We start from the raw sequence: 113,454 nt of genomic DNA on the forward strand, positions 1-113,454 counted from the left end.
GACGCGCTGAACGCCACGCGCGCGGCTGTCGAGGAAGGCATCGTTCCGGGCGGCGGCGTGGCGCTGCTGCGGGCGAGGTCGGCGCTCAAGGGCCTGACCGGCGCCAATGCCGATGTGACGGCCGGCATCTCGATCGTGCTCAGGGCGCTTGAGGCGCCGATCCGCCAGATCGCCGAGAATTCCGGCGTTGAAGGCTCGATCGTCGTCGGCAAGCTCACCGACAGCAAGGATCACAATCAGGGCTTCGATGCTCAGACCGAACTCTACGTCGACATGATCAAGGCCGGTATCGTCGACCCCGCCAAGGTCGTTCGGACGGCCCTGCAGGATGCCGGCTCGATTGCCGCGCTCCTGATCACCGCTGAAGCAATGATCGCGGACATTCCGCAGAAGGATGCGCCCGCCATGGGTGGCGCAGGAGGTATGGGCGGAATGGGCGGAATGGACTACTGAGCGGCGCCTGAAACTATAGCCAGCACGACGGAAGGCCAGCACGCGGGCACATGCGAGCCGATATCTTGGCGATCATCGGCTCGCTCGACATCGCGTTCGGGGAGATCGATCGATAGGCGCTCGTCGCTGTCGTTTTTGCTGCTAAAAATGGTCTTGGAGACAAGAACATGACCGACACTCTTGCCGAGAAAACATGTACGCCTTGTCGCGGCGGCGTCCCGCCGCTCACGCGTGATGAAGCCCAACGCTTCCAGGCACAGGCTCCTGATTGGGAGCTGGGTGGCGATGCCCACTGCATCCAGCGGAGCTTTCGATGCCGCAATTTCCGGGACGCGCTCGCCCTTGTTCAGGAGATCGGTGAGCTCGCCGAAACCGAGGGCCATCACCCCGACATCAGCTTCGGCTGGGGTTATGTGACGGTTTCCCTGAGCACCAAGAAGATCAAAGGACTGCACGAGAACGATTTCATCATGGCGAGCAAGATCGATCGGGTGCTCGATCGCTCGGGGCGGCCCTCGACCGCCAGCAGTGACACGGCAAATCGATTGCCAATCAAGTGAGGTCGTCTATGCCACACATCCGAACCGACAATCAGCCCGTCACCCAAATCACCATCGTCGATTCTGAACCGGACAAGCAGGCCGAGGCATTGTCCGTCATGACCGAGCGAGCGCGCTTTATGACGCGCCAGCCTGGCTTCATCTCAATCAGCCTGCATCGCAGCCTCGACGGGCGGCGCATCGTCAACTACGTCCAATGGCAGAATCGCGACCTGCTGCGATTGGCTCATCAGTCGCCGGAATTCCGCAAGGAGTGGCGTCATTTCGATCAGCTGACGGATGAGATCTACCCCAATCTGTACGAGGTAGTCCAAGTGGTAGATAGTGGTCAGTAGGCGTGCCGCCCACATGACCTGAACCGCCGGGTCGAGACGGCCGACATGAGCTGACAAAGTCTAAGCCATGGCTGCCATGAACCATCGCGTCGTCACCGTGTTCGGTGGAACCGGGTTTCTCGGCCGCCGCGTTGTTCGGCGTCTCCGCGATGGTGAGTTTTTCGTTCGGATCGCATCAAGACATTCGGAACGGGCCAAGAAGCTGTTTGGTTCTGATGATCCGCAACTTCAATCGGTCGAAGCCAATATCCACGATGAGCGGGCGATCGCCGATGCACTTGCTGGTGCTTACGGTGTTGTAAATGCGGTCAGTCTTTATGTCGAACAGGGACAGGAGACCTTTCATTCCGTGCATGTCGAGTCAGCCCGGCGGGTTGCAGTTCAAGCACACCGAGCTGGCGTCGAACGGCTCGCTCACATTTCAGGAATCGGCTCCGATGTTGCCTCGCCGTCGCTCTACATCCGCAAGCGTGGCGAAGGCGAACTGGTGGTGCGTGCCGCGTTTGCTGACGCCACTATCATCCGCCCGGCGGTGATGTTCGGACCGGATGACGCGTTTCTCACGATTATCCTCAAACTTCTCCGCCGGCTTCCAATCTATCCGATGTTCGGTCGCGGCCTGACGAGATTGCAGCCGGCCTATGTGGGCGATGTGGCAGAGGCGACCGCAAGAGTGCTGCAGGGGACGGAAACGCATGCGATCACGTATGAGTGCGGCGGTCCTCGCGTCTACTCTTACAAGGAATTTCTCAGAGCCGTTGCGCACGAAGCCGGTCTTAAGCCCAAACTGATTCCAATCCCATTTGCCGCTTGGCACGCGCTGGCTTGGTTCGCCGAAATGCTCCCGAGCCCGCCCGTCACTCGGAATCAAGTGGAACTGATGCAGGTCGACAACGTGTCATCGCCGGAGATGCCGGGATTTGGAGAACTTGGAATTTCGCCGTACTCGGTCGAGGAAATGCTCCAGGAGATATTGTGGGATCACTGATTAAAGAGCTTCTTCGGCTAGTGCGCTCCCGCCGGGGAACGACAAGGGCAAGGTCGAGGGCATGGTGAAGTATTCCCGCTCGAACTTCATGACGCCGATACCGGCGGCGAGCGTCGATGAGGCTTCGGTCTATCGTCTGCTCAGGGCGCACGACCTGATCAACAGTCCGGCCTTCATCGTCATGAAGGCTGCCAACGAGTTCAAATTGAGTCGTATGTACCAAACCGGCACACTATATATCGATGGTCGCCTGCACCTTCCCGGCAAGCCGGCGAGTGGAAGAGACCACCACGCTTTCGCCCAACAAAGGGGAGAAGCGATAATGACGTTCACGGCAGAACCAGCGAGTGTGCGCGTCACGGAAGCCGGAAAGCAGCGGTCGTTCAATTGCGGAATTCGGATGGAATTGTATCGACTCCGACTATCCTTGCACACCCTGCAAAGCTGCGCCGATGGCGCTTGCAAGGACGACAGGAAAACACCACCTATAGACTGATAGCGAACAAGCTGGAAACGTCGGTTCAAGTCCGACGGCCCCGACCAAATCGGGGTTTCGTCTAGGGTAGGACACCACACTTGGTAAACGCCGCTCCCTTCCGGTCGAGCGGCGTTTTCGTATCTTCTGTAAAAAGGCAACAAACGGCCCGCATTGTGGAAAGGCTAGCCTTGTAGGTGACATCGGTGAGCGTTGCGAACTGGCTTAGCAATACCGTCTGAGCGGCAAGCGATGCGAGATTCCTCTGCTTGATAAGCGCTGACTAACAGGTTGTGCAATCTTTGAGGGGATGCAGAAGCCCTTGAGGCCTGCGAAGTCGGAGCCTGTCAGTGATCATGATGCACGGTGCCCAACCTCGGCAATTCTGAAGTGTCCGCATCAAGCATTTGTTGTCAGCAGACCGTGCGCGCGGTCTGAAATAAAGGAACTCGAACGCTGCACCAGTGCCGCCCGCAGCACTTGAAACCATGCCCGGGTCTTCCATGTAATACGCAATAGCGCACAACTTTCCGAATGAGGAAGCGCCGGCAGATGAGTCTGCTCCCACCAGCAATTCAACAGAGCATCGCCGTGCCGACCATCGTTGGCCGGCAGCGTTAAGAACAGAGCGTTTTCCTTTTCGTTGTCAGACGAAGGGAGATACACAATGGCAAAGGTCGTTTGCGTCCTCTATGACGATCCGGTCGACGGTTATCCGACAAAATATGCGCGGGACGGCCTGCCAAAGCTCGACCGCTATCCCGGCGGCCAGACACTTCCCACGCCGAAGGCCATCGACTTTGAACCGGGGGTCTTGCTCGGTAGCGCGTCGGGCGAACTCGGCCTGAGGAAATTTCTCGAAAGCGCGGGCCACAGCCTGGTGGTGACCTCGGACAAAGACGGTCCCGCCAGCATTTTTGAACGCGAACTCGTTGACGCCGAAATCGTGATCTCGCAGCCGTTCTGGCCGGCATATCTGACCGAAGAACGAATAGCCAAGGCAAGCAGACTGAAGCTTGCGATCACCGCCGGCATCGGATCCGATCATGTCGATCTTCAGGCCGCCATGGACCGCGGCATCACGGTCGCCGAGGTGACTTACTGCAATTCGATCAGCGTGTCCGAGCATGTGGTCATGATGATCCTGGGGCTCGTGCGCAACTACATCCCGTCCTACCAGTGGGTCGTGAAAGGCGGCTGGAATATCGCCGACTGCGTCGCACGCTCCTACGATATCGAGGGAATGCAGATCGGAACCGTCGGTGCCGGCCGGATCGGCAGCGCGGTGTTGCGCCGGCTGAAGCCGTTCGACGTCAAGTTGCACTACACCGATCGCCACCGCCTGCCTGAGGCGGTCGAGAAAGAGCTTGGCGTCACCTTCCACAAGGACCCCGCATCCATGGTCGGCGTCTGCGACGTGGTGACAATCAATGCGCCTCTGCATCCGGAGACGGAAAACCTCTTTGACGAGACGATGATCGCCAGGATGAAACGCGGCGCCTATCTGGTGAACACGGCGCGCGGCAAGATCTGCAATCGTGACGCCATCGCCCGCGCGCTGGAGAGTGGCCAACTCGCTGGCTATGCCGGCGACGTCTGGTTCCCGCAGCCGGCTCCCAAGGATCATCCGTGGCGATCGATGCCGCATCACGGCATGACGCCGCACATTTCAGGATCGTCGCTCTCCGCCCAGGCGCGCTACGCCGCGGGCACCCGCGAAATTCTCGAATGCTGGTTCGAAGGCCGGCCGATCCGTGAGGAATATCTGATCGTCGATGGCGGCAAGCTCGCCGGCGCTGGCGCGCATTCCTACAGCGCCGGCGACGCCACCCGCGGTTCGGAAGAGGCAGCACGCTTCAAGGCCAGGAGTGATCTGCGCTAGATCGATTTCCGCTGCGCTCGACTCGGACGAGAACAAGGCAAGGCGGATCGGCGCGGTTGGCGCTGCAGTCGTTCCTCGAGGGATCCTAAGCTTTCTGCCGCAAGTCGAACAAGACCGCGTGCTCGGGCTATAGGGCCAGGATCGGTCCTCAGGGCGCTTACCCACGTAGGAACAGATGAATTTCCTGACCGGGATGTTCAGTGGACGGGTAGGGAGACCCATTGGCCGTGAAACCGCGAGCCGGCAAGATTCGCCGCATGGCGGCATTATTGCTGCGTGTTGCAGCGAACACGGCTGATCCGCTTGCGAATGACAGCGCCGCGTCGACGAGACGCCAGCCCAATTTATGACGGCGATGGCTTTCTGCGACGACCACATACCCTAGTTCGACTGGGTAGGCGGCGGCGTCCGCATTTGATTTCGACTTGGCAAAGACGGCGGTTCGATAGTCCGGCTCTGGATTTTTAATCGCCGCAGTTCCGACCAGCTTCTTACCGTCATAGAGCATGACTAGGCCCCGCGCGCCCTTGATGCGTTCAAGCAGCCCATAGTGGGAAACTTCGCCCTCCGAAACAACCAACTTGACAAAGGCATCGAGTTCTTTGTCGGAATATCCATGCGGGGGCTTGGCGGTCAACGAACTGAGATGTTGCATTGCTTGAGCATAGGTCACTCAGATTGAGGTCGCAAATTCATCGACACGAGCGGGCCGAGAGCGCCCTCCTCAGTCCTCATCTTTCCAGATGATCCGCCGCACCACCCTTATCTCAAGCACGGTGAAGGATGGATCGCCGGGCCGCGCTCGTCATCGCGGGTGCGGGTTCCGGCGAGACCAATACGCTTGCCTATCGCGTCGCGCATCTGATCGTCAAGGCGCGGCGCAATCCAAAGCGAAGTGCTACGCCATCAGTGAGTTAGAGCTGCTTGGGGTCCAGCGAGATGCGGGCAAGCCTGCCTTTGCCCTGATGGCCGAGCGAGGCACAGGCCGCTATGTCGGCTCCGTCTTCATCACCTTGAATCGGGAGATGCGCGAACGCCTCTGGGAGCGCGTTCAGGAGCATTCTGGGCCGGCACCGAAGGGCATGAAGCGGCCGGCGACGCAATGGGTCAAGCCTGGGCTGATCGGCCGTGTGAAGCACCTACGGGGCGAGGAAGACTTGCGGCATGCCTCGCTACAAGACTTTCGGGAAGAGCCGGGATAGCTCCGTGGCGCGAGCTTTCAGCAGACGCTATCGGCCGACCGGCTACAGATGGTCACCCGCCCCCTCCGGCGGGTATCCCATATTCATTTAGGTTGGCGACTTTTTACGTTCGCATGATCGTTGGCGGCTTCCGTATCGGTGGCCGGTGTCTGAGTATCGACACCTGCAAACGGGCTGCCCTGACCTGGTGCAAGGTCACCGCTGTGGCCGGCCGTGTTCTCATGGAAGGGTTGGCCGTCGCTGCTGAGACCATGCTGAAGAGCATTGAACAGATGGTCGTCCGCCTTTGCAAGGCCAGCGAAAGCAATGAGCGATGCCCCTGTGGCAGCAATCACAAGCGCGTGCGTTTTCATATCTGGACTCCTTTGAGCTAAGCCAGAACGAGCCGCAGCAGGTCTGGCGTTTTCCACAAAGGGACATTCGAAAATATCCCTCTTGCCGTGCCCGCCATCGTCTAGGAAAGGAACGCCCCTCCTGCTCAAATTATTCCATGCGCAGTTGCTAAATTTAGCGATCAAATTCGTGTGACTCGCGAGTTTGGCTGTACGGCGTATAATGCCCAAGTCGTCCGTATCGAACAGAGGGCATTGCGGACGCTTGGAAGCTGGCAGTGCTTTCGCCTATGTGCGGGAGCCTGAAATGTCACGCGCCAGGGTGTCTGCGCTCGATAGCGAAATCCTACGAAGCGCGTTCCACAAAGCGGTCCTCGAAGCGGACATCCCTGAACATCGATGGCGGGAGTACGCTTCGCAAATGGTCCGCGAGTTCACCGGCATAGCGAAGGTCGATCCCGAGTTGCTGGAATGGATCGTGCGGAAGTAGCGGTCAGTTCACTGGCCCCGTCCCGTACCCATTGAAACGCTGGATAGGCCTGCTGGGGGCTGCATGGGGCTGCTCAATTCTGTTTGACTATTTGGCTGCACGGGCGCGTAAAATGCCAGGTTCGCCCGGTTGTGGGCGGACTAACTCAGGGAGGATGGATGTTATGAAGATGAACGTAATGCTCCCGCCCTTGATGCCACCTCGTTGGCCGCCCCGCTATTGGTCGCAAAGCCCACTCCAGTTGCGGCCAAGGCCTACGGTCCGACTGATGGCAAAGAGATTTTTCCCGGCGTTCGGCTCGTCGAGCTGGGAACACGAGACTCCCACATCAAGGGGTACAAGAAAATTGCCATGGAAGACGTCGTCTATCAGCCAAAGGGATCTAGCCCGTTGGAGGACGTCATGGCGGACGACATGGTTTGCACGGTCACTGAAGGCGAGCTGCAGGTCACGGCCGGGGACATGGAGTTCACGGCCAAGGAAGGCGACGTATGGAGCTGCGGCAAGGGTAGCACGAAGGAGGCTGCTACGAATAATGGAACCGTGGTCGCAGTGATGCGGGTGATTAATCTGAAGGCTGCATAAGTTTGCCAAGAAGTTGGCCGGCGCCCGTTGGGCGGGGGGCTTTGGGTAAAGGCGCCGGCCAGTGACGGGCTCAAGAGTCCGCCGCCATCTTGAGGTAGGGTAAGGCGGTCCGTTCTCGAATGGTGTGATCGCGTAAGCAGGGCCGGCAGCACCAGCGCCAACCGCCAGCCCGGCCATCAGGAGGCTAGCGGCCATGCCGATCATGTGAGGCGGTCTCCGCTCAACGTGGCACGCCGTGTAGCTGTAACAGACTTCCCCAACAAATTGCCGCCGACCGAGTGGCAAGTGGCATCGTCTGCCTTGGCCGGTATGATCCCAACCACCAGCATCGCCATCAGAGCTAGGATAAGTCCCCTCATGCTTTCAGCATTGCGCACATTCGCCCCCGCATCATCAGTCACCAGGGCGCAGCGACGTGCCCGTGCATTTATGCCACTTCATTTGGTAGCCGTACTGACCACGCTTGCCGTAGCACCAGTTGGCCGCGGCCAGTCTCGCACCGACTGCTTCTCGGTCCTCGCATGCTCGCATGGTTGCGGCCTTGTCCCCAAATCCGCCCGCGGCATAAGCCGTTGAGCGTGCCATACGCTTTCAAGAGTGCCTTCACGTTAGCCGGGACCGATTTTTCTGCAGCCCCTGCAGCCGCACAGAGGCTGCATAGAGATGAGCTGGATTGCTGCGATTCTGGCGACAACCAGTTCGAGTGCGAGAAGGCGAGCTTCCAGTTCCAACTTCTCTCTTTCAACCATCAACCCTTCCTCTGAAACCAGGCAACAACCCTGCTGCTCCTAGCGTTCGATCTGATCGCGCGTAGTCACTAGGCCTCGATCATCCAAGAGTCTGTTGAGCTTCACCTCTAAAGGCATGGTTCTGCCACGCTCCGCGCCGAAGATTTGACATACACGACTGCGGCTGGACAGCGCACTGCGCGGGACGGCTCGCGCGTGTAGCCCTAGCTACAGTCCTATGGCTGGTCCGGACGGACCGGCCATCTATTTGCGTCGACCGTGAGCCTGCCACCTCGGCTTGACCGGATCCCCGGCGATGTGAATCCCTCCCTTCTCGTGTTGGGAATTTACATCGGGTTGCCGGGCGCGTTGAGCAATTTCATGATGGCTTCGGCGGAGATCGGTTTGCTGAAATGATAGCCCTGCATTTCATCGCAATTGTTCTTGCGCAAGAAGGCCACTTGATCGTCGGTCTCGACACCCTCGGCAATGACCCTCAGATGCAGATTTTGACCCAATGAAATGACGGCGCTGGCGACGGCCTGATCGCTCTCGTTGTCGGCGAGATCGTTGATGAAGGACTTGTCGATCTTCAAGCGCGCCACTGGAAAGGTCTTGAGTGCGCTAAGGCTGGAGTAGCCTGTTCCAAAATCATCGATCGATATCTGCACACCCAGGCCCTGCAGTGCGTTCATCGTTGCGACCGCCAGTTCAATGTCCTGCATGATCAGGCTCTCCGTCACCTCCAGCTCGAGGTATCTGGCCTCTAGGCCGCTGTCCTTCAGTGCATTGACGACACGACTTATCAGGTTTCTTTCCCTGAATTGCCGTGCCGAAACATTCACGCAGACGATCAGGGGCGGCAAGCCCGCGTCCTGCCAGGCCTTGTTCTGCCGACAGGCTTCGTGCAGCACCCAGTCGCCGATCGGAACGATCAGACCGGTCTCTTCGGCCGTCGGTATGAAAATGGCCGGGGATACCGTGCCACGCGTCGGATGCTGCCAGCGTATCAACGCCTCAACCGCGAAGATCTGCCCTGACCGAAGATCAATTTGCGGCTGATAGAGCAAGGTAAATTCCGAACGGGCCAGTGCGTTTCGCATTTCCTCCTGAAGCACGAACCTTTCATGCGCCCTGGTGTTGAACTCGGGCGCGTAGAACTGGAAATTGTCGCGCCCAAATTCCTTGGCGCGGTACAAGGCCGCATCGGCATTGGCCAGCAGCGTATCCGAGTTCGCCCCATCCTTGGGATAGTTCGCGACGCCGATGCTAGCCGTGGTACTCAGCCGATGTTTTCCAAGTTCAATCGGCTCCTCGATCACTGCACGGATCTTCTGCACTATCTCGGAGATGAGCTCGACGCTCGCCGGCTGGTCGAACAGGACAACGACGAATTCATCGCCGCCAAGCCGCACGACCGTATCGGTTGCCCTTACACATTTGACCATTCGGCTGGCGACAGTCTTCAGCAGTTCGTCTCCGGCGTTGTGGCCGAGCGTGTCATTGACCAACTTGAAATTGTCGAGATCGATGAACAACACGGTCACCCAGCGGCCATAACGCTGCGCGTAGAGGACCGCCTGCGAGAGCCGGTCCTCGAGCAGGGCGCGATTGGGAAGGCCGGTAAGCGCATCGTGGTTGGCCATGAAGTGGATCTGGTCTTCGGCCAGCTTGCGCTCGATGGCGATCCCTGCGATGCGCGTGGTGAAATTGATGAGTCGGGTCTCGGCCTCGCCCGGTTCGCGCACCGTCATAGAATACATCGCAAACACGCCCAACACGGCGCCCTGATGCGACAGGATCGGGGTCGACCAGCACGAACGATAGCCGTAGGGCGCCACGAGTTCGCGATAGTCGTCCCAAAGCGGATCCTGCGTGATGTCAGAGACAATGACCGGCTCCCGACGGTAGACGGCGGTTCCGCAGGATCCCACGTTGGGACCGATTGCGATCCCGTCGATCGCGCTCGTATAGTCCATTGCAAGGCTCGGCGCCGCGCCGTGCCGCAAGTGACCACCATCCTTGTCAAGCAGCAATACGGACCCGAATATTCCCGTCAGCTGGGACTCGACGAGACGCATAAGGCGGTCGAGCACATCTTCCAGGGGAGCGCTCATCGCGATCATTTCCAGTATATGCGCCTGCCCGTCCCGGAGCACGTCTGCCTGCTTGCGCGCGGTGATGTCATGGGCAATGCCGACCAAACCGATAATTTCGTTGTCAGGATTGCACAACGGCACCTTCGTCGACGAGAGCCATTTGCCGGCGCCCGAGGCATCGACGACAAACTCCTCCTCGTCGATCATCGGTTTTCCGCTGCGCAGAACCCTCTGTTCGATATCGCGAAACTTCCGCGCCATTTCCGGGGCATGAAGATCAAAATCGGTCAGGCCGATCATGGCGCCGGTGTTTTCGCGGCCGCTGTCGGCCGCAAGGGCCCTGTTGACCACGACGAAGCGGCTTTCAGTATCCTTGACCCACAGATAATCCGGCACCCAGTCGATCAGCGCTTGCAGCGACATGCGCTCGTCGACGATCTGGCGACTGGCGATCAGTTCGGTGATGTCCTCATGCGTGGCGACCCAGCTCCCGTCCGGCATCGGCTGATGGCAGATCTGGATTGTCCGACCATCGGCGAGCTTGGCGCTCCAGATCCTCGAGGCATTGCTTGAATTGACCGACCGCGCCATCGTCAGATAAGCGTCGGCCGGCATCGCCGACGTCCCGGCGGCCACGCGGCGCTCGACGATTTCGCCCAGCGTCAAACCTGGCTGCAGTTCATCGGGGGCAATGCGGTAAATTTCCGCATAGCGCCGGTTGCACAGGATCAGCCGTTCGTCGACACCAAAAAAGCAGATGCCTTGAGAGACATTGTCGATTGCCGTCTCGAATCGCAGCGCCTGGCCTTCGAGCGCCGCGATCGTGGCGCGAAGTTCGCGCTCGAGGATTTCATACGAAGCCGACGCCAGTTTTGTCAGCGCGGCGAGATTGGTCGACTCAGGTGACTCGGCGGCTCGCCTGGATGGTTTTGTGACCATACAGAGTTCCTCCGATTCGACGCTTGGAGAAAGCCAAGCGAACTCGCTTTCTGACTGAAAGCGCGTATAACTGATACTGGCCAAAATGTGTTAACTGCGGATGAATCGGTCTCAATACTTAAGGCTATCAGAATTGGATATCTGCAATACTACCCGGCTGTTGAGAGGGGTATCCGTCAAGCCGCCTCAGTTCCACAACGATGCGGCTGGCCGCCAGTGTCTGCAGCGCCGCGGCGTACTCGCGCACCCCCATTCCGCTCCAGTTCATCGCTTCTACGTGCATGGCCCAGAACGCCTGGACAGCGCGGTTACGCACGTCCGTGCTCACCGCATGGCGGCGCCGTCGGCGTTTGCTGATCCACTTTTCGCTCCGGCAAGCGTATTTCGGGCGCACGGTGCGGATGATGCGAAGCTGTGCCGGAACCCAGTCGAGCATTTCGCTGACGCTCTCGCCGATCGCATGAAGCGCCGCCAAAGCACGCGCACACTGTGTGGTCGATATCGAGAACAACATCCTCTCGCAGAAGGTGATCGGGCAGCGGCTTGCGGTGAGACGGCCGCTCCGGAGGAAGTTTCTCGGCACCTGGCCTGCTCTCCCGGATGCGGGCGATATCGGCATCGAGATCTTCCAGCGCGAGCGCCAGCTGGTCAGCATCGAGCCGCTCGTACGCCCATGGAGGCGATGCGCGAGGCGGGCTTGAAGCCCGTCTCGGAGACTTTGGAAGCGATGTTCATAGACCCTACTCGATGTCGAACGAGACGCCTTGCGCCAGCGGCAGCGCCTTGGAGTAGTTCACCGTGTTGGTGGCGCGGCGCATGTAAGCCTTCCACGCATCGGAGCCGCTTTCGCGGCCGCCGCCGGTCTCCTTTTCGCCGCCGAATGCACCGCCGATTTCGGCCCCCGATGTGCCGATGTTGACGTTGGCGATGCCGCAATCGGAGCCGTCGACAGACAGGAAGCGCTCGGCCTCCTGCAAATCGAGCGTGAAGATCGACGACGACAGTCCGGCGCCGACCGCGTTGTGGTCTGCGATCGCTGCATCAAGATCCGTATATTTCATCACGTAGAGGATTGGCGCGAAGGTTTCTTCGGTGACAGGTCCGGCCTGCTTCGGCATTTCCACCAGCGCCGGCTTCACATAGTAGGCGCAGGGGTGGCCGTTTTCGACGCGATTGCCGCCGGTGATCTTGCCGCCATGCTTTTCGGCCTCGCCAAGCGCTTTCTGCATGCCGTCAAAGGCCGCCTTGTCGATCAGCGGGCCGACTAGCGCCGAGGTTTCCAGCGGGCTGCCGACCGAGACGCTTTCATAGGCCTTCTTCAGGCGCGGCACGATGGTGTCGTAGACGCTCTCATGCACGAAAAGCCGGCGCAGCGTGGTGCAGCGCTGGCCCGCGGTGCCCATGGCGCCGAAGGCGATCGCCCGCACCGCCATATCCAGATCGGCCGAGGGGGTGACGATACCGGCATTGTTGCCACCAAGCTCCAGAATGGCGCGGGCGAAACGTTTGGCCAGTCGCGGGCCGACATCGCGGCCCATGCGGGTCGAGCCAGTGGCTGAGACCAGCGGCACCTTCGGGTGATCGACCAGCACCTCACCGACCACACGGTCGCCGATCAGCACTTTCAGCAACCCGTCGGGCGCGTCAGTGCCGAAACGTTCGACGGCGCGCTTGAAGATCGCGTCGCAGGCAAGTGCCGTCAGCGTGGTTTTCTCCGAAGGCTTCCAGACGACCGAATTGCCGCAAACCAACGCAAGCGCCGCGTTCCAAGACCACACGGCGACCGGGAAGTTGAACGCCGAGATGACGCCGATGACACCGAGCGGATGCCAGGTTTCCATCATGCGGTGGCCGGGGCGCTCGGTGGCAATTGTGAGGCCGTAGAGCTGGCGTGACAGACCGACCGCGAAGTCGCAGATATCGATCATTTCTTGCACTTCGCCGAGGCCTTCGGACGGGATTTTTCCGGCCTCGATCGACACCAGCCGGCCAAGCTCGGCCTTGTGGGCGCGCAATTCCTCGCCGAGCAGCCGCACCAGCTCGCCGCGGCGTGGGGCCGGCACCAGCCGCCAGGCGCGGAAGGCCTTGTCGGCGCTTTCGATCGCCTCGACTGCACCTGACGCCGAGATCATGGTCACGGCGCCGATCTGTTCGCCTGTCACCGGGCTTTGCACCCGCATGCCGCCGCCCGTCCAAGCGTTGCGCGAAATGCCAAACCTGTCGAGGATGCTCGCCGTTTCCTGTTTCACGTCCACGGTCTTGCTCATCGTGTTTTCTCCAGTTTTCGTTACTTCGCGGCGACCTTGCCGCCATCATCTCAGAATGCGACTGAGCCGAGCGGACCCGGTGACGCTTCAGCCTTTAGCGCCGCGGCGAGCCGCCGCAGTTTCGCGGGCGTGTAGCGGTCGTAGAAGCTTTGGTTCTTGCGACCGATGGCGTGCTCGGCACTGAAGCTGCCCCGAAAATCCTCGACGCAGATCGAAAAGACCCATTCGCGCAGCGCGGCCTCGAACGCCTCGTCCGTCAGGCGCGAATCGTCTTTCGCGACGACGAGGTTGAAGTGCACCCCACCATCGCCGACATGGCCGAAATCGCAGGTGGCAATTCCGGGAAAGCGTTGCGGAATCTCGGCCTTCATCCGGTCGAGAAAACGCATGACGTCGCCGCGGCTGAAGGAGAGGTCGAAGGCGATCAGCCGCCCGGCATGCTTGACGCCCTCCGACAGGGCATGGCGCAGTGCCCACATCTCGTGCGGCGGGCCAACGAAGGCGTCGGCGAGGAGTGCGTCTCCGTCTTCCCAGATTGCGGCCAGCACCTCTTCGAGCACCGCATCGAGCTTCTGTTCGCCCTTGCGTGGCGCGTTTATGCGCGAGACTTCAGTCAGGATCACGAAATCCGGCACAACGCCGCGGCTGAACGGGTTGCGCAGGGAAGGGACATGTTCGAGCGCTGCGCGAACCGCGTTGCCGGACATGCCCTCAAAGGCGGACAGGTACGAGCCCAGCGCGTCTTCCATCGCCGTCAGGAGGGCGGGGATGATCTGCGAGGACGATGGCACCAGCAGCGCTGTGGCGGTCTGGCGCGGCAGTGGCTCGAGGTTGAGTACGCATTCCGTCACCACGCCGAACGCGCCGGACGTGCCGATGAAGAGTTGTTTCCAGTCGACCCCGGTGTTGTTCTTGCGAAGCTGCGAGGAAAGGTCGAGCACGGTTCCCGCCTCGTCGGCAAGGACTACGGTGAGGCCCAGAGTGTTGCGGCGTACGTCGCCATAGCGCAGGAAGCGCGAACCGCCGGTATTTGTGGCGATCATGCCGCCGAGACGCGGATCGGCGCCGAGATCTACAGGGAAGAACAGTCCGTACTCCCCAAGCTTTGCGTTGAGGTCGGAAAGGCGCACGCCGGCACCGGTTCGCACGCTGCGGTTGACCTGGTCGAGCTCAAAGCCACCCGTCACGCGGTCGAGGCTGAGTACGCCCTGCGCTCCGCTCATGTCGGGAGTCGAGGCCGAGACGAGACCCGTGTTGCCCGATTGCGGGATGAGCGCAATGCTGTTGCGCACGCACCAGGAGACGACCGCCGAGACTTCGGCGGTAGACGCCGGGCGAGCCACAAAAGCGGCCCTTCCCCTGTCGTAGCGCGCGCCGGTCTCGTAGGCGGCCATATCGGCAGGCTTGTCGAGAAGGCCCTTCTCGCCGACCAGTCCGCGCAGCGCCTCAATATGGCGGGCATCGATCATCGCTGTCCGTCACTCCGCCGCCGTCGTCAGGTCGATCACGGCGAGGTAGGCTTCGATCGAGGAACGCTCGATCTCGGCGTAGTGGGCGAACTCGTCCAGCACCGAAGCGCCGAGATCGCGCTCGAACTTGATTTGATTCGGGCTCGCGACGAACGCTTGCGTCACCTCGTCGCCGAGATTCGACTGGAAGATGCCTGCGGCGCTTACTGGCAGAAAATCCTCATACACGATGGGATCGAACTGGATTAGCCTTTCCTCGATCGCGGTTTCGAGGTCCGCACGAGGGCCTGCGGTGCGCCCTTTTTCCGTCAGCGAGTAGCTGAAATAGCCGAGGCCCGCCCTACGGATTTCGTTCCAGTCGTCGGGGAACGCTTTGAAGACGCTGGTGAGCGTCGACACATACTCGGATGCGTTCGAGCCGTCCGCCGCCGGCGTCACGAGGGCCCGCGTCTCACCCAGGAGCTTGTCGTAGAGCGTCCGGCCCTTCGGCGTCAGCGCAACGCCGCGCTGTTCGATCTCGCCAAATCGCGCCGTATGCGAGCCCGCTTGCCATGCGCCATTCCCACCAATGAAGGAAACGGGCTCCTCCAGTGCCTTGAATGAGGTCTGCCGCAGCAGGATCGGGCAGCTGCGCGTCGGCGGCCCTTCGACCACGGCTTTGGGCACGATGCCTTCTCCAGGCATCCGCACTTGCACCTTGTCGATGTCGAGCGTACGCGGCGTGAGGTGGTTGATGTGTGGTCCCCTGAAGGAGACGACGTCGGCGACCAGCCGGTGCGCGTCATGCAGGCGCCTGTACAGCGCCTCATCGACGATTGCCTTGTCGTGCCAGCGGAAGGTTTCCAGAACCTCCTGGACGAGGCGCGCGGCATCGGGCGCGTCGAGGCCGCCGGAGCGCTCGGCCTTTTCGACCAGCTCGATCGCGCCATCCGTGAATATCTTTCGCGCCGCTAGAACCGTAGCCGCTTCCTTGCGGAGGGCTTCGTCGGCGATGAGATCCAGCCTCAGCAGCGAGGTGAACGCCCGAAATGGGTTGCGCTTCAGGCTCGACTCTTCGACCGGCCGAAAGGCTGTGGAGTGGACGGGAACGCCGGCGGTCGACAGGTCATAGTAACCCACCGGAACCATGCCCATGACCGCAAAGACCCGCCGCATCATCGACAGTTCTTGCGCAGTGCCGAGGCGGATCGCGCCGTGGCGCTCTTCCGAAATTCGGGCCAGGGAATCGGTCGCTACAAGCCTTGCCCGCAGGGCTGGATCGGCCGACAGCGTCTCCAGATTGACCTCGGCGACCAGCGCCATCAGCGTGCCATAGGCCGGCACCTCATTGCGGTACATGGCCGACATCGCCGCCGAGAACGCGGCACGGATATCGTCGGCAGCGACAAAGCCTTCCGGCATGGTCCTCACCTCGAAAAGGTTGCACAAGGTCATTCTGATTACTAATCATATACCGGCAGATCGGCCGTTTGTTGTGATCGCTATGACTGACTTGATGCGAGGTGGGAATGAACCTGAGCAGAGCACTGATACCCGACCTCGCCGTGCTGCAGGCGTTTGAATGTGCCGCCCGCCACGAGAACTTCACTAAGGCTGCGGCCGAACTAAACTTGACCCAGAGCGCCGTCAGCCGTCAGATCCAGATCCTCGAGGCCCAATTGGGCGTGCTTCTGTTCGGAAGGATCCGCAAGCGGGTCGTCCTATCGGCGGCGGGCCGCAAGCTGTTGCCCGAGGTGTCGCGGCTGCTGCTCCAATCGGAGGAGATGGTGGTGCGCGCGAGGGCGTCCGCCGGCGGCAGGGAGGTACTCTCGATCGCCACCCTTCCGACGTTCGGCAGCCGCTGGCTGCTACCCCGCCTGCCGGATTTCAAGCGGCGCCACCCCGGCACAGCGCTCAACGTGGCATCGCGCGCCGAGCCTTTCGACCTTTCCGCCGAAGACTTCGATCTTGCCATTCACTACGGCCAGCCTGTCTGGGCGCATGCCACATGCACGTATCTTTGCAGCGAGATCATCCTGCCCGTCGCAAGTCCTTCCCTGATCGGATCCTGCTCAGTGGAGCGTCTTGAAGACCTGGAAGACAAGCCACTCCTGCATCTTGCGACGAGGCCGAAGCTGTGGGCCGAATGGTTCGAGCACAACGATCTCGGCCAGGAGAATGCCTATAGAGGCGATCGTTTCGATCAGTTTGCCATGATCATCGAGGCCGCGGTCCGCAGCCTCGGCTTCGCCCTTCTGCCGCTCTATCTGATCGAGGACGAGATCTCCTCCGGCAGGCTGCGCGTCGTCTTCGAAAGGCCGATGACGACCGACAACAGCTACTACGTGGTTCTGCCGGAAGAAAAGCAGGGGAGCGCAGTGGGACGCGCCTTCCAATCCTGGCTTCTGGAGCAGGTCGGCACGAACGCGTTCCCGATCGGTCCGGGCAAGGTTTCCTAAACGCGCGCACCCACGAAATGCGCAAGCTGCGCGCCGGTTTCATAGTAGGCTTCGCGCAGCGAACGGAAGCTCTGTTCGCGTGGGTCCGTCACCGGCAAGGGTAGATCCCACTCGCTGATCTCGCCGCGGATCAGACGGGCCAAATATCGTCCGAAGACAGTGCCCGGGGCAATGCCGCGTCCGTTGTAGCCGCTGAAGCCAACCACGTTCCGGTCGAAGCGATGGAATCTTGGCGTGGCATCGGCCGTCATGCCGATCTTGCCATACCAGCCGCTTTCAAAGGCGACGTCGTCGAGGAAGGGAAAGAGCTTGCGCAGGCTGCGTCGAGCCCATGCGCCATGCACTGCCGCTCCCGGACCGCGCAGTGCGCCGACGCTGCCGACGATAAGGCGCCCCTGTCGATCGCGGCGAAGCGAACTCAGGATCGTCTTCGTGTCCCAGGCGCCTTCCAGGCCTGGCAGGATGCGTTTTAGCGCGGATTGCGAAAGCGGTGAGGTGGCGAAGTTGAAATAGGGCAGGTGGACAAGTTCGGCGCGCACCTGTGGCCAGGGAGCGGTGGTATAGGCGTTGGTGGCGACGATCACCCACTCCGCGCTGACGCTTCCTTCCGTTGTGCGGACGCGCCAGCCGTGGCCTTCCCGTTCGGTCCCAATCACCGGGGAGGCGGTGAATATTTCCGCGCCGGCCCGGAGCGCCGCGTTCGCAAGCCCGCGGACATAACCCATTGGCTGGATCGTGCCGGCGCGCTCGTCGAGCAGCGATCCGAAATAGGCTGTGGTGCCGACGCGCGCTGCCGTCTCGTCGCGGCCGAGAAGACGCACAGGCGCGCCACGCGCCTGCCACTGCCGGGCGCGTTCCTCCAGTTCCCACAGTCCTTTCCTGTCGGCCGCGCAATGCAGCGTTCCCGCATGCTCGGCCTCGCAGTCGATGCCATACTCGCGGATCAGGTCGAAGACGAGCGCCGGTCCGTCGGCAAGCGTCTTCAGCAACCGCTCGCCATACTCCCCGCCAAGTATGGCTGAAACCTCGTCGGGCATGATCCATAGGCCGGCATTCACCAGCCCGACATTGCGGCCAGAGCCGCCGAACCCGACCTCGGCGCCTTCCAGCACCGCGACGGAAACGCCCGACCGCGCGAGATCAAGGGCCGCGGACAGTCCGGTGAAGCCCGCACCCACAACGGCTACATCGACATGCTTCTCGCCCGCGAGCCGCCCTGTCCGCGGGGCAGGCGGCGCGGTCTTCTCCCACAGGCCGTGCGAAAAGGTGTTACCTTGCATCCCTTAGTTCTTTCGGCACATCCGCAGCACTGCAAGTGCCGAATGCGCATAACCTCATGCGCAGATGTGATCGTCCCCATGCTCATCAAACGATGGCAATGACGATAGTGGTCCGGGACGTCGTCGGCTCGTTGTCCGTCCGCTGATCCACGCGGTGCAGTCGACGGATTCGACGAAGGTGATCACGGCGCGCACCGCCTCCTTTCAGTTTCATCTCCGGCGAGTTCCTTCGCAAGCCGATCTCGGGGCCGTGTCAGTTACTAATCGGTGCAGGGCAGCGCCTTTCCGTTCGAATGAAGGTTGCCGAGGTTGGAGAACTCACAACGCGCGCGGCGCGGGCGAAGGCGAAGACATTCTCGGGAAGATTGCTAGCGGCGTTGATCCTCGCACGTCAGCTCGCAAGCCGGACGGTGATACTGCCGAGATTGCTTTGCCTTCGATTGCGAAGCCCACGCTGCGCATTGCCTGGGAACGCTATCGCGACGGGGATATGAAGAACAAAGGCCGAAGCGATGGAACGATCAACAACAATCGTGATCATATTGAGCGGCTGTCGGCCGATTGGCTTGACGAACCGTTTTCCAAGCTGGGCCGCGATCCTTCCCTTGTGAATGTCTAAGCGCTCCGCTGGCGCCGAACGTCCCCGGCGACTTCGTCGAGCGCTAGTCGCCGGCTTCGCCAATCGCGTGTTGCCAGCTTTGCTGCAACGCGCTTTCGTCAATCTTTGGCACATGCCTCATCTATCGTTTTTCGGTCAACCCATCCTCAATCGCTTGCCGGATCGGTCCGGCTAGATCAATCGCCTAGCTGGGTTAGAAACAATCGAGTGGGAGTAGGGGGCGTATTAGGAGTGCTTCTTCGTAGTTTTGCGCAGAAAAAACAACGATTTACGTGCCATTCTATTCACAATCGGCGCTACAAAGGTCAGGTTTGGCGGGCAGGGCACGTCTGAAGCCGTACATCTCACAGGCCCGACCGCTCCGCCTGTAGTAAGCAACGAAGCAAACATGTGCGCGTAGTTCTCCGCCTGCACGCCCCAATCCCACTCTCGGATCGTCTCCATCATGCGGACGGCCATCCGCGACCCGAGCGATGGCGTGTCCCGCAACAGAGCGAGCTTGTTCGCAAGTCCCTCCGCAGTTCCATCGAAGAACAGCCCGTTGTCGCCATCCCGAATCAGCTCGGGCATGTTTCCCACACGGGTCGTCACCAAGGGGACACCGCACGCCGCCGCCTCCAAGCAGGGATTGGGAGTGCCTTCGCTGCGACTGGCGCAGACATAAACGTCGAGCTCCCGATAGAAGTCGAGCATCTCGTCATGGCTACGCCAGCGTTGCTCCCGAACCGCAGTCAGTAGTCGCACGCCCGGCACGGCAGCGACCGCGGGCTCGATGACGTCGTGGAAGCCGCGATGTGCCGGACCATGGTTGCTCAGACTTCCCGCCCATCCGACGCGGAGCTCGCCAGAACGGGGTTGTGGCTCTTGTGGGGGACAAAAGAATGTCGTGTCGACTCCATTGGGCGTGTAGTGGACCGGAACACGCAGTAGAGGACCGTATTCGTGCTCGAGCTGCCGATTATTGACAAACACAGCGCGCGCCAGCCGGTGCAGGGTGGCGAGCCCCTGCTCGCGGAATTCGCCCTCCAGCTCTCTGTGGCTGCAGATCCCGATGACCAGCCTGTCAGACCGCCGGGCGAGGACCGATTCCGGCAGGGGCAGCTTCGAGAATTGGAGCCAATAGAAGATGAGCACGATGTCCGCCGCGTTCACGTCGGACTCAGTCACATCATGCTGAAATCGTTCGACGATATCGAACCTTCCTTTCAGCACGCGCCGGAGATTTTGGGTCTTGCGATCGATCGCCCAGCCGGGTCGGTCCGCGATCGCCAGGATGCGGGGGAGGTGTACATCGCTCACGAGGCGTACCGCTCAAGCCAGTGCGCCGACCATGGGTTGGCCTCGTCCAGATCGTCGTCCGTCGCAGTGGCGCGCACCTGGATGGCGTCCGGCAGCCGGATATCCTCTGATCGCAAGCGGGGTCGCCATCCGTGCCAACCACGACCAATGACCTCCTCGCTCAGGTACCGGCGGCCAGCATACTTGCGTGCGGCGTGCTCTGCGCTCAGGAACAGATAATGCTTCATGCGAAAACGCTCGGGGTAGAGCCTCACCGGACCCCCGAAGCGTACGAGATGGCCGCCTGACCACGCAATCTCCATGGGGCCGTCCTGTTTCTTGTACGCACGGACGCAGTGTGGGGAGGTCGGCCGGAACGGGTAGTAGGTGCGCAGCGTGTATTGATAATTGGGATTGTCGTGATTGGGGGCTTCCCTGGTAGGAATGAACGTGAACTCGGAAAACTCGATCGCGTTGCTGCCGAGTGCGTCGGCTGCCGCAATGGCGGAGACCAACGATGAGTATGAAGTCGGCGGAAGGTGGATCTCGTCAGCGTCAACATGCATGAACCAGTCTGCTTCGAGCGACTGAAACAGTTCCTCTTTGCGACGAAGAAGGTGCTCCCAGCAATACCAGCCGCTATGCGGGATGCTTTCGAATCCTATCAATCCGGCCCCGCAGTAGCGCTGGGCAATCTCAAGCGTTCGGTCCGTCGACTGATTGTCGCAGACGTAGACCTGCACGCCTTGACGAAAGAGGTTCTCGAGACATCCGGCGATGAACCGTTCTTCGTTCCGTGTTGTAAGGACCGCGACGACTCGCGGGGAATTCCGATCACGCGCAGCATTGGCAATGTGGGTGTTGAGATCGACCAAGTCCCTCAATCCTTTGTCGTGTGCTTCCGGATGCCATACTGGCCGCTCAACTGATATGGCGCAACTAATGAACTTGGCCGGAATGACAGCCATGCCGAGGCGCTATCACTCTCCCACCTGAGGTGCAACACGCGCTCATAGCGGTTCCCGTCGCTCGGCTTCTCGGTAGCAGGGCGGTCGCTAGCTACAAAGACGCCACGCCGAAAATGGCGCCGAGTGTGAACATTATTAGCTGACCAATCATCGTCCTCGGACCCATCGAAATACAGCAGCGCAAAATTGGGCGACCTCATTGAGAAGTCGAGATCTTGTGGAGATGAGTATGGTTCTCACAAAGATTTTCCATTTAGTGCCGCTACTGACCCACGGCTCCCGCAATACCAGGTCTTTGTAATCTTGGAGAATCGAGATCAACTCGTCGGCGTGTGGTGCCAGCGTGCGACCCCGGACACTGTTCGGCCTGACAACGGCCTGGAATGCCTCGCCAACTATCGATGGATTGAAGCGAGGTACCAGCACGTCGCGCAACACATACCGGTTTCGGACCGGGTCGCTCGGGAACGCCTGATAGACCTTCTTCAGGAAGCGCCAGCGGCTTCTGCTCATGCGAATGCTATATGATGTGCTTTCGGAGTTGATGCACCAAACCGTGACGGCGCGATCGATAAAGGTGTTGGTAAAGCCAGCCCGGAACATTCTGAGGAAGAGGTCGTCGTCCTCGTATCCCATAAATTGCTGGTCAAAGCCTTGAACTGCCTTGAACGCTGCTCGGCTGATTATCGATGCGGAAGGCAGGACAAACATATCCCCTGAGAGCATATTGAAGATGTCGGCCTTGGGATGCGAACTGTGCGCCTTGATCACGGTGCTGCGTACAATATTCCCATCATCATCGGCTTCGATGAGATCAGCATAGGCCCATCCAAAACGCTCATTATCCTGGACCGCAGCTCGAAGAACCTCAATGTGATCGGGAAGAAAGAAATCGTCTTGATCAAGCAGGCAAATGTACGGTGACACAGTGGAGGCAACACCAGCATTGCGGGCCGCGCCTTGCCCCCCATTTTTTTGATCGATGACTCTAAAACCCAGCTCCTCGGCAAGCGCATGAAGGAACTCTGCTTCCTCCGACTTAGAGCCGTCATTGACCACCACGAATTCAGCCGGCGCCAACGACTGCCGCTGGACGCTCTCCACCGCTCGGCGGATGTACTTCGATCCGTCGTAAAAGGGGAGGATCACTGCCACGTCAGATATGGCTTCTTGCGAAAGCCGCATCTGGGAGCCCTTGACGTAATCGGCCGGACTTGGCTTAACCACTATTGATGCCGCCCTCCGCATCGCCTCGTTAGCATCTACTCCAGAGAATTGGGCAAGTTCATCCACGAAACGTTCTGGCTTTAGCAGCGCCTTCTCATAGGAGACAAGCATCAACGGGGCCGTTTGTCGAAGGGTAAAATCCGCAAGGTCTATTGACCACAAGGCGGCTCGCCGCAACTGATCGCGAAAATCGAAAACCATGGAGATTTCTTCCCGCTTTGCGATCGCCACAGGATCCCGAAACGGTATGATGAAACGAGGGTTGCGGAACCAAGACGCGTCAAGGGTCTGATAAGCGGTTGGGCGCTTGAATGCCCAGACATCATGAGCGCTGTTGTAGGCCTCAATAACCAGTGAGATGTCGGCGGGGCTATCCTCGATAGCTTTTGCCAGCCGCAAATCTTCTTGGATCGCTTCGTCAAGATCGGCGCCGAGATAAACCCCAAGGGCCCCTAAGGTCTTGGCCACCATTGTTGTGCCGGATCGCGGGACACCAACAATGATGATTGTTGCATGCCTACCTATCGGCGCGTCGTTCAGAACTGCGATGCCGCTATTTTGCAATTGGTCAAGCATCGCCGCTTCTCGCAAATCGCATTGCATACAGCAAGCCCACAACCCAATTGGCCCCGCGAAGAGTTCGCGTAACGTCGTGCTTAGCTGCTGCCAGTCCCGTTGGTGCCGTCCGAGTGTTGCCCATGTGGCGGCGGTCGCAGTCACAATTGCCGTGTCGCCCCGCTTCAAGAAAAGCCTCTACCGGCTCGGGCCGGACGCGATCTATGGCGAGCCGACCGACCTTGACGGTCGGGCGTTGTTATCTGAGAAAACGGTTTGCTAAGCGTGGGGTGGGAGTGGAGACCCGCTGGCCTTTGCCCGGATCCAGTCCGAGACGCGATAGTATCGCAACATGGCGGCGGGAGCGAGGGACATGAAGAAGGGTGCGCGTCGCAGCGGCTCGAGCTTCAGCGCCAGGTCTTTTTCCGGGACGCCCTTCGCCCATTCGCCCAGTATGCCGCCAAGCATGCTTCCGGTCGGCACGCCGCGGCCGGACAGGCCCGTCAGCGCGACGACGCCCGGCGCGAGTTGGTAGAGACGCGGGATGGTGCGCTTCTGCATGTCCAGCTCTCCGACCCAGAAATACTCCCATCTCAGGTCGCTGCTGAGCTGCGGATGGAGCCAGCGCAGGCGATCGGACATGAGCCGGTGGGTGAACGCCATGTCGCTTCCACGCCGGCCCATCGGAAACATCGAGGCGACGATGCGCCCCTCGGCGTTGTATTTGTAGACGAAGATGTCGCCGCGGCCGTCATGCATCGTCGTGTTGCGCGGCAGGATGGTTTGGCGTTCGCTGGCGGTCAGCGGTTGGGTGGCGGCGACAAAGACCCTCTGGATCCTGTAGCTCTGGTCGAGGCCGGGCCATCCGTCGACGGTGTAGGCGCCGGTCGCAAAGATGACCTTGTCGGCGACGACGGCTCCTTCGCCGGCATGCACTGCCCAGGCACCATCCTGTCGCACGACATCGCGGACCGGCGACCGCGTGTGGATTGTGCCACCTTCCTCCATCACGGCACGGGCTAGGCCTCTTGCGTATCCCAATGGATTGAGGTGACCAGCCTCGGAATGAAACCAGCCGCCATGATATCGCGGGCTGCCGGTCATCTCCTCGCTCGCCTGCCTGTCGAGCACCCGCGTCTTGGCGCCGACTGCATTGTACTGCTGCGCCTTTGCTTCGAGCCTGGCGACGCCGCCGGGCGTGAGCGCGCCCATGACGTAGCCGTTCTGCTGCCATTCGCAGTCGATGCCGTAGCGCTCGATCATCCCCGCGACCTGACTGTTGGCCCCGGTCTGCCGGGCAATCAGCCTTTCGGCCCATGGCTCGCCCAGCATGGCACGCAGTTCGGGCAGGCTGTAATGGGTGAAGGTTGGCGTGCAGTGGCCGGCATTGCGCCCCGAGCCGCCGAACCCGATCTCCTGCGCTTCGAGCAGAACAACGTCGATGCCGTCACGGGCGAGATCGAGTGCGGTGGTCAGGCCGGTGTAGCCGCCGCCGACGATGCAGACATCCGCCCGCCTGCGTCCTCGCAGTGGGCCGGTCTTTGGTGGCGGCGCTGCGGTCGCATACCAGAGCGAGACTTCAAATGGCGAAAACCTTGCCATGTCGGGCGGCCTCACAGCATGTCGCTTCGCGCGTCGAGCGCATCGCGCAACCCGTCGCCGATGAAGTTGAAACTGGTGACCGCCAGGGTAATGGCGGCACCGGGAACGATTGCCAGCCACGGCGCGCTGTCGAGATATTGCTGGGCGCCGTTCAACATGTTCCCCCAGCTCGGCAGCGGCGGCTGGATGCCGTAGCCGAGGAAGCTGACATAGGCCTCCAGAAGGATGGCGCGGGCAACGGTGAGCGTGGCCGCGACGATGATCGGGCCGATCGCATTGGGCAGCAGCTCGCGAAACATGATGTGGCTGTTGCTGAGGCCGAGCATGCGGGCGGCGACGACGAAGTCGCGTTCGCGCAGCGAACGCACTTCCGCCTCGACGATGCGCGCGATTTCCATCCAGCTCGTTGCCGCGATGATCAGCGTGATCATGATCGGGCTCGGTTTGATGAAGGCCGCCATAGCCAGCAGCAGGAAGATATTGGGAAAGGACAGCATGGCGTCGACGAAACGCATCAGCACCGTGCCGATGCGGCCGCCGAAGAAGCCGGCAGCAATCCCGAGCACGGTTCCGAAGACGGTGCTGATGACCATCGCAGCGAAGCCGACCAGGAGCGAAATGCGGCCGGCCTTGAACAGGCGCGCCGCGATGTCGCGTCCAAGCGGATCGGTGCCGAAGAAATGATAGCCCGTGAACGGCGGCGAGAATCGGCCACGCAGGTCGATGTAGAGATCGTCAAAGGGCAGCAGCCAAGGTCCGAAGACGCAGGCGAGGACCAGGACGATGATCATCACCAGGCCGAACATCGCCAGTCGATGACGGGCAAATCGGTAGACGCTGCGGCTATGCCACCAGCGCTGCCTGGCCTGGGTGGGGATGAGGAAATCCGACTGGGTCATCTCTTCGTTCCCTCAGCTCAATCGAATGCGCGGATCGACGAATGCGACGGTGAGGTCCGCGGCCAGATTGCCGACCAGAACGAGGACCGCGGACATCATCAGCAGGCCCATCACGACGGGGTAGTCGCTGTAGCCGAGACTATCGAGGAACAGCCGTCCCATGCCGGGCCAGGTAAAGACCGTTTCCGTCACCAATGCGCCACCCAGTATTGTCGGCAGTTGCAGCCCCAGCAGGGTGATCATCGGCAGCAGGGCGTTGCCGAGGATATGGCGAAGCAACACGCGTCGGGAACTCAGCCCCTTGGCCCGGGCCGTTCGAACGAAATCCTGGCTGATGACGTCGAGCGTCGCGGTGCGCATGTAGCGGCTCCACACGGCGATATTGACCAGCGCAAGAACGACGCTCGGCATGATGAGATGGATCGCGTAATCGCCGAGCGAGCCATCGCCGATCGTGTACATGTTGCCGGCCGGCAGCCATCTGAGCCGCAGCGAGAAGATGTAGATCGCGATCAACCCGAACCAGAATGTCGGGATCGACAGCGCCACCATCGCGCCGACGGTCGCGGCATAGTCGAAGATCGAATATCGCCTGAGCGCGCCCAGTACTCCGATCCAGGTGCCGACAAGGATGGCGATCGCGGTCGATACACCCATCAGCAGCAATGTCGCGATAAGATGCTCCCAGATGATGTCGAGCACGGGCCTGCCGTCCCGGTAGGAACGCCCCCAGTCGCCGCGAAGCAGGTGTGCCAGCCAGTCGATGTACTGGACAGGAAGCGGTCGATCGAGCCCCATTTGCGAGGCGATGCGATCGAGGTCGGCCTGCGTCATCCCTGGTGTCAGGGTGAATTGCGAGAGCGGTCCGCCCGGAGCCAGGTTCAGGACGGCAAAGCCGATCACCGAAACCAGCAGGAGCAGGACGAGGCTTTGCCAGAAGCGTCCCAGCAGATAGCGAAGCATGCCGGTTGTCTCCGTTTTGCTGTCCGTCGGTTACAGGCGCGCCAGAGAGGCGCGGCCACGCAGGCCGAGCCGGTCATTGCCGGCCCGGCCGCTTTTGTGCTTCTATGCCCAGTACCAGGTGGCCACGTCCCAGGAGTCGATGCGCACATTGATGTTCGGCACGACGCCTTCGACACCGGACTTGTGTCCGCGGACCGTCGCGTATTGGAACATCGGCAGGAATGGCAGGTCGTTGCGCACGGTCTCCTGGATTTTCAGGTAAGCCTGCTTGCGTTGCTCCGGCACGAATTCGACACCGCCGGTTTCAAGCAGCTTGTCCACCTCTGGGCTGGCATACTGCCAGGTATTCTGGCCGGAGCCGCCCTTGGCCGGAATCGACTTCGAGCTGAGGTAGTCCGAAGTGTCGGGATCGGAGCCCGTCAGGAAGTTGATACCGACGACGACGGAATCGAATTCCGACTTCATCCAGTAGTCGCCCCACATCACCGCCGGCGGCAGGTTGGAGATCACCACCTCGACGCCGATGTCGCGATACGATTGCTGAATGAACTGCTGCGCCTGTTCGCGGATATGATTACCCGCCGTGGTCGAGTTCTTGAACGAGAGGCGAACACCATCCTTGACACGGATGCCGTCCCCGCCAGGAACCCAGCCGGCGTCGTCCAGCAGTTTCTTTGCCTTGTCCAGATCGTATTCCTGCTTCGGCAAATCGGGATTGTAGTAGAAGGACTGCTGCGGCATGTAGGTTTCGGTCGGGGCCGGCAGCCCGTAGTAGAGGGCGTCGATGATCGTCTTCTTGTCCAGCGCATGGTACAGCGCCTGACGAACGGCGAGTTCCTTGAACTGCGGGCGCTCCATGTTGAAGCTGAGCGATTCGATCGTGGCGGCGGGAATGACGGCGACCGCGGTGCCGCTCAATGCCTTGGCTTCCTCATAGTGGTCGGCCGTGATCCACTGCAGTCCGATGACGTCGATGTCGCCGGTCTTGAACTGGGTGTAGAGCACGGTCAGATCCGGAATGTACTTGTAGATCAGGCTCTTCAGGTAGGGACCGTCGGCGAAGTAGTCGGTGTTGGCGGCCAGTTCGATATGGTCGCCGGCCATGCGTTCCACCCATTTGAACGGGCCGGTGCCGATCGGGGCATTGTTGAACGGCGCGGTGTTCTTGTCCTCTGCCGCACCGAGCACATGTTTGGGAACGATGAAGGTCGCCGCCAGGATCGACGGGTAGGGCGCGTAAGGCTCCTTCATCTTCCATTTGATCTCGGTTGGCGAGACGACAGTCAGGTCCTGGACCAGTTCGTGGCCGGCGCGTCGCCAGCTGCGAAACTTCGGGTCGACCAGCAGTTCGAGCGTGAACTTGACGTCCTCGGCGGTGAACGGCTGTCCGTCATGCCACTTCACGTCGTCGCGCAGCTTGACGTGCCACTCGAGCCCGTCGGCAGAAATGCCGCCATTTTCGACGGTCGGCACCTCCTTGGCGAGCGCGGGGAAGAAATTGCCTTTGGGATCGACGCCGAAAAGCGGATCGAAGACGCTGAAGTGGATGCCTTCATCGACCTCGATGTGCGGCAAATGCGGGTTGAAGACGGTGGGCTCCTGGGAAAAGCCGACGATCACCTGTCCCTTGGGCTCGCTCGGCGGCGTTGCCGCGAGGGCCCTGCCTGCTCCCGTAAGGCTTGGCATGGTCAGGCCGGCGGCACCGGCGATTGCCATTCCAAGCGCCTGACGACGCGTTGGTCGAAAGGTAGTGCTGCTGCTCTTGTCTGACATTGGAGGCTCCTTTTTTAGTGTTCCACTTTCGCTGCGTCACGCTCTCTTGTCGGAGCGCTTATAATCCAGTGACCGGTGCGACCTTCGATCCGTCCGAAAACCGCGACCACCGGAAATCCCTGGGATCGACGATCGGTGGCCGCCCGGTGACGATGTCCGCCATCAGCCTGCCTGCCGCGGGCCCGATGCCGAAACCATGGCCCGAGAAACCGGTCGCCACATGAAAGCCGGGAACGTCGTCGACGGCCGAAATGACGGGGACGGCGTCGGGCGTGACGTCGATGTAGCCGGCCCAGCGCTGCGCCACTTCTGCCTTTTCCAGAACCGGAAATGCCTTGCGGGCATTTGCAAGAACGCGGTCCGAGCTTTTCTTGGAAGGCTTGGGATCGAGCACGCGGCAGTATTCGAAGGGGCTCGCCTCATCCATAGCCCAGCGGGTTGGCATCCTTGCCTCGTCAAGGAAACGGCCCCCCAGGCGGAATTGCAGCGATCGCCACTCCGTCTTCCAGGCCGGAAGAAAATCGCGCGCATAGCGAAATGAGTTCGGCACGATGTCGACGAGATTGCTCATGCTGGAGGCGACGGTGTAGCCACCGTCCTGGCGCTTGCGTATGGCGAAGTTGTTAGCCCACACGGCCTGATCCGGTCCGTTCTCGACCGGCGTCGTGCGAAGAACCGTGTTCATCACCTTCAACTGAGGCAGGTCGAGACCAAGCGTTCCGCAAAACAGGTTCGACCAGGCCCCGCCGGCAAGCACGACCGCCTTGCAGGCAATGAAGCCACGTTCTGTCACCACGCCCGAGACGGCACCGTTCGTCGTTTCCACACCGCGCACGGCGCATTCCGTCAGTATGGCGGCGCCGCGGTCGCGTGCAGCTTCGGCAATTGCAGGCGCCGCCTTCTGTGGCTCGGCGCGACCGTCAGCCGGCGTGTAGAGCGCTCCTTTGACATCGAGATTGGAACCGGGGAGGAGGTTGCGCAATTCGCCCACGCCGATCATTCGCGACTCGAGCTGATAGTCCTGGAGATGGCGTCCCCAGCGTTCGTGCTGTTCGTATTCCTTATCGTCCGCGCAGGTGAAGACAATTCCGGCCCGGGCATAGCCGGTGTCTCGTCCCGTCCGTTCGGACAGCCGCGGCCATATCCGCAAGGCTTCCGCCATCAGCGGAACCTCGCGTGGATCCCGCCGGGAAATACGAACCCAGCCCCAGTTGCGGCTGGACTGTTCCTGTCCGATGCCGCCCTTCTCGCACAGGGCCACCCGCAGGCCTCTCTCGGCCAGCTCCAGCGCCGTCGAGGTACCGATGATGCCGCCGCCGATGACGACGCAGTCCACCTCCTTTGGCAGCTCGGTATCTCCATGAACGGGGACGACGAACGGTCCGGGCATGCTCAGTAGGACTCCTCAAGCTGGCAATTGATGGAAAATTCCGCGACGCTCGCATGATCGGGCAGATCGAGCAGCAGCCCGATGATCCGTGCGAGGTCGTCCGGGTCGGTCATCAGCGCATCGGCGCGATCGGTGATGCCGCGGGCCATGTCGGTGGCGACGAAACCGGGACAGACGGCCGTCGCCCGAATCCCGAGGTCCCACCCTGCCTGCCGGATGCCATGGGACAGCGCGACGGCGGCAAATTTGGAGATCGAGTAGGAGCCTGCTGTCACGGACTTGACCCGCTTGCCCGACAGCGAGGCAAGAATGATCACCCGGCCCGCGCGGCTCGCCGCAAGCGATGCCCAAGACGCGCGCACCAGACGGCGCGGCGCCTTGACGTTGATCTCGAACATGAGATCGAGATCCGCGTCGTCAGCGTCGATGACCGACTTCGGGATCATGATGCCGGCACTGGCGATAACCGCGTCGATCCGCTTGAAGGCATCGATGGTGCCGTCGACCCATGCCCGTTCGCTGCCGGCCTCCGCGGCATCGTAGGGGAACACACGGACGCGCTCGCCATCGGCCCAGTCCGGCTGAACCGGTTCGCGCATGCCCAGCGACAATGTCCAGCCCGTTTCGAACAGGTGCCGCGCGCAAGCCGCACCGATACCGCGGCTGGCACCGGACACGAGCGCCACACGCTGGCCGTCTCGTCCCGTGCCTGCCGCCGGCGCCCTCATTGGTCGAGGCCCAGGGTGCGGCGATAGACGCGCCGCAAAATGTCCAGCAGGCGCTTCTGATCCTCCTCGGGCACACCGGCGAAGAAATCGCTGGATTGCTTGGTGGCGATCTCGCGCACCTTGCGGGCGAGGTCAGCGCCCTTTTCGGTGATATGGAGCTCCTGGGCGCGTCCGTCGTCCGGTGCGTTTCGGCGCGTCACCAGATCATGATCGATCATCTGGTCGACCAACCTGCCCATGGCGGAGCGATCGCGCAGGATGAGCTGCGCTATGACCGAAGGCCGGATCCCCGGATGGCTGTCGACAAGCAGTAAGGTGGTGATCTTGCCGGTTCCCCGGGCGACGTCGAGACCTTCCAGTCGGTGATCGAGATCACGCGAAAGCGCTATGTTGATGGTCCGGATATAGAAGCTCAACGTGTCTTCGAGGACGTCCAGCCCGACCGTTTCGACAGGATGAGGCGGACCTTTCTTCTTTGCCGGCATCGAACACTCTCCCGAGGCCTCCTGACAGCCTTCATCGAGATCGCCGCAGCCCCAATCCGGGGTTGTCGAGGGTCTTCCAGGGCATGATTGAGCCGGTAGTGGACAAATGCAACTACTTTTAGTGGACAAACGCAACTATTCTGCTCGACAGCAGACCTGGACGGGCACGCGTCGGCGACCCGATCGAAGAACAGGCTTGCAGCCGCGCCTTTGCCGGCGCGGCCATTCATGGCTCAGGGAAGGTCAGGGGATCTTCAGCGTCGTCGTCGCCTCAGGCGGCGGGGACCCATTCCTTGCCGGGAATGGCGGAGATCAATTGCCTCGTATAGGGGTGACGTGGCGACCGGAATATCTGCGAAGGTGGACCGCACTCCACGACTTCGCCGCGGTTCATCACCAGGATCTCGTCGCAGATGCGGCTTGCCACCCTCAGATCGTGAGTGATGAAGATCATGGCGATCTTCATTTCGTCCTGGATGCTCGCCAGCAGATCGAGGATCTGCGCCTGGATGGAGACATCGAGAGCTGAGACCGCCTCGTCGGCGACCAGAACCTTGGGGTCCATCATCAGGGCCCGTGCAATGCCGATCCGCTGACGCTGGCCGCCCGAGAATTCGTGCGGAAAGCGGCCATAGGCACCCTCGTCGAGCCCGACAAGGCGCAGCAGTTGCAGCGCCTTCGCGCGCGCTTCCTTGGCGGACAGGCCGTGCGCCATCGGGCCGACGGTGAGGATCTTGGCGATCGTCTGCCGTGGATTGAGCGAGGCGAACGGGTCCTGGAAGATCATCTGGATGTGCGGCCGCATCGGCCGGAATTCGGAGTCCGAAAGCGCCGCTATATCCTTGCCGTCGAACAGGATGCTGCCCCCGTCGCTGTCGAGCAGTTTCAGCAGGACGCGGCCCAGCGACGATTTTCCCGAACCGGACTCGCCGACGATGCCGAGCGTTCTGCCCTGGCGAACCTCGAAGCTGACCTGCTTGACGGCGTGCACGATGCGGGACCGCGAAAAGAAGCCGATGCCCGGCCGATAGGTCTTGTCGAGTTTCTGCACCTCCAGCACGATCGGCGCATCGTCACGCGCCTTCGTTTCGTTCTCGATCATATGCGGGACGGCGGCGATCAGTCGCCTGGTGTAGGGATGGCTTGGATTGCCAAGAACGTCGGCGGCGGTGCCTTGTTCGACCATCGCGCCTTTTTCCATGACGATGACGCGATCGGCGATTTCCGCGACGACGCCAAAGTCGTGCGTGATGAACATGACGCTCATGTTCTTTTCGCGCTGCAGCCGCCGGATCAGGGCAAGGATCTGCGCCTGGGTGGTGACGTCGAGAGCCGTCGTCGGCTCGTCGGCGATCAAAAGATCAGGCTCAAGCGCCAACGCCATCGCGATCATGACGCGCTGGCGCTGCCCGCCGGAGAGTTGGAACGGATACTGGTGCCGCATGACCTCCGGCTCCGGCAGGCCGACTTCGCCAAGCAGGTCGACAACCGCCCTGGCGCGGGTCGCCGAGGTGCCGGACCGATGTGCTTCCATGACCTCCGCCACTTGCTGGCCGACAGTCATCAGCGGATTGAGTGCTGAAAGCGGATCCTGGAAGATGATGGAGACCGAACGGCCGCGCAGGCTCCGCATCACGACTTCGCCGGCGCTGGCGAGATCGTGGCCCTTGAACCGGATGCTTCCCTGCCCAATCCGCACCGAAGATGGCAGCAGGCCCATGATCGCGTTTGCGGTGACCGACTTGCCGGAACCCGACTCGCCGACGATGCACAGCATCTCGCCCTTGCGCATGTCGAAGGATATGTTTTCGACAGCGTTCTCACGCTCCATGTTTCCGGGCAGGCGGACGGTCAGGTTTTGAACAGAGAGAACAGTTTGCTCACTCGGCTCGCGGGAAGTCGTTTCGCTCGGCGGCATGGCTGGCCTTTCGAAATCCAGTGATCAGGCTGCACATACTAGCCGCACCTCCTACCGATAGCGCAAGCCCGCATTTGCGAGATTGAGCGTTGTTGCACTGTCGGGGCGCCGCGGCTCCGCCCGCTGCGGGCAATTGCAATGACAGTGCTGCTCGTTGTAGCCATTCTGGCCGCCTGATCTTGGAGGAGACGCAGCATGGACCGATTCACCGGCGGTTGCCTCTGCGGCAACGTCAAAATTGTGGCGTCGGGCACCCCATATCGGGTCGGCATCTGTCACTGTCTCGACTGCCGCAAGCATCATGGCGCCCTCTTTTATGCTGCGGCAGTGTTCCCTCAGAATGCGGTGACGATCGAGGGGGAAACACGCGACTACGCCGGGCGGTTTTTCTGTCCCCGCTGCGGCTCGTCCGTTTTCGCACGCACCGGGGACGAAATCGAAGTGCATCTGGGATCTCTGGATGCCCCCGACCAACTGGTGCCAACCTATGAACTCTGGACCGTTCGTCGCGAATCCTGGTTGCCACCGTTTCCGCTCACGAGACGATACGAACGCGACCGTGATGCCACGAGTCGCTTTGAGGAGTAGGCGGCACGACCGGCAGCCTTCGGATCGAATGGCCGTTTGGAAGATAGCGCCGGCGCGTCACTCCGGAAGGCCGGCTTTGCGGAAGCCATCAACGAAATGCTCAAGCGTCGCAGCGTCGCGGAATGGCTCCGTCCAGACCCAGTGGCGGGTTGTGAAATGCGGATTGCCGACGAGGAACATTTCGACCTCTGCGCGCGCCTCGTCGAGCCGGCCGAGTTGCGCAAGGCTTGCCGCCAGGAAACGGCGTGAGCTCGTGCGGTAAGTCTCGTCCCTGCGCAGTGTTTCGACAGCGGCTTCGTAGTCGCGTGCCGCATATTGCGCCTGGCCGAGCGTCAGATAGTACCAACTTGCCGGAAACGGGTTCAGCCGGAACGCCTTGCGAATGTGCTCAAGGCCCTCCTCGACCCGACCGGCCAAGACCTCGATGTCGGACAATGTCGCCCAGGCGTCGGCCTCGTTCGGGTCGAGCTCGAACGCCTTGGCAAATTCCGCATCCGCCTCGGCGAAGCTGTGCTCATAGGCAAGCAAATTGGCCAGCACCCAATGGCAGCCAGCATCGTTGGGATCGATCGCTACAGCTTTGCGCGCCAGTTCCAGAGCAACGCTACGATTGGGTTCGATGGGTTCGCCCCAATGCACCCATCCCATCCAGTGGTTCATGGCAAGCCAGCGATAGGCCTCGGCGTAATCCGGGTCGAGCGCAACCGCGCGCGTCAGCATCAGATGCGCTTCCCGCGCCGTCTGCGGCGAATCGTCGATCAGCTTGCGCGCCCGCACGCAGAGATCGTAGGCCTCGAGATTCTGGGGCCGATTGCGCGGCGGCGGTGCGCGCAGCCGGCCGAGCAACGCCTCCACGATCTTGGCCGTCACCTCGTCCTGAACGGCAAAAATATCCTCCAGGCTGCGATCGAAGCGTTCCGCCCATAGATGTTCGCCGCTCACTGCGTCGACCAGCTGGGCGTTGATGCGCACCCGCCCCGCGGCGCGTCGTGCGCTACCCTCCAGCAAATAGCGCACGCCAAGGTCCTCAGCGATCTCGCGCACGTCCATCGCCTTTCCCTTGTAGGCAAAGGTCGAGTTGCGGGCGATGACGAACAGACCGGAGATCCTGGACAGGTCGGTGATCAGGTCTTCGGTCAACCCATCCGCGAAGGAGTCCTGCTCCGGATCATTGCTGAAATTGACGAAAGGCAGCACGGCTATCGATGGTTTCGCGGGCAGCGGCAAAGCTTTTCGCTTCGCGCCACCGAGCTGTTCGATGACCCCCGTGAAGCGGTAGCCGACGCGCGGAACCGTTGATATCCACTCACCGCCGTCGGCGGGCGGACCAAGCAGCTTGCGCAGCTGCGCGATCTGGACGGTGAGGTTGCCTTCCTCGACGGCCGTGCCCGGCCACGCCGCGTCCATCAACTCGGCCTTGCCCAGGATCTCGCCGGGCCGTCCGACGAGCGCCGCAAGCAGCCTTAGCCCGCGGTAGCCAACGGCAACGGGGACATCGTTCCGAAGCAGCGTTCCCGCACCGGAATCAAGCACGAACGGACCAAAGGCAAAGCGCTCTCCCTGCATACGGCGCATCTATAGAGCAATTCCAGAAAAAGTGTGAGGCGGTTTTGCGTCCGGAATTGCGTCAAAACAAAGAGTTAGAGCAGTTGGCCGGGTGGTGTACCCGCGCACAGCTCTAACCCCGTTTGGAAGTTTTGAGAACTATTTGGGAGGGCTTAATTACGGCGGCGTTCGCATCCGGCAGAATTCAACCTCTTTCAGGTCGTGGGTCCCAGACCCTCAAGCCATATGGAGGTTGCCATGAACGATACCCTTGCGTCGACCCCGCATCAGGCGGCGCGGCCGGGAACGCCCGTTGGGCTGGCGGAAATGTCGCGCCGGCACCTGACGACCCTGCGAAGCATTGTCGCGACCTGGCGCGATCGGACCTGGCGCGAGCGGATGCGCTTTCGTTGGGAACTTGAGCAAATGTCGAAGGACAATCCTCATTTGATCGACGATATCGGCCTGACGAAACGGCAGGTCGAGGCAGAGCTCGCCAAGCCCTTCTGGCAAGGATGAGACGAATGCTGCAAAGACGCAGGATCGCGGCGCCAGCCTCGCACGCGCGTTCGCATCGAGGTTCGCTGCCAAATCGGGAATTGAAGCACGACCGCGGGTTTTCGCCTTATGTGAGCCTGTGCCGGACGAGATGGCGAACGACCGGCGAAATCATTTGATGGCCGATATAGGATCCGGTGTTCGCGTCCTCGAAGAGTGGTTCGGCGACGGCCGCATCATCGACTATCGCTATACCTGCCTGGCGCGCCTGAGCCATTATCTCGTCGGCCGCTCGGCCCTGGCCCTTGCCGACGACCGTCGGCACCGGCGTTCGCCCTTGACGTAACGCAACGCCACGGCACGGTCGCCGGACACGAAGACGATGACCGCATTTTTCACACCCAGCTTCGCGGGTTGCATCACCGCTTCGCGTCGAACTGGCGATCTCGATCACGGTGTCGCCCGGGCACATGCTGATCACCGACGTGGATGCACGAGCGGACGCGGGCGCTTTCAAGGTCTACTAGGACGCCGGCTCAGCACCGGGGCCCCGCCACCATCCGGGCAATCCGCGTCATGTCGGCGCTCATCTCGCGGTCGTCGTCGAGCGGGCTGACGAGCGCGCGCACGGCGGCAAAGGTGCGTTGCGGCCCTTGGCCCATGCTGTCGACGACGCCGCGCAGCTCCACCCCGGTCGCGGCAAAGATTAGCTCCATCGCAACGAGATAGCGCAGGCGCTCGATGATCTCGGCGGTCTTGGACACCACCCGCGGCGCCATCGACGACTGATCCTCGATGCCGTCCGAAACGGCGAGCGGGCTGAGCGACATCGGATTGGCCAGATGCCGGATCTCGGCTTCCAGGCCGGCGAGCGGTTTCTGCAATTCGGCATAGCCCTGGCGGCTGCCGCCCCTGGCCGACAGGAAGCGCGGCAGTTCCGCCACCGTCGGCGACATCAGCTTCATGCAGCGGTTGGCGGTGCCCACCGCGCAATGCGCGAGGGCCTGCCCGAGCTGTTCCCAGGTCAGCGTCAACGCCGTAAGGTCGAAATTGCCGTTCGAGATGATCCGTTCGGCAGCAGGCAGGATAACCGGGTTGTCGCCGGAATGAGTCAGCTCGATCTCCGTCGCCAGCCTTGCCTGTTCCAACGCGTAGAGCAGGCCGCCCCACACCTGGGGCACGCAGCGATAGCTGAGCGGGTCCTGGATGCGCCGCGCGGCGTTCTCCTTCCACAGCCCGCTTCCCTCGAGCTCCGCTCGCAGCCGCGCGCCGATCTCGCGCTGGCCGAACGCCGGTCGCGCCGACAGTGCGTCCTCGTCGATCGCGGTCAGCGACGAACGGAAGGCCTCGTAGTTGAGCGCCACCGCGGCCATCGACCAGTAGATGAGGTGCGCGACGTCTTCCAGGTAGAGGCAGGCCGTTCCGGTGGAAAGGCTGTTGGCGACGATGATGGCATGGCCGTCCTTCTCGCGCAGGTCGAGCGGCTCGAGCCCGGCAAGCGTCAGCGCCTCGGCAGACGGCATGACCCTGCCCTGGAACTCCGCCTCGCCATCGCCGCGCAGGGCCCTTGCCATATGGCCGAGAGGTGCAAGGTCCGCCGCCCCGATCGATCCCCAGGCGGGGATGACCGGATGGACACCGGCGTTCAGCGCCGCCACCAGGCCCATGACCACATGCTCGGAGGCCCCAGTGCCGCCCGCGGCCATGCCCGAAATGCGCGCCACGATCATTGCCCGCACCGCCTCGATCGGAAGAGCCGGTCCGATGCCCATGCTGTGGCTGAGCGGCACGCTATGCTGGAAGGCGATCAGATCGGCCTGCGCGAGCGGCGTATCGACACACGCGCCGAGGCCGGTGGTGACGCCGTATATTGGCTTGCCAAGTTGCGTGAGACGCTCGATGACGGCGCGGCTCGCGCGGATGCGGCGCATCGCCTCCTCGCCCAACACCAGGCGGGCGTTGCGACGTGCGATCTCGGCGACATCCGCCGCGCCGAACGGCTTGGCATCGAGCATTATCATTCTGAGCGTCATGCCCTGCATGTATCCTATGATTGATGTTCAGGAAAAGGGCGCGGTCGCCATATTCCATGGATGGCTTCTGCACCGGAAGGCTGTGAAATGCCTTGCGGCGGCGCAGGACGAGCGCAGCCGCAATCATGGCGATGGCCGATGCTCTCATTCTCGAGGATCAGCCTGCCATAGGCCTCATCGGCAGGTATAGCCGCCGTCGATGGGCAGCGAAATGCCAGTGATCATCGAGGCCGCGTCGCTGAGCAGGAACACGATCGGGCCGGCGATTTCGTCCTCCGTCGCCCACCGGCCGAGAGGCATCTGCTTGAGAAAAGGTTCGGCGACATGCGGCTGGCTCCAATGGCCGGACGAGATTGGCGTCATGACCACGGTTGGGTTCACGCTGTTGACGCGGATTGCGTATTTGCCCAGCTCCAGAGCCGAACAGCGCGTGATGTTTTCGAGCGCCGCCTTCGAGGAGCCATAGGAAATGTGCCCCTCGAGCGCGACAAGTGCTGCCTGACTGGAGACGTTGACGATCGCCCCGCCCTTGCCGATGCGGACCATTTGCTGCGTCGCATATTTGGTGACCAACAGCGCGCCACGCGCATTGATGGTGATGACTTTGTCGAAGATGGCGATGTCGGTGTCCATCGGCGTCGCGATCTCGCCGCCGAAACCGCCGCAATTGACCACACCCCAAAGGTCGAGGCCCTCGAGTGCATCGCGAACCTCGTCTTCCGAGGCGAGATCGAAGGTCACCGTGCGGCAGCCTGTCTCCTTGGCGATCGCATCGAGTGCTTCGCGCGAGCGTCCGGCGGCGATGACGTTGGCGTTTGCCCGCACCAGGTGACGCACGGTGGCGCCGCCGATACCGCCGCTGCCGCCCGTCACCAGGATATTTCTTCCCTGAAAATCCGTCATGGTTTCCTCTTCGTCCTTGTTTTTGCTTGTGCCGGGGCAATCCACGACGTCCGGTGTCCGACGCCCATCGATTGCCGAATTGCGTAATTCTCGTGGTCAGTTGACGCGTTCTCCGGGGGAGCGGGGGACGGGCTGCGCATGTGCCACGGTGGCGTCGGAAATTCTGTCCCCATCACCGTTGAAGAGGTGGCAAACGCGCGCCGGCAGCGAGATCGCGATGCGGTCGCCCGCCCTTGCGATCCGGCCATGGCTGTCGCGAATGACCAGGCTTTCCGCGCCCTCATTGGCATGTATGAAAGTGTCGCTGCCGAGGAGTTCGACCATCGAAGCCTGCACGACATGGGCATTGGCCTGTCCCTCCCCCGCAAGCACGATGTGTTCCGGCCGAATGCCAAGCGTGACGCTATCGCCAGGCTCGACATGCCGCTCGATCGCAATGTCCAGCGTCGGCCCCAGCGCAAGGGCGACGGTCGCGACCATGTCGCGAAGGGCGACCACCTTGCCATTCAGGAAATTCATCGCCGGCGAACCGATGAAGCCGGCAACGAACAAATTGGCTGGCCGGTGGTAAAGGTCGAGCGGTGTGCCGACCTGTTCGATGCGCCCGCTGTTCATGACCACGATGCGGTCGGCAAGCGTCATGGCCTCCACCTGGTCGTGGGTGACGTAGACCATGGTCGACGCCAGCTCTGCCTTCAGCCGTGCGATCTCCACGCGCATGCCGACGCGCAGCGCTGCATCGAGATTGGAGAGTGGCTCGTCGAGCAGGAAGAGTTTCGGCTTGCGCGTCATGGCGCGGCCGATCGCGACGCGCTGGCGCTGCCCGCCGGAAAGCTCTCGCGGCTTGCGCTTCAGATAGGAGCCGAGCCGCAATTTATCGGCTGCACGCCCCACGCGTTCGACGATCTCGGCGGCAGGCGTCCGGGCAATCTTCAGGCCGAAGCCGATGTTGCGATCGACATCCATATGCGGATAGAGCGCGTAGGACTGGAACACCATGGCCACGCCTCGTTCCGGTGGCTCGGCACCGCTCATATCGACGCCATCGACCAGGATGCGGCCGGAGCTGATTGGCTCGAGCCCGGCGATGATCCGAAGCAGTGTGGATTTGCCGCAGCCCGACGGTCCGACCAGCACGCAGAACTCGCCGTCCTCGATCGTCAGCGACAGTTCCGGGATGACCGTGGTATGGCCGAAGGCCTTGGTGATCTTGTCGATCGAGAGCGTCGCCATGGGCCTAGCCTTTCACCGCGCCGGCGAGCAGGCCGCGCACGAAGGCGCGCTGCACCAGCACATAGAGGAGGATGAGCGGAAGTGCGATCAGCGTCAGGATCGCGAACAGCGCACCGGGATTGGCCATGTAGAGGCCGGAATACTGCATCGGTACGATGGTGAGCGTCTTCATCTCGCTCTTGGTCAGCACGATGAGGGCGAGGAAGAACTCGTTCCACGTCACGATGAACTGCCAGATGGTGACGAAGACCAGGGCCGGCCGCACCAGCGGCAAGGCCACGTGCCAATAGGTCTGCCAGGCGTTGCAACCGTCGACCCGCGCCGCCTCGAAAAGCTCGCGCGGCGCATCCTCCATGAAGGACTTCAGGATGACCATGGCGAACGGCACGCCGAGCGCCGCATAGGGCAGGATCAGGCCGATATAGGTGTTCACCCAGCCGAAGTTTTTGAGCAGGATGGCTAGAGGCAGGACCATCGAGGCGAGCGGCACCATCAAGGTCGTCAGCAGGGTCGTATAGAGGAAGATCGAGCCCTTCAGCCTCAGGATCGCACAGGCGAAGGCAAAGAGCGAGGAGACCGCAACCACGATCGCCACCGTCGCAACGGTGATGATCAGGCTGTTGAGAAAAATGCCGCCCGGCGGATTGTCGCTGATCACGGTGACGAAATTGTCGAAGGTCACCGGCCAGGTGAAGAGCTGGGCGTCGAAGGCCTGCGCCGGGGTGCGCAGCCCGATCGACAGCATGTAGACCTGCGGGACCATCCAGAAGCCGAGCACGACGAAGAGAACGGCATGGATGACCACGCCGCGAATGCGGTTGCGGGTGAGGGGTGCCATCATGGCTCCTGCCTTCCGGCGGGCGACAGGCGCGCACCCAGCACCGCGATCTGGATCAATGACAGAACGAGCGCGATCACCAGCACGATGACGGAGAGGGCGGCGCCGCTGCCGGTGTCGCCCAGCACGAAGCTCTGCTTGAAGATGAAGGTGCCAAAGACCTCGCTTGCCCGGTTCGGGCCGCCGCCCGTCATCAAGTGCACGATCGGGAAGGTTTGCAGCGTGCCGATGACGCCGAGAAGCAAGAGCGATTTCGTTGCCGGCGCCAGCATCGGTACGATGATATGCACGGCAAGCCGCCAGCCTCTCGCGCCGTCGATGCGGGCGGCATCGAGCACTTCGTTGGGCAGGTTGGCGATACCGGCGATGTACATCAGCATCGAGAAGCCGGTCCATTGCCAGATGTTGACGACGATCAGCGCATAGATCGCGGTCTTCGGGTCGCCGATCGGCGATGTCATCATGACGATGCCGACATGCTTCAGGTACTCCTGGGCGATGCCATAGTAGGGCGCGTAGATCTGCACCCACACCAGGCTGATGACCGAGACCGAGGTCACCACCGGCAGGAAGAACATGGTGCGGAAGAAGCCGCGCAGCGCATGGGTGTGGCGCTCGATGAAATAGGCGAGCAGCCCGCCGATCAGCATCTGCACCGGTATGGTGATGAGCCCCCACAGGACCATGTTGCGCACCACGGTCCAGAAGGTCGGGTCGGTAAGGACGCTCGCGTAGTTGGCAAGCCCGGCGAAAACCGGTCCGCGATCCACCGTGCCGGTATAGAAGCTTTGCCCCGCTACCCAGAGAATTGGATAGGCGATGAAAACGACGAAGAGGAGCGTCGCCGGCAGAGCGAAAAGATAGAGCCTCGAAGCTCTCGATGCCGATCGCCGCTTGACCGCCGCTGTGACGGATCCGGCTCGCATGGCTTCTGCGCTCATAATGCTCGCCATCTTACACTGAAAAGGGGCCGGGCACTGAAAAAGGGCCGGGCGCGTCTCCGCGCCCGGCAGTTCGTCTTGGGCTATTTCGCTGCAAGAGCCTTCTCGTTCGCCGCCTGAACGGTGGCGAGTGCCGCTTCCGGCTCGATGCTGCCGGCAGCGACGCCGGCAAGCGCATTGTCGAGCGCCTCGGCGACGGCCGGTGAGGCAAAGCGCTGGTTTTCCGCCTTGGGCAGGTCCGCCATGAAGCGGGCCGACATCTCCTTGACATGGTCGGTGATGTCGCCCTTGGGAGAATTGCCCTCGAAGGCCGGAAGGTCGTTGAGGTCGTTCAGCGCTTCCTGCAGGCCGACGCCGTTGGTGAGTTCCGCAAGGAAGGTCCAGGCTTCGGGGTTCTTGCCACCGTTCTTGGTCAGGCCGTAGCCGATGTCGATGCCGCCGACAGGCGGGCTGGCGGTATTGCCGTCCTTGACGGGGGGCAGGTAGAAGAAATCGAAGCCGTCCATGTTCTGGACGAATTCGGACAGTGGCGGCGGGAATTTGCTTTCCTGCATCCACCAAGAGCCGAGCGCCATCATGCCGACCTTGCCCTGTGCAAACAGCTGCGCGCCGGTCGGATAGGCATGGGCGCCGAGCGCGCCCTGTTGGAAGATGCCGTCGTCGAAGAGGCCTTTCCAGGCCTTCATGGCCGCGACAAGTTCCGGCGCCGTCCAGGGCGATTCCCCAGCCTGGGCTTTGTCGACAATGCCCGGCGAGAACTGGTTGGCGAGCATGAGGAAGACGTTCTCGTTCTGCCAGCCGTCGGCCGCGCCCTGGAACATCGGTATATAGCCGTTATCGGTCAGTGCCTTGGCCGCCGCCTTCAGCTCGTCATAGGTCTTTGGCGCCGAAAGATTGAGCTTCTCGAATATCTTGCGGTTGTACCAGATGCACAGGACCTGGGATTCCTGGGGGATGATGTAATAGTTTTCGTCGCCCTTCGGATTGCCCATCAGCATCTGCTTGCGGTTGACGGGGAAGACCTTCTCCGCCCATTTGTCGCCCCACTGCTTGGCGGCGCGTTCGTTCACCGCTTCGAGATTTTCGCGATACTGCTGGGTGAGCGAACCCGGCTGCAGGCCGATCACGTCGGGCAGGCTCCCCGAGGCCGCCGCCGCCTTGAGCGCGGTGATGTATTCGGGCGAGTAGTTGTAATAGGTGTATTTGACCTTGATGTCCGGATGGGCCTTCTCGAAGGCGGCAATCGACTTGTCCATCGTGCTCTGGACGAACCAGGACCAGACAGTGACCTCTTTCTGCTCGGCATTCGCCGAGGCAGCGGAAAGAGCGGCGGCGAGGATCGTCGTCGCAAGAAACAGCATTTTCCTCATCATATTCCTCCCTTTTTCTCCCACGTAATGCGCGTCGCGAGCCTCCTACTCGCGGGCGCAGCGACCCATTGAAGGGTCACTTTCAAAGCGTGGCGGCTCCTGCCGCCATCGCTGGGCGTGACGGCCTCTGGCCGCCATCGCTGGACGTGACGGCCCCTGGCCGCCATCGCTGGGCGTGACGGCTCCTGCCGTCATCGCTACCCGACTCAGGCGGCCTTGGCGGCCGCGACCGTCAACACCTCTTCGGTGATCACCCGGTCGTCCGCGAGCGAGCGGTTCGCCGACAGCCCGAGCTTCTGCAATTCTCCATGATAGGCGCGCACCGCTTCCTCCGGGCCGATCGTGCCGTCGGCGACCGCCCGCATCAGAACGATGAGGTGAAGCGGCGCCTCGGCGAGGTTGATCTTGCGGCCGAAGAGAGCAAGCCGGGCGCCGTAGCGCTCCGACTGGGCGACGAGCTCGAACGTGTCGCGCGTGGTGCCGGCGCCGCCGCCAAGCACGCCGACGATCAGCTCGGAGTCGAAATTGACGAGCTCCTCCAGCGCCTTCGGCCCGTTGTAGGGCGTCTTCAGGAACAGCGGCCGCTCGGCCTTAGGCACGCTCGCCAGCGACTTGATGATGTGGTCGTTGACGAACTCGCCGATCTGCTCACGGTTGAGGCCGATGTCGACGCTCGGATTGAAGACCTCGTAGAAGTATTTGAAATTGGTGCGGGCCGCCTCGGCGCGGAATTCGGCGAAGGCGTTCAGCGTGCGGATGTCGAGTTCGAGATCGTTGCTGAAGGAAACCGAATAGAGGGCGAGGTCCGTGCCGCGCGCCGGATAGCCGGCGATGGCGCGCGACAGATTGGTGTCGCGGAAGGGCACGGACGGCTTCTGCGTGTAGGTGCCGTGGCGCACGGCGCCCCAGCACATCGTTTCCAGATTGCCGCGGATCGCCGGCTTCATTTCGCTGCCGAAGAAGGCGCCGCGCTCGTCGAGAAGGTCGAGGTTGGACTGCGACACCAGCATGAGGTCGACGATGTCCTGTTTGATGATTGCCTCGATCTGGGCGATGAATTCCTGGCGGCTGCGACGGCGCGGCGGCTTGACCGAATAGTCGAAGCCCGTGGCGGTCACGCCGGCGCCGACATCGCTGTCCTTGGCATCGGCAATGATAAAATCGGTCGGCTTGTAGAAGCCCGCGCGGATGTTCGCCAGCTTCCTGTCGAGTCTCGTAACCATGGGTGTTCCTCGGTAGAAATGTTTGTACGGGTCCGCTGCCGGGGCTCTTCCTTCGCCGTTCCAGGCTCGTTGTTATATGCAGATATTTCTCATAATCTGTCAATAGCTATCTAATTCTTTCTAATTCCGCATCGATGCGAGCTGAATGGCGGTTCAGTGCCCCAGTCTTGCGTCATTCGCTACGGGCTAGAGGTTACTTAACAGTATGTTTTTGCGATATAAAATTTTGATTGCTCCAGCAAAATGAAGAAATTTGAGCATTTGCACAAAATCTTTTGCTGCAATGCCCAAAAGCAAGGTTCGCAGCGTCACATTTACGCAATTTTGGCGCGAGGCGGCAAAATTCACATTGACGATTTGGAAGATAATGATAGCAATTGGCAGCGTCGCCAGGTGAGGAGGGGCGCGGCCATGAGCGATGGTTTCGCGGCATCGTGCGCAGAGCGCTATTCCGCCCTGATCGATCCACGGTCCGGCCCGCTTGGCACGGACGCCCTTTCGTCGGCGGGCCTTTTCCTGTGCGGCATCAGCGCATGCATCGATGCGCGGATCGAGATGCACGACATGCAGCCGCTTCTGGACGCACCCGCCGGCAGCCCCGCGGCGCAACTTGCCGATCTTCTTCTTTCCCGTGCCGCGCGCGGCGTAGGCGGCGAGGTACGGTTCGACTGGCCGCAAGGCCCGGCATGGCTACGCGAACGGCTGCCGCTGCGCTATGCGCTGGGCGGAACCGGTCCTCAGGCGGCCTGGGTGCTCGGACAACTTGGTGTCCGCTCGCTGGTCGCCCTCGAGGATCGTTATGCGGCAATGCTGCGCAAGATCCCGGCCGGCGTTCTGCTGGCGGAAGGGGGCACGCTCAGGACGGCGGACGCGGTATCGGCCGCTGGCCCGCACATCCCCGAAATCTTCATCTTCGAATTCACGGCCGGCCGCGCGATCGGCGCCGTCGTGCCGACCCGTTCCTCGCGTGTCATCATCCGCTTCCGCGATCGCGGCATTCAGCGTGACAAGGATTTCGAGACCATGTCGCGGCGGCTGGCGCCGTCGGCCGCAGCCGGGCTTCTTTCGGGACTGAACGACGAGGCGGTGGAGAATGTCGGCGCCGCCAGCCGGCACGTCTTCGCGCTCAGCCGCGACTGGAAGGCAGCCGGCCTCAGGACGATCCATTTCGAGCTGGCGGGCTATGCGACGCAGCAGGCAGTCGAGGAGCTGTTTTCCCACGCAAGCGGCGCGATCACCTCGCTCGGCATGAGCCATTCCGAACTGCTCGCCATGAACCCGTCCGCCCATCATCCGATGGAGGCTCTCGTGGCGCTCGGCGAGCGGCTCGATCTCGAGCGGGTCTGCGTGCATGCCGACACATGGGCCGCCGCCGTGACCCTGAACGATCCGAAGGAAGAGGAACGCGCGCTGATGGCAGGCTGCGCGATCGCCAGCGCCAGGGCAGCGAATGGAGAACCCGCACGAACCATCGCGATCGCGCCGACGGCCGAGTTCCATCCGCTTCCCTTCCAGACGCCGGTCCGAAAGGGGCGCTGGACCTTCGTTGCCTGTGCGTCTCCCTATGTGGAGAAGCCGGTGACGACGCTCGGTCTGGGCGACAGCTTTACCGCCGGCTGCCTGCTCATTCTCGGACGCAACCGCCACGCCGACGCCGGTCCCACCCTCCAACACGACTGAAGGACAAATTCCATGTTTCTCGAACGGTTCCGCCTCGACGGCAAAACGGCCTTCATCACCGGCGGTGGCCGCGGCATCGGCCTGTCGACGGCCGAAGCGCTCGCCGAGGCCGGCGCTCGGGTCATCATATCGGACATGGATCCGCAGGTGCTGGAGGCAGGACGCGACGAGCTGAAGCGGAAGGGCCACGACGTCGAGGCGCTACAGCTCGACGTGACCGATTCGAAGTCCGTCGCCGCGGCCGCGCGATCCGCCAACGAGCGTCACGCGGTCGATATCCTCATCGCCAATGCCGGCATTGCCTGGCCCGACACCGGCGGCGAGGAGATGAGCGACGAGGTATGGCTTAAAGTGGTCGACGTCGACCTGAACGGCGCCTATTGGTCCTGCCGGGAATTCGCCAGACCCATGCTCGAGCGTGGCCATGGCTCGATCGTCACGCTTGGCTCCATGTCCGGGCTGATCTCCAACAAGCCGCAACGCCAGGTGCACTACAATTCGGCGAAGGCGGCCGTCCACCACATGACACGCTGCCTTGCCGGAGAATGGGCCGACCGCGGCGTCAGGGTAAACTGCGTGGCGCCGACCTATGTCGATACGGTCATGTCGCGCGGCGGCTTCACCGACGACAAACTGATGCCGGTGTGGATGGAGATGACGCCGATGAAGCGCGTCGCGCGTCCGGACGAGGTTGCCGCGCCCATCCTCTTCCTCGCCTCGGATGCCGCGAGCGCCATGACCGGCGCGGTCGTGGTTGTGGATTGCGGTTATACGATTTGGTAGAGATTGAACGATTTGGCATGGAATCTGTCGGCCCCGCTGTCGGGCCGCCAAGCGGGTGAAGCATGGAGTCTCCGAGCAAACGCGTCGATATCGTTCCCGCCAAGCGGCAGGCTCTTATCCTGGAGCACCTGCGCGTCAGCGGTGCGGCCAGCATCCAGGAACTCGCCGACACGATCGGCGGGTCGCAATCGACGGTGCGGCGCGATCTCGAGCACCTGGTGGAAAAAGGTTATCTCGAGCGCACCCATGGCGGGGCGCATTTGCTGCAGCCGATGCGCGCCACCTTCGAACGCGAGATGACCGTCAATGCCGAGCTGCAGCACGCCGAGAAGGTTGCGATCGGCCGCGAGGCCGCGCAGCGGCTCAGCGCCCGCGACAGCGTCATCTTCGACAGTTCCTCGACCGTCATGGAGGTGGTGCGCGCCGCCGCCGAGCGCGATCTGCCGCTGACCGTGGTGACGAACAGTCTCGAGATCGCCGATTTCGCCGCCGACATCAAATCCTGGCGCATCATCCTGCCGGGCGGCACCGTCCGTCCCGGCTACCGGCACCTTGCCGGCGAGCCGGGCGAGAGCTTCATCAAGACGCTGCATGCCGACCTCTGCATGACCGGTGCTTCGGCCGTGACCGGCACGCTGCTGACGGAAACGTCGCTGGAGGTGGCGTCGCTCAAGCGCGCTATGATCTCGTCCGCTCGCAAGACGATCCTGCTCGTCGACAGCTCGAAGTTCACCGCGCCTGGTTTCTGTACGCTTTCGGATATTTCCGAGATCGACGAGGTGATCACCGACGAGGGCATCTCCCAAGACGCACTTTCGTCCTTGCGTGCCGCCGAGCGCAAAGTGACGGTGGTTAGCGCCAGCGGCTTGCCGGGTTCAAATCGTTCCAGATTGTGATGCCGCCACGCGCGAACCTGCGCCAATCACGTCGCCTTGCCGACCGCCGCGTCCAGCTCCATCTCGCCTTCTGAAATATCGTCGAACGAAGCATAGTTCATGTTGTAGAGGCGGGCGTAGAGGCCCTTTCTTTCCATCAATTGCTCGTGGTTGCCGCTTTCGACGATCTCGCCGTTCTGCAGGACGATGATGCGGTCGGCGCCGCGGATGGTCGCCAGCCGGTGGGCGATGACCAGCCCGGTGCGGCCTTCGAGCAGCTTTACCAGCGCCTTCTGGATCAGCATCTCGGTGTAGGAATCGATGCTGGCCGTGGCCTCGTCGAGCACAAGGATCTTGGCATCGGCCACCAGCGCCCGCGCAAAGCTGATCAGCTGGCGCTGGCCGAGCGAGAGGTTGCCGCCGCGCTGCTCGAGCTCGGTGTCGTAGCCGTCAGGCAGGTGCTCGATGAAGTCGTGCGCGCCGACGGCTTGGGCGGCGCGCACCACCTCTTCGCGGGTCGCGTCGGTCTTGTGATAGCGGATGTTCTCCAGCACCGAGCCGGAGAACAGGAACGGCTCCTGCAGCACCATCGCCACCTGCTCGCCGAGCGAATCCTGCGTTAGCTCGCGGACATCATGCCCGCCGACCAGGACCTGACCCGACCAGACATCGTAGAAGCGATGCACCAGCGCCATGGAGCTGGATTTGCCTGATCCGGTCGGGCCGACAAGTGCTACGGTCTCGTCCGGATTGACGCGGAAGGAAACGTTCTTCAGCACCGGCAGGTTCTGCCTATAGCCGAAGGTGACGTTCCTGAACTCGACCGAGCCGTCCATGTCGCGCGACAGCTTGACCGCTCCGTCCTTGTCGCTGACGTCAACCGGCACGTCGAGCACTTCGGAGATGCGCTGGCCGGAGGCCATGGCGCGCTGCATGACGCTGTACTGCATGGTGAGCGAGCGGATCGGGTCGAAGAAGCGCTGGATGTAGAACAGGAACGCCACCATGATGCCGACATCGAGGCTGTGCGAGAGCACCATCGTGCCGCCGACGACGATGACCGTCGCCATGGCAATGCCGGTCAGCGTGTCGACGATCGGCACCATCACCTGCGCATATTTCGCCGAGCGAAGATGGGCACGGAGATTGGCCAGCACCTTCTCGTCATAGAGGTCGAAATTGACATGCTGGCGTTCGAGGCTCTGCACCGTGCGGACGCCATGGATGCCTTCGGCCAGCGCCCCGTTGGCGATGGAATTGGTCTCGTGCGCCGCCATGAAGGCGACCTTGGCGCGCGGCAGCCAGAACAGGCGCACGATGAACAGCACCGGCATGGTCGACAGCGTCAGCAGCCCGAGCCGGAAATCCAGCCAAAGCAGCACGCTGACGATGCCGAACAACAGCACGATGTCGCCCACCGACATCACCGACGTCTCGAGGAATTCCTGCATCGAATTGACGTCGCCCTGCAGGCGCGACATCAGCCGCCCGACCTCGGTCTTGTCCATGAAGCTCAGCGAGACCCGCTGCAAATGGCTGAACATGGCGCGCCGCAGGTCGGACAGCACATTTTCGGCCACCTTGCCGACGACGCTCTCCTGCACATAGCTGGCGGCATAGTTGATGAGGATGATGACCGCGAAGGCGCCGGTCGCAGAGATCATCACCGAGCGGTCGAGCCTGCCCGCCGTCATGCCATGGTCGATGGCGTAGCGGATGACCAGCGGGATCGCCAGCTGCGTCAGCGTGAACACCAGCACCGCGGCGACCGAGATGAAAATCCGGCACTGATAGGGTTTTACGAAGCTCCAGATGCGCCGCACGATGCGCGGATCGTAGGCCTTGCCGAAAACCTCTTCCTCGTCGCGGTGCGAGCCGACGACAGCCTTTGTCGGCCGCCCGCTGGTGTCTTCCTTCTCGTCGTCGTTCTGTGTCGACATCAGGCGGCTCCCATGGCCGCGGGCCGGTCGTCGTCCGGCCGCAGCTGCAGGTCGTAGAGCGCACGGTAGCGTCCGCAGAGCGCCAGCAGTTCCTCATGCGTGCCGCGCTCGACGATGTGGCCGCCTTCGACGAACAGGATCTGGTCGGCATGCATCAGCGAGTTCAGCCGGTGCGAGATGATGAGCGTGACCCGATCCTTGGCGAAGCGCTTCATCGCCGCCCGGATGCGCTGCTCGGTGCCGGCGTCGATGGCTGCGGTGGAATCGTCGAAGACCAGCACCGATGGCCGCAGCATCAGGCTGCGCGCGATGGTCAGGCGCTGCCGCTGGCCGCCGGAAAGCGACGCGCCGCGTTCGCCAACGACCGTGGTGTAGCCCGCCGGAAGCCCGATGATGTAGTTGTGCAGCTGGGCGTATTCGGCGGCCTGCCCGATGCGGGTCTCGCGCGCCCACGGATTGCCATAGGCGATGTTGTTCTCGATCGAGGTGGTGAACAGGAATGCGTCCTGTTGCACGACGCCGACGGCCTTGCGCAGCGATTGCAGCGTGACCTTGCTGATGTCCTGGCCGTCGATGGTGATGGTGCCTGAAGTCACGTCGTAGAAGCGCGGGATCAGATGCGCGATGGTCGACTTGCCGCTGCCGGGCGGGCCGACGATGCCGATGGTCTCGCCGGACCTGGCCTCGAAGGAGATGCCGGACAGGGTCGGGCGGCTAGCGCCCGCGTAGCGGAAGCCGACATTGTCGAAGCGCAGCATTCCGTGGCTGACGACGAGGTCCTTGGCATCAGGTGCGTCCTCGATATCGAGTTCGGCATCGAGCAGTTGGAACAGCCGCGTGCCGCAGGTCGAGGCACGGGCGAACGAGTTGACCATCAGGCCGAGCTGGCGCACCGGCATCTGCAGGATGGTCATGAAGGTGAGGAACTGGGCCAGCGTGCCGACGCTGATCTGGCCTGCAATCACCTTCTGGCCGCCGAACCACAGCACCAGGCCCATGGCGGCCAGGAACGAGAAATTCATGGCGCTGGTGTTGCTGACGCGGATGTCGACGCGCTCGGTGGCGAGGTCCAGCGCATCCTGCTTGGCGCGGTCGAACTTTTGCAACTCATGCCGTTGCGCCGCGAAGGCACGCACGACACGGATGCCGCCGAGGTTCTCGTCCATCACCCGGCTCAGCACCGACAGCCGCTGCTGCAAAGTGAGCCAGGTGCTGCGCAACGCCAGCTGGGTGACCGAGGATCGCCAGGCGACGAACGGCACGAAGCTCAGGCTGAGCAGCCCGAGCACGAGATCGGTGCTGATCAGCAGATAGGCGCCGACGCCGATCAGCACGCCGAGCAGCACCACGCGCAGGATGCCGGTGGAAAAGAACATGCGCACGCCGTCGAGATCGAGCAGGCCGAGCGTGATCAGATCGCCGGTGTGGACCCGGTCGTGGAAGGAAAAGCTCAGGCGCTGGATCTTCTCGTAGAATGCCAGGCGCAGTTCATAGCCGGTCTGATGGCCGACAGCCTCGCCATAGTAGTTCTGCGCAATGGTGAAGAGGCCGCGCAGGATGCTGACGACGAGCAGCGTCAGCGCCGTATTCCACAGCGCATTCCCTGCCGCGGTGCCGGCACCCGCGGCCATCACACCCTGCGCCTGATCGATGGCGCGTCCCAGCAGGCGCGGGATGAAAAGCTGCAGCGTCGCGGCGATGAAGGTCGAGACGATGGTGATCGCGACCTGCCAGGGATGGCGCAGCGTCATGCGCACGATGCGGAGCAGGGTGCTAAGACCCTTGCCCCACGAGGCTTCCGCCACATGGGCAAACGATTTGCCGCGCTCCGGCGCGCCGCCGATGGCTTGCGTATTCAAGGAAAGTATCCAAACCAATCCGAGCATTAGCCCGGACGAATGAAGCAGACTCAATTAGATAGCGGGATGTTACGCTTGCCCGACTTGACCGTTCAAGTGCCAATGGCGGCATCGCACTGTGCCTGTGATCGCTGATGCAGCATCGAGCCGACCGCGAAGGAATTTCGGGGCCGCCGTCCTACCAGCATGTAAAGCCGGCATCGACAGGCACGACGGCGCCGGTCATCAGGCTGGCTGCGGCGGAGGCGAGGAACAGCACGGCGCTGGCGACTTCATGCGCCTGTCCCATTCTCCCCATCGGCGTGTCTCGCAGCCAGGCCTCGATCCGCGTCTTGTTTTCAGGGATCGCCAGAACCATCGGCGTCTCGATGTAGGTGGGCGCGACCGCGTTGACGCGCACGCCATGCGGCGCCCATTCGGCGGCGATCGAGCGGGTCAAATGATGGACGGCCGCTTTCGAGACGTTGTAGGGTGTCTGCGGCTGCGGCCGATTGCAGATCGTGCCGGACATCGATCCGAGATTGACGATCGAGCCATGCCGGGCGGTGATCATGTGCCTGCCGAACGCGCGGCAGCACCGGAAGACGCCGTTGATGTTGACGTCCATCATCCGCAGCCACAATTCGTCGTCCACATCCTCCAGTGAAATGCCGCTGCTGCCGATGCCGGCATTGTTGACGAGGATCGAAGCCGGCGTTCCTCGGGCAGCCAGCATGTCGGCAATCTCGGTCACTCTCGCAGACGATGTCACGTCGCCGATCACCAGTTCGGCCTCGTGACCTTTCGCGATCAACTCATCCGTTCCGGCGCTGCCGACCTGCTCGTCCGGTTCGATGATCACCAGGGAAGCGCCGGCCTCGCCAAGCGCATCCGCGCAGGCAAGGCCAATACCGCGGCCACCGCCGGTCACCACGGCGACCTCGTTGTCCACCCTGAAACGAGCCTGGTACATGGTCCTCCTCCCTAATTCCGATGCCGACTTGCCGTGCTGTCAGATATCGAAGTTGGCCGGCAGGATGACGACGTCCCGGATCGTTACCGTGCGCGATCGCGTCAGCATGAAAACAAGGACCTCGGCGACTTCCTTCGGGTCAAAGAGAGTCCCCGCGGCTATCGCCCGGTCGAGGTTCTCCTTCGGCCAGTCTTCGACGAGGGGCGTCAGCACCGGCCCGGGGGCGATCGCGCCGACACGGATGCCGTGCTTCGCGACCTGCCGCCTCAGCGCGTGGACGAACGCCTGAACGGCGTGCTTGGAAGCAGTGTAGATCGGCTCCCACGGCACGGCCGTGTGGCCGGCTACGGAGCTGGTGACGACGATGTCTCCCGTGCCGCGTTCGATCATGTGCGGCAGGACCGCGTGAACCGTTCGGAATACAGCATTGACGTTCAGGTTCAGCATCCGGTCGAAGGCGTCCGGATCGCCATCCGTAAAATCGCCGCCGATATAGGCGCCGGCATTGGCATGGAAGGCATCGAGTTGGCCGGCGTTGTCCAGAATGGCCGGCATCATGCCCGCCACGCTTTTTGGGTCGGTGAGATTGACCACCAGCGGGATCGCGTTCGCGCCCAGTTCCGACGCCAGGTTCTTCAACCGATCCTCGGCATAGTCGACAAGAACGACGCGTGCCCCCGAAGAAAGACAGGCCTTGGCGCAGGCCAGGCCGATCCCGGACGCCGCACCGGTGATTGCTATGACTTTTCCCGACAGATCCTGACCCATCTCAATCCTCCAGTTTACGTGCTTGGCCGCGCGCGGCCGTGTCCAGACTTGTGCTGTTTTTCGGGGTCACGGCGATGAACTCGTCAAGCTGTTTGCGTGACGCAGCACCTTCCATCGGACCCTGCATGGTGACGTTGCGAGCGCCCGCAGCATTGGCATACTCAAGCGCCTTGAACGCAGGCATGCCGAGGCGACGGCAAGCGACGTAGGCGCCGCCGAAACAGTCACCGGCGCCCGTCGGATCCACCTCGGCAACCTTGAACGCCGGACAGTCAATCCGCGTGCCGTCGGCGCCGAAAAATCTGGATCCGTGTTCGCCGCGCTTGAGAGCAATCTCCGTTACGCCACGGGCAAAGAGCGCAGTGACCGCGGCGGTTTCGCCTTCGACACCGGCCGCCACGAACAATTCGTCTCCGGAAGGCAGGAGAAGGTCGGCGAAATCGATGAGCTTGGCGAAGCGCTCCCGCGTTTGTCCGTGCCCGAGCAACTCCTTGCGCAGATTGGGGTCGAGGGAAACGGATCCGCCGCGCTGCTTGATGACACCGATGGCATGATCCATCATCTCCCAGACACCCGGGATGGCAAAAGCGGTACCCATGACGTGCAGGTGTCCGGCTCGCGCGAACAGCGCCTTCGCCTCAGCCGTCAGGCTGACTAGTGCGGCCGCGGATTTTCCGATGTTGTAGACGAAGTCGCGCGAGCCGTCGTCGCGATAGCGAACGAACGCGCTTCCGGTCGGATAGTCGGGGCTAACCGAGATGGCCGATATGTCGGCTCCGTCGGACCGGAGCCGTTCGATGTTGATGCGGCCGAAATCATCGTCGCCGACCGAGGCGACAATTGCCGCCGAGCCGCCGATCTTGGCGCACTGATCGATGAAGATCGCCGGCGCGCCGCTGGGGTAGGGGCCGATGAGCTCGATCGGTTCGAGGAAACCGTCGCCACGGCTTTTCGCCATGATCTCCACCAGGATCTCGCCGATGACGACCGTCGGCCCGAGTGCGTCCGCAGCGAGCTTGGTCTGACTTGAAATCGCATCTGCGGGCATTGCATGGGCTCGGCTGTTGGGTACTTTCGAGATCGGAGACGCACCTGCCGCAGGTCTCGCGGCGCGCTCGCTGATCCTGGCAGCGAACAGCGGCCTGAGATGGTCACGATCGGGAATGCGCTGTTATTCCTCCAAAGGCACACTATGGGCATTTGTATGCTTATGCAACATATTAACCGGATTGGCGCCGTTGGTAAGTCGCGGCAAAAAGGCTCCCGCGCACTATCTCCCTTCGTCTGCCTCCGGCTCTTCGAATTCCGCCGTATCGTCGGCGAAACGCTGGCTCTCCAGAGACAGATAACGCTGGTGCAGCATGCAGGCCGCACCGAAAGCGGAACCGACAGTTCCTTCATCGTTCACTGTAATCGATGGGAAGGGGAAACTGGATTCCTGTATGGCGTGGATGTGGGCGGCCACCCTGGCGGCCATCAGCGGATAGAGCGCGGCGACCGAACCGCCCAGCACGATCCGGTCGGCGTCGATGATCCGGCAGGCCTGCACAAGCCCTGTTGCCAAGGCCTTTGCCCAATGCTCGGCGATAGAGACGGCGCTGGGCAGGCGATCCTGGACATCGGCAAGGAAGTTGCCGAATGCCGGATGGCTGATGGCGGAGGCCTTGCGGTATTCGCCCATGATGGTTTCAAGGCCGATCAGCTGTTCCAGATTGCGGCGCGGACCCGGCGCGTCGCTGATGATCAGGTGCCCGATCTCGCCCGCCAGCCCGTTGGCGCCGCGAAAAAGATTGCCGTCGATGATGATGCCGCCGCCGACGCCGCTCTCCATCACGAGAAACAGCGTTACGCCTGAATGCGCCTCGCTGCGCCCGTAGGTCGCGCCGATGGCGAATGCGTTGGCATCGTTCTCGGCAAGTACCGGAACGCGCAGCGGCAGCACGTCTCGTACCAGCTCGGCGAGATGAACGTTTCGCCAGCCGAGAAGCGGCGCCAGCCGGACCAGTCCGTGCTTGTCCATCTGCGCCGGCGTCGAGACGCCAAAGCCTTCGCATCGCTCCAGTTTCGACGCCGGAATGGATTGGAGGGCCAGGCTTACCGCGCGATCGACCGCGGCCTCGACGCTGATCGACGGTCCGTCAAACGGTTCCACATTCGTCGAGACGATGTTGGTTCCGAGATCGATCTCGACCGTGCTGATATGTTCGACGCCGATCTCCACCCCAAGGAAGAATATGGCATCCGGCACCAGTTCCAGCATGATGCCGGGGCGGCCGACCCGGGCATAACCCGGTTGTTCGGGCGGATCCTCAATGGCTTCGCGCACCAGGCCGTCAGCCGTCAGGCTGGCGATGATATGCCCCGACGAAGAGCGGTTAAGGCGCAATTTGCGTGCGAGTTCGGCTCGGCTAAGTCGTCCAAACTGGTGAAGGGCTCTCAGAGCCGCCACTTCATTGCTTTGTCGAATTCTGCGATGCGAACTGGCGGTCAACGCCGGGTCATTCACGTAGGTCTCTCCAGGCTACCTGCGATCCGCCAACTGCAAGCGATCGCAGGCCCTCATTTGGTACACGCCGCTCAAACATGCGGCAACTGGGACGGGTTTTCGAAAACACGACCCACCAGGCGTCGTCTCGTGGAGGCTGCCCATGTGCGGCCTATGGGCGGGCGTTCGTCGTTCGCCGGCGAACCGCCTCTTGCATTTTCAGGTCGATGAAGGCCTTGGCGTGCTTTGCCAGCGGCATGTTCTTGGTCCAGGTATCGCGCCAGATCGCGCATGCCAGCGAAAGACCTTCGTCGACCACGGCGCTGGAGAACGATTCGAAGGTAATGTCGCGCTCGTAGCCGATATCGAGCAAGGCATCGAAGATGCGATCGAAATCGATCACCCCGTCGCCGAGGTAGCCGCGATTGCTTTCGCCGATGTGGAAATAGCCGATCTTGTCGCCGGCCAGACGAATGGCCGCCGCCGGGTTCGCTTCCTCGATGTTCATATGAAACGTGTCGAGATGGAGCCTGACGTGATCGGAGCCGGTCGCCTTGATGAAGTCGAGGCCTTGAGCCGCCGTGTTCAGGAGGTTCGTCTCGAACCTGTTGACGACCTCAAGGACAAGATCGACGCCGGCCGTCTTTGCCGCTTCGGCCGTCCGCGCAATGGCTGCAATGCTGTTCTTGCGGCCGCGATCGCTTGGCATGGTCGAATATTTCGTGTGCGCGGAATAGAGAATGCCGCCAAGCTTGGTGCCGCCGATATCTCGAACGGCCGCGACCGCGCCCGCAAGCAAGTCCTCGCCTGCCTTGACGACGGCAGCATCCTCGCTCGACACGTCGGCGCCTGGCGGAAGGCCCATCGTGACGGCGATTTCGAGGCCCAGCGCCTCAGCCTTGCTGGCGAGGCGGTCGAGGTCGAATTTTTCGGGTCGCAGATACGCGAACTCGATCAGCTGATAGCCACAGGCGGCAGAATTTTCCATCGCCTCCTCGAGCATGGCCTGAGTGCCGCCGCCGGTCCAAACGAATGAATGAATGCCCAATCTGCGCATGTGCAGCTCCTCCACGACACGATCTATGTTGCATAGCACAACAAAATATCCAAACCAGGTTCATGTCAAGAGTCATACGAAGCGCGTAATGGTGCCGCCTGTTTCCGCTTTTCGTGCAAAAATGATTGACAGCTCAACGGAAAGCTCTAATTTGTCTCATTAAGCAACATATAAGTCTGGCAAAAACACCAGACGCATTGGAGGAGGATCTCGAGCCGGCGCCTTGAGTGCGCGGTACCTTGTGTCATGTTTTCGCCGGATGGCATCGTTCACTGTATTTGTTCGGCGACCCCGTGCGCACTGAACGGCCTGCAATGCCTGTGAGGATTGGTCACCGTCCGGTCAACGACGGTTTTCGATAAGCCCCGGCAAGTAGGCGAAGGAGGCGTCGGCCTGCCGCCGAGGGAGGGGCCCTTGCCGAAGGGCTAGAGCAATTCCAGGAAAAGTGCGCAGCGGTTTTCCGTCCGGAATTGTGTAAAAACAAATACTTAGATCGGGGCAGCGATTATAAAAAGCTGAACCGCTCTAGGGAGACCGCGGATCAAGCGGTCGTTGCGTTACAGGGAAGGAGCCACTCAATGAAGCCCGCTCTGAAGATCGTTCCGGACTTCGAAATGGTCATATGTCCGCCGGCGGAATCGTTCCGCTGGAACATGCATGACTATCCGTTCTTCAAAGCCAAGTGGCATTATCATCCGGAATACGAACTGCACCTGACGCGAACGACCTCGGGCGTCATGATGGTGGGAGATCATATCGGGGAATTCGCACCAGGCTGCCTGGTCCTGACCGGGCCGAACGTCCCGCACAATTGGGTCAGCGATATTGAACCCGGGAAGACAATTCGCAATCGCGACATGCTGATCCAGTTCAGCCGCGAATGGGCCGATCGGGTCACCGGCTTCTGTCCTGAGCTCGGAACCATCCGGCCGCTCTACGACGACGCCGTCTACGGAGTGGAGTTTCGCGGGGCCACCGCCCTCGCCGGGCAGCGGCTGCTCGCACAGATCGGCGCTGCCCAGGGTGCCGAGCGTGTGGTGCTCTTTCTGCAATTGATGATCACGCTGGCCCGCGATCCCGGCGACCGCCGCAGGCTCTCGCGGCTGGCGCCTACCTCCGCGCAGGCGGAATTGCCGCCGGAACTCGACGTGGCAATGCGCTATGTTCTGGACCACTATAGCGACGATATCGACCTGCCGTTCGTTGCAAGGCTCTGCGGGCTGGAACCGCAAGCATTTTCACGTTTCTTCAAGCGGCAGACAGGTCACACCTTTGCCCGTTACGTCATCCTTGCGCGCATATATGCAGCCTGCTCGCTGCTGACGCAGACTTATCGGCCGATCACCGACATCTGCTTCGAAGTCGGGTTCAACAACGTCGCCAATTTCAACAGGCAGTTCTTCAAGATCTGCGGGCGCACGCCGTCGGATTACCGGCGCAATGCCCACAAGATCGGGACCGAGGCGCGCGCCGATCCGTTCAGGGAGATCCGCGCCTGGTCAGGCGGCGCGCGGGCAGTCGGCGAAAAAGTATAGATCGCCTGCAAACCACGCGTGGCACGGGGAAGTGTCCCCGCACTAAGTTCATCGGAATGCCCGGAGGCCGCAGGCAGAACAAATTCTCGAGCGCAGGAGGATCCGTGTCGCTGAGCTTTCATCTCAGGCACCGGTCGGGGAGGATGTCTTTGCGGGAACCACAGCCGCCGTTTCGTTGGACGTGGATTTGCCTCCCAGGGCCGGCACCCGGGGAGCTCTCTTTTCCGGGTGCCACTTTTCCAGCAGGACGGACCGGCGCGCATCGGCCTGAAACGGGTTTCAGCCATGTCCGGGTGGCCAGGAGGTGCCGTTCCTGAGGGGGGGGGTGGAACGCGGCGATCGCAGAATGGATGACTGACAGTCAATGTTTTGTTGGAGGAGTGAAAAATGAAACATGAACTCAGAATGGGCCTTGCCGCATTGGCGGTCGGCCTGATGACCAGCGTGATGCCCGCCAAAGCCGATTTCTGGTCGGACGCCGGTGCGAAATACAAGGGTGTTACGCTGCACGGCGTGACCGAAAGCACGCCGCCTTCGAACTACATCAAGGACGTTCTTGCCCCCGCCTTCGAGAAGGCGACCGGCATCAAGGTGGAAATCGAGACCACCTCCTGGGACCAGATGTACGACAAGGCGATCAAGGACATGGAAGCCAAGACCGGCATCTATGACATGGTCTATATCGAGCAGGACATCATCTACGCCTATCTCGCCCGCGACTTCCTGGTCGACATCACGAAATCCCTGAAGGACGACCCGTCGCTGAAAGCGCCGGAGTACGACGAAACGCACTTCACGACATTTGCGAACTATTTCAAGAATGCTGACGGCGATCTTTTCGGCATTCCGATGGAAGCCTTCATCAAGCTCTATCTGTACCGGACCGATCTGTTCAACGATCCGGCGATCAAGGAAGCCTTCAAGAAGGAGACCGGCAAGGACCTGGTGCCGGCCAAGACTCATGAGGAATACACGCAGATCGCGGAGTTCTTCACCAAATGGGGCAAGGACCACAATCTGGAACTGTGGGGCACCACGGCACAGGCGCATACCGGCCACCCTGCGTCATGGTATGAGTTCTTCGAGTCCATCGCGCCCACTTTCGGTGTCTACAACTGGGGCATCGACGCGTCGAAAAACTACTCGGCATCGGTCGCCAATGGCGGCACGATGAACAGCGACAAGGCCAAGGCCGCGCTCAAATACTGGCTGCATCTGCGCGACATCGCTCCGCCGGAATCTCCGGCAAGCACGTGGACCGAAGTCGGCACCACCTTCGCGGCGGGCCGCGCGGCACAGGGCCTGGTCTACGGCGAGAACGCGGCATGGATCGCTGCCGACGCGGAAAAGTCGAAGGTCGTGGGCAATGTCGGCGTCGCCCTGCCGCCGCTGGCACCCGGCGTCATGGAGGATGCGGAAGCCGGCAAGGGTTATATCGGCTACTATGACGGTGGCGCTTTCGGTCTTCCGGTAACCTCGAAGAACAAGGAAGCCGCGCTGCTGTTCCTGCAGTATATCGGCCAGGACTCGGTCCAGGGCGATTGGGCGGTGGCAGCACCCCGCATCACCAACACGGCAACCTACGACGATCCGAAAGTCATCGAGATGGATAAGAAGCTCAACGGCTACTACACCATGCTCAAGAACGACGGAAAGCTGTTTGCCGGCGCACCGCCCTATCCGTTCCATGCGCAGGTGCGTGAAGCCACGGCGCCGATCTTCTACAAGATCCTGTTGGGCGAGGTCTCATCCGACGATGGGCTCGACCAGATGGCTGCTGCCGCCGAGGCGGAACTGAAGAACCTCGGCTACCGCAAGTAGCTTCGCGAACCAAAAATTCGGGCCGCCGTGAAGCGGCGGCCCGAATACATTTTCGCCGCCGCAAGAATGTCGCGGACAATGCGCCGGCCTGGGGAGTGGTTTCATGCGATCAAACAGAGTGGGATGGCTGATGCTCGCCCCGACGATTGCGATCCTGGGCATCTTCGGCATCGTCCCATTTCTGTACGTGCTCTATGTGGCCTTCCATCAATGGAACCCGTTCGGTGCGAATCCCTACATGATCTACAACGGCGCCGACAATTTCCGCCGTCTCGTCTTCGACAACGAGTTCCTGACCTCGATCGCGTTCACGCTGAAATTCGCCTTCTTCGCCGTCGTGAGCGAAGTCATCCTTGGCTACCTTCTGGCTCAGCTGTTCATGCGCGAGTTCCCCGGCCGGGGATTGTTCCGCACGATCCACACGCTGCCGCTGATCGTGGCGCCGATCGTCGTCGGTTCGGTTTGGCGCCTGATGACGACGCCCAGCATCGGCATCATCCCGTACCTTTTGAAATCCTGGTTCGGTTACGACCTCAATATCGGTCGTGACGCGACCATGGCCTTTGCGCTGACCGTCATCATGGATATCTGGCACTGGACGCCGCTGGTGACGCTGACGCTGCTTGCCGCACTGGTCTCGCTTCCCAAGGAGCCGTTCGAGCAGGCGCAGATCGACGGGGCCAACAGGTGGCAGATCTTCTGGCACGTCACCTTGCCGATGATCCGCCCGGCGATCCTGGCGACGGTCTTCATTCGCCTGATGGACGCGCTGCGCACCGTCGACGAAGTGTGGATGCTGACCGGCGGCGGGCCCGGCGCCGCGACGCGCTATCTCGGCCTGCATATCTGGAAGATCGTGTTTCCCAAGACCGACTACGGCTACGGCTCGGCCACATCGATCATCGTCCTGTACCTCACTCTGGTGATGTGCTGGCTGCTTTATGTCGCCCTCGTCGCCCGGCGCGACCAGAAGAGGCCTTCCTGATGCGCGCCAACCGCCCGGTTCTTTCCATCCTGCTGTGGACCTTGCTCAGCCTGCTGACGCTGTTCCCGATCTATTGGCTGTTCGTGATTTCTGTGAAGCCGGCGGTCGAGCTGTTCACCACGCCAAGCGTGCTGCTCGAGACCGTCTACTGGAAGAATTACGTCAAGGTTCTCGGCGACGACACGTTGCGCCGCTACATGTTCAACTCCATCGTCATCTCGACCGGCAACGCGGTGCTGGTGACCGTTCTTGCCTTCATGGCCTGCTACGCGCTGTCGCGCTTCGATCTGGCCGGCAAGGAGAACATCTTCTTCTGGACGATCACCAACCGCATGGCGCCGGCCGCGGTGTTCCTGCTGCCCTTCTTCCTGCTCTTTACGCAGGTCTTCACCATTGGTGAGTGGAAGCTCTACGACACGCGCACCGGCATGATCCTGCTCTACTGCACCTTCAACCTGCCTTTCGCCATCTGGACGCTCAGGCCGACGATCGACGCAATTCCAAAGGAACTGGACGAGGCTGCGACCGTCGACGGTGCCACGACCTGGCAGGTGATCCGCGAAGTCATCTTTCCGCTCGCGCGGCCCGGCCTCGCCGTTACCCTGATCCTGACCTGGGTTTTCGCCTGGAACGAGTTCCTGCTCGCCGCGACGCTGACCAGCTTCAACGCGCGCACCATCACCACCGGCCTGTCGGAGTATGTCACGACGACCGGAACCGAATGGGGCACGATGGCGTCCATCGCGATCATCACGCTTGTCCCGGCCCTGCTGATCTTCTCGGTTGTTCAGCGGCACATCGTGGCCGGTCTGACCTTTGGCGCGGTCAAGGAGTAGTTCCATGGAGCACATGGTCGATCTCGATGAGGTGGACGACGAGGCCAGTACCATCGTGGCGAGCCCGCAACGCACTGGTTTCCTGCCGATCGTCACCAACTGGTTCGACCGGGTTTTTGTCGGCATCTATCTGTTCGTTGCGCTCGAACTGTTCTGGATGCGCTTCCTCGAACAGTCGATCCCATTGTCGGTCTGCCATGTCCTGGCGATCGTACTGGGTGTGCTGATCGTCTGGCGCGGGTAGGGCGGAGACAAGAGGAGAACGCAGGCTCATGAAGTCGCTGGTGCTGGAAGAAAAGCTGAAACTGACGCTGCGCGATTTCCCGATCGAGCGCGAGGAGGTACTCGGCGTCCGCGACGTGCGCATCAAATTGCACACCGTCGGCATCTGCGGCTCGGATGTGCACTATTATACGCATGGCGGCGCCGGCATCTTCCAGGTGAAGGCGCCGATGATCCTCGGCCATGAGGCATCAGGCATTGTCGTGGAGACAGGTGCCGAGGTGAAGTCGCTGCAGGTCGGCGACCGGGTGTGCATGGAGCCGGGCATTCCCGACCCGAACAGCCGCGCGACGCGCATGGGCCTGTACAATGTCGATCCGGCGGTTCGCTTCTGGGCGACGCCGCCGATCCACGGCGTCCTGCGGCCAAGCGTCGTGCATCCGGAGAACTTCACCTTCAAGCTCCCCGACAATGTTTCGTTTGCCGAAGCGGCGATGGTGGAGCCGCTGGCCGTCGGCGTCCACGCCGCCACCAAGGCGCAGGTCAAGCCGGGCGATATCGCACTGGTGATGGGCGCCGGGCCGATCGGCCTGGTCACGGCCCTGTCGGCGCTGGCGGCAGGCTGCGCGCGGGTCTTCGTGTCGGACGTGGACGACACCAAGCTTGAGCTCGCAGCGAAGCTCGGCGCCATCACGCCGATCAATGTCGCGCGCCAGGATCTGGCCAAGGAGATTCTGGCCGCAACCGACGGCTGGGGCGTGGAGATTGTGTTCGAATGCTCCGGCAGCCCGCGCGCCGCGGAAGGCGTCTTCGATCCGCTCTGTCCGGCTGGCCGGGTGGTGTTCGTCGGCGTGCAGATGCATGGCATCAACTACGACGTCGGCAAGGCGATGGTGCGCGAGGCGCGCGTCGAGCATGTGTTCCGCTATGCCCACGTCTTCCCGCGCTGTGTTGCGATGCTGTCTTCTGGCGCGATCGACGTGAAGCCGCTGATCACGCGCACGTTCGACTTCGAAGACAGCGTTCGCGCGTTTGAGATCGCCGCATCCGCCCCAAAAGGCGAAGTGAAGATGCAGATTGCCTTGCCGCAATAGAGGGGATGCGAGTTGGCTGAAGTCACCGTCAGGAATATCGTCAAGCGTTATGGCAGCGCGCAGGTCATCCATGGTGTGAATGTCGACATCGCCGATGGCGAGTTCGTCATCCTCGTCGGCCCGTCGGGCTGTGGCAAATCCACCCTGTTGCGCATGATCGCCGGTCTCGAAGCGATATCGGGCGGCGAGATCAGCATCGGCGGCCGGGTGGTCAACGATGTGCTGCCGAAAGACCGCGACATAGCGATGGTGTTCCAGAACTATGCGCTCTATCCGCACAAGAACGTTGCCGACAACATGGGCTTCTCGCTCAAGATCAAGGGCAGGCCGAAGTCCGAGATCGACGCCAAGGTGAAGAAGGCGGCCGAAATCCTCGATCTCGGCAAGCTACTCGACCGGTTTCCAAAACAGCTGTCCGGCGGGCAGCGCCAGCGCGTGGCCATGGGACGCGCCATCGTACGCGACCCGCAGGTCTTCCTGTTCGATGAGCCGCTGTCCAATCTCGACGCCAAGCTGCGCGTTGCCATGCGTGTCGAGATCAAGGAACTGCATCAGCGCCTCGGCACGACGATCGTCTATGTCACCCATGACCAGATCGAGGCGATGACCATGGCCGACAAGATCGTGGTGATGCGGGACGGCAAGGTGGAACAGGTCGGCGCACCGCTCGATCTCTACGACAATCCGGGCAATGTCTTCGTCGCCGGTTTCATCGGCTCGCCGGCGATGAATTTCATCAAGGGCAAGATCGAAGCGAAGAACGGCAGGCAGGTCTTTGTCTCGGACACCGGTTCCGTGCTGCCGGTCGAGGAGGGCAGGGCGCAGAGCGGCCAGCCGGTCATCTACGGCATCCGTCCCGAGCATATCGACATCGCACCCGACGGTTTGCCGGCAACGGTTTCGGTGCTGGAGCCGACCGGCTCCGAGACGCAGATCTTCGCCAGGTTTGGCGAGGACGCCATTGACGCCATCGTCAAGGACCGGCTCACCGTCCGTCCCGGCGAAGAGGTAAGGCTGAAGATCGATCCGCGCCGGGTCCACATCTTCGACAGGCAAAGCGGCGCACGCTTGTGACTTGTTGCCGTCCGCAGCGATTGGCCCGGGCCTGACCTGCCGGGCCGAGCATCCGCCTTGGCGGCCAAGCCGCAATCGAACGCCTGATCCACGGTGGCAGGCACTGTGGGCTTGATTGGGTACGGGCGCCCGGGTTCAACTGCCTCGGCGCGCCCGATCGTCGCTGCCTTTCGGGCGCGTCGCGATGAGGCCGGCCTCGATGGACCTGAGAAGTGCGATCGCATCGTCGAGCCTGCTGGCGTCGCCGCCGGCGGCGGCAGAGACGGCGTCGCCCCATTCCTTGCGCACCAGGGCGTAGTTGTCGGCCCCGCGCCGCGTTCGGTGGACGCTGACACCCCGGCGGTCTTCCGGATCGACATGGCGCTCGATCAGCCCCTTGCCTTCCAGATCGCGCAGCACCGTGGAGGCATTGGTGCGCTGCAGCCCTGTCGCGGCCGCGATCTGGCTGGGCGTGGCCGAGGCGTGCGCCACCAGATGGCGCATAACCATGCCCTCCGACTGCGAGAGCAGGAACACCCGCTCATCCCGGTAGCCACGGAACTGGATCTCGCGGGCAATGATGAGGATCAGGTCGGCCAGATCCGCCCACCGAATAGCCGTGGGCGGGGTTTTGCGTGCGGATGAATCACCGTCGGTTTTCATACCGCGGGAGTTTACAGCCTCCTGTCTGGTATGTATATGTGCATAATCATTATGTATACATAACTATGTCGACATACACATCTGGAGACTCGAATGACTGCCGCCTACTCCCCAAACCCGGCCTGGCATTCTCCCCGTTCCATGGCGCGCGCCGGGGGCCTGCACGGGTTCGGCGTCTACGTGCTGCTCGCCGGCGCCTTCCTGCCGATCGCCGACTTCTTCATCGTCAACGTGGCGCTGCCGACGATCGCCGCCTCGCTGAAGGCAACCCCGGCCGCACTTGAGCTAGTGGTGTCCGTCTATGGCGTGGCCTATGCCGCTACGCTGGTGCTGGGCGGCAGGCTTGGCGATCGTTTCGGCCGCCATAGCCTGTTTCTGGTCGGGCTTTGCGGTTTCATCCTGGCCTCGCTGGCCTGCGGCCTGGCACCCACCATCGAAGTCCTCATCGCGGCCCGCCTGGTCCAGGGCGCAACGGCGGCCATGCTGGTGCCCCAGGTGCTGGCGACTTTCCAGGCGACCCTGGAAGGCGAGCGCAAGACCCGGGCCATCGCGCTCTATGGCGCGACCTCCGGCATTGCGGCGGTCGTCGGCCAGCTCGCCGGCGGCCTGCTGGTCAGCGCCGACCTGTTCGGCACCTCCTGGCGGCCGATCTTCCTGATCAACATCCCGCTCGGCATCATCGTGTTCTTCGCCTCGCGGCTTGTCGTGCCGGCCAACCGCTCGCCGCACCCGGCCGGCATCGACCTGCCCGGCACGGTGCTTTTCGCTGCGACCCTGACCGCACTTTTGGTGCCGCTGACCGAAGGCCATTCACTCGGCTGGCCCGCCTGGACCTGGATAATGTTGGCTGCAGCCGTGGTGCTGGCCATCCTGACCGTCATTGTCGAACGGGCTGCCGAGGCACGCGGCGAGGTGCCGTTGCTGCCGCCGTCATTGCTCAAACTGCCCTCGATGTCGCGCGGTCTCGCCATGATTACGCTGTTCAGCGTCGGCTTTGGCGCCTTCATGTTCGTCTTTGCGCTCACCGTCCAGAACGGGCTCGGCGCCAACGCATTCGAAAGCGGCCTCGCCATCTTGCCGATGGCGATCATGTTCTTCATCGGCTCCATGGTCAGCCCGCGCATGATCAACCGCTTCGGACGCGGCGCCCTGGCGGCGGGCGGCATCGTGCAGGCGCTTGGCCTGGCCCTGCTGGTCGCCATCATGGTCTTGGGCTGGCCGAATGTGAGCCTGATCGAACTGGCTGTGCCGCTGATGCTGATCGGCGCCGGACAGTCGATGCTGTTTTCAGGATTGTTCCGCGCCGTGCTCGCCGATGTTCCCGCGCACCTGGCGGGCGTCGGCAGCGGCGTTCTGATCACGCTGCAGCAGTCCGGCCTGGCACTCGGGGTCGCAACCCTCGGCACGCTCTATCTGGCACTGGAGCCGGCGAGCATTTCGAAGGCCTTTGGCATCGTCATCGCAAGCCAGTTCGCGATCATCGTCGTGCTGGTGCTGTGCTCAGGGCTGCTGCCGCGCTTCACCAGGCACCAGGTCAGCGCCCACCCCGTGGAAATGTGATTCCTCGGCGCCCGGGCGATCAGCGAGACGCTCGCCCACGGCCGTCGGCCACGACGCAGCCGCTCGGCGGGTCCCTGCCGTTCAGCACTGCGATCACGCATTGCGCCGCAACCATGTTGGTGCGCGCCAGCCCTTCGGCCGAGGAGGCCGCCGAATGCGGCGAGGCCACGACGTTGGGCAGCGCGATCAATTCGTCGGACACGGATTTGTAGCCGGGGTCGGTCTCGCTCAAAAAGACGTCGAGGCCGGCGCCGGCGATCGTGCCGCTCTTCAGCGCCTCGAGAAGATCGCGATCCTCGACCAGGCCGCCTCGTGCCGTATTGATCAGGACCGTCGTCGGTTTCATCAGCGCCAGGGTGTCCTTGTTGATCAGGTTGCGCGTCGTCGGCGAGAGCGGAGCGTGAAGGCTGACATAGTCGCTTTCGCGAAGCAGCGTATCGACATCGACATAGGTGATGCCGTTCGCTTCGGCATAGGCTTTGTCCGCGCTCGGCGCGGACACGAGGATGCGCGCTTCAAAACCCTTGAGTCGCTGGACCACGTTGCGGCCGATGCGGCCGAGGCCGATCAGGCCGACCGTCTTGCGGTACAGATCCGAGCTGATCAATATCGTCCAGTTGCCGGCGATCATGTTCATCTGTGTTTCGCGCAGGCGCCGGCCGACGGCCAGCATGAGGCCAAGCGCGTGGTCGGCGACCGAGGCATCGTTGCCGCCGGCCGCGATCGTCACCACGCGGCCGAGCGTACGGGCAGCCTCGACATCGACGCGCTCGTAGCCGACGCCGCGGCGTGCCACGATCTTGAGATCGGGCAAAGCCTCGAGCAATTCCCGCGTCACCCGCGCATGGCCGACGATCCATGCATCGGCGTCTCTCAGGATACTCACCAACTGGTCATGCGAGAGGTTCCCATCGCCCTCGACCTTCGAGGATTCAGCAATGTCGACCTGGCAACCGTTCGCCCGCAGATAGGCGGTCGTCTCGTCATCGAAGAAGCGTTGGGTGACGACGACGCGAGGGATGGTCATGGGATGCTCCGAAAGTGCCGAGGAAGCGCGCTTGCGCAAGAGATCTCAGTTGATCGCCTGCCATGAAGCGACAGGAAAGATCAAGCCTGGTTCAGGTCTTCCGTCAGCCAGCCATCCAGCCGCCGTCCACCATCAAATTGATGCCGGTGACGTAGCTTGCCATGTCGCTGGCAAGGAACAGGGCGGCGCCCGCCACATCGTTCGGGCTGCCGAGCCGCGGCCATGGCGTGCGGCTGCGTGAATAATCGAGCGCGTCGGCGTCGTTGGCGACACCCGGCTTGCCGGTGATGATCTTGCCGGGCGCAATCGCGTTGCAGACGATCAAATCGTCGGCGTGGTCGACGGCGATCTGCCGCGTCATCTGCACGATGCCGCCTTTGCTCACCGAATAGGGAAAATCGCCGGGGCAGGCGACCATGCCGTGCTGTGACGAGATGTTGATGATGCGGCCGCGCACGTCATTGACCGGCGCCTGGGCGAGCATCTGCGCGACAGCGCGTTTGCAGCAATGGAAGAAGCCCGTCAGGTTGACGCCGATGACGCGGCTCCATTGCTCCGGCGATGTCTCGATGAGGTTGGTGCTGGTGTAGATCGCCGCGTTGTTGACCATAACGTCCAGCCGTCCGAAGCGGGTGACGGTGGCAGCGACCAGCGCATCGACGGCGTTCCAGTCGGAAATGTCCGTCGCGATATGCATCGCCGTCCCGCCGCTCGATTCGATCAGGGCGGCGGTGCTCTGGCCACCCTCGATCGGCAATTCGACCGTGTCGGCGATGACGACGCAGGCGCCTTCCGCCGCGAACCTCAAGGCGATTGCACGGCCGATGCCGGAGCTGGCGCCGCTGACGATGGCGATCTTTTTCTCAAGCAGTGCCATGGGTCTTCCTCAGTCTTCCCGAGTGACGATCTTTCCCTGCGCCGGGCCGACCAGCCGCTGGTCTCGGACGATCTCGTGGCCGCGCAGGAAGACATTGGTCAGCCGCGCGTTGACGGTCCAGCCGTCGAATGGCGTGTAAGCCGCGCGGGAAACCTGCTCGGCATTCGAGATGGAGCTGGATTGCCGTGGGTCGACGATCAAAATGTCGGCGTCGTAGCCGGCGGCGATCCGCCCCTTGCGCCGGCCGAGCCCAAAGCGCTCCGCCGGATTGCGGGCGCACAGGCGCACCACATCGGGCAGCGTGATCAGCCCGTCGTCGACTAGTTTCAGCATGGTCTGCAGCAGCGTCTGCAGTCCCGGCATGCCGCCCGGAATGTCGGCGAAAGCCGCGTAGCTGGCTGCCTTTTCGGCCGGCGCATGCGGTGCGTGATCGGTGGCGACGATATCGATCAGCCCGGCGCCGAGCGCCGAGCGCAACGCTTCGACGTCCTGCCGCGATCGCAGGGGCGGCGAGCCCTTCAGCCTGGCGCCTTGCGTCTCATAGTCGTCGGCGCTGAAGAACAGGTTCTGCGGCGTCGTCTCGACGCTGGCGTCCGCCCTGTCGCGCAGCCGGCTCCACGCCTCCACGCCCAGTTCCGAGTTGATCTGCCGGACATGAATGCGCGTCCCCGTCCTGGCGGCGGCAAGAACCGCCCGCCTGATGCCGCCGGCTTCCGCCTGCGGCGGCCGGCTGTTGAGGAAGGCCGCGATGGTCCCCGCCTGGTTGCGTTCAATGCTGCTGGCCAGCATGGATTGATCGCCCGGCGAAATGCCGATCAGCGTATCGGCGCCAGCGAAATGCCGCAGGGCGCCGGCGACCGCATCGAAGGTGGGAAACAGGAAGTCTTCGGGCACATCGGCGGTGAACAATTCGAACGACACCGGTGCGAGGTCGAGCAAGCCGGGGATCAACGACAAGTCACGGCTGACCACCGCCTGCAAGCCGACATCGACATGGATACGGCCTTCGGCCATCGCCATCTTGTCGGCCAGCTGCGTGGCGCTGGCCGTCCACGGCTCGTCGGTCGGCATATCGAGCACTGTCGTCACGCCGCCAAGCGCCGCGGCATGCGTGCCGGAGGAAAAGTCCTCCTTGTGCGTGAGCCCAGGTTCGCGCAGATGCGCATGCGCGTCGACCAGGCCTGGCAGCAGCAGGCTGCCCGAGGCGTCCAGCACCGTCTTCGCTTCCGCTCTTTCGCCAGGTGGAATGACCGCCGCGATCTTGCCGCCGGCGATGCCGACGTCGCGCCGGTCAGGCCCGCCGGCATTGACGACGGTGGCTCCGCGGATCAGCGTCTCGAACATGCCGTCAGCCGCGCTGCTCGAAGCGCGCATGGTTATCGAGCCAGAAGCGCGCGATGTCCTCGCGGCGCATGAAGGCGGCCGCCGGCTTCGTTTTCACATGCTCGATCACCTCGCGCAGTCCGGATGCTCGGTTGGGCTGGCCCATCCAGCGGGCGTGGATGCCGATCGTCAGCATGCGGCCGCCGGTCTCGTCGGCTTCGTCGAGCATGTAGTCGATCGCCGAGCGGCAATCCTCGGCGAAGTCTCGCGGGTTGCTGTAGCCCGGCGCCACCAGATAGCGGCTGTCGTTGAGGGCCTTGGAATAGGGCACGACGAGGATTTGGGTGCTCTGGTGGTCGAGGAAATAGGGCAGGTCGTCGTTGCAGGGATCGGAATGGTAGAGAAACCCACCCTCCCGTACCAGCAGGTCGCGCGTGTTGACGCTCGGGAACGAGCGGCAGTTCCAGCCCAAGGGTCGCCTGCCCATCAGTCTCTCATAGAGCGCGATCGCCTCGTGCAGTTGGCGCTCTTCCTCGCCGCGCTCCATCGTCGTGTAGTCGATCCAGCGCAGGCCGTGGCCGAGCAGGTCATGTCCCCGCGCGTTCATCCATTCGGCCACCGCCGGATTGCGCTCCAGCGCGACGGCGCAGGCGGAGATGGTGACCGGGATCTGATAGCGGTCGAACAGCCGCGCCAGCCGCCACACGCCGGCGCGGCTGCCATATTCGAAATGCGTCTCGGTGCCGAGGTCGCGCACCGGCGGGCTGCTGGCGAGATTGTACTCGCCCCAATTGTCGTTGCGGCCATCCTCGAGCCAGGAATATTCCGACCCTTCCTCGTAGTTGAGCACCAGATTGATGGCGAGCTTGACGCCGCCCGGCCAGATGACGAAGGGCGGGCGCGGACCGTAACCGACGAAGTCGCGCGGCTGCTGGTGATCGGTCGGCATCGGCTGTCCTCCTCAGGCTTCGTTGGCGGCGATCCAGTCCATGTAATCATGGAAGGCCTCTCTGGCCGGCCTCGGTCGCCAATCCGTGTCCCGCTCGATGCGGGCCAGGTCGTATTCGCCCCACATGCCGGTCTTTAGCGCAACGTTCATGACGATATTCGCTCCCTCGATCGGGCTGACCTCGGCCTTGAGGCCGGGAACGCGCTCAGCTGCCCAGCCAATGAAGTCGCCGACCGTCGTCGTCGTGCCGCTGCCGATATTGTAGTGCCGGTAGCGCAGGTCTTTTGCATCGAGCAGCGCAATGATCGCCTTGGCGACGTCGCTCGACAGCACATAGTCGCCGAGCGGCTCAAAACTGTTCGGCCGGATCGTCTCGCCGTTGAGCGCCATATGCGCGACGCGGTTCGGCAAATGGCGGACGTTGCGGCTGCCGGTGACGCGGTCCATCGGGCCGTAGACCGACGACAGCCTGACCGAAATGGCCGAAAGGCCGAACAGGTCGGCGTAGCGGTTGGTGACCATCTCGGCCGCGAATTTCGAGATGCCGTAGAGCGTCAGCGGCGCCACATAGCCGTCCTCGGGCAGTGGCTCGCCGTTCCAGTCCGGCCCGTGGTGGCGATAGACCGAACCGGAGCTGACATAGACGAAACGCTTGACGCCGGGACGGCTGCGCGCCCATTCCAGCATGCGCACCGTGCCCATCAGATTGACGTCGACAATCAATGCCGGATCGTGAGCCTCCGGCTGCATCTGCGGGTCGCTCGGGCGCGAATTCGGCGTCACCGTCGCGCCGTGGACAATTGCGGTGATGTTGTGCGCATCGAGCACTGCTGCCCAGGCGGACGGCTCCAGAATGTCCGCCGTCAGCACAGTCAGGCGGTCGCGCACCGGGGCGAAGAATGTCTCCGCGATCGCGTCGAGGCCGGAACGGTCGAGGATGACGGCGCGGGCTTGCGGATCGCGGTCCAGCCATTCGCGCGCGACCACGCTCATGACAAAGCCGGTGCCGCCGGTGACGAGCAGCGTCATGGAAACTCCTTTGAGGTTGGCCAGAGGGATGGACATTCAGCGCGTCGCATAGCCGCCATCCACGAGCATGTCGGAACCGGTGACGAAGGATGCGTCAGACGACAGCAGGAAAGCCGCCGCCGCGGCGATCTCGTCCGGCTCCGCGATCCTGCCGAGCAGATGGGCGGGGCCGAGACCCGCATTGGCCGCGTCGAAATCCGGAAATCTGCGCAGCAGCCGCGTCGTCGCCACCGCGCCCGGCGACAGGCTGTTGACGCGCACCTTGTCGGGCGCATGGTCGACCGCCATCGCCTTGGCGAGATGGATCAGCCCGGCCTTGGCGGCGCAGTAGGCGACGGCCCTGGTGGTGGCGACGCGTCCGAATTGCGAGCCGATGAACACCACCGAGCCACCGCCGCCTGCGGCGATCAATGGCACCGCGAATTTGCTCATCAGGAACGCACCGGTCAGGCTGACGTCGAGCTCGCGTCGCCAGGCGCTCTCATCGAGATCGACCACGGTGGCGTTCGTCGACGGCGCGGCGGCGTTGTGTACCAGCCCGTCCAAGCGGCCGAAGCGCTCCTTGGCGATGTCGACGGCGCTGCTGGCGGAGAGGGCGTCGGTCACATCGCAGCGGCAGGCGACCGCCGCAGCGCCAAACCCATCGGCAAGAGCCTGCGCCGCCCCGGCATCATAGTCGGCACAGACTACGCTTGCGCCTTCGGCAACGCAGCGCTGGGCGATTGCCGCACCAATACCGCTTGCGGCACCCGCGATCAGGACGACGTTGTCTTTCAGCCGGTTCGTCGCGGGATTGTTCGTCATCAGACCTGGTCCTCGACAGCTTGCACGATCGGCGTCGCGACCGGCCGGCGCAGAAGATTGTAGCAGGCCGCAAGCGTGACCAGCACCGCGCCGCCGCCAAGCAGCAGGAACATCGCCGGCGGCCCGATATGCGCCATCAATCCCGCGGCGACGCCCGGCGTCGCGACATTGCCGATCGAATAGAGCAGGAGCAGCGTGCCGGACGCGGCGACCATGTGCCGGCTATGAAGCTGCGAGGCGCCGAAGGCCATGGCCACAGGATAGATCGTCAGCGCCGTGGCGCCGTAGACGAAGAACAGCACGAACAGCAGCGGCACCGAAAGAGCGCCGACCCACGCGATCATGGCGCAGGCCGTCACCGACACCAGCCCCTGCACCAGAAGTATCAGGCGCCGGTCAAGGCGGTCCGACAGCCAGCCGATCGGGGTCTGCGCGACCATGCCGGCAATGCTTATCGTGGTCACCAGCCAGACCGTGGCCGACGCCGACAATCCGATCTGCGTCCCATAGATCGGCGTCAGCACGAAGACGTTCATGTTGGTGATGCCGCCCTGGAAAATGGCGACCACCGTCACCGGCGCCAGCCTGAACAGCGCCAGCGGCCCGAGCCTTCTGTCGGCTCCGGTCGCTTGCGCCGGTTCGGCCGGCACCGAAGGCAGCGCCGGCCAGCGCAGCCCGGCGAATTTGGGCACGAACGCCAAAAATACCATCGCCGCCGCGACCGAAAACAGATGCGGCGACTGCGGACCGACCAGCGCGACAAGGACCTGTCCGAGCAGCACCGCGATCGCCGTCGTCAGCATGTAGATCGAGAACATCGCGCCGCGATTGTGCTGCTCGGCATAGAGGTTGATCCAGCTCTCGCAGATCACGAACATCGAGGCCATCGACATGCCGCCGAGCAGCCGGAAGCAGAACCAGCTCGGCACGAAATCGGTGAAGACGAAGCCCGCGGCCGACAGCAGGGCGGTCGTCAGGATCAGCAGGAATGTCCGCTCATGGCCGTAGCGGACCACCAGCGGGCGCGTTATCAGGCATCCGATCAGGAAGCCGACCGGATAGGCGGTGAGCACGATCTGCATGATGTCGGGGGCGATGCCGGGCTTGCCGAGGTAGAACGATACCGCGGTCGTCAGCATGGCGCTGCCGATGCAGGCAAGACACACGCTGGCCATGATCGGCAGCATGGCGCGGGAGCGCTCGGCGTTCCGCCACAAGTGCATCGCGGATTGAGCGACCGATCCCATGAATGCCGCTGTCGGCCGGCTACGATGCGCGCCGGCGACGGGAGACGGGCCCGACAATCGGCGCGGGCACGACAATCGGCGCAGGCCAGACAATCGGCGCGGCCCAGATAATCGGCGCTGCATTGTCATGCATTGCGGCGGCTCCCCCTTGGCGGTGCCGCTGATCCGCGGCTGGTTGCAGAAGCTATACCCCGCCAAGCGCGCCACAAACGAAGATTGACACGGCTATGACCATAATTTTTTTGGCCATCCTTGTCGCCGAAAGCCGCATCATGCCGCTTCCCAGGCTTTACAGTCGTTTTGTCCGCTCCGTACCATAGTCAATCTGCCATGATCGAAAAGCCGCCAAGGGAGGAAACCGAATGACGATCGAACGTCTTGAGAACGGCCAACGCTTCTGCCGGGTGCTGCGCCACAACGGCACCGTCTATGTCGCCGGCCTGACGGCGGACGACCTCTCCGGCGACACCACCGCGCAGACCGAGCAAATCCTCGCCAAGATAGACACCCTTCTGGCCAAGGCCGGCAGCGACAAGTCGAAGCTTCTCAGCGCCCAGATCTGGCTGCGCGACATCGCCGATTTCGAGATGATGAATGCGGCGTGGGATGCCTGGATCGACAGGAGCGCCATGCCCGTTCGCGCAACGGTCGAGGCGCGCCTTGCCGGCGACCAGTATCGCGTCGAGATCATGGTCACGGCGGCCGTCGGCTGAGGGGCCCGTCCGCGAAGGGGGCGGCAAAACCAATGCATGAGCTGGTGATCAAAGGCGGACGCGTTGCCCTCGACGACGATTGGGCCGAATGCGACATCGGCATCGACGACGGCCGCATCGCCGCTATCGGCAGTGGCCTGTCCGGCAAGTCATTGCTCGACGCCGGCGGGCGCTGGGTCATGCCCGGCGGCATCGACGCCCATTGCCATCTCGACCAGCCGGTCTGGGGCGGCGCGGGCAATGCCGACGACTTCGAGTCCGGCACCATCTCGGCGGCGTTCGGCGGCACGACCTGCATTGTCCCGTTCGGCATGCCGGGTCCGGACATGACCACGATTGGCGCCATGGACCGGGCTCTCGATCGCGCAGCGGGTCAGGCTGTGATCGACTACGGACTGCACGCCGTGGTGACCATGGGCACCGGCGCCGATGTCGAGGCACAGCTTGCGCAGCTCGCCGGTCGCGGCATCGCCTCGGTCAAGCTGTTCATGACCTATCAGGGTTTTGCCGTCGACGACGACCTCTTCTTCAGGGTCCTCGACGCCGCGCACGGCCTCGGCTGGATCGTCATGGTCCATGCCGAGAACGACGCCGCCATCCGGCGCACGCGCCGGCGCCTGATCGATCTCGGCCGCACCGACATCCGCTATCACGTCGTCGCCCACAGCGAGACCATGGAACGCGAGGCGACTCATCGTGCTTTGGCCTTTGCGGAAATGACCGGCGCGCGCATGACCATCGTCCATGTCTCCTCCTGGCAGTCGGCCGAGGAGGTGGCGCGGGCGCGGACGCGCGGTGTCGATGTGGTCGCCGAGACCTGCCCGCAATATCTGTTCGTCGACGCCGCCGATCTCGACCGTCCGGGCAAGGATGCCGCGCGGTTCGTCTTCTCTCCGCCGCCGCGCTCGCCGCGCAGCCAGGAGCATCTGTGGCGGGACTTGATCGATGGCGGCATCGACCTCTGGTCATCCGACCACTCGCCCTATTTTTTCGCCGACAAGATCGGCAGGGCCGAGACGCCCGGCTTCACCACCACGCTGAGCGGCATTCCCGGCATCGAGACCCGCCTGCCGTTGCTGTTCTCGGAAGGGCTTTTGACCGGTCGCCTCACGCTCGCCCGCTATCTCGACCTCACCTCGCGCAATGCCGCGTCGATCTACGGCCTCGCGCACGCCAAGGGCAGGATCGAGGTCGGGCTCGACGCGGATCTGGCGCTGTGGGATCCAACGGCGCGCTGGACGCTCGGCCACAAGGCCCTGCATTCGCGCGTCGACTTCACGCCTTACGAGGGCAAAAGCGTGACCGGCAAACCGACTAACGTGTTGGTGCGCGGCATGCCGGTGATCGCCGACGGGATGCTTCAGGCGCAGCCCGGCTTCGGCCGCTTCGTAGCGAGGACAGCCGCCGACCCGGCTCAATCTGGAAAACCTGTCGAGGAGACGACGCCATGGCTAGATGCCTGACGATAGCGGTCTGCCAGACCGGCCCCATCCAGCGCAGCGCCTCACGCGCCGAGACGGTCGGCCGCCTCGTCCATCTGCTGGAGAAGGCCGCAGTCGCCGGGGCGGAGATCGCGGTCTTCCCCGAAATGGCGCTGACCACCTTCTTTCCGCGCTGGAGCATCGATGATACCGCCGAGATCGAGTCCTTCTTTGAGCGTTCCATGCCGGGGCCTGAAACGCAGCGTCTCTACGATGCGGCCGCCCGGCTCAAGATCGGCTTCGCACTCGGTTACTGCGAACTCGTGCGCGAAGACGGTGTCACGCGACGCTTCAACACCATGGATCTGGTCGGACCGGATGGCGCCTTCATCGGCCGCTACCGCAAGATGCATGTGCCGGGGTCGAGCGAACCGGAAGCGGGCACGACGACGCATCTGGAGCGGCGCTATTTCGAGCCGGGCAATCTCGGCTTCCCCGTCTTCGACTATCGCGGCGTCCGCGCCGGCATGGCGATCTGCAACGACCGCCGCTGGCCGGAAACTTACCGGATGCTCTGCCTCAACGGCGCGGAGGTGGTGCTGCTCGGCTACAACACGCCGCTGCTGCTCGACGAGGCGCCGGCGCTGGCGCATCTGCGCATGTTCCACAACCATCTGCCGATGCAGGCCGGCGCCTATCAGAACACGCTCTGGGTCGCGGCCGCCGCCAAGGCCGGCCTCGAAGACGGCCAGGCGCTGATCGGCGGCTCCTGCATCATCGCGCCGACAGGCGAGATCGCCGCACAGGCGCTGTCGCTCGACGACGAAGTCATCGTCCATCGCGCCGATCTCGACCTCATCACCACCTGCCGGAAGGTGAATTTCGACTTCGCGCTTTATCGTCGGCCGGATCAGTATCGCTTGATCGCGGAACAGGTCTGACGCCGGTGGGCCTCGATCAAGCCAGTCGAACACAAGGCATGAAGCCTCCTCCCGCCGATCCCCTGTCTTTGAGCGAGATCGTCGAGAACGGGCTTTGCATCGGCTGTGGGCTTTGCCAGTCGCTTGCTGACACCGGCGCTATCGAGATGGTCATGACGCCGGAAGGACGCGAGCGACCTGTCGCCCGGCGGGCGCTCGACATGCCGACCTTGATGCGGATCAACGCCGTTTGCCCGGGGACACGGATCGCCGGTCCGCCACCGGCGCAGGCAAATAATGCCAAGTTGATGGACGCCGTCTGGGGGCCTGCCGAACGGCTGGTTCTCGGTCACGCCGGCGATCCGGCGGTGCAGTTCCGCGGCTCTGGCGGCGGCGTGCTGACCGCAATCGGCCAGTTCCTGCTGAGTTCCGGCCGCGTAAAATTCATCTTGCATGTGGCGGCATCGCGGTCGGCTCCGATGCGCAGCGAACGCCGGCTAAGCTTCGACGCCGCCTCGGTGCTCGAAGGCGCGGGCTCGCGCTATGGGCCTGCGGCGCCGCTGGTGGATTTCAGCGAAATCCTCGACCACGGCGAACCCTTCGCGCTGATCGCGAAGCCCTGCGACGTCACCGCTGTGCGCAATCTCGCGCGGCTCGATCCGCGTGTTGACGAGCTGATGCGCTATGCGCTGGCCTTCGTCTGCGGCGGCGCCTCCGACCTGTCTAAATCGGAACAGGTGCTGCAGCGCTTTGGATTGCGCGAGGACGAGCTTGCGCTGTTCCGCTATCGGGGGCACGGCAATCCCGGCCTTAACCGGATCGAAGCGAAGGATGGCCGCGTCTTCGAGCTCAGCTACCGGCAGCTGTGGGAGGACGAGGACAAATGGATGATCCAGCCGCGCTGCAAGATCTGCCCCGACGCGATCGGCCAGGTGGCGGATATCGCCGTCTCGGATGCTTGGCTGAATGGCGGCCCGGCGGTCGAGGACGAACCGCTCAACGGCATCATCGTGCGCACCAGGCGTGGCCTCGAGCTGTTCGATGCGGCGGTTGCGGACGGCGCACTGACGGTCAAGCGCGAGACCAGCTTTGCCGAACTCGGCGAACTGCAATCGCATCAGGTGCGCAAGCGCCGCGCCGTGTGGGCGCGGCTGAAGGGCATCGAGATCGCAGGCAAGCCTGTGCCCGTGGTGATTGATTTGGCCTTGGAGGATTGCGCCCGGCAGAATGCGCTCGCCGACAATCTCGCCGAGGGCCGCGGTGCTCGCGACCGCGCCCGGCGCGGACGCCTGGGCGAGCCGCCTGCCGTATCGCGTGACGATGCCGGTGCAGCCATGTTGAAGGAAGGTCTTTTATGAGCGCGGCCGAGCAGACCGAGGTCATCATCATCGGCGGCGGCATTGCCGGTGCCGGCGCTGCCTTCGAGATCAGCCGTTCGGCCAAGGTGATCCTGCTCGAGCGGGAAAGCCATTGCGGCTATCACACCACCGGCCGCTCGGCGGCGAGTTTTACCGAAAACTACGGCAACGGAATCATCCGCCGGATCGTGCTGGCTAGCCGGGCGTTCCTGACCGAACCGCCGGCCGGCTTCTCGGATTATCCGCTGCTCAGCAAGCGCGGCATGATCACCGTGGCGCGCAGCGATCAACTCGACCTGCTGCACCAGGAGCTGGAGACGGCGCAGGCGCTGGTTCCCTCGATCGTCGCGATGACGCCGGCCGAGGCGATTGCACGCGTGCCGGTGCTGCGCGCCGACTATCTCGCCGGCGCCTACATCGAACCGCATTCGATGGATATCGACGTCAACGGCCTGCACCAGGGTTTTTTGCGCGGTGCCCGTGCGTGCGGCGCGAAGATCGTCACCAATGCCGGCGTCACCGGCATCAGCCGGCAAGGCGGCCAGTGGCGGGTCGAAACGCTAGCGGGAACGTTCGTCGCGCCGCTTATCGTCAATGCCGCCGGCGCCTGGGGCGATGAGATCGCTGTCATGGCCGGCGTGCGCCCGATCGGCTTGCAGCCGAAGCGCCGCACCGCCTTCAACATCCCGGCGCCCGACGGCGTCAGCATCACCGACTGGCCTTTAGTCAACGATGTCGGTGCTGAATTCTACTTCAAGCCGGATGCCGGCCAGTTGCTGGTCTCGCCGGCCGATGCGACGGCCTCTGTGCCGATGGATACCTATGCCGAGGATATCGATGTCGCGATCGGCGCCGAGCGTCTCGGCCAGGCGACGACGATCGAGGTGCAGCGGGTGTCGCGTTCCTGGGCCGGCCTCAGGACCTTCGTCGCCGACGGATCGCCGGTCGTCGGACCCGATGACGAGGTCCCGGATTTCATCTGGCTGGTCGGGCAGGGCGGCTACGGCATCAAGACCTCGCCCGCTTTGTCGCGCGTCTGCGCCAGCCTGATGGCGGGCGACGGCCTACCGGACGATGTCGCCAGGCAAGGCGTCGCGCTGGCGGATCTGACGCCGCATCGGCTGCGGAGCGCAGGCCACCAGAGAGCTTCCGCGTGATGACCAGTGCCAGTCTGACGGCGGGCGGCAGACTGGCCGGGCAGGTGCTGGACAGGCTGGCCGCAGCCACCACCGACGCACCGGGCATAACCCGCGTTGCCTACGGTCCGGGTGAGCGGCTTGCCCACGCAATGGTTCGCGAAGAGGCAGAAAAGCTCGGCGCCGTGGCGCGCGTCGATGTCGCCGGCAATCTCTATCTGACGCTGAAAGGCCGCAATCCCGATCTGCCGGCGATCGTCATCGGCTCGCATCTCGACAGCGTGCCGCATGGCGGCAATTTCGACGGCGCCGCCGGCGTTGTCGCGGGGCTGGCGGTGATGGCCGAGCTTGTCGGCCAGAAGATGCAGCCGCCGCGCGATCTGATCCTGCTGGTGACACGGGCCGAGGAAGCGGCGTGGTTTCCGCTGTCCTATCCCGGCAGCGAGGCGGCGCTGGGTCTGCTGCAGCCGCAGGCGCTGGAAGCGCGGAGATCGGACAGTGGCAGGACTCTTGCCGAGCATATGCAGGAGGAAGGCTTCGATCCTGACGCTGTCAGGCGTGGCGTTGCCGGCATCGACGCCAGCCGCATAGCCGCCTTCGTCGAAGTCCACATCGAGCAGGGGCCGCGTCTGGTGGCCGTCGACGTGCCGGTCGGCATCGTCACCGGGATCGCCGGCGGCTTTCGCTATGTCGATGCGAAGTGTCTCGGCGCCTATGGCCACTCCGGCGCCGAGCCGCGCTTTGCCCGGCATGACAGCGTGCTGGGCTTCGCCGATATGGTCGCCGGGCTCGAAGCGGAATGGGACGCGCTCGAGCGCGACGGCCATGAGGCCACCATCACCTTCGGCCGCGTGGAATCCGATCCGAGCCAGCACGGCGGCAGCCGCGTGCTGGGCGAGCTTCGCTTCACGCTCGATGTGCGCAGCGCCGACGCCTCCGTGCTGGAACGGATCGAAGCGCGCCTTCACGCGCTCTTCGCCGAAGTCGGCGCCAGGCGCGGCGTCACCTTCGAGGCCGGGCCGCGCTTCACCTGGGAGCCCGCAACCATGTCGCCGGCACTCATCGCCGGGCTCGACCGCGCCGCACAGGACATACAGATGCCCGCGCCGCATGTGCCAAGTGGCGCCGGGCACGATGCGGCTACCTTTGCCGGCGCCGGCGTCCCGACCGCCATGCTGTTCGTGCGCAACGAGAACGGCAGTCACAACCCGCATGAAGCGATGGACATCGCCGATCTCGACCAGGCGATCCGTCTGCTTTTCCGTTTCGTCACCGACTTCGACAATTTGGATCAGCCATGAACCTTGCCGCGACCGCCTTGCTCGTCATCGACCTGCAGAACGAATACCGCCCCGGCGCAGCCTGGCCGGTCGTCGGTTATGACGCGGTGCTCGCCAATGCCGTCCGCCTGATCGCCGCGGCCCGTGCGGCCGGCGTGCCGGTCATCCACGCCCAGGCCTGGGTGAAGCCGGAGGAGCGCGATGGCTATGCCAGGCAGGAGGAAATCCTGACCGAGAAGTTTCGTTCGGCCGTGGCCGGCAGCAATGGCGCGGACATCTGCGCCGAGGTGGCGGCGCTGCCCGGCGACATCGTCATCCACAAGCACTGGCCGAGCGTTTTCCGCAGGACCGATCTCACGCAACGCCTCGCCGAACTCAAGGTCGAGAACCTGATCGTCGCCGGCGTGCTGACCGACAGCTGCGTTAGCGAAAGCGTGTTCGATGCGGTCTATCAGGGTTTTCGCGTCTGGCTGGTCAAGGAGGCCTGCGGCAGCATGACCGAGGCCATGCACCGCACCGGCATGCTAGACATGGCCAATCGCCTCTACGGCGGCGGCGTACTGCGCATGCCAGAGGCGCTGAAGGCACTGGCCGGCCAGACCTTCGACGGCTGGCGTTGCACGCGGCCGGTGGAATTCACCTACACGCTTGAAACCGTCGACCGGCTTTACGAAGCGCTATGATGGGCTCCACAGCTGCATCCACCTTTGACGAATGTCGGTGATGCGGAGGGCTTGAGCACTGCGCCCGGCAGCGCCCCGGTCGCCTTGCCGTCACGCCACACGGACACGCCGTTGACGAAGACATGCTCGATGCCGGCGGCTGGCTGGCGCGGCTCTTCGAAGGTCGCGGTGTCGATGATCGTCTGCGGGTCGAAGATCGTCAGATCGGCGAAATTGCCGACCGTCAGCATGCCCCGCTCCTGGATGCCGAATTCGCGCGCCGGCAGGCCGGTCATGCGGTGCACGGCCTCTTCCAGGGTGAACAGGCCGACATCGCGGGCATAGTGGCCAAGCACGCGCGGAAACGTGCCCCACAGGCGCGGATGCGGGTGGATGTCGTGCGGCAGGCCGTCGGAACCGACCATGGTGCGCGGATGCGCGAGGATGGTGCGCACGTCGGTCTCGTCGAGCTGGAAATAGACGGCGCCCGCCGGCAGCAGCCGCTGGCCTGCCTCGCGTTCGGTGCAATTCCATTCCCGCGCGATGTCGGCAATCTCGCGCCTGGCCATCTCGGGGTGTGGCGTCGACCAGGTGATGAGGACCTTCAGCCCGGTGTCACAGCGCTCCAGCCTGAGCACGGTCGAGCTTGCGGCATAGGGATAGACATCCATGCCGATGTCCATCGTCTGCCGCGCCCGGTCGATGCGTTTTAACGACGGACCACTCTTGCCGAAATTGGCGCGACCCGTGCATTGGTGGTGCGAGATGACCAGCTTGCCGCCGGCATGGTCGGCGATGTCGATGGCTTCCTCGATCGCCTCGTCCATCGCCTCGAAATAGTTGCGCGTATGGGTGACATAAGGTCCGCCGAGGCTTGCCGCCGTTGCCGCCAGCGCCTTGACCTCTTCGGTCGAGGACTTGACGGCCGGCGGATAGTCGAGCCCGGTGCTGAGTCCGAAGGCGCCCTCGGCCATCGCCTGCGCCACGGCGTCCTGCATCAGCGCGGTCTCCGCTTCGTCCGCGGCGCGGTCGGTGACCGGCATGACGCGCTGGCGCAAGGTGGTGTGGCCGACCAGCAGGGCGGCATTGGTGGCGATGCCGCGTTGGCGGAGCTCGGCGACGTAGTCGGCAAAACGGTCGAAGCGGAAATTCTCCTGGCCTCCGACCAGGGTGAACGGCGGCGGCGGCGCACTGTCCAGCAGCAGTGGGGCAAGGCTGATCCCGCAATTGCCGGCGATCACCGTCGTCACGCCCTGGCTGATCTTCGGGTCCATGCCCTGCGGTGCCAGCAGCGCGCAGTCATCATGGGTGTGCACATCGATGAAGCCCGGCGCCACGATCTTGCCCGTGCCGTCGATCTCTTGCACGCCGCGCGCGTCGCTTAGCCCGCCGATGGCGGCGATCCTGTCGCCGGAAATGGCAATGTCGGCCACAAAACGCCCTGAACCGTCGCCTGAAATCAACGTCGCGTGGCGGATGACGAGGTCGTATGGCATCAGGGCATTTTTCCTCTTGCGGCAGTCCGGCCGTCAGCCTTCGGGATTGACTGCGATCTCCTCGCGGCGGCGCGCGACATAGGCGTCGAGCTCCTCGCGGATCGCGGCGTCCATGGCCGGTTCCTCATAATCATGCAGCGCCTGCTGCCAGAGTTCGGTGGCCCGTTCGAGCGCGTCCTTGCCGCCCGCTTCCTGCCAGGCGCCATGGTTCTGCCAGTTGGACAGCATCGGCTGGTAGAAGGCGGTCGTGTAGCGCGACATGGTGTGCTCGGCGCCGAAGAAATGGCCGCCGGCCGGCACCGACTTGATGGCTTCGAAACCGAGATCGTCCTCCTGGAACGGCAGCGGTCGCAGGAACTCCATCATGTTCTGCAGGATCTCGACGTCGAGCACGAGCTTCTCATAGGAAGCCGTCAAGCCGCCTTCCAGCCAGCCGGCCGCATGGTAGATCAGGTTCGCGCCGCCGAGCACCGCGCCCCATGTCGCCATTTCCGTCTCGTAGGCGGCCTGCAGGTCGACCACGTTCGAGGCATTGGCGTTGGAGGTGCGGTAGGGCAAATTGTAGCGCCGCGCCAGCTGTCCGGCGATGATGTTGGCCTTGGCGTTCTCCGGCGTGCCGAAGGCCGGCGCGCCCGACTTCATGTCGACATTGGAGGTGAACGCGCCGTACATCACCGGCGTTCCCGGATTGACGAGCTGCGTCAGCACCACGCCGAACAGCGCTTCGGCATTCTGCTGGCAAAGTGCTGCCGCTAAGGTCACCGGCGTCATCGCGCCCATTAGGGTGAAGGGGGTCACCGTCACCGGCTGGCCGTGCTCGGCCATCGCGATCAGGCCCTCGGCCATGGCGTCGTCGAACAGGCGCGGCGAATTGATCGATATGATCGTCGTCACGCCCGGCGAAGCGCGCATCTCCTCGACGCTGATGCCGCGCGCGATCGCCATCATGTTGATGCCGTCCATCGCCCTGGCGCGACCGATCGCCGTGCAGTGGAAGGAGAGGTCGCTGAGCGTCAAATTGGCATGGTAGGTGTCGAGATGACGCGAATTGGCCGGCAGTTCCATCGGCGCCACCACCTGGTTGCCGATAATGTGGATGGCATTGAAGTGGTGCGCCAGCCGGATGAAGTTCTGGTAGTCGGGGAGATTGCCCTGGCGGCGGCCATTGATGCGGTCATGGACGTTGGGCGGACCGGCGACCAGCCCGAAAATCAGCGAATTGCCGCCGAGATGGACCTGCTTCTCAGGATTGCGGCTGGTCAGCGTGAAGGAGGATGGGACCGCCCGCAGCGCCTCAGTCACCAGGCTTTCGTCGATCCTGATGGTCTTGTTCTCGCGGTCGACGATGGCGCCTGCCGCGGCGAACAGGTCCATCACCCGCTCGCTCATGACGCGGATGCCGAGTTCCGACAGGATGCGCATCGACGTGTCGTGCAGCCGCTCCATCCGCTCTTCGTCGAGCAGCTGCATCGGCGGGTAGGGGTTTTCGACATGCTGCCAGGGCAGCTGCGCGATGCCGCCACCACCGCGTTCCAGCCTCGACCTGCGGCCCCCGCCGCGCCTGTCCTGCGTCATCGATCTCTTCCCCTCTCGGCTCAGTAGCCGCGCTCCGGGTTCACCACATTCTCCAGCGGTTCACCGCTGCGGTAGCGCGCCAGATTGTCGGCGAACATGCGCACCGATTTGACGTCCCAGCCGTCATAGACCGCCGCGCAATGCGGGGTGATGGCGACGTTGTCGTAGCCCCACAGCGGATGGTCCGCCGGCAGCGGCTCGGTCGCAAACACATCCAGCGCCGCGCCCTTGATCCGTCTGCCGTCGAGGGCTTCGAGCAGCGCGGCCTCCTCGACCACGCCGCCGCGCGAGATGTCGATGAGCACGGCGGAAGGCTTCATCGCGGCGAAGGCCGCCTCGCCGAGCAGGCCGCGCGTGCTGGGCAGAAGCGGCACGCAGCAGACGATGAAATCGGCACGTCCGGTGAGCGCCAGCAGGGCGTCCGGCCCATGCACCTCGTCGAGGCATGGCATGGCTTTGGGCCGCGCGCGAATACCCAGCGTGCGCAGGCCCATCGCCTGCGACCGGTTGGCGACGGCCGTGCCCGTCTTGCCCAATCCGATGATGAGAACCGTCTTGCCTTCGATCGGCTCGACGCGGCCACCGCCGCCCCAGAGGCGCGCCTGCTGGCGGCGTTCGAAGCCGCGCAGGTCGAGCGAGAAGGACAGCATGGCGCCGAGCGCGTATTCCGCCAGCATGCCGGCGGCGACGCCGGCGGAATTGGTGACGGTCAGCCGTTTCGGATCCCAGGGCCCGAGGTGATCCGTGCCCGAGCCGCCAATCGATACCCATTTCACGGTCGGGCTTTCGGTAAGGGCCTGGCGCGGATAACGCGGCGTGCCGTCGAAGCGGATGGAATAGACCACTTCCGCCGCCACGCGCTCGATCATCTCGGGCAGGGCGGCGTAGCTGTCGCAGGCCTGCACCGCGAGTTCCGGATGCGTCTCCTTGAGCACGGCAAGTGCTGCTTCCGGTCGGTCGGTGTGCAGGATGACGGACGGGCGAGGGGACATGCTGCCGGTCTCAGCTCCGGCCAATGTGATCGGCCGCAGGACCCAGCGCGGCGAGCAGTTTCTCGCCGCTTTCGAGCGTCGCATTCTCGTGCGGCGCGCGCAGGTTCAGCCAGCGCCTGTCGCCGGACCGCACGGCAAGCACCGCCTTCATCGCCGGGATGAGGCCGGCATCCTGGATCACCTTGCGAAACGCCTTGATCGCCGCATCCGCCTCGGCAACATCCTTGCCGGTGCTCGCCGCATCGTAGACTGCCCGGATGGCAGCCGCATTGAGGTTTACCGTCGCCGAGATGCAGCCTGCCGCACCGCTGGCAAGGCCCTTGGTCAGCTGCGCTTCCGAACTCGGGAACACCGCGACCTCGGGTGCCGCGGCGATCACCGCCGCCGTGTTGTTCCAGTCGCCGGCGCTGTCCTTGTAGGCGACGACGGTGTCGGGAAACGCTTCGCTTAGCCGGGCGGTCAGGGTCGGGCTCACCGGCACGCCGGAATTCTGCGGGATGTGGTAGAGGATCATCTTCATCGCCGGGTTCGCCACCTTCTCGATCAGTTCGCTATAGTAGCGGGCCTGGCCGCTGTCGCCGGCGGCGGTGTAGAAGAAGGACGGCAGCACCATCACACCGGCGCAGCCGAGGCCGACCGCATGCGCCGACAGTTCGACGGTTTCGGGCAGCGCCGTGACGCCGGTGCCGGGCATCAGCCGTCCCGGCGAAATGTCGGCCTCGACCAGCCATTCCAGCGCCTGCATGCGTTCGCGCAACGAGATCGACAGCGCCTCGCCCGTGGTGCCGAACGGCGACAGGAAATGCGCGCCCTGGTCCAGCACCCATTTGGCGTGGGACACCCAGAGGTCGCGGGCGATGCGGCCGTCATTTTCGAACGGCGTCAGGATCGGTGCGATGGTTCCTTGCGGGCGGGTCATGGATGTCCTCTGTGCGTGATGGTGTTCGGTGTGTGACCACCGCCGCTGCCGTCCGGGCACTACCACGCCGGCCGCTGATGCATCTTGGTGATCACCGGAGGATCGTAGAGCAACACCGAGAGGTCGGAGAAGAGGCTGTCCGGGTCGGTGAGCGACAGCACCACGTCGCGGATCGCGCCGGCGCGGCCCTGTCCGAGCACAGGTGCCGCGAACTCCATATATTTGGCCTCGATTTCAGCATCTGTCAGCGGCGCCTCCGGTCCGCCGCGTGCATGGACGTCGCCCGACATCAGGACCCGCCCGTCGGTCGTGGTGATGACGACATCGGCCCAACGGCCTGCCGGGAAGCGGGCGCTGTGGCGCTCCGATTCCGAGACCGTGATGCGGCTGAGCATGTCCGCGATGGCAGAGTCCTCGAGCCCATTGCCGGAAATGTGCTCCAGCCCGATGCGGCCATGCATGATGAAGGTCGCGACGGCGAAGCGCAGGCTGTATTGCGCCTTCGACGTCGTGTCCGGCATGCCGTCGAACAGCGTTGCCGCATAGTGGAAGCTGTTGACCTGAATGTGCTGGATGTCGGTCGGCGATAGATGATGCGCCAGGCAGAGCCCACGCGTCGCGTCGATGGCCGCATGCGCCCAGCGGCAGATCGGATACGGCTTCACATACTGGTGCAGCACCTGCCAGAAGGCGCCGAGATCCTGCCAATGGGATGCAACTTCGGGCGCCTCGACCGTAATCGCCGGCGCGCCGGTGAAGCCGCGCTCGGCCAGCACCGCGGCCGACAGTCCGGTCAGCGCGCCGACGCCGGAGCCGTCATGCAGCATCGTCGGGGTGGCGATCTCGCGCATCATCTGGCTGCGCGGGCCGTGATATTCGGCAATGCCAAGCGCCTCGCGCAGTTGGTCGTCGCTGAGCCGCCGCAGGCGTGCCGCCACGGCGGCCACGCCGAGCGCATTCCAGGCGCCTGAGGTGTGGTAGTCCGACACGGTCGCATGCAGCGCGATGCCGGCCCGGCCGGCGACTTCATAGCCGACGATCAAGGCCGCCAGTACCTCCGGTCCGCTAAGGTCGGGACGGGACTCGGCAAGTGCTGCCAGCGCCGGCACCACCACCACGCCGATATGACCCTTGGTCGGGCTGTATCCGTCATGACCGTCGAGATTGTCGATCTGCGTCGCCGTCGCATAGGCAGCACCCGCAATGCTGACCCGGCGGCCGTCGAAAAGCATGCGCGCCGAATGCTGCGAGTCGCTGGAGCCGTAGAGCAGGGTAGCGGCATCGCGGGCGATCCTGCCCGCTTCCATCGGGCCGGCCGCGATCGCAATGCCGATCGTGTCCAGCAGCAAATAGCGCGCCTGTTCCAACACTGGCGCGGGGAAAACCGAAGCCGGGCGCCGCAACACGAAGTCGGCCAGGCGAACGGCAATTTCGGCGCTCGCGTCAGGCCCTTCGCGCCGATGGGGCGACACTGCCACTTGCTCCACTCCCTCTGTCGTCACGACATCATTAATTTGGGTCCATCGTGCTTTCACGCAATTAGTTTGGCGGCTTTGGCCAAAAATATCTACGTCTCGTCGCTTGCGCGCGATTGAACGGCGGACCGTCCGTGGGATACCTATCCTCGTGGGATACTTCCCATGCACATCGCTGGAGTTTGAGATGAAGCCGCCGCCCCCCTTGAACTACATCCGCTCCTTCGAGAGTTCGGCCCGTCATCTGAGCTTCACTTTGGCCGCCAAGGAGCTTGGCTACACGCAGGCCGCTGTCAGCACGCATGTCCGCTCGCTCGAGCACTATATCGGCCGGCAGCTGTTCATACGCTACCCGCGCAGCCTCAAGCTGACCGAGATGGGCGAGGCGTTCCTGCCGACGCTGCGCCAGGCGCTGGATCAGATCGACCAGGCGACGGAAGCGATCGTCACCTCGTCGCGCAACCGCACGGTGGTCGTTTCCTGCCCGATGAGCCTGGCGGAGAACTGGCTGGCCGGCTGCATGGCCGCCTTCCGCAAGAAGCATCCCGAAATCGAGATCGTGCTGCATGGCACGATCTGGGAGGATCTCAGCGAACAGATCGCCGACATAACCATTTCGACGCGGCGTTTCGACGACCGCCCGCCGGCCGGCATCCCGCTCTGGAACGACGATCTGGTTCTGCTCTGTGCGCCGGCGCTGCTGGATGGCGAGCACGCGCTGAAGGTACCGCCGGACATCCTCAAGGTGGACTGGATCTTCGTGCATGGCCGCCAGGAATACTGGCAGGTCGTCACGTCGGCGCTTGGCGTCGACATGGAGGATTACGACAAGGGCCTGACCACGAACGCATCCAACATCGCGCTCGAACTGGCCGCCATGGGGGCAGGGCTCGTCGCCACCCAGCGCTCGCTTGCCCACGCCTATCTGCGGCGCGGGTTGCTCGTCGAGCCGTTCCCGATCCGGCCGCCGAGCCCGTGGAATTATTACCTCACCGAGAACCAGCTTTCGAAGGGAACCATCGCGCGCACGGTGCGGGAATGGATCCTTTCGCGCGCCCAGGAGGACAGCGCCTGAAGGCATCGATTGCCGGGGATCGCCTGCGCACGAAAAAATTTGAGACGTCAATGGCATTGTTTTATTAGGCCTCAATAGCCGGTTTTCTGCGGTTTGCTCGGGCTTGAGCCCTTCCGGGATTTTTGCATCGCCTCTAACATTCTCCTCGCAATGGGGAATGTAACGGGCGGAAAGCCCAAACCGGAGAATCACAATGACGATTTTCAAGAGCAACGGTGACCGCGTCCCGGCCGTCATCGAAAGCTACGCAGAGGAAGTCAGAAGCGGCAGGATGGATCGCCGCGAATTTCTTGCCATGGCGAGCGCGATGGGCGCCTCCACGGCGCTTGCATACTCGATGGCCGGTATCGCACCCGCCCGGGCCGCGGCCCCGGAGCCGGGCAAGAAGGGCGGCATTCTGAGGATGCAGATGATCATCAAGGACATGAAGGACCCGCGCCTGTGGGACTGGTCGGAAATGGCCAATGTGATGCGCCAGTGCAATGACTACATGATCCGCTACACCACCGACTTCACCTTCGAGGGTCATCTGCTCGAGAGCTGGGAGGTCAGCGACGACGCCACCGAGTACACGCTGCATGTGCGCAAGGGCGTGAAATGGTCGAACGGCGACGAGCTCAACGCCGACGACATCGTCGTCAACATCGAGCGCTGGTGCGATAAGGCGGCCGAGGGCAACTCGATGGCCGGCCGCATGGCCACGCTGATCGACCCCGCCACCAAGAAGGCCATTGCCGGAGCCATCACCAAGGTCGACGAACATACGGTGAAGCTGAAATGCGGCCAGTCCGACGTCACCATCATTCCGGGCTTCGCCGACTATCCGGCGATCATCGTCCACCGCAACTTCGACAAGGATGGCGCGGACATGACGAAGACGCCCGGCACCGGCCCGTATGAGCTCATCTCGTACAAAGTCGGCGAGTCGGCCTCGGTCAGGCGGCGCAAGGACTTCACCTGGTTCGGCGGCGAAACCTATCTCGACGGTGTCGACTGGACCGACTACGGAGCGGACGCTTCGAACCCAGCCATCGCCAGCGCCTTCGAGGCGGGCGAGATCGACTGCAATTACCAGACGGTCGGCGGCACCGTGGACCTCTACGACAGCATGGGCCTGGTCAAGGAATCCGTCGTCACCGCCGGCACGATCGTGCTGCGCACCAATGTGACCAACAAACCCTATGACGACAAACGCGTGCGCAACGCCATCCAGCTCGCCGTCGACAACGAGACCGTGCTGAAGCTCGGCTATAGCGGCCTCGGCCAGGTCGCCGAAAACCACCATGTCTGCCCGATTCATCCGGAATATTACGAACTGCCGAAAGTGCCGCGCGATCTGGCCAAGGCCAAGGCGCTGATGACCGAGGCCGGTCAGATGGATCACGAGTTCGAGCTCATCTCCTACGATGCCGACTATGTGAAGGACCCGGCCGATGTGGTCGCCGCGCAGATGCGCGAGGCCGGTTTCAAGGTGAAGCGGACGATCATTCCGGGCACGTCCTTCTGGAACGACTGGACCAAATATCCGTGGTCGACCACCGAGTGGGGCATGCGTCCACTCGGCGTGCAGGTGCTGGCGCTTGCCTATCGCAGCGGCGAAGCCTGGAACGAGTCCGCCTATGCCAATCCGGACTTCGACAAGAAGCTCAATGCGGCACTGGCCGTCGCCGATCCGGCCAACCGCAAGGAGCTGATGAAGGACGTCGAGTTCATCCTGCAGGATTCGGGCGTCCTCGTTCAGTCGTTCTGGCGTTCGCTCTACCGTCACCACGCCGCCTATGTGAAGAACCTCAAGATGCATCAGACCTTCGAGCTGCAGCTGGACAAGGTCTGGCTCGACAAGGCGTAGCCGAGGGTGACAGCAATGGTCCAGGGACGGCCTCCAATCGCCCCTGGACTTTCGCCGGGCGACGGCGCCAACCAATCAGGACAATCGCAAGGCGCTGGCCGCAGCGCTAAAAGACAGTCGCCGAACAAAGGGAAGAAATCTGGATATGCGTACTCATGCACAAGCCGTCGTCATTGGCGGCGGCCTGATCGGCTGCTCCATCCTCTATCATCTCGCCAAATTCGGCTGGTCAGACGTCGTGCTTTTGGAGCGCGACGAGCTGACGTCAGGCTCGACATGGCATGCGGCGGCCAACATTCACGGCCTGCATGATTCCACCAACATCAGCCGCCTGCAGCACTACACCATGGCCTTGTACAAGGAGCTAGAGACCGAGACCGGCCAGGGCTGCGGCATCTTCCAGCCGGGCTCGCTCTATCTCGCCCAGACCGAAGCGCGCGAGCACCAGCTGCGGCTCCAGGAAGCCAAGGCGCGCCGCTACAAGATGAACTTCTACGAAGTCGCGCGCGACGAGGCGGAGCGGTTGCATCCGCTGGTCGATTTCGACGGCATACGCTGCATCATGTACGAGCCGGAAGGCGGCAATGTCGATCCGTCCGGCGTCACCGCCGCCTATGCGGCGGGCGCGCGCCAGCGCGGGGCCGAGATCCATCGCTTCACGCCGGTCACCGCCACAGAAGCGCAGCCGGACGGCAGCTGGATCGTGCGCACGCCGAAGGGTGATATCCGCACGCAGTGGGTGATCAACGCCGCCGGCCTGTGGGGCCGCGAGGTCGCCGCCATGGCCGGCCTGCAACTGCCGCTGATCCCCACCGAGCACCAGTATTTCGTCACCGAGACGATCCCCGAAATCGCCGCCATGGGCCGCCGGCTGCCCTCGGTCGCCGACCGCGACGGCGAATATTACCTGCGCCAGGAAGGGCTCGGCCTGCTCATCGGCGCCTATGAGCGCAACATGAAGTTCTGGGCCGAGGAAGGAACGCCGCTCGACTTCGGCCATGAACTGTTTCCCGACGATCTCGACCGCATCGAGGACAACATGGTGCGCGCCATTGCCCGTGTTCCGGCGGCCGGCACGGCAGGCGTCAAGCGCGTCATCAACGGCCCGATGATCTGGTCGCCCGACAGCGCCGTGCTGTTCGGGCCGGTGCCGGAATTGCACAACTACTTCTGCTGCAACGGTATCATTCCGGGCTTCTCGCAGTCGGGCGGCATGGGCAAGCTGGCGGCCGAGTGGATGATCGAGGGCGAGCCTTCGCTCGACATGTTCGCCTGGGACATGGCGCGCTTCGGTCACTGGGCCGGCAAGGCCTTCACCAAGGCCCGCGTGCAGGATCAGTACAGCCACCGCTTCAAGATCCATTTCCCCAACGAGGAACGCGCCGCCGGGCGCCCGGTCCGCACCCGCCCGGCCTATGACATGCAAAAGCAGATGGGCGCCGTCTTCGGCCTCAATTTCGGCTGGGAGCATCCGCTCTGGTTTGCCGCCGAAGGCGAGCCGCGCGAGGAGACGATCGGCTTCACCCGCCAGAACTGGTGGGGGCCGGTCGGCCGCGAGTCGCGCATGCTGCGCGAGCATGCCGGCATCATCGACGTGTCGAACTTTGCCAAATACGAGGTCAAGGGTCCGGGCGCCGAGGCCTGGCTCAACGCGCTGTTCGCCAACCGCATGCCGACGGAAATCGGCCGCTCCTGCCTCACGCCGCTGATCGGCAAGCGCGGCGGCATCGCCGGCGATTTCACCGTGACGAAGCTCGCCGATGACGAGTTCAGGGTGTTCGGTTCGGGCATGGCCGAACGCTTCCATCAAAGGTTCTTCAAGGCTGTCCCGCTGCCCGAAGGCACGACGTTCCGCTCACGCACCGAGGACCTTTGCGGCTTCAACGTCGCCGGGCCGAAATCGCGCGAATTGCTGCAGCGGCTGACCAATGCCGATCTGTCGACGGAGGCGTTTCCCTTCATGCGCTCGCGCCAGATCACCGTCGCCGGCGTCGACGTGGTGGCGTTGCGCGTCTCGTTCACCGGCGACCTCGGCTGGGAGCTCTATTGTCCGGCCGCCAGCCAGGTCGAGCTCTACAGTGCCCTGCTCAAGGCCGGCAGCGAAGTCGGTGCCGGGCCGGTCGGCTCGCGCGCGCTGATGTCGCTGCGCGTCGAAAAGGGCTATGGCAGCTGGAGCCGCGAATATTCGCCCGAATACTGGCCGCAGGAGGTCAAGTTCGACCGGCTTGTCAAAATGGACAAGGGCGAATTCCTCAACCGCGACGCCTATGCCGCCATCGCCGACAGGCCGGCGCGCGATGAGCTGATCATGCTGTCGATCGACGCCAAAGATGCCGACGCGACCGGCGGCGAGCCGATCTTCCTGCCGGACGGCACGCCGATCGGCCAGGTCTCGTCGGGCGCCTATGGCTACTTCGTCGAGCAGTCGCTGGCGCTCGGCTATGTCAAGGCCGGCTCGGCCAAGGCGGGCGACAAAGTGTCGGTCGCCATACTCGGGCGGCCGCACGACGCCGTGCTTTTGAAACAGCCGCCCTTCGACCCCGAAGGCAAGCGGCTACGGGCATAGAGACCCGTTCGGCGGTCTCAAACCGCCGCACGATCCTCAGCCGCCGAACCGGTCCAGCCAATGCTGGGCAAGGTCCGAGCGGCGGCAGATCCAGATGTCGGGATTGGCCTTGATCTTGTCGAGGAAGCGGGCCAGTCCGATCATGCGGCCCGGCCGTGCCGCCAGCCGGCAATGCAGCGACACCGTCATCATGCGCGGTGTCTTTTCGCCTTCCGCCAGCAGCCAGTCCACGGCATCGCCGACATATTCGAAGAACTGGCTGCCGGTCTCCAGGCCCGAGCCGCGCGAGAAGCGGCTGTCATTGTTGTCGAAGCTATGCGGGACGACCAGATGTCGCTTGGAATCGACCTCGACGAAGTAGGGCAGGTCGTCATTGTAGTCGTCGCAATCGAACAGGAAGCCGCCATGCTCCACCACCAGCCGGCGCGTGTTGAGGCTGGGCCGGCCGGTGTACCAGCCAAGCGGACGGATGCCGGTGATCCGCTGCACGGCGTCCACCGTCATCGCGATATGCTCGCGTTCCTCGTCTTCGCTGAGCGGCGCGTAGTCGATCCAGCGCCAGCCATGGCAGACGATGTCGCTGCCGAGTGCGGCGATCGCCTTGCCGGCGTCCGGATAAAGCTCCAGCGCCCGCCCGACCACGTAGAAGGTCGGAACAATGTCCTTGGCCTGGAACAGCGACAGCAGCCGCCAGACGCCGACGCGCGAGCCGTACTCGTAGAGCGATTCCATGTTGCGGTTGCGCAGGCCCGGCACCGCCGGCGACACGGCAAGGTCCGACAGGATCGCCTCGGAGACACCGTCGCCTTCGCCGATGCTGTATTCGGCGCCTTCCTCGTAGTTGACGACGATGTTGAGCGCCAGTTTGGCGCCGCCGGGCCACTCGGCCGAGGGCGGCTTGTCGCCATAGCCGACGAAGTCACGGACGGGCAGATACGGCATGTCTCAACTCTCCCCTCGAACGCGGTCGCCAAATCTATCCATCGCGCCTGTCGATCAGGATGCGCAGCGCCCGATCCATCATCTCTTGCGGGCCGACCGTTGCGCGCAGGCAGTCCGTGAGGCCGTAGCCGCCGAGGTTGCGCACGATGAGATCGGCGCCGCGCAAGGCGCTCTCGGCGGCCTGTGCGGCAGCAGCGTCGGAGAAGCGGATCAGCACGAAATTCGTCCGGCTTTCGGGAACATCGTATCCGGCGGCCCGCAGATCATCCGCGAACCGGTCGCGGATCCCGGCCGTGCGGGCCACCGTCTCGCGCATATAGGCCTGGTCCTCGACGGCGGCGACCGCCATTGCCAGGCTCGGCGTGGTGACCTGGTTCGAGTTCTGCATCTTGCGCACTTCGGCCGCGACCGCAGGCGGAAACAGCCCCCAGCCGACGCGCGCGCCGGCCAGGCCATAGGCCTTGGAGAGCGTGCGCAGCACGACGGTATCGCCGCGCCCGACAAGCGCAAAGACCGGCCGCACATCCTGGTCGTCGAACTCGCCATAGGCCTGGTCGATCAGCAGAAGCACGTCGCCTCGCAGGGCGGCGCGCAAGCGCAGCAGTTCGGCGTTGCGGATGCGGGTGCCGGTCGGATTGCCAGGATTGCAGACGAAGACGATCCGCGTCGCCGGCGTCACGGCAGCGAGAATGCTGTCGACCGAAACGGCAAGTTCCTGTTCCGCCGCCTTGATGTAGGCCGCATCGGCGCGTGCCGCGGCGGAGGCCGCGAAATTATAGGCGTAGGCGGTGCCGAGCACCTCGTCGCCCGGTCCCGCGAACGCCGCGATGGTGCAACTGATCAGGTCCATCGAGCCGGCGCCGCACAGGATCAGCTCGCGCTCGATACCATAGGCTTGCGCGATCGCCTCGCGCAGCGCCGTCCAGTCCGGGTCGGGATAGAGATGGCTGCGGGCAATCGCGTCCTGGCCGGCGGCGATCGCGCTCGGGCTGGGCGGAAAGGCGCACTCGTTCTGGGCGAGGGTTGGCCTGTCGTAACCGCCGAAATTCGCCAGCGCGAAAGCGGACATGGCCTCTATGTGAGCGGCAGCCTTCAGAGGCATTGTGGGGCCATGGGAATTTTGCTGGCGGTCATCTCGTGAACTACCCCTGCCGGACTGGCTCATCGGGCAAGCTACAATCCGCCGGCGCGTTCACAAGCAAAAACTAGCCGCGCAATGGCTCCGAAATTCTGGCCCTTGTTAGCGGCCAGCCGCAAAGGTCCGGCGCGTCATGCACCGGACGGTGTTGGGATTCGCTTGGCGCGCCAATGCAGATCCGCGCGCTGGCTCTCACCAGCGCTGATGCACATAGGGCTTGATGTCCTGGTCGTAGATGGCCCGGACCTTGTCCATGACCGCGCCGGACAGCGGCGGCAATGCCGCGGCTTCGGCATTGGAGTGGGCCTGGGTACGATTGCGCGCGCCGGGAATGACCACCGTGACCGCGTCGAACATCAAAATCCAGCGCAGCGCGAATTCGGCCATTGTCGCATCGTCGGAAACCAGCGGCCGGATGCGTTCCACCGTTGCCAGCCCGACCTCATAGGGCACGCCCGAGAAGGTTTCGCCGACATCGAAGGCTTCGCCGTTGCGGTTGAACTTGCGGTGGTCGCTGTCCTCGAATTTGGTGTCGGCTTTGAACTTGCCCGACAACAGCCCGCTCGCCAGCGGCACGCGGGCGATGATCGCCACATCGTTCTTCTTCGCCAGGTCGAAGAACAATTCCGCCGGCCGCTGGCGGAAGGCGTTGAAGATGATCTGCACGCTGGCGACGCCCGGATATTGCATCGCCTTCAGCGCCTCTTCGACGCGCTCGACGCTGACGCCGTAATTGCGGATCTTGCCTTGCTCGACGAGGCGGTCGAGGCGCCCGAACACTTCCGGATGGTAGTAGAGGTCGGTCAGCGGGCAATGCAGCTGCACCAGATCGAGCGTGTCCGCCTCGAGATAGCGGAGGCTGCGGTCGACCCAACTTGTCAGATTTTCCTGGGTGAAGCCTTCGACCGTCTGCTGCGGCAGCCGCTTTCCGGCCTTGGTGGCGATGAACGGCCGCTCGCCGCCGCGTTCCTTCATCACCCTGGCGATGAGCTTCTCGGAGCGGCCGTCGCCATAGACATCGGCGGTGTCGATGAAGGTGACGCCGGCATCGAGCGCCGTGTGCAGCGCGGCCACCGCGTCGCTGTCATTGACCTCGCCCCACGAGGCGCCGATCGCCCATGAGCCAAAGCCGATCTCGCTGACTTCGCGTCCGGTGCGGCCGAATTTCCGTGACTGCATACTCTGGTCCTCGTTTCGGTTTGTGTGGCTGGCCGAATCTTGCCCGCGGCATGTTACCGAATGGCGACGATTGACATCCGCGCCTGGCCGATTTACCAGATTACAGGGTTGTATGACAACAGTGTAAGGCCGCAAAGCTTCGCGGAATTGTGCGACATGCCGCTGATGGGCGAACTCAATCCTGGCGGCGTGGCGGAAGCCGCGACATGAGCAGCCAGTCAGTCCTGTCCGGCCTTGTCGCGCAGCGTTTCGAAACGGGCATAGGCCTTGCTGAGGTGGCTGCGCATGGCACGCCGTGCGGCATTGACGTCCCTGGCCTCGATCGCGGTAAGGATGGCACGATGCTCGTGCTGCATGCGGGCCAGGTATTTTTCCCGCTCGGCATCGGTCATCCGGTCGAGGCGTGTCCACTGGCGCGGGATCATGGCGCTGCCGAACGTATCGAACAGCCGCGTGAAATTGGCGTTCTGCGTTGCGGCAAGGATGGCGCGGTGGAAACCGAAATCCTCCTCCAGGCCGGCGCTGCCGGCGCGGACCGCGGCATCGAGCGCGTCGAGCCGGGCATTCATTTGCCGCAGCGCCTCGTCGCTGCGCCGTTCGGCGGCAAGGCCGGCCGCCTCCACCTCGATGCCCATGCGCAATTCCAGAACGCGCAGCACCTCGTCGATCGATTCGAGATCGTCCGGCAGGATGGAAAAGGTCCTCGGCGGCGGGTCCTTGGCGACGAAGGCGCCGAGACCCTGGCGCGTGGTGATCAGCCCCCTGGCGCGCAGCGAGGCAAGCGCCTCGCGCACCACGGTGCGGCTGACGCCGGTCGCAGCAACGATCTCCTGCTCGGTCGGCAACCTCTGGCCCGGCGCCAGATCGCCGGATTCGATCTGCGCGATCAGCGTGTTGACCAGCCCGCTCCTCAGATTGGGCGCTTGCGGTATGGCGTCGAAAAGCCTGGTCTCGTTTTCCGCCATCGCGGCCGACAGCCCCCGGTCCGATTCTCTGGCGAAGGATTGCATCGACGGATGCTCGCCGCAAGGTGACGAAATGCGGACCTGCGGGCGCGGGACCATGGTTGGAGGATTGCATGAAGGAACGCATCGGCTTCATCGGACTGGGCAGCATGGGCGCCGGCATGGCCGCCAATCTGCTCGAAAAGGGCTGGCCGCTGACAGTCTGGGCCCATCGCAGCCGCGATACGGTCGACCGGCTGCTGGCGGCCGGCGCCACGGAGGCGGAAAGCCCTCGGATGCTCGCCGAAGCCTGCGACATCGTCATCCTGTGCGTCACCGGATCGCGCGAGGTGGAAGCGCTGGTGAAGGGGGCTGACGGGCTGGCCGCCGCTGCGGACGGACGAGCCGCCGCCAGCAAGCCGCTGCTTGTCATCGACTGTTCGACCTCCAATCCATCCTCGACGACAGCGCTGGCCGCCGAACTCGCCGCGCAAGGCGTGACGCTGATCGACGCGCCGCTGGCACGCACGCCCAAGGAAGCGGCCGAAGGCAAGCTCGACGTCATGGTTGGCGGCCCGGCCGGCGCCGTCGCGCGCGCGCGGCCGGTGCTCGAAGCCTTCGCCGCGCGCATCGTGCACACCGGGCCGACCGGCAGCGGCCACACCATGAAGCTGCTCAACAATTTCGTCTCGATGGGCTATTCCGCCATCTATTCGGAGGCGCTGACGCTTGGCGTCAAGGCCGGGCTGACGCCGCAGGTCTTCAACAGCGTCATCTCCGGCAGCCGCATGGATTGCGGCTTCTACCAGGCCTTCTTCGACTTCGTCCTGAACCGCAACGAGAACGCGCAGCGTTTTGCGATCGTCAACGCGCTGAAGGACATGACCTATCTCGCGTCCTTTGCCCAGGCGGGCGGTGTCGCCAATCCGATCGGCGCTGCGGTGCGCAACGGCTTCGCCACCGCGGTCGCCACAGGCCATGGCGAGAAGTTCGTGCCGGCATTGTCGGATATTGTTGCGGGCCTGAATGGGGTGTCGCTGGTTGAGCCGCCGGCGGTGTGAAATCGCGTACGGCGCTCCCCCTCTCCGTCTCGGCTTCGCCGAGCCACCTCTCCCCCACGTTGTGGGGGCGAGGAACCCAAGCTTTTCAAGGCTGTAACCTCGGAGATTAGCGTTTCCTCGCCCCCATGAAATGGGGGAGAGGTGGCTCGGCGAAGCCGAGACGGAGAGGGGCCTGCGCTGCCACATGGGGACTAGGCTGCGTGAAGGCGCCAGCGGCTGCTGGCGGACACTCGTCAATCCGTGTCAAACCGCAAGATCGGTCGAGCGCGTTATGTCCGGGAGCGCCTATCTGGTGTTGCCACGGAGGACGAGACGTTGAAGGCGGCACTTGAAAACTACCATGCCCGGATGCAGCGGGTGCTGGACCACATAGACCAGCATCTGGACGACGATCTGGGCCTGGAGGCGTTGAGCGGCGTCGCGGCGTTCTCGAAATTCCATTTCCACCGGCAGTTCACGTCAACCTTCGGGGTGTCCGTGCATCGCTATGTCCAGCTCGCCCGCCTGAAGCGCGCTTCTTACAGGCTTGCCGAGAGCGACGCCCAAAGCGTCACCGATATAGCGATGGATGCCGGTTACGACGCACCGGATGCCTTCGCCCGCGCCTTTCGGCAGCGGTTCGGACAATCGCCTTCGTCGTTCCGGAAGTCTCCCGACTGGGGGTCGTGGCTCATGGCCTTTGGGCCTCTCGACAAAGCAAGGAACACGCTCATGCAGATAATCTTCGAACCCGACGACGTGACGATCCGCGATGTGCCGCCCACGCCGGTGGCGATCATGGAGCATCGCGGAGACCGGGCGACGCTCCAGGACACCGTCCAGCGGTTCATCGCCTGGCGCAAAGCCGCCGGTCTGTCGCCCGAGACAAGCCCGACTTTCAACGTCTTCCGTTCCGAAAGGGAGCCCGCGGTCCCGGCCGACTATAGCATGGACATTTGTGCCGGAACCGACCAGCCGATCGAGGCGAACGACGCGCAAATGAAGGCTGGCGTGATCCCCGGCGGACGCTGCGCGGTGCTGCGCTACCCCGGCGACACCAACAATCTCGAACCCGCAGCGCTCTACCTCTACCGTGAATGGCTACCCGCTAGCGGCGAGGAAGCACGCGACTTTCCGATCTATTGCCAGCGACATCTGTCGCACTTCCCTGAGGGGCCGCTACGCGAAGTGGTCCTTGAACTCTTTCTGCCTCTGAAATAGCGCGGTGGGGATGCGGCCACCACCGGCCATGGCGAGAAGCCGGCGTTGTCGGATATTGCTGCGGGGTTGAATTGGGTGTCGTTGGCGGGGCCGCCGGCGGCGTGAAATCGCGCAAGCCGCTCCCCTCTCCGTCTCGGCTTCGCCGAGCCACCTCTCCCCCACTTTGTGGGGGCGAGGAACCCAAGCTTTCAAAGGCCGCGACCTCTGCGATTAGCATTTCCTCGCCCCATGAAATGGGGGAAAGGTGGCTCGGCAAAGCCGAGACGGAGAGGGGGCTAGCGCTGACATATGCGATTTGCCGGTTGACGACCTTACAACGAAGGCAGGACGAAACCGCTACCCCCCAACCCGCCCCCGCACAGCCTTCCGCAATCTCGAATGCCGCACCGGAGACGCCACCTCCTTCGTCGGCGCTGCAGCTTCCTCCGCCGCCTCCCCATCATGCAGCCCAACGCGCAGCGCCGCACCGGCCAGATGGTCGCGCATCGCCGCCTGTGCCTCTTCAGCGTCGCCGGCACGGATCGCTTTCAGGATGCGCTCATGCTCGCCGAGCGTGATGCGCGCCATGTCGTCGGATTTCTGCTGGTTGCCGGCGGCGAGAATGCTTTCGCGCACCCGTTCGGACACGAAAACCAGGAACTGGCCCATGTAGCTGTTGCGCGTCGCCTCGGCGACGGTGCGGTGGAACTCGAGGTCGCTGCGCAGCCAGGCAACGCTGCCGTAGGGTGCCGCGCGCATGCCGGCCAGCGCCTCGCTCATCGCCGCGAGATCGGCATCGGTGCGCCGTCTGGCGGCGAGTGCGGCGGCCTGCACTTCGAGGATGCCGCGCAGTTCGAACAGGCTGCGGAAGGAATCGGCCCGCTGCAGCGCTTCGTAGTCGATGGTCAGCACGGTCGGGTTGTTGGCATCGGTGACGAAGGCGCCGCGTCCTTGCTGCGACCAAATGCGGCCTTCCGAGCGCAGCCTTGCGATCGCCTCGCGCACGACGTTGCGGCTGACCCCGAAAGTTGTCGCCAGTGCCTGCTCGGTCGGCAGCTGGTCGCCAGGCTTCAGTCGTCCCTGCGCGATCTCGCGCGAGATGGAACTCGCGACCAGAGTCGAGAGATGCGGACCACGATTGACTTTGTCGAGCTTCAGCGTCATCGCTCACCTATAGTCGAGGGAGGATTTGGACGCCAGAATGCGGCCATTGCTCAAGATGCGGTGCGGGTCGAACGCGTCCTTGATGCCGGCCGCAAGATCGAGCGCCACCGGGTCGATGCGTTCGAGGAACGCCTTCTGCTTGACCCGGCCGATGCCGTGCTCGGCGCTGATCGACCCGCCATAGCGGTCGACGACGGCAAAGATCTGCTTTTCCGCCTCTTCGAACAGATGCTCGACCGCTTCGGCTGCCATGCCTTCCGGCGGCACGACGTTGAGGTGGATGTTGCCGTCGCCGACATGGCCATAGGTGACGGCGAGCGCGTCGGGGCGGGTCCGCTCCAGCGCCGCCAGCGCGTCGGTAACGAAATCGGCGAGCCTGGAGATCGGCACCGAGACGTCGGTGCGCAGATAGCGGCCACCGCGGCCCTGGCGTTCGACCATGATCTCGCGGTAGAGCCACAGCCGCTCGCCCTGGGCGCGGCTCGACGCCATGACGCCATCCTCGACGAGATCGGCCGCAACGGCCAGAAAATCCCTCAGCATGGCCTGGAGATCGACCAGCCCGCCGGAAGAAACCTCGGCCAGGACGTAGACCGGGTAGGGCCTGGCGAGCGGATCGGCGAAGTCCGGCCGGGCCTGCAGCGTGATCTCGATGCCGCCGCGCAGGATCAGCTCGAAGGCGGTCAAGAGGTCGCTGCAGTCGCGCCGCGCCCGCGCATAGAGCGCCATGGCGTCCTCGATCGAGCGCAGCCCGATCAACGCGGTTTCGACCTGGGTCGGCTTGGGATAGAGCTTCAGCGCCGCCGCGGTGACGATGCCGAGCGTGCCTTCGCTGCCGATGAAGACCTGCTTGAGGTCATAACCACGATTGTCCTTGCGCAGCACCTTCAGCCCGTTCCACACCCGCCCGTCGGCCAGAACCACCTCCAGTCCAAGCACGAGGTCGCGGGTCATGCCGTAGCGCAGCACATTGAAGCCACCGGCATTGGTGGCGACATTGCCGCCGATGCGGCAGCTTCCCTGCGCCCCGAAGGTGATCGGCAGCAGGCAGTCGTTCTCTTCCGCCGCGCGCTTGGCGTCCTCGAGAATGCAGCCGGCCTCGACCACCATGGCGAAATCGATCGGGCTGACCGAGCGGATCCTGTTCAGGCGCTCCAGCGAGATCACCACTTCGCAGCTGTCGGCCGCCACCGCCGCACCGACGAGACCGGTCAGGCCGCCCTGCGGCACGACCGGAATGCGCTCCTCATGGCAGCGCCGCATCAGGGCCGACATCTCCTCGACCGAAGCCGGACGCGCCACCGCCAGCGGGCGGCCGAAATGATCGCCCGACCAGTCGCGGCTGTAGCGCGCCAGATCCTCGTCGGCGGTCAGCAGCCCGCCGTCCGGCAGCACGCCGGCCAGCGTGGCGATCAGCGATGTGGGCTGCACGGCGTTCATGATCTGGCTCTGCGACCCCTCGGAAAACGGCTGGACAACCATTGTACTTGTAGTGTTATCATACAACCCTGATTAAGAACATCAAGCGAAGCCCCACCAACCGTTTGATGCGGATGATCAGACAGACAAATCGCCGAATCCGGAGGACTTTCCCCATGAGCGACGCCGCAGGCCGCTTCCGCTACATGCACACCATGATCAGGGTTCTCGACCTCGACAAGTCGATTGCCTTCTACACCGAGGTTCTCGGCATGACATTGCTGCGCCGGGACGACTATCCCGGCGGCAAGTTCACCAATGCCTTTGTCGGCTACGGCCCGGAGGACAAGGAGGCCGTCGTCGAACTGACGCTGAACTGGGGCAGGGAGGAGCCCTATGAGATCGGCACCGGCTTCGGCCATCTGGCGCTCGGCGTCAACGACATCTACGCCGTCTGTGCCGAACTCGAGAAGCGCGGTGCCAAGATCCCGCGCAAGCCCGGGCCGATGCTGCATGGAACCACCCACATTGCCTTTGTCGAAGACCCGGACGGCTACAAGATCGAGCTGATCGGCCTCGACACGATGTAGTGACCTGGGCAAGCGGAGCCGCCTCGGCGTTGCGCCGTTGCGGTCCCGTCCTGTCCGCGCTTGCTTGGGAGGCGATGCGCTAGGCTCTGTCACTTGATGACCGCGATCTTGCTGCGGTCGATGGTGATGGCGACGGCGGCGATGAGGACTGCACCGAACACCATGTTTTCCAGGAAGATGTTGATGCCGACGAAGGTCATGCCGATGCGCACGATCGAGATGATCAGCGCGCCGACCGCCGTGCGGGCGACCCCGCCCAGCCCGCCGGTGATGGCCGTGCCGCCGACGATGACGGCGGCAATCGCCGGCAGCAGCAGCTGATTGGCGAGAACCGGCGAACCGCTCGACAGCCTGGCTGCCAGCACCACGCCGGCTATTGCCGCCAGCATGCCGGACGCCGCGAAGGCGACGATCTTGGTGCGGTCGACATTGATGCCGGCGGCCCAGGCGGCCGGCTCGCCGGCGCCGACGGCGATCGCCTGGCGGCCGAAGCGCGTGTAGCGCAGCGCGAGAAAGCTGACGATGCCGATCACCGCCGAGATCAGCACCACCACCGGCACCCCGGCGACCGTCGCATTGATCCAGGCGGTGTTTTCGCGCCCCGCTTCCTCGATGGTGATGGCGCGGCCGTCGGACACCCAGAGCGCGATGCCGGTCACCACGCCGCCCGTGGCCAGCGTCGCCACGAAGGACGGCACGCGCAGCTTGACATGGACGATGCCGCTCAGCATTCCGAAGGCAAGACCGGACAGGATCGCCACCGGAAAGGCGGCGAGCCCAAGCGAGGGCAGCAACTGCGCCAGGATGACGCTGGCCAGCGAGGCGACGGCCTGGATCGACAGGTCGATGCCGCCGAGCAGGATGGCGAAGGTGACGCCGGTCGCCAGGATGAACAGCACCGCTGTGTTGGCGAACAGCAGCGCGGTCGTCTCGCCGGTCAGGAAGCCGGGCGCGGCGATCTCGATGATCAGCAAGAGGGCGACAAGCAGCACCAGCGGTATGGCGCCGTGCGTCCACTTGCTGTCGAGGAAGGGCCTGAGTGAAAAGATCTCATTCATCGGCCTGCCTCACACCATCGCCCGCAACAGGTCGACCTGCTTCGGCTTGTTTCCCGGACTGGCGTCGAAACGCGCGGTGATCTCGCCGTCGCGCATCACCAGCACCTGATGCGACAGGCCGATCGTCTCCTCCAGCGTGTCGGAGATCAGAAGGATCGCGACGCCCTGCTCACAGAGATCACGAACCAGCTCGTAGACCTCTTCCTTGGCGCCGACGTCGAGACCCCGTGTCGGATGGTCGAGCACGAGGATGCGCGAGCCCGCCGTCATCCAGCGCGCCAGCACCACCTTCTGCTGGTTGCCGCCGCTGAGCTTGCGGCAGGCGGCATCGGGGCCTGGCGCCTTGATGCGCAGCCGCTTGATCCAGTCGGCGGCGAGCCGCCGCTCCTTGCCATAGTCGATCGCGCCATGGCGCATCACGCTCGACAGGTCGGCCAGCGAGATGTTCTCCGCGATCGACAGGAACATCACCAGGCCTTCGAGCCGCCGCTCGCGCGGCACATAGCCGATACCCTTGCGCACGGCCGGCTCCGGCGAGCCGAAATGCACCGCCTCGCCGGCGATCTTCAATTCGCCCGCGCTGTGCTGGAGCAGTCCGCCGATCGTACGCGTGACCTCCTCGCGGCCCGAGCCGACGACACCGGCAATGCCGACGATCTCGCCGGCGCGGATCTTGAGATCGACGCCGCGATAGGCGCCGGCGGCACCCAGTCCCCTGGTTTCGACCCGGATCTCGTCGCGCGGCTGCTGCTGGCGGGCCTCGCGGTAATATTCGGCCTGCAGCCCGCGACCGACCATGATCTCGTGCAGTTCCGGCGCGGTGACGTCGGCGGTGCTGTGTTCGGCGACCACCGCGCCATCCTTCATCGTGTAGACGCGGTCGGAGATCGCCAGCACCTCGTCGAGGCGATGCGAGACGAAGACGAAGCTGGCGCGGGATTTGAGCGCGCGGACGCGCGCGAACAGCACCTCGATGTCGGCGCCGTTGAGCACGGAGGTCGGCTCGTCGAGCAGGATCAGCAACGGCCGCTCGACCATTTCCTCCAGGGTCAGCGCCTTGGCCAGCTCGACCATCTGGCGCGCCGCGAAGGTGAGCTCGGAGGTGCGCCGGGTGACGTCGATGTCGACGCCGATCTTGGCAAGCTGGCGGCGCGCCGCACTGTTCATGGCACGCCAGTTGACGATGCCGAGACGTGTGAAGCGGTTTTCCTCGCCGAGATAGATGTTCTCGGCCACCGTCAGGTTGAGCACCAGCGATTGCTCCTGGAACACCATGCCGATGCCGTGTCGTACCGCGTCGCGCGCATTGCGCAGCTTGAGCTGTTCGCCGTCGAGGGTGAGGCTGCCGCCATCCGGCCGATAGGTGCCGGCCAGCACCCGCATCAGCGTCGACTTGCCGGCGCCGTTCTCGCCGATCAGCCCGACCACTTCGTTCGGCCGAACCTCGATGCTGACGTCGCGCAAGGCGTGCACGCCGGGAAAATTCTTGATGATATTGGCGGCGCGCAGCATGGCGTTCACTTGACGATCTTGAGGCGGACGCGGTCGAGCGACAGCGCCACCGCGGCGATGATCATCAGGCCCTGCACGGTCTGCTGGATGTAGGGCGAGATGCCGAGCAGGATCATGCCGTTGGCAAGCACGGTGACGATCAGCACGCCGATCAGCGTGTTGACGACGCCGCCTTCGCCACCGGTCAGCGCCGTGCCGCCGACCACGACGGCGGTGACCGCGGCAAACAGCCTGCCGTCGCCGATGACGGCGTGCGACTGGCCAAGCTGGGCGGCGGCAAGCACGCCAGCAATGCCGAAGAAGAAGCCGGCGAGCGCGAAGGCAGTGATGCGCACGCCTGTGACGTTGACGCCGGAGAGCTTGGCCACATCCTCATCGCCGCCGATCGCCAGAATGTGGCGCCCGAGCTTCGTGTAGTACTGGATGACTGCGGCGAGCAGGAATGCCCCGGCGGCGACCCAGACCGCCAGCGGCAGGCCGAGCAGACGGGCGAGCGCCAGCTCGCGGATCGAGGCGTCGTTGAGCCGGATCGCCGAGCCGCCGAGCATGTAGACCGAGAGCCCAAGGCCGATGAACCACATGCCGAGCGTCGCCATGAAGGAAGGAATCCGCAGCACTGTCTGCACAAGGCCGCTGACCAGCCCCATGGCGGTGCCGGCCCCGATGGCCGCCAGCACCGCCAGCCAGCCATAGTCATTGCCGTTGCTGTCGTTGGCGGCGAGCAGCACCACCACCATGGCCGCCACCGACAGCGTGCCTTCGACCGAAAGGTCGATGCTGCCCATCAGGATGATGAAGGTCAGCCCCATCGCCATCGTCAGCGGCACGGCCGCGGAATTGGCGACGCGCACGAGATTGCGCAGCTCGATGAAATTGGGATTGGCGACAGAGATCAGCACGCACAAGGCGATCAGCACTGCCAGCGGTGCCAGGCTGCGCCAGCGCCTGCCGCCGAACAGGGCGGCGATACGGCCGGGGAGGAGTGTCATAAGCGTTGTCCGCTCGATGTCCGAAACGGACTTCATGGGTTCTGTATCGATTGTCAAGAAACCGCTTCCCGTCTGCAGAACGGCAGTCGCCGAGCAACGCACGACGCCTGCAAAAGGGAGCGGGCCGCCGCCAGGGAGAAAGCGGGCCCGCTCCAATGGGTCAGGTGCGGATCGCTCCGGTCACTCGACCCCACAGATCGTTCCAGTCCACTGTCGGTTGTGCCTCGACATTGGTCTTGTAGTATTCCTCGACATTGTCGTGCGAAATCAGCACCGCCTTGCCGTAGAATTCGCGGTGCTCCGGCGGTTCCTTGGTGGGATCGAACTTGCCGATCTTGGCGTTGTAGCCGATGGCCAGGCCCATGCCGCCCTGCCAGAACGGATCCGAGGTCACGGTGCAGGCGAACTCGCCCGTGCGCACCGCGTCGACCGCCGTCTTGATGCCGTCGACGCCGACGATCGGCACCTTGCCGGCGAGGTTTTCGGCGCGCAACGCTTCGAGCGCGCCGGAGCCCATGTCGTCATTGGCGGCCCAGATGCCCTTGATGTCGTCGCCGAAGCGGGTGAGCAGATTGCCCATCAAATCGAAGGCTTCGGTCGATTTCCAGTTGGCGACCTGGAAGTCGAGCAGCTTGATGTCGGGATTGGCGGCAAGTGCCGCGTCGAGGCCCTTCTTGCGTTCGATCGCCGCAGTGGTCGAGATCAGGCCGCCGAGCGCCACGATGCCGCCCTTGCCGCCGATCGTCTTGAACAGGATCTCGGCGATGGTCTTGCCGCTCGAGATGCCGTCGAACTCGATATGGGAGACATAGTTCGGATTGAAGTCCTTCGGGTGCAGGTCCGGCGGCTTGTTCCACTGCGTCACGACATAGGCGCCCGCCTTGGCGCAGGCCTCGACGATCGGCCGCGCATCCGGCGTGTCGTTGGGGTCGGAATTGAGCACCATGTTGCCGCCGGTCTTGGCCAGCATGGCCTTGATATTGGCGATGCCCTTCTCGCTGTTGCCTTCCGAAACCAGCGTCACATGCTCCAGCCCGACAGCCTTGGCGTAGGCCTCGGCGCCGGTCTTCCAGACGGCATGGTAGGGGTTGGATAGCGAGCGGATCGACGTCACCAGCGTCGGCTTGTCCTGCGCCCGCAAGACACTCGGCATCGCGACGGCCGCCAGGCCGGCGGTGGCGCCCATCATCAGCGTCCGGCGGCTGACCATGCCGGAACGCGCGGAAATTGTCCTGTCCTTCATTCTCGAACCTCCCAGTTGAAATCGGTGTTTTTCCGATCGGCGACATGCGCGGGGAGCGCCGGGCTCTTCGGCAGGGGTTGCCAAGTTCCTCCACTTGTACGACAACCATTCAACACGGCAACCATACCCTTTCTCTTGACGCGGCACAAGGGACTTGAGATCGTTGGGCGCGCCAGGGCCGGAAGCAACGGGAGGAAAAATGCCGGACTACATCATCGTCGGCGGCGGCTCGGCCGGCTGCGTTCTTGCCGCAAGGCTGAGCGACGATCCGGACCTGTCGGTCGTCCTGCTGGAGGCCGGCCCGCCCGACACCGACCGCTACATCCATTTGCCCGTAGGCTTCTTCAAGATGACGTCCGGCCCGCTGATCTGGGGCTACGAGACGGCACCCGGCAAGATGATCGATGGGCGCACCATGGTCTATCCGCAGGCCCGTGTTCTTGGCGGCGGCTCCTCGATCAACGCCCAGGTGTTCACCCGCGGCTGTCCGCAGGACTATGACGGATGGGCGACCGAGGACGGCTGTGCGGGGTGGAGCTATGCCGAGGTGCTGCCGTATTTCCGGCGCTCCGAGGGCAACGACACCTTCGCCGGTCCGCAGCACGGCATCGAGGGGCCGCTCGGCGTTTCCAGCGGCACGCCGCATCCGCTGACGCGCGACTTCATCAGGGCCGCACAAGAAGCCGGCCTTCCGTTCAGGGCCGACTTCAATGCCGGCGAGCAGGAAGGCGCCGGCTTCTACCAGACCACGACGCGCAACGGTAAGCGCAGCAGCACGGCCGTCGCCTATCTCAAGCCGGCGCTTGGCCGCAGGAACCTCGAACTGCGCACCGACGCCACGGTCAGCCGCATCGTCGTCGAGAACGGGTGCGCGATCGGCGTCGAGATCATCGTCAACGGCCGTCCAGAACTGCTGCGCGCCGGGCGCGAGGTGATCGTCACCGCCGGCGCCATCGGCTCGCCCAAGCTCTTGATGCTGTCCGGCATCGGCCCGGCCACCCATCTCGGCCAGCATGGCATCGAGGTCGGCCACGACCTGCCCGGCGTCGGGCAAAACCTGCATGATCACATGGATGTCGACGTCGTCGCCGAGCTCAACGGTCCGCACGGCATCGACCGCTACAAGAAGAAGCGCTGGCAGGCGGTCGCCGGCCTCGAATATGCGCTGTTCGGCAAGGGGCCGGTGGCGTCCAACATTGTCGAGGCCGGCGCCTTCTGGTGGGGCGACCGCACCGAGAAGACCCCCGACATCCAGTTCCATTTCCTGCCCGGCGCCGGCGTCGAGGAAGGCATCGGCTCGGTTCCCGGCGGCAATGGCTGCACGCTGAACTCCTACCATGTGCGGCCTCGCTCACGCGGCAGCGTCACGCTGAGATCGGCGGACCTGCGCGCGCCGCCGGTCATCGATCCAAACCCGTTCGCCGAGCGCTACGATCTCGAGCGCGCCGTCGAGGGCATCGAGATCAGCCGCGAGATCCTGTCGCAGCCGGCTTTTGCGCCCTTCATCCGGCGCGAACACCTGCCGGGGGTGGGGACGAATGGGCGCGCGGCGCTGGAAACCTTCGCCCGGGAGCACGGGCGCAGCGCCTACCATCCGGTCGGCACCTGCCGGATGGGCGGTGATGCGAAAAGCGTCGTCGATCCCGAGCTTCGCGTGCGTGGCCTGCAGGGCCTGCGCGTCTGCGACAGCTCGGTGATGCCGCGCATCGTCTCCTCGAACACCAACGCCGCCGTCATCATGATCGCCGAAAAGGCGGCGGATCTGATCGCCGGGCGCACGACAGCCGCCACGGCTTCGCCGCCACGCGAGTCTCGCTCGTCTCGAACCAGGGAGCGGGGTGGAAAGCCTGTGCCGGCTACTCACTGAGAGGCTCCGGCGGTGCAAGCAGAGCACCTGCGCGCCGCGGAAAACGCTCAAGCCGGCGATCGAATCCGGGGCGCCGTCAGGTCGACGCCCCCCGCGATTGCCTTTGTTTGAATGACGGTCTTCAACTAGGCTGAGTCCATGCGAAAATCGGGATTTGCAAGATGACGGTATCGGCCAGAGATTTATCCTTGCGCGCCCCCATCGACGGCCGGCATCGCAAGATGCTGATCGACGGCAAATGGTGCGATGCCGCAAGCGGGCGCAGCTTCGAGACGCGCAATCCCGCCACCGGGGCGGTGATCGGCACAGTGCCGCAAGCCGATTCCAAAGATATCGACCTGGCGGTCGCCGCTGCCCGCCGCGCCTTCGAGGGGCCGTGGAGCCGGTTCAAGCCCTATGAGCGCCAGCTTCTGCTCTTGAAGATTGCCGATCTCATGGAGCGCCATTGGGAGGAGATCGCGCTTTCCGACACCACCGACATGGGCATGCCCATCGCCCGCACGCTTGCCAACAGGAACCGCGTGCTCGGCATGCTGCGCTTCTATGCCGGCATGGCCACGTCCATCCATGGCCACACGATCGGCAATTCGCTGCCCGGCGACATCGTCTCCTACACGCGCAAGGAGCCGGTTGGCGTTGTCGGCGCCATCATTCCCTGGAACGCACCGACCGCCGCTTCGATCTGGAAGATCGGCCCGGCGTTGGCCACCGGCTGCACCATCGTGCTCAAGCCCTCGGAGGAGGCGCCGCTGACGCCGCTCTTGATTGCTGACCTGATGCTGGAAGCGGGCGTGCCGGACGGCGTCGTCAACATCGTCACCGGCACGGGTGCGGAGGCCGGCGCGCCTCTGACCGCCCATATGGATGTCGACAAGCTGGTCTTCACTGGCTCCACCGCCACCGGCCAGAACATCCTGCGCGCTTCCGCCTCCAACATGAAGCGCGTCTCGCTCGAGCTTGGCGGCAAGTCGCCGGTGATCGTCTGCGCCGACGCCGATCTCGAACGCGCCGTGCCGGTCGCGGCGATGTCGGTCTTCGCCAATTCCGGCCAGATCTGCATCGCCGGTTCGCGGCTGTTCGTCGAACGGCCGATCTATGAGGAATTCGTCGAACGGGTCGCCGCCTTCGCGGCAAAGCTCCGGATCGGCGATGGCGCCGATCCGGCGACCGAGATCGGGCCGCTGATTTCGCTCCGCCAGCTCGAACGCGTCACCGGCTTCATCGAGGACGGCACGCGGCAAGGCGCCAGGCTGCTGACCGGCGGTACGCGCATCACCGAAGGGGCGCTTGGCTCGGGAAATTTCATCACGCCGGGCGTTTTCTCCGGCGTGACCGACGACATGCGCATCGCCAGGGAAGAGATCTTCGGCCCGGTCATCTCGGCGCTGCCTTTCGACACGCTGGACGAGGCGGTGCGGCGCGGCAACGACACGCCCTATGGGCTTGCCGCCGGCGTGTTCACGCGCGATGTCGGCAAGGCGCATCAGCTGGCCAACCGCCTGCGCGCCGGCTCGGTCTGGGTCAACACCTATCACGCGCTCGACCCGGCGGTGCCGTTCGGCGGCTACAAGATGAGCGGCTACGGCCGCGAGGGCGGGGCCGAGCACCTGGACGAATATCTGAACACCAAGGGCGTCTGGATCAGGACCGACTGAGAGCCACGCGTTCAGCGCCGACGAAGCGGCGCAGAGGCAAGCCGAGATAGAGGACGCGACCTGGAGCAATTCCAGGAAAAGTGCGTAGCGGTTTGCCGTTCGGAATTGCGTCAAAACAAAGAGATAGAGCAATTCCAGGAAAAGTGCGTAGCGGTCCGGAATTGCGTCAAACAAAGAGATAGAGCGGTTCGGCGTTTCCGTGAAACGATGAACCGCTCTAGGCCTACTCAGCCGGTCCGTCGGTAATTTCGGAATTGGGCAGGATGCCAAAGTCCTGGGATTTGGAACCTTGCGCCGCCGTCAAGAACCCATCTGAGTCGAGGCCGCGCCGCAGCAATTCTCGAACCGCGGCCGAGCGGCTTGGCATGCGTTTTTCAAAACGCCAGTTCTCCAAGGCTGCCAATTCCTCGGCCGTCAGCATGATCTGAAGTCGTTCGGGTCGTTCCAAGTCAGCCATTGACGCCTCCCATCGCCGGAAACGAAAACGAGACAAGTTAGTATTTCGCTCAGTGACAGTAGAGTTAGTGCTTGCCACCTTTGTCGTCAAGAGTGTTGGTGCAGCGACCGGCGTACAAGTCCGACGATGAGCGACAGGCGTCTATTGAGCGATCGGCGCACTCTGCTAAATAATTGATTATAATAGATAATTATGAATATTTTTCTTGCAGTCCGATCCCGCAAGGCGCATGTTTTATCTCAAGGAAATCGGTCCTGAAAGGGCTTTCCCATGCGCTATGGATATTCGGCTCAATTGCGGGAAGATCTCAATGTTCAGGTCCTGACGGCGCTGCACGCGCGAGGCGTAGTCAACGTCACCGCCGTGGCCGAGGAGGTGCGGCGGAGCAATCTCTCCGAAAACATTGCGCTTGAAGACGTCGAGTGTCTTGTCGTGCAAGTGTCCCAATTCTATGGCGCGCCTATGGAATTTGATGGCCTGACCGCCATTGTCGAGGGATGCGGCCCGCTGCCCAACGGCGAACTGGCCGAAAACGGCAGTCTCGGCGTCCAGGATGAGCCAGCTGAACCCGGTCTCCGCTAACGTCGCCTCGCCTAGCGAGGCAACTGGCCCGACCGCTTCTTCAACAGTCGGGCCTCGCGCAGCAGGGAACTGCGATTGGTGCCGATCAAGGCGATCAGCTCCCCCGCCTGGTCAAAGGTGATGCCGGTCTCCGCCGCCAATGAGCGTGCCAAGGGAGGTCTCGTCACGCACCTTGCGGGCATGGTTCTGTGCGTCGTCGTCCATGGCCAGTCCTCCCTTCATACGGAGAACCTCAGGCAGGGACGATGGTTCCCTCACTATGCCAAGGCGGCGGCGAAGGACGTCTCCACGGAAGACATCGGCGCCTCGAGCGACCAGACGACCCCCTGTCTGTCGAATTCCAGGCTGCTTGTGCCCCTCAGCGCCTGGGGCGCGACGCGCTTGAGGACGACCGTGCCGAAACCCTGGCGCGCCATGCCGTCGACGACAGGCCCGTCCAGTTCACGCCACACCAGGCGGAACATGCCGGCGCCGTCGGCTGCATCCGTCACCTGCCATGCGATTTCGACCCGTCCCGCCTGGTGCGACAGGGCGCCATGCTTTGCCGAATTGGTGGCAAGCTCGTGAAAGGCAATGCCGAGATACTGCACCGCGTTCGGTTCGAGCACGATCAGCGGTCCGTTCACCGAGACCCGGTCCTGCGCGGCAAACGGTCTGATCTGCGCCCCGACAAGTTCGGCGACCGTGGCGCCGCGCCACTCGGCGTTGACGAGAAGGTCGTGGGATTCCGAAAGCGCCATGATCCGCTCGCGCACCTGGTCGAGGAAAGCCTGCGGCGTGCTGGCCTTCTTGGTGGTTTCGCGGATCATCGAGATGATGACCGAATACTGGTTCTTCACCCGATGGTTGACTTCGCGCATGAGCAACCGGATGCGCCGCTCGCTTTCCTTGGTAACGCTGATGTCGCGCGCGATCTTCGAGGCGCCGATGATGCGGCCGATGCCGTCGCGGATTGGCGAAATGGTGAGCGACACTGGAACGCGCGAGCCGTCCTTGCGCTGCCGGACCGTTTCGTAGGACGGCACACGCTCGCCGGCGCGTATGCGGCTGATGATCGAGACTTCCTCGTCAAGATGGTCGTGCGGAATGAGCATCGTCACCGGCCGGCCGATCGCCTCGGCGGGCGTGTAGCCGAACAGGCGTTCCGCCGCATCGTTCCAGCTGGTGATGATGCCGTTGATGTCCTTCGAGACGATCGCGTCCATCGACGATTCGACGATCGCGGCAAGGCGCGTCCGGGCCTCGTCGGCCTGCGTCTGAGTGCGTAGGTCGATCAGCGTGTTCATGGCGCCCACGACATTGCCCTTTTTATCGCGCAGCAAGACCGGGTGCGCCCTGAACGGTATCAGCTCGCCGTCCGGCCGTTCGGCGATCGCCTGGCCCCAGCGGACATCCCGCTCTTCCAGCAAGGCGATCGCCATCGGGCATTCGCTATGCTCCATGATGCGGCCGTCGAGGTGACGGAGCTTCCAGGACCCGCACCATTGGTCCTTGCCGAGGACCGGGCGATGCCCC

Annotated in this window: 103 protein-coding genes and 2 pseudogenes (1 of these 105 only partly in view); 42 read left to right on the forward strand and 63 right to left on the reverse strand. The window is 63.5% G+C overall.

Going from position 1 to position 113,454, the window contains the following annotated elements; all coding sequences use genetic code 11:
• The 6 genes from AC04SI_RS18115 to AC04SI_RS18140 all read left to right on the forward strand — a co-directional run.
• The coding region (locus AC04SI_RS18115; protein WP_488474593.1) for a TCP-1/cpn60 chaperonin family protein at positions 1 to 453 on the forward strand (453 nt) is incomplete at its 5' end.
• 167 nt (positions 454 to 620) lie between these two features.
• A complete protein-coding gene (locus AC04SI_RS18120; protein ID WP_404284997.1) occupies positions 621 to 1,013 on the forward strand; it encodes a 4a-hydroxytetrahydrobiopterin dehydratase in 393 nt (130 codons plus the stop codon).
• An 8-nt stretch (positions 1,014 to 1,021) separates the two neighbouring features.
• Positions 1,022 to 1,348, forward strand: a complete 327-nt coding sequence (locus tag AC04SI_RS18125; RefSeq protein ID WP_404284995.1) for an antibiotic biosynthesis monooxygenase family protein — start codon at positions 1,022 to 1,024, stop codon at positions 1,346 to 1,348.
• A gap of 67 nt (positions 1,349 to 1,415) precedes the next feature.
• Positions 1,416 to 2,336, forward strand: coding sequence for a complex I NDUFA9 subunit family protein (locus AC04SI_RS18130; protein ID WP_404284994.1), 921 nt, complete (start codon positions 1,416 to 1,418; stop codon positions 2,334 to 2,336).
• A gap of 61 nt (positions 2,337 to 2,397) precedes the next feature.
• Positions 2,398 to 2,832 (forward strand): hypothetical protein, encoded by a 435-nt coding sequence (locus AC04SI_RS18135; protein WP_404284992.1) that lies wholly within the window; start codon positions 2,398 to 2,400, stop codon positions 2,830 to 2,832.
• A 646-nt stretch (positions 2,833 to 3,478) separates the two neighbouring features.
• Positions 3,479 to 4,693 carry an NAD-dependent formate dehydrogenase gene (locus tag AC04SI_RS18140; RefSeq protein ID WP_404284990.1) on the forward strand — a complete coding sequence of 405 codons (1,215 nt, stop codon included), beginning with the start codon at positions 3,479 to 3,481 and terminating at the stop codon, positions 4,691 to 4,693.
• Between the two features lie 157 nt (positions 4,694 to 4,850).
• Here AC04SI_RS18140 and AC04SI_RS18145 read toward each other — a convergent pair whose 3' ends face one another.
• Positions 4,851 to 5,366, reverse strand: coding sequence for a GNAT family N-acetyltransferase (locus AC04SI_RS18145; protein ID WP_404284988.1), 516 nt, complete (start codon positions 5,364 to 5,366; stop codon positions 4,851 to 4,853).
• A 60-nt stretch (positions 5,367 to 5,426) separates the two neighbouring features.
• On the opposite strand from AC04SI_RS18145, the pseudogene AC04SI_RS18150 reads away from it, so the two are divergent.
• Together AC04SI_RS18150 and AC04SI_RS18155 are read left to right on the forward strand one after the other, a co-directional pair.
• Positions 5,427 to 5,587 (forward strand): annotated as a pseudogene (locus AC04SI_RS18150) (UvrD-helicase domain-containing protein); the annotation flags it as partial.
• 131 nt (positions 5,588 to 5,718) lie between these two features.
• Positions 5,719 to 5,895 (forward strand): hypothetical protein, encoded by a 177-nt coding sequence (locus AC04SI_RS18155; RefSeq protein WP_488474594.1) that lies wholly within the window; start codon positions 5,719 to 5,721, stop codon positions 5,893 to 5,895.
• A gap of 83 nt (positions 5,896 to 5,978) precedes the next feature.
• Here the strand turns inward: AC04SI_RS18155 and AC04SI_RS18160 are convergent, their stop codons facing one another.
• Positions 5,979 to 6,248 (reverse strand): hypothetical protein, encoded by a 270-nt coding sequence (locus tag AC04SI_RS18160; RefSeq protein ID WP_488474595.1) that lies wholly within the window; start codon positions 6,246 to 6,248, stop codon positions 5,979 to 5,981.
• Between the two features lie 286 nt (positions 6,249 to 6,534).
• On the opposite strand from AC04SI_RS18160, the gene AC04SI_RS18165 reads away from it, so the two are divergent.
• Both AC04SI_RS18165 and AC04SI_RS18170 read left to right on the forward strand, forming a co-directional pair.
• Positions 6,535 to 6,717 (forward strand): hypothetical protein, encoded by a 183-nt coding sequence (locus AC04SI_RS18165; RefSeq protein WP_404284986.1) that lies wholly within the window; start codon positions 6,535 to 6,537, stop codon positions 6,715 to 6,717.
• Positions 6,718 to 6,921: 204 nt separating this feature from the next.
• On the forward strand, positions 6,922 to 7,302 hold the full coding sequence (locus AC04SI_RS18170; RefSeq protein WP_488474596.1) for a hypothetical protein: 381 nt from the start codon (positions 6,922 to 6,924) through the stop codon (positions 7,300 to 7,302).
• Positions 7,303 to 8,377: 1,075 nt separating this feature from the next.
• Here AC04SI_RS18170 and AC04SI_RS18175 read toward each other — a convergent pair.
• The 6 genes and pseudogenes from AC04SI_RS18175 to hglS form a co-directional block, all read right to left on the reverse strand.
• Positions 8,378 to 11,152, reverse strand: coding sequence for an EAL domain-containing protein (locus AC04SI_RS18175; protein ID WP_488474597.1), 2,775 nt, complete (start codon positions 11,150 to 11,152; stop codon positions 8,378 to 8,380).
• 43 nt (positions 11,153 to 11,195) lie between these two features.
• On the reverse strand, positions 11,196 to 11,582 hold the full coding sequence (locus AC04SI_RS18180) for an IS66 family transposase zinc-finger binding domain-containing protein (protein WP_404281826.1): 387 nt from the start codon (positions 11,580 to 11,582) through the stop codon (positions 11,196 to 11,198).
• A gap of 55 nt (positions 11,583 to 11,637) precedes the next feature.
• Positions 11,638 to 11,712, reverse strand: a pseudogene (locus AC04SI_RS18185) (hypothetical protein); the annotation flags it as partial.
• 96 nt (positions 11,713 to 11,808) lie between these two features.
• On the reverse strand, positions 11,809 to 13,335 hold the full coding sequence (gene amaB / locus AC04SI_RS18190; protein WP_404281625.1) for an L-piperidine-6-carboxylate dehydrogenase: 1,527 nt from the start codon (positions 13,333 to 13,335) through the stop codon (positions 11,809 to 11,811).
• A 50-nt stretch (positions 13,336 to 13,385) separates the two neighbouring features.
• Complete coding sequence (locus AC04SI_RS18195; RefSeq protein ID WP_404281627.1) at positions 13,386 to 14,804, reverse strand: FAD-binding oxidoreductase; 1,419 nt, start codon at positions 14,802 to 14,804, stop codon at positions 13,386 to 13,388.
• A gap of 9 nt (positions 14,805 to 14,813) precedes the next feature.
• A complete protein-coding gene (gene hglS / locus AC04SI_RS18200) occupies positions 14,814 to 16,205 on the reverse strand; it encodes a 2-oxoadipate dioxygenase/decarboxylase HglS (RefSeq protein WP_488474598.1) in 1,392 nt (463 codons plus the stop codon).
• Between the two features lie 107 nt (positions 16,206 to 16,312).
• Between hglS and AC04SI_RS18205 the strand changes: the two genes are divergently transcribed.
• Positions 16,313 to 17,242 carry a LysR substrate-binding domain-containing protein gene (locus AC04SI_RS18205; RefSeq protein ID WP_404281631.1) on the forward strand — a complete coding sequence of 310 codons (930 nt, stop codon included), beginning with the start codon at positions 16,313 to 16,315 and terminating at the stop codon, positions 17,240 to 17,242.
• On the opposite strand, the gene AC04SI_RS18210 is transcribed toward AC04SI_RS18205, so the two are convergent.
• Entirely contained in the window at positions 17,239 to 18,522 is a 1,284-nt protein-coding gene (locus AC04SI_RS18210) for an NAD(P)/FAD-dependent oxidoreductase (protein ID WP_404281633.1), read from the reverse strand. The two genes, AC04SI_RS18205 and AC04SI_RS18210, sit on opposite strands and share 4 nt — an antisense overlap.
• 178 nt (positions 18,523 to 18,700) lie before the next feature.
• Here AC04SI_RS18210 and AC04SI_RS18215 point away from each other — a divergent pair, with 178 nt between their 5' ends.
• Positions 18,701 to 19,141 (forward strand): hypothetical protein, encoded by a 441-nt coding sequence (locus AC04SI_RS18215; protein WP_404281634.1) that lies wholly within the window; start codon positions 18,701 to 18,703, stop codon positions 19,139 to 19,141.
• Between the two features lie 225 nt (positions 19,142 to 19,366).
• Here the strand turns inward: AC04SI_RS18215 and AC04SI_RS18220 are convergent, their stop codons facing one another.
• The 11 genes from AC04SI_RS18220 to AC04SI_RS18270 all read right to left on the reverse strand — a co-directional run bounded on the left by AC04SI_RS18220 (position 19,367) and on the right by AC04SI_RS18270 (position 32,927).
• Positions 19,367 to 20,440, reverse strand: a complete 1,074-nt coding sequence (locus AC04SI_RS18220) for a glycosyltransferase family 4 protein (protein ID WP_404281635.1) — start codon at positions 20,438 to 20,440, stop codon at positions 19,367 to 19,369.
• A complete protein-coding gene (locus tag AC04SI_RS18225; RefSeq protein ID WP_488474599.1) occupies positions 20,437 to 21,294 on the reverse strand; it encodes a glycosyltransferase family 2 protein in 858 nt (285 codons plus the stop codon). The genes AC04SI_RS18220 and AC04SI_RS18225 overlap by 4 nt, the downstream gene beginning before the upstream one ends.
• Before the next feature lie 240 nt (positions 21,295 to 21,534).
• Positions 21,535 to 23,190 carry a glycosyltransferase gene (locus tag AC04SI_RS18230; RefSeq protein ID WP_404281639.1) on the reverse strand — a complete coding sequence of 552 codons (1,656 nt, stop codon included), beginning with the start codon at positions 23,188 to 23,190 and terminating at the stop codon, positions 21,535 to 21,537.
• A 258-nt stretch (positions 23,191 to 23,448) separates the two neighbouring features.
• Positions 23,449 to 24,771, reverse strand: coding sequence for an NAD(P)/FAD-dependent oxidoreductase (locus tag AC04SI_RS18235; RefSeq protein WP_488474600.1), 1,323 nt, complete (start codon positions 24,769 to 24,771; stop codon positions 23,449 to 23,451).
• Between the two features lie 11 nt (positions 24,772 to 24,782).
• Entirely contained in the window at positions 24,783 to 25,670 is an 888-nt protein-coding gene (locus tag AC04SI_RS18240) for an ABC transporter permease (RefSeq protein ID WP_488474601.1), read from the reverse strand.
• Positions 25,671 to 25,682: 12 nt separating this feature from the next.
• Positions 25,683 to 26,633, reverse strand: coding sequence for an ABC transporter permease (locus AC04SI_RS18245; RefSeq protein WP_488474602.1), 951 nt, complete (start codon positions 26,631 to 26,633; stop codon positions 25,683 to 25,685).
• Between the two features lie 102 nt (positions 26,634 to 26,735).
• Positions 26,736 to 28,406, reverse strand: coding sequence for a peptide ABC transporter substrate-binding protein (locus AC04SI_RS18250; RefSeq protein WP_488474603.1), 1,671 nt, complete (start codon positions 28,404 to 28,406; stop codon positions 26,736 to 26,738).
• Between the two features lie 58 nt (positions 28,407 to 28,464).
• Entirely contained in the window at positions 28,465 to 29,796 is a 1,332-nt protein-coding gene (locus AC04SI_RS18255; protein ID WP_488474604.1) for an NAD(P)/FAD-dependent oxidoreductase, read from the reverse strand.
• Positions 29,797 to 29,798: 2 nt separating this feature from the next.
• Entirely contained in the window at positions 29,799 to 30,524 is a 726-nt protein-coding gene (locus AC04SI_RS18260; RefSeq protein ID WP_488474605.1) for an SDR family NAD(P)-dependent oxidoreductase, read from the reverse strand.
• Positions 30,521 to 31,009: a MarR family winged helix-turn-helix transcriptional regulator gene (locus AC04SI_RS18265; RefSeq protein ID WP_488474606.1), complete on the reverse strand. Its 489-nt coding sequence runs from the start codon at positions 31,007 to 31,009 to the stop codon at positions 30,521 to 30,523. Before AC04SI_RS18265 ends, AC04SI_RS18260 begins: the two co-directional genes overlap by 4 nt.
• A gap of 271 nt (positions 31,010 to 31,280) precedes the next feature.
• Positions 31,281 to 32,927: an ABC transporter ATP-binding protein gene (locus AC04SI_RS18270; protein ID WP_488474607.1), complete on the reverse strand. Its 1,647-nt coding sequence runs from the start codon at positions 32,925 to 32,927 to the stop codon at positions 31,281 to 31,283.
• Positions 32,928 to 33,122: 195 nt separating this feature from the next.
• On the opposite strand from AC04SI_RS18270, the gene AC04SI_RS18275 reads away from it, so the two are divergent.
• Positions 33,123 to 33,515: a GFA family protein gene (locus AC04SI_RS18275; RefSeq protein WP_488474608.1), complete on the forward strand. Its 393-nt coding sequence runs from the start codon at positions 33,123 to 33,125 to the stop codon at positions 33,513 to 33,515.
• 57 nt (positions 33,516 to 33,572) lie between these two features.
• On the opposite strand, the gene AC04SI_RS18280 is transcribed toward AC04SI_RS18275, so the two are convergent.
• Positions 33,573 to 35,090, reverse strand: coding sequence for a winged helix-turn-helix domain-containing tetratricopeptide repeat protein (locus tag AC04SI_RS18280; RefSeq protein WP_488474609.1), 1,518 nt, complete (start codon positions 35,088 to 35,090; stop codon positions 33,573 to 33,575).
• Positions 35,091 to 35,318: 228 nt separating this feature from the next.
• On the opposite strand from AC04SI_RS18280, the gene AC04SI_RS18285 reads away from it, so the two are divergent.
• On the forward strand, positions 35,319 to 35,579 hold the full coding sequence (locus tag AC04SI_RS18285) for a DUF1127 domain-containing protein (RefSeq protein ID WP_488474610.1): 261 nt from the start codon (positions 35,319 to 35,321) through the stop codon (positions 35,577 to 35,579).
• A 106-nt stretch (positions 35,580 to 35,685) separates the two neighbouring features.
• On the opposite strand, the gene AC04SI_RS18290 is transcribed toward AC04SI_RS18285, so the two are convergent.
• The 9 genes from AC04SI_RS18290 to AC04SI_RS18330 form a co-directional block, all read right to left on the reverse strand.
• A complete protein-coding gene (locus AC04SI_RS18290; protein ID WP_488474611.1) occupies positions 35,686 to 36,030 on the reverse strand; it encodes an EscU/YscU/HrcU family type III secretion system export apparatus switch protein in 345 nt (114 codons plus the stop codon).
• A gap of 64 nt (positions 36,031 to 36,094) precedes the next feature.
• A complete protein-coding gene (locus tag AC04SI_RS18295; protein WP_488474612.1) occupies positions 36,095 to 37,591 on the reverse strand; it encodes an HAL/PAL/TAL family ammonia-lyase in 1,497 nt (498 codons plus the stop codon).
• 174 nt (positions 37,592 to 37,765) lie between these two features.
• Entirely contained in the window at positions 37,766 to 38,494 is a 729-nt protein-coding gene (locus AC04SI_RS18300) for an SDR family oxidoreductase (RefSeq protein ID WP_404281665.1), read from the reverse strand.
• A 96-nt stretch (positions 38,495 to 38,590) separates the two neighbouring features.
• Positions 38,591 to 39,727 carry an ABC transporter ATP-binding protein gene (locus AC04SI_RS18305; RefSeq protein WP_404281667.1) on the reverse strand — a complete coding sequence of 379 codons (1,137 nt, stop codon included), beginning with the start codon at positions 39,725 to 39,727 and terminating at the stop codon, positions 38,591 to 38,593.
• Between the two features lie 4 nt (positions 39,728 to 39,731).
• Positions 39,732 to 40,565, reverse strand: a complete 834-nt coding sequence (locus tag AC04SI_RS18310) for a carbohydrate ABC transporter permease (RefSeq protein ID WP_404281669.1) — start codon at positions 40,563 to 40,565, stop codon at positions 39,732 to 39,734.
• The gene (locus AC04SI_RS18315) at positions 40,565 to 41,506 is read right to left on the reverse strand and encodes a carbohydrate ABC transporter permease (RefSeq protein ID WP_404281671.1); all 942 of its coding nucleotides are present in this window, start codon (positions 41,504 to 41,506) and stop codon (positions 40,565 to 40,567) included. The genes AC04SI_RS18310 and AC04SI_RS18315 overlap by 1 nt, the downstream gene beginning before the upstream one ends.
• A gap of 83 nt (positions 41,507 to 41,589) precedes the next feature.
• Complete coding sequence (locus AC04SI_RS18320; protein ID WP_404281673.1) at positions 41,590 to 42,876, reverse strand: ABC transporter substrate-binding protein; 1,287 nt, start codon at positions 42,874 to 42,876, stop codon at positions 41,590 to 41,592.
• Between the two features lie 206 nt (positions 42,877 to 43,082).
• On the reverse strand, positions 43,083 to 44,099 hold the full coding sequence (locus AC04SI_RS18325; RefSeq protein ID WP_404281674.1) for a hypothetical protein: 1,017 nt from the start codon (positions 44,097 to 44,099) through the stop codon (positions 43,083 to 43,085).
• A 186-nt stretch (positions 44,100 to 44,285) separates the two neighbouring features.
• The gene (locus AC04SI_RS18330; RefSeq protein ID WP_404281676.1) at positions 44,286 to 44,660 is read right to left on the reverse strand and encodes a hypothetical protein; all 375 of its coding nucleotides are present in this window, start codon (positions 44,658 to 44,660) and stop codon (positions 44,286 to 44,288) included.
• Positions 44,661 to 44,663: 3 nt separating this feature from the next.
• Between AC04SI_RS18330 and AC04SI_RS18335 the strand changes: the two genes are divergently transcribed.
• The 3 genes from AC04SI_RS18335 (at position 44,664) to AC04SI_RS18345 (ending at position 47,458) form a co-directional block, all read left to right on the forward strand.
• Positions 44,664 to 45,779 (forward strand): ADP-dependent glucokinase/phosphofructokinase, encoded by a 1,116-nt coding sequence (locus tag AC04SI_RS18335; protein WP_404281678.1) that lies wholly within the window; start codon positions 44,664 to 44,666, stop codon positions 45,777 to 45,779.
• Between the two features lie 12 nt (positions 45,780 to 45,791).
• Entirely contained in the window at positions 45,792 to 46,562 is a 771-nt protein-coding gene (locus AC04SI_RS18340; protein ID WP_404281680.1) for an SDR family NAD(P)-dependent oxidoreductase, read from the forward strand.
• A 62-nt stretch (positions 46,563 to 46,624) separates the two neighbouring features.
• Complete coding sequence (locus AC04SI_RS18345; protein ID WP_404281682.1) at positions 46,625 to 47,458, forward strand: DeoR/GlpR family DNA-binding transcription regulator; 834 nt, start codon at positions 46,625 to 46,627, stop codon at positions 47,456 to 47,458.
• A gap of 26 nt (positions 47,459 to 47,484) precedes the next feature.
• On the opposite strand, the gene AC04SI_RS18350 is transcribed toward AC04SI_RS18345, so the two are convergent.
• From AC04SI_RS18350 to AC04SI_RS18380, 7 genes are all read right to left on the reverse strand, one after another.
• Positions 47,485 to 49,377 carry an ABC transporter ATP-binding protein gene (locus tag AC04SI_RS18350; protein WP_488474613.1) on the reverse strand — a complete coding sequence of 631 codons (1,893 nt, stop codon included), beginning with the start codon at positions 49,375 to 49,377 and terminating at the stop codon, positions 47,485 to 47,487.
• The gene (locus AC04SI_RS18355) at positions 49,377 to 51,263 is read right to left on the reverse strand and encodes an ABC transporter ATP-binding protein (protein WP_488474614.1); all 1,887 of its coding nucleotides are present in this window, start codon (positions 51,261 to 51,263) and stop codon (positions 49,377 to 49,379) included. Before AC04SI_RS18355 ends, AC04SI_RS18350 begins: the two co-directional genes overlap by 1 nt.
• A gap of 151 nt (positions 51,264 to 51,414) precedes the next feature.
• Complete coding sequence (locus AC04SI_RS18360) at positions 51,415 to 52,188, reverse strand: SDR family NAD(P)-dependent oxidoreductase (protein ID WP_404281688.1); 774 nt, start codon at positions 52,186 to 52,188, stop codon at positions 51,415 to 51,417.
• A 39-nt stretch (positions 52,189 to 52,227) separates the two neighbouring features.
• A complete protein-coding gene (locus AC04SI_RS18365; protein WP_404281690.1) occupies positions 52,228 to 52,956 on the reverse strand; it encodes an SDR family oxidoreductase in 729 nt (242 codons plus the stop codon).
• Position 52,957: 1 nt separating this feature from the next.
• The gene (locus AC04SI_RS18370) at positions 52,958 to 54,004 is read right to left on the reverse strand and encodes a tagatose kinase (RefSeq protein ID WP_404281692.1); all 1,047 of its coding nucleotides are present in this window, start codon (positions 54,002 to 54,004) and stop codon (positions 52,958 to 52,960) included.
• Positions 54,005 to 54,226: 222 nt separating this feature from the next.
• A complete protein-coding gene (locus tag AC04SI_RS18375; RefSeq protein ID WP_404281694.1) occupies positions 54,227 to 55,462 on the reverse strand; it encodes an ROK family transcriptional regulator in 1,236 nt (411 codons plus the stop codon).
• Between the two features lie 151 nt (positions 55,463 to 55,613).
• Positions 55,614 to 56,498: a sugar phosphate isomerase/epimerase family protein gene (locus AC04SI_RS18380; protein WP_404281696.1), complete on the reverse strand. Its 885-nt coding sequence runs from the start codon at positions 56,496 to 56,498 to the stop codon at positions 55,614 to 55,616.
• Positions 56,499 to 57,151: 653 nt separating this feature from the next.
• On the opposite strand from AC04SI_RS18380, the gene AC04SI_RS18385 reads away from it, so the two are divergent.
• The 7 genes from AC04SI_RS18385 (at position 57,152) to AC04SI_RS18415 (ending at position 64,065) form a co-directional block, all read left to right on the forward strand.
• Complete coding sequence (locus tag AC04SI_RS18385; RefSeq protein WP_488474615.1) at positions 57,152 to 58,033, forward strand: helix-turn-helix domain-containing protein; 882 nt, start codon at positions 57,152 to 57,154, stop codon at positions 58,031 to 58,033.
• 405 nt (positions 58,034 to 58,438) lie between these two features.
• Positions 58,439 to 59,854, forward strand: coding sequence for an extracellular solute-binding protein (locus tag AC04SI_RS18390; RefSeq protein WP_244425997.1), 1,416 nt, complete (start codon positions 58,439 to 58,441; stop codon positions 59,852 to 59,854).
• 103 nt (positions 59,855 to 59,957) lie between these two features.
• The gene (locus tag AC04SI_RS18395; RefSeq protein WP_006204272.1) at positions 59,958 to 60,839 is read left to right on the forward strand and encodes a carbohydrate ABC transporter permease; all 882 of its coding nucleotides are present in this window, start codon (positions 59,958 to 59,960) and stop codon (positions 60,837 to 60,839) included.
• Positions 60,839 to 61,675 (forward strand): carbohydrate ABC transporter permease, encoded by an 837-nt coding sequence (locus AC04SI_RS18400; RefSeq protein ID WP_404281700.1) that lies wholly within the window; start codon positions 60,839 to 60,841, stop codon positions 61,673 to 61,675. The genes AC04SI_RS18395 and AC04SI_RS18400 overlap by 1 nt, the downstream gene beginning before the upstream one ends.
• 4 nt (positions 61,676 to 61,679) lie before the next feature.
• Positions 61,680 to 61,919: a DUF2160 family membrane protein gene (locus tag AC04SI_RS18405; protein ID WP_192179731.1), complete on the forward strand. Its 240-nt coding sequence runs from the start codon at positions 61,680 to 61,682 to the stop codon at positions 61,917 to 61,919.
• Positions 61,920 to 61,947: 28 nt separating this feature from the next.
• On the forward strand, positions 61,948 to 62,991 hold the full coding sequence (locus tag AC04SI_RS18410; protein ID WP_404281702.1) for an NAD(P)-dependent alcohol dehydrogenase: 1,044 nt from the start codon (positions 61,948 to 61,950) through the stop codon (positions 62,989 to 62,991).
• A gap of 12 nt (positions 62,992 to 63,003) precedes the next feature.
• Complete coding sequence (locus AC04SI_RS18415; protein ID WP_488474616.1) at positions 63,004 to 64,065, forward strand: ABC transporter ATP-binding protein; 1,062 nt, start codon at positions 63,004 to 63,006, stop codon at positions 64,063 to 64,065.
• A gap of 135 nt (positions 64,066 to 64,200) precedes the next feature.
• Here the strand turns inward: AC04SI_RS18415 and AC04SI_RS18420 are convergent, their stop codons facing one another.
• The gene (locus tag AC04SI_RS18420; protein WP_192179729.1) at positions 64,201 to 64,707 is read right to left on the reverse strand and encodes a MarR family winged helix-turn-helix transcriptional regulator; all 507 of its coding nucleotides are present in this window, start codon (positions 64,705 to 64,707) and stop codon (positions 64,201 to 64,203) included.
• 93 nt (positions 64,708 to 64,800) lie between these two features.
• On the opposite strand from AC04SI_RS18420, the gene AC04SI_RS18425 reads away from it, so the two are divergent.
• Entirely contained in the window at positions 64,801 to 66,267 is a 1,467-nt protein-coding gene (locus AC04SI_RS18425) for an MFS transporter (RefSeq protein WP_488474617.1), read from the forward strand.
• A gap of 19 nt (positions 66,268 to 66,286) precedes the next feature.
• On the opposite strand, the gene AC04SI_RS18430 is transcribed toward AC04SI_RS18425, so the two are convergent.
• The 7 genes from AC04SI_RS18430 to AC04SI_RS18460 form a co-directional block, all read right to left on the reverse strand.
• Positions 66,287 to 67,294, reverse strand: a complete 1,008-nt coding sequence (locus AC04SI_RS18430; RefSeq protein WP_488474618.1) for a phosphoglycerate dehydrogenase — start codon at positions 67,292 to 67,294, stop codon at positions 66,287 to 66,289.
• A gap of 103 nt (positions 67,295 to 67,397) precedes the next feature.
• Positions 67,398 to 68,171 (reverse strand): SDR family NAD(P)-dependent oxidoreductase, encoded by a 774-nt coding sequence (locus tag AC04SI_RS18435; RefSeq protein WP_404281710.1) that lies wholly within the window; start codon positions 68,169 to 68,171, stop codon positions 67,398 to 67,400.
• A 9-nt stretch (positions 68,172 to 68,180) separates the two neighbouring features.
• Positions 68,181 to 69,545 (reverse strand): dihydroorotase, encoded by a 1,365-nt coding sequence (locus tag AC04SI_RS18440; protein ID WP_404281713.1) that lies wholly within the window; start codon positions 69,543 to 69,545, stop codon positions 68,181 to 68,183.
• On the reverse strand, positions 69,520 to 70,443 hold the full coding sequence (locus AC04SI_RS18445; protein ID WP_404281715.1) for an allantoinase PuuE: 924 nt from the start codon (positions 70,441 to 70,443) through the stop codon (positions 69,520 to 69,522). The genes AC04SI_RS18440 and AC04SI_RS18445 overlap by 26 nt, the downstream gene beginning before the upstream one ends.
• 12 nt (positions 70,444 to 70,455) lie before the next feature.
• A complete protein-coding gene (locus AC04SI_RS18450; protein ID WP_488474619.1) occupies positions 70,456 to 71,472 on the reverse strand; it encodes an NAD-dependent epimerase/dehydratase family protein in 1,017 nt (338 codons plus the stop codon).
• Between the two features lie 36 nt (positions 71,473 to 71,508).
• Positions 71,509 to 72,276, reverse strand: a complete 768-nt coding sequence (locus AC04SI_RS18455; protein ID WP_404281719.1) for an SDR family NAD(P)-dependent oxidoreductase — start codon at positions 72,274 to 72,276, stop codon at positions 71,509 to 71,511.
• Complete coding sequence (locus AC04SI_RS18460; RefSeq protein ID WP_404281722.1) at positions 72,276 to 73,499, reverse strand: MFS transporter; 1,224 nt, start codon at positions 73,497 to 73,499, stop codon at positions 72,276 to 72,278. Before AC04SI_RS18460 ends, AC04SI_RS18455 begins: the two co-directional genes overlap by 1 nt.
• A gap of 386 nt (positions 73,500 to 73,885) precedes the next feature.
• On the opposite strand from AC04SI_RS18460, the gene AC04SI_RS18465 reads away from it, so the two are divergent.
• From AC04SI_RS18465 to AC04SI_RS18495, 7 genes are read left to right on the forward strand one after another with little or no spacing between them, the layout of a single operon-like run.
• Positions 73,886 to 74,236: a RidA family protein gene (locus AC04SI_RS18465; RefSeq protein WP_404281724.1), complete on the forward strand. Its 351-nt coding sequence runs from the start codon at positions 73,886 to 73,888 to the stop codon at positions 74,234 to 74,236.
• A 32-nt stretch (positions 74,237 to 74,268) separates the two neighbouring features.
• Positions 74,269 to 75,699 (forward strand): dihydropyrimidinase, encoded by a 1,431-nt coding sequence (gene hydA, locus AC04SI_RS18470; protein WP_404281726.1) that lies wholly within the window; start codon positions 74,269 to 74,271, stop codon positions 75,697 to 75,699.
• Entirely contained in the window at positions 75,684 to 76,598 is a 915-nt protein-coding gene (locus AC04SI_RS18475; protein WP_404281728.1) for a nitrilase-related carbon-nitrogen hydrolase, read from the forward strand. The genes hydA and AC04SI_RS18475 overlap by 16 nt, the downstream gene beginning before the upstream one ends.
• A gap of 38 nt (positions 76,599 to 76,636) precedes the next feature.
• On the forward strand, positions 76,637 to 77,935 hold the full coding sequence (locus AC04SI_RS18480; RefSeq protein ID WP_404281729.1) for a Coenzyme F420 hydrogenase/dehydrogenase, beta subunit C-terminal domain: 1,299 nt from the start codon (positions 76,637 to 76,639) through the stop codon (positions 77,933 to 77,935).
• Positions 77,932 to 79,092, forward strand: a complete 1,161-nt coding sequence (locus AC04SI_RS18485; protein ID WP_404281731.1) for an NAD(P)/FAD-dependent oxidoreductase — start codon at positions 77,932 to 77,934, stop codon at positions 79,090 to 79,092. The genes AC04SI_RS18480 and AC04SI_RS18485 overlap by 4 nt, the downstream gene beginning before the upstream one ends.
• Positions 79,092 to 80,372, forward strand: coding sequence for a Zn-dependent hydrolase (locus AC04SI_RS18490; protein ID WP_404281733.1), 1,281 nt, complete (start codon positions 79,092 to 79,094; stop codon positions 80,370 to 80,372). The genes AC04SI_RS18485 and AC04SI_RS18490 overlap by 1 nt, the downstream gene beginning before the upstream one ends.
• Positions 80,369 to 81,034 (forward strand): cysteine hydrolase family protein, encoded by a 666-nt coding sequence (locus tag AC04SI_RS18495; protein ID WP_488474620.1) that lies wholly within the window; start codon positions 80,369 to 80,371, stop codon positions 81,032 to 81,034. The genes AC04SI_RS18490 and AC04SI_RS18495 overlap by 4 nt, the downstream gene beginning before the upstream one ends.
• Here AC04SI_RS18495 and AC04SI_RS18500 read toward each other — a convergent pair.
• Genes AC04SI_RS18500 through AC04SI_RS18520 form a run of 5 tightly spaced genes read right to left on the reverse strand, consistent with a single transcriptional unit; the run spans position 81,019 to position 87,473 of the window.
• Entirely contained in the window at positions 81,019 to 82,509 is a 1,491-nt protein-coding gene (locus AC04SI_RS18500; RefSeq protein WP_404281737.1) for an N-acyl-D-amino-acid deacylase family protein, read from the reverse strand. The genes AC04SI_RS18495 and AC04SI_RS18500 overlap by 16 nt on opposite strands.
• 33 nt (positions 82,510 to 82,542) lie before the next feature.
• A complete protein-coding gene (locus AC04SI_RS18505) occupies positions 82,543 to 84,084 on the reverse strand; it encodes a trimethylamine methyltransferase family protein (RefSeq protein WP_404281739.1) in 1,542 nt (513 codons plus the stop codon).
• 20 nt (positions 84,085 to 84,104) lie between these two features.
• Positions 84,105 to 85,076: a D-2-hydroxyacid dehydrogenase gene (locus tag AC04SI_RS18510; protein WP_404281741.1), complete on the reverse strand. Its 972-nt coding sequence runs from the start codon at positions 85,074 to 85,076 to the stop codon at positions 84,105 to 84,107.
• A gap of 10 nt (positions 85,077 to 85,086) precedes the next feature.
• On the reverse strand, positions 85,087 to 85,995 hold the full coding sequence (locus tag AC04SI_RS18515) for a dihydrodipicolinate synthase family protein (protein ID WP_488474621.1): 909 nt from the start codon (positions 85,993 to 85,995) through the stop codon (positions 85,087 to 85,089).
• Between the two features lie 59 nt (positions 85,996 to 86,054).
• Positions 86,055 to 87,473, reverse strand: coding sequence for an MmgE/PrpD family protein (locus tag AC04SI_RS18520; protein WP_404281744.1), 1,419 nt, complete (start codon positions 87,471 to 87,473; stop codon positions 86,055 to 86,057).
• 184 nt (positions 87,474 to 87,657) lie between these two features.
• On the opposite strand from AC04SI_RS18520, the gene AC04SI_RS18525 reads away from it, so the two are divergent.
• The 3 genes from AC04SI_RS18525 to AC04SI_RS18535 all read left to right on the forward strand — a co-directional run bounded on the left by AC04SI_RS18525 (position 87,658) and on the right by AC04SI_RS18535 (position 92,960).
• Positions 87,658 to 88,545 carry a LysR substrate-binding domain-containing protein gene (locus AC04SI_RS18525; RefSeq protein WP_404281746.1) on the forward strand — a complete coding sequence of 296 codons (888 nt, stop codon included), beginning with the start codon at positions 87,658 to 87,660 and terminating at the stop codon, positions 88,543 to 88,545.
• A 193-nt stretch (positions 88,546 to 88,738) separates the two neighbouring features.
• A complete protein-coding gene (locus AC04SI_RS18530; RefSeq protein WP_404281748.1) occupies positions 88,739 to 90,394 on the forward strand; it encodes an ABC transporter substrate-binding protein in 1,656 nt (551 codons plus the stop codon).
• Positions 90,395 to 90,539: 145 nt separating this feature from the next.
• Positions 90,540 to 92,960 (forward strand): GcvT family protein, encoded by a 2,421-nt coding sequence (locus AC04SI_RS18535; protein WP_404281750.1) that lies wholly within the window; start codon positions 90,540 to 90,542, stop codon positions 92,958 to 92,960.
• 36 nt (positions 92,961 to 92,996) lie between these two features.
• On the opposite strand, the gene AC04SI_RS18540 is transcribed toward AC04SI_RS18535, so the two are convergent.
• The 3 genes from AC04SI_RS18540 to AC04SI_RS18550 all read right to left on the reverse strand — a co-directional run bounded on the left by AC04SI_RS18540 (position 92,997) and on the right by AC04SI_RS18550 (position 96,219).
• Complete coding sequence (locus tag AC04SI_RS18540; RefSeq protein ID WP_404281752.1) at positions 92,997 to 93,902, reverse strand: allantoinase PuuE; 906 nt, start codon at positions 93,900 to 93,902, stop codon at positions 92,997 to 92,999.
• Positions 93,903 to 93,936: 34 nt separating this feature from the next.
• The gene (locus tag AC04SI_RS18545; protein WP_488474622.1) at positions 93,937 to 94,971 is read right to left on the reverse strand and encodes a pyridoxal phosphate-dependent aminotransferase; all 1,035 of its coding nucleotides are present in this window, start codon (positions 94,969 to 94,971) and stop codon (positions 93,937 to 93,939) included.
• A 261-nt stretch (positions 94,972 to 95,232) separates the two neighbouring features.
• A complete protein-coding gene (locus AC04SI_RS18550) occupies positions 95,233 to 96,219 on the reverse strand; it encodes an aldo/keto reductase (RefSeq protein WP_404281756.1) in 987 nt (328 codons plus the stop codon).
• A gap of 60 nt (positions 96,220 to 96,279) precedes the next feature.
• Between AC04SI_RS18550 and AC04SI_RS18555 the strand changes: the two genes are divergently transcribed.
• Complete coding sequence (locus AC04SI_RS18555) at positions 96,280 to 96,429, forward strand: hypothetical protein (RefSeq protein ID WP_404281758.1); 150 nt, start codon at positions 96,280 to 96,282, stop codon at positions 96,427 to 96,429.
• Between the two features lie 8 nt (positions 96,430 to 96,437).
• Here AC04SI_RS18555 and AC04SI_RS18560 read toward each other — a convergent pair whose 3' ends face one another.
• Positions 96,438 to 97,184 (reverse strand): FadR/GntR family transcriptional regulator, encoded by a 747-nt coding sequence (locus AC04SI_RS18560; RefSeq protein WP_404281828.1) that lies wholly within the window; start codon positions 97,182 to 97,184, stop codon positions 96,438 to 96,440.
• Positions 97,185 to 97,297: 113 nt separating this feature from the next.
• Between AC04SI_RS18560 and AC04SI_RS18565 the strand changes: the two genes are divergently transcribed.
• Together AC04SI_RS18565 and AC04SI_RS18570 are read left to right on the forward strand one after the other, a co-directional pair.
• Positions 97,298 to 98,224, forward strand: coding sequence for an NAD(P)-dependent oxidoreductase (locus AC04SI_RS18565; RefSeq protein WP_404281760.1), 927 nt, complete (start codon positions 97,298 to 97,300; stop codon positions 98,222 to 98,224).
• A 315-nt stretch (positions 98,225 to 98,539) separates the two neighbouring features.
• Positions 98,540 to 99,424: an AraC family transcriptional regulator gene (locus tag AC04SI_RS18570; protein ID WP_488474623.1), complete on the forward strand. Its 885-nt coding sequence runs from the start codon at positions 98,540 to 98,542 to the stop codon at positions 99,422 to 99,424.
• A 336-nt stretch (positions 99,425 to 99,760) separates the two neighbouring features.
• Here the strand turns inward: AC04SI_RS18570 and AC04SI_RS18575 are convergent, their stop codons facing one another.
• Both AC04SI_RS18575 and AC04SI_RS18580 read right to left on the reverse strand, forming a co-directional pair.
• Positions 99,761 to 100,567, reverse strand: coding sequence for a FadR/GntR family transcriptional regulator (locus tag AC04SI_RS18575; RefSeq protein WP_404281763.1), 807 nt, complete (start codon positions 100,565 to 100,567; stop codon positions 99,761 to 99,763).
• Positions 100,568 to 100,570: 3 nt separating this feature from the next.
• Positions 100,571 to 102,007, reverse strand: a complete 1,437-nt coding sequence (locus AC04SI_RS18580) for an FAD-binding oxidoreductase (protein WP_404281765.1) — start codon at positions 102,005 to 102,007, stop codon at positions 100,571 to 100,573.
• Positions 102,008 to 102,162: 155 nt separating this feature from the next.
• Here AC04SI_RS18580 and gloA point away from each other — a divergent pair, with 155 nt between their 5' ends.
• Complete coding sequence (gene gloA, locus AC04SI_RS18585; protein ID WP_006204247.1) at positions 102,163 to 102,576, forward strand: lactoylglutathione lyase; 414 nt, start codon at positions 102,163 to 102,165, stop codon at positions 102,574 to 102,576.
• Between the two features lie 89 nt (positions 102,577 to 102,665).
• Here gloA and AC04SI_RS18590 read toward each other — a convergent pair whose 3' ends face one another.
• From AC04SI_RS18590 to AC04SI_RS18605, 4 genes are all read right to left on the reverse strand, one after another.
• The gene (locus AC04SI_RS18590; RefSeq protein WP_404281768.1) at positions 102,666 to 103,634 is read right to left on the reverse strand and encodes an ABC transporter permease; all 969 of its coding nucleotides are present in this window, start codon (positions 103,632 to 103,634) and stop codon (positions 102,666 to 102,668) included.
• Between the two features lie 9 nt (positions 103,635 to 103,643).
• Positions 103,644 to 105,146, reverse strand: coding sequence for a sugar ABC transporter ATP-binding protein (locus tag AC04SI_RS18595; RefSeq protein ID WP_404281830.1), 1,503 nt, complete (start codon positions 105,144 to 105,146; stop codon positions 103,644 to 103,646).
• A gap of 5 nt (positions 105,147 to 105,151) precedes the next feature.
• A complete protein-coding gene (locus AC04SI_RS18600) occupies positions 105,152 to 106,135 on the reverse strand; it encodes an ABC transporter permease (RefSeq protein WP_404281770.1) in 984 nt (327 codons plus the stop codon).
• 160 nt (positions 106,136 to 106,295) lie between these two features.
• Positions 106,296 to 107,378: a sugar ABC transporter substrate-binding protein gene (locus tag AC04SI_RS18605; protein WP_404281772.1), complete on the reverse strand. Its 1,083-nt coding sequence runs from the start codon at positions 107,376 to 107,378 to the stop codon at positions 106,296 to 106,298.
• A gap of 199 nt (positions 107,379 to 107,577) precedes the next feature.
• Between AC04SI_RS18605 and AC04SI_RS18610 the strand changes: the two genes are divergently transcribed.
• Positions 107,578 to 109,245: a GMC family oxidoreductase gene (locus AC04SI_RS18610; protein ID WP_488474624.1), complete on the forward strand. Its 1,668-nt coding sequence runs from the start codon at positions 107,578 to 107,580 to the stop codon at positions 109,243 to 109,245.
• Positions 109,246 to 109,406: 161 nt separating this feature from the next.
• A complete protein-coding gene (locus tag AC04SI_RS18615; RefSeq protein ID WP_404281776.1) occupies positions 109,407 to 110,900 on the forward strand; it encodes an aldehyde dehydrogenase family protein in 1,494 nt (497 codons plus the stop codon).
• A gap of 223 nt (positions 110,901 to 111,123) precedes the next feature.
• Here AC04SI_RS18615 and AC04SI_RS18620 read toward each other — a convergent pair whose 3' ends face one another.
• Entirely contained in the window at positions 111,124 to 111,357 is a 234-nt protein-coding gene (locus AC04SI_RS18620; protein WP_404281778.1) for a hypothetical protein, read from the reverse strand.
• Between the two features lie 270 nt (positions 111,358 to 111,627).
• Here AC04SI_RS18620 and AC04SI_RS18625 point away from each other — a divergent pair, with 270 nt between their 5' ends.
• On the forward strand, positions 111,628 to 111,939 hold the full coding sequence (locus AC04SI_RS18625; RefSeq protein WP_488474625.1) for a hypothetical protein: 312 nt from the start codon (positions 111,628 to 111,630) through the stop codon (positions 111,937 to 111,939).
• A gap of 11 nt (positions 111,940 to 111,950) precedes the next feature.
• Here AC04SI_RS18625 and AC04SI_RS18630 read toward each other — a convergent pair whose 3' ends face one another.
• Both AC04SI_RS18630 and AC04SI_RS18635 read right to left on the reverse strand, forming a co-directional pair.
• Positions 111,951 to 112,091, reverse strand: coding sequence for a hypothetical protein (locus tag AC04SI_RS18630; RefSeq protein ID WP_488474626.1), 141 nt, complete (start codon positions 112,089 to 112,091; stop codon positions 111,951 to 111,953).
• 105 nt (positions 112,092 to 112,196) lie between these two features.
• Positions 112,197 to 113,454, reverse strand: partial view of a PAS domain S-box protein gene (locus tag AC04SI_RS18635; RefSeq protein ID WP_488474627.1) — the 3' portion only. The gene runs 134 nt beyond the window's last position; only the last 1,258 of its 1,392 coding nucleotides appear in the window; the start codon falls outside the window, past its right edge; the stop codon is at positions 112,197 to 112,199.

The sequence above is a fragment of the Mesorhizobium sp. CNPSo 4689 genome, from assembly GCF_057784325.1.

Coding starts and splice junctions, on each gene's coding strand:
- AC04SI_RS18495 (WP_488474620.1), top strand. CDS start 80,369: ATGAACCTTGCCGCGACCGCCTTGCTCGTCATCGACCTGCAGAACGAA.
- AC04SI_RS18295 (WP_488474612.1), bottom strand. CDS start 37,591: ATGACGCTCAGAATGATAATGCTCGATGCCAAGCCGTTCGGCGCGGCG.
- AC04SI_RS18270 (WP_488474607.1), bottom strand. CDS start 32,927: ATGCCGCCGAGCGAAACGACTTCCCGCGAGCCGAGTGAGCAAACTGTT.
- AC04SI_RS18445 (WP_404281715.1), bottom strand. CDS start 70,443: ATGCCGACCGATCACCAGCAGCCGCGCGACTTCGTCGGTTACGGTCCG.
- AC04SI_RS18245 (WP_488474602.1), bottom strand. CDS start 26,633: ATGCTTCGCTATCTGCTGGGACGCTTCTGGCAAAGCCTCGTCCTGCTC.
- AC04SI_RS18305 (WP_404281667.1), bottom strand. CDS start 39,727: ATGGCGACGCTCTCGATCGACAAGATCACCAAGGCCTTCGGCCATACC.
- AC04SI_RS18195 (WP_404281627.1), bottom strand. CDS start 14,804: ATGATCGATGCCCGCCATATTGAGGCGCTGCGCGGACTGGTCGGCGAG.
- AC04SI_RS18400 (WP_404281700.1), top strand. CDS start 60,839: ATGCGCGCCAACCGCCCGGTTCTTTCCATCCTGCTGTGGACCTTGCTC.
- AC04SI_RS18300 (WP_404281665.1), bottom strand. CDS start 38,494: ATGACGGATTTTCAGGGAAGAAATATCCTGGTGACGGGCGGCAGCGGC.
- AC04SI_RS18335 (WP_404281678.1), top strand. CDS start 44,664: ATGCAGCCGCTTCTGGACGCACCCGCCGGCAGCCCCGCGGCGCAACTT.
- AC04SI_RS18620 (WP_404281778.1), bottom strand. CDS start 111,357: ATGGCTGACTTGGAACGACCCGAACGACTTCAGATCATGCTGACGGCC.
- AC04SI_RS18480 (WP_404281729.1), top strand. CDS start 76,637: ATGAAGCCTCCTCCCGCCGATCCCCTGTCTTTGAGCGAGATCGTCGAG.
- AC04SI_RS18130 (WP_404284994.1), top strand. CDS start 1,416: ATGGCTGCCATGAACCATCGCGTCGTCACCGTGTTCGGTGGAACCGGG.
- AC04SI_RS18485 (WP_404281731.1), top strand. CDS start 77,932: ATGAGCGCGGCCGAGCAGACCGAGGTCATCATCATCGGCGGCGGCATT.
- gloA (WP_006204247.1), top strand. CDS start 102,163: ATGAGCGACGCCGCAGGCCGCTTCCGCTACATGCACACCATGATCAGG.
- AC04SI_RS18435 (WP_404281710.1), bottom strand. CDS start 68,171: ATGGCACTGCTTGAGAAAAAGATCGCCATCGTCAGCGGCGCCAGCTCC.
- AC04SI_RS18450 (WP_488474619.1), bottom strand. CDS start 71,472: ATGACGCTGCTCGTCACCGGCGGCACCGGCTTTGTCATGAGCGTGGTC.
- AC04SI_RS18440 (WP_404281713.1), bottom strand. CDS start 69,545: ATGCGCGCTTCGAGCAGCGCGGCTGACGGCATGTTCGAGACGCTGATC.
- AC04SI_RS18265 (WP_488474606.1), bottom strand. CDS start 31,009: ATGCCGGCAAAGAAGAAAGGTCCGCCTCATCCTGTCGAAACGGTCGGG.
- AC04SI_RS18125 (WP_404284995.1), top strand. CDS start 1,022: ATGCCACACATCCGAACCGACAATCAGCCCGTCACCCAAATCACCATC.
- hglS (WP_488474598.1), bottom strand. CDS start 16,205: ATGCCGGAAGGCTTTGTCGCTGCCGACGATATCCGTGCCGCGTTCTCG.
- AC04SI_RS18575 (WP_404281763.1), bottom strand. CDS start 100,567: ATGACGCTGAAGCTCGACAAAGTCAATCGTGGTCCGCATCTCTCGACT.
- AC04SI_RS18310 (WP_404281669.1), bottom strand. CDS start 40,565: ATGGCACCCCTCACCCGCAACCGCATTCGCGGCGTGGTCATCCATGCC.
- amaB (WP_404281625.1), bottom strand. CDS start 13,335: ATGAGCAAGACCGTGGACGTGAAACAGGAAACGGCGAGCATCCTCGAC.
- AC04SI_RS18385 (WP_488474615.1), top strand. CDS start 57,152: ATGCATGACTATCCGTTCTTCAAAGCCAAGTGGCATTATCATCCGGAA.
- AC04SI_RS18340 (WP_404281680.1), top strand. CDS start 45,792: ATGTTTCTCGAACGGTTCCGCCTCGACGGCAAAACGGCCTTCATCACC.
- AC04SI_RS18280 (WP_488474609.1), bottom strand. CDS start 35,090: ATGCGCCGTATGCAGGGAGAGCGCTTTGCCTTTGGTCCGTTCGTGCTT.
- AC04SI_RS18590 (WP_404281768.1), bottom strand. CDS start 103,634: ATGAATGAGATCTTTTCACTCAGGCCCTTCCTCGACAGCAAGTGGACG.
- AC04SI_RS18540 (WP_404281752.1), bottom strand. CDS start 93,902: ATGCCGTATCTGCCCGTCCGTGACTTCGTCGGCTATGGCGACAAGCCG.
- AC04SI_RS18600 (WP_404281770.1), bottom strand. CDS start 106,135: ATGACACTCCTCCCCGGCCGTATCGCCGCCCTGTTCGGCGGCAGGCGC.
- AC04SI_RS18390 (WP_244425997.1), top strand. CDS start 58,439: ATGGGCCTTGCCGCATTGGCGGTCGGCCTGATGACCAGCGTGATGCCC.
- AC04SI_RS18515 (WP_488474621.1), bottom strand. CDS start 85,995: ATGACCCGCCCGCAAGGAACCATCGCACCGATCCTGACGCCGTTCGAA.
- AC04SI_RS18560 (WP_404281828.1), bottom strand. CDS start 97,184: ATGGCGGAAAACGAGACCAGGCTTTTCGACGCCATACCGCAAGCGCCC.
- AC04SI_RS18315 (WP_404281671.1), bottom strand. CDS start 41,506: ATGAGCGCAGAAGCCATGCGAGCCGGATCCGTCACAGCGGCGGTCAAG.
- AC04SI_RS18395 (WP_006204272.1), top strand. CDS start 59,958: ATGCGATCAAACAGAGTGGGATGGCTGATGCTCGCCCCGACGATTGCG.
- AC04SI_RS18325 (WP_404281674.1), bottom strand. CDS start 44,099: ATGGTTACGAGACTCGACAGGAAGCTGGCGAACATCCGCGCGGGCTTC.
- AC04SI_RS18135 (WP_404284992.1), top strand. CDS start 2,398: ATGGTGAAGTATTCCCGCTCGAACTTCATGACGCCGATACCGGCGGCG.
- AC04SI_RS18120 (WP_404284997.1), top strand. CDS start 621: ATGACCGACACTCTTGCCGAGAAAACATGTACGCCTTGTCGCGGCGGC.
- AC04SI_RS18355 (WP_488474614.1), bottom strand. CDS start 51,263: ATGCTCGGATTGGTTTGGATACTTTCCTTGAATACGCAAGCCATCGGC.
- AC04SI_RS18360 (WP_404281688.1), bottom strand. CDS start 52,188: ATGTACCAGGCTCGTTTCAGGGTGGACAACGAGGTCGCCGTGGTGACC.
- AC04SI_RS18205 (WP_404281631.1), top strand. CDS start 16,313: ATGAACCTGAGCAGAGCACTGATACCCGACCTCGCCGTGCTGCAGGCG.
- AC04SI_RS18475 (WP_404281728.1), top strand. CDS start 75,684: ATGGCTAGATGCCTGACGATAGCGGTCTGCCAGACCGGCCCCATCCAG.
- AC04SI_RS18290 (WP_488474611.1), bottom strand. CDS start 36,030: ATGTGCCCGGGCGACACCGTGATCGAGATCGCCAGTTCGACGCGAAGC.
- AC04SI_RS18525 (WP_404281746.1), top strand. CDS start 87,658: ATGAAGCCGCCGCCCCCCTTGAACTACATCCGCTCCTTCGAGAGTTCG.
- AC04SI_RS18370 (WP_404281692.1), bottom strand. CDS start 54,004: ATGCCCGCAGATGCGATTTCAAGTCAGACCAAGCTCGCTGCGGACGCA.
- AC04SI_RS18555 (WP_404281758.1), top strand. CDS start 96,280: ATGGCGACGATTGACATCCGCGCCTGGCCGATTTACCAGATTACAGGG.
- AC04SI_RS18345 (WP_404281682.1), top strand. CDS start 46,625: ATGGAGTCTCCGAGCAAACGCGTCGATATCGTTCCCGCCAAGCGGCAG.
- AC04SI_RS18140 (WP_404284990.1), top strand. CDS start 3,479: ATGGCAAAGGTCGTTTGCGTCCTCTATGACGATCCGGTCGACGGTTAT.
- AC04SI_RS18420 (WP_192179729.1), bottom strand. CDS start 64,707: ATGAAAACCGACGGTGATTCATCCGCACGCAAAACCCCGCCCACGGCT.
- AC04SI_RS18455 (WP_404281719.1), bottom strand. CDS start 72,276: ATGACGAACAATCCCGCGACGAACCGGCTGAAAGACAACGTCGTCCTG.
- AC04SI_RS18530 (WP_404281748.1), top strand. CDS start 88,739: ATGACGATTTTCAAGAGCAACGGTGACCGCGTCCCGGCCGTCATCGAA.
- AC04SI_RS18580 (WP_404281765.1), bottom strand. CDS start 102,007: ATGAACGCCGTGCAGCCCACATCGCTGATCGCCACGCTGGCCGGCGTG.
- AC04SI_RS18510 (WP_404281741.1), bottom strand. CDS start 85,076: ATGTCCCCTCGCCCGTCCGTCATCCTGCACACCGACCGACCGGAAGCA.
- AC04SI_RS18350 (WP_488474613.1), bottom strand. CDS start 49,377: ATGTCGACACAGAACGACGACGAGAAGGAAGACACCAGCGGGCGGCCG.
- AC04SI_RS18380 (WP_404281696.1), bottom strand. CDS start 56,498: ATGCGCAGATTGGGCATTCATTCATTCGTTTGGACCGGCGGCGGCACT.
- AC04SI_RS18260 (WP_488474605.1), bottom strand. CDS start 30,524: ATGAGGGCGCCGGCGGCAGGCACGGGACGAGACGGCCAGCGTGTGGCG.
- AC04SI_RS18615 (WP_404281776.1), top strand. CDS start 109,407: ATGACGGTATCGGCCAGAGATTTATCCTTGCGCGCCCCCATCGACGGC.
- AC04SI_RS18155 (WP_488474594.1), top strand. CDS start 5,719: ATGCGCGAACGCCTCTGGGAGCGCGTTCAGGAGCATTCTGGGCCGGCA.
- AC04SI_RS18610 (WP_488474624.1), top strand. CDS start 107,578: ATGCCGGACTACATCATCGTCGGCGGCGGCTCGGCCGGCTGCGTTCTT.
- AC04SI_RS18465 (WP_404281724.1), top strand. CDS start 73,886: ATGACGATCGAACGTCTTGAGAACGGCCAACGCTTCTGCCGGGTGCTG.
- AC04SI_RS18500 (WP_404281737.1), bottom strand. CDS start 82,509: ATGCCATACGACCTCGTCATCCGCCACGCGACGTTGATTTCAGGCGAC.
- AC04SI_RS18320 (WP_404281673.1), bottom strand. CDS start 42,876: ATGAGGAAAATGCTGTTTCTTGCGACGACGATCCTCGCCGCCGCTCTT.
- AC04SI_RS18285 (WP_488474610.1), top strand. CDS start 35,319: ATGAACGATACCCTTGCGTCGACCCCGCATCAGGCGGCGCGGCCGGGA.
- AC04SI_RS18365 (WP_404281690.1), bottom strand. CDS start 52,956: ATGGGTCAGGATCTGTCGGGAAAAGTCATAGCAATCACCGGTGCGGCG.
- AC04SI_RS18240 (WP_488474601.1), bottom strand. CDS start 25,670: ATGACCCAGTCGGATTTCCTCATCCCCACCCAGGCCAGGCAGCGCTGG.
- AC04SI_RS18425 (WP_488474617.1), top strand. CDS start 64,801: ATGACTGCCGCCTACTCCCCAAACCCGGCCTGGCATTCTCCCCGTTCC.
- AC04SI_RS18235 (WP_488474600.1), bottom strand. CDS start 24,771: ATGGCAAGGTTTTCGCCATTTGAAGTCTCGCTCTGGTATGCGACCGCA.
- AC04SI_RS18210 (WP_404281633.1), bottom strand. CDS start 18,522: ATGCAAGGTAACACCTTTTCGCACGGCCTGTGGGAGAAGACCGCGCCG.
- hydA (WP_404281726.1), top strand. CDS start 74,269: ATGCATGAGCTGGTGATCAAAGGCGGACGCGTTGCCCTCGACGACGAT.
- AC04SI_RS18460 (WP_404281722.1), bottom strand. CDS start 73,499: ATGCACTTGTGGCGGAACGCCGAGCGCTCCCGCGCCATGCTGCCGATC.
- AC04SI_RS18165 (WP_404284986.1), top strand. CDS start 6,535: ATGTCACGCGCCAGGGTGTCTGCGCTCGATAGCGAAATCCTACGAAGC.
- AC04SI_RS18255 (WP_488474604.1), bottom strand. CDS start 29,796: ATGCCCGGACCGTTCGTCGTCCCCGTTCATGGAGATACCGAGCTGCCA.
- AC04SI_RS18180 (WP_404281826.1), bottom strand. CDS start 11,582: ATGTTGTTCTCGATATCGACCACACAGTGTGCGCGTGCTTTGGCGGCG.
- AC04SI_RS18250 (WP_488474603.1), bottom strand. CDS start 28,406: ATGTCAGACAAGAGCAGCAGCACTACCTTTCGACCAACGCGTCGTCAG.
- AC04SI_RS18595 (WP_404281830.1), bottom strand. CDS start 105,146: ATGCTGCGCGCCGCCAATATCATCAAGAATTTTCCCGGCGTGCACGCC.
- AC04SI_RS18490 (WP_404281733.1), top strand. CDS start 79,092: ATGACCAGTGCCAGTCTGACGGCGGGCGGCAGACTGGCCGGGCAGGTG.
- AC04SI_RS18545 (WP_488474622.1), bottom strand. CDS start 94,971: ATGTCCGCTTTCGCGCTGGCGAATTTCGGCGGTTACGACAGGCCAACC.
- AC04SI_RS18535 (WP_404281750.1), top strand. CDS start 90,540: ATGCGTACTCATGCACAAGCCGTCGTCATTGGCGGCGGCCTGATCGGC.
- AC04SI_RS18565 (WP_404281760.1), top strand. CDS start 97,298: ATGAAGGAACGCATCGGCTTCATCGGACTGGGCAGCATGGGCGCCGGC.
- AC04SI_RS18275 (WP_488474608.1), top strand. CDS start 33,123: ATGGACCGATTCACCGGCGGTTGCCTCTGCGGCAACGTCAAAATTGTG.
- AC04SI_RS18550 (WP_404281756.1), bottom strand. CDS start 96,219: ATGCAGTCACGGAAATTCGGCCGCACCGGACGCGAAGTCAGCGAGATC.
- AC04SI_RS18230 (WP_404281639.1), bottom strand. CDS start 23,190: ATGCTTGACCAATTGCAAAATAGCGGCATCGCAGTTCTGAACGACGCG.
- AC04SI_RS18405 (WP_192179731.1), top strand. CDS start 61,680: ATGGAGCACATGGTCGATCTCGATGAGGTGGACGACGAGGCCAGTACC.
- AC04SI_RS18160 (WP_488474595.1), bottom strand. CDS start 6,248: ATGAAAACGCACGCGCTTGTGATTGCTGCCACAGGGGCATCGCTCATT.
- AC04SI_RS18625 (WP_488474625.1), top strand. CDS start 111,628: ATGCGCTATGGATATTCGGCTCAATTGCGGGAAGATCTCAATGTTCAG.
- AC04SI_RS18410 (WP_404281702.1), top strand. CDS start 61,948: ATGAAGTCGCTGGTGCTGGAAGAAAAGCTGAAACTGACGCTGCGCGAT.
- AC04SI_RS18430 (WP_488474618.1), bottom strand. CDS start 67,294: ATGACCATCCCTCGCGTCGTCGTCACCCAACGCTTCTTCGATGACGAG.
- AC04SI_RS18605 (WP_404281772.1), bottom strand. CDS start 107,378: ATGAAGGACAGGACAATTTCCGCGCGTTCCGGCATGGTCAGCCGCCGG.
- AC04SI_RS18505 (WP_404281739.1), bottom strand. CDS start 84,084: ATGACGCAGGACAGGCGCGGCGGGGGCCGCAGGTCGAGGCTGGAACGC.